Source organism: Bacteroides reticulotermitis JCM 10512, from assembly GCF_000517545.1.
GTDB lineage: Bacteria > Bacteroidota > Bacteroidia > Bacteroidales > Bacteroidaceae > Bacteroides > Bacteroides reticulotermitis.
In genome coordinates, this window is sequence record NZ_BAIV01000009.1 from 57,672 (window position 1) to 173,014 (window position 115,343).

Annotated in this window: 60 protein-coding genes and 19 pseudogenes (1 of these 79 only partly in view); 34 read left to right on the top strand and 45 right to left on the bottom strand. The window is 43.6% G+C overall.

Translation table 11 applies throughout. The features are described from left to right. From JCM10512_RS07195 to JCM10512_RS07205, 3 genes are all read right to left on the bottom strand, one after another. A protein-coding gene (locus JCM10512_RS07195) for a SusC/RagA family TonB-linked outer membrane protein (RefSeq protein ID WP_148298307.1) crosses the window boundary here: on the bottom strand, positions 1-1,237 show its 5' portion. 2,351 nt of this gene lie to the left of the window's left edge; the window shows 1,237 of its 3,588 coding nt (coding positions 1-1,237); its start codon is at positions 1,235-1,237; its stop codon lies beyond the left edge, outside the window. 59 nt (positions 1,238-1,296) lie between these two features. Next, positions 1,297-2,310 (bottom strand): FecR family protein, encoded by a 1,014-nt coding sequence (locus tag JCM10512_RS07200; protein ID WP_158332192.1) that lies wholly within the window; start codon positions 2,308-2,310, stop codon positions 1,297-1,299. A gap of 177 nt (positions 2,311-2,487) precedes the next feature. Further along, complete coding sequence (locus JCM10512_RS07205; RefSeq protein WP_044161765.1) at positions 2,488-3,051, bottom strand: RNA polymerase sigma-70 factor; 564 nt, start codon at positions 3,049-3,051, stop codon at positions 2,488-2,490. Between the two features lie 1,415 nt (positions 3,052-4,466). Between JCM10512_RS07205 and lpdA the strand changes: the two are divergent. From lpdA to JCM10512_RS07235, 6 genes and pseudogenes are all read left to right on the top strand, one after another. Then, positions 4,467-5,815: pseudogene (gene lpdA, locus JCM10512_RS07210) on the top strand (dihydrolipoyl dehydrogenase). After that, positions 5,815-6,540, top strand: a complete 726-nt coding sequence (locus tag JCM10512_RS07215) for a lipoate--protein ligase family protein (RefSeq protein ID WP_044161768.1) — start codon at positions 5,815-5,817, stop codon at positions 6,538-6,540. The pseudogene lpdA and the gene JCM10512_RS07215 overlap by 1 nt, the downstream one beginning before the upstream one ends. Before the next feature lies 1 nt (position 6,541). Next, a pseudogene (locus JCM10512_RS07220) lies at positions 6,542-7,856 on the top strand (dihydrolipoamide acetyltransferase family protein). Positions 7,857-7,904: 48 nt separating this feature from the next. Next, the gene (locus tag JCM10512_RS07225; RefSeq protein WP_044161769.1) at positions 7,905-9,938 is read left to right on the top strand and encodes an alpha-ketoacid dehydrogenase subunit alpha/beta; all 2,034 of its coding nucleotides are present in this window, start codon (positions 7,905-7,907) and stop codon (positions 9,936-9,938) included. 21 nt (positions 9,939-9,959) lie between these two features. Further along, the gene (locus tag JCM10512_RS07230; RefSeq protein ID WP_044161771.1) at positions 9,960-10,466 is read left to right on the top strand and encodes a flavodoxin; all 507 of its coding nucleotides are present in this window, start codon (positions 9,960-9,962) and stop codon (positions 10,464-10,466) included. Positions 10,467-10,885: 419 nt separating this feature from the next. Further along, complete coding sequence (locus JCM10512_RS07235; protein WP_081741245.1) at positions 10,886-12,814, top strand: TonB-dependent receptor plug domain-containing protein; 1,929 nt, start codon at positions 10,886-10,888, stop codon at positions 12,812-12,814. Between the two features lie 19 nt (positions 12,815-12,833). On the opposite strand, the gene JCM10512_RS07240 is transcribed toward JCM10512_RS07235, so the two are convergent. The 4 genes from JCM10512_RS07240 to JCM10512_RS07255 form a co-directional block, all read right to left on the bottom strand. Further along, positions 12,834-13,835 (bottom strand): NADP-dependent oxidoreductase, encoded by a 1,002-nt coding sequence (locus JCM10512_RS07240; RefSeq protein ID WP_044161773.1) that lies wholly within the window; start codon positions 13,833-13,835, stop codon positions 12,834-12,836. A gap of 371 nt (positions 13,836-14,206) precedes the next feature. Then, positions 14,207-14,827 carry an SDR family oxidoreductase gene (locus JCM10512_RS07245; RefSeq protein ID WP_200869094.1) on the bottom strand — a complete coding sequence of 207 codons (621 nt, stop codon included), beginning with the start codon at positions 14,825-14,827 and terminating at the stop codon, positions 14,207-14,209. A gap of 59 nt (positions 14,828-14,886) precedes the next feature. Next, entirely contained in the window at positions 14,887-15,612 is a 726-nt protein-coding gene (locus JCM10512_RS07250) for an SDR family oxidoreductase (protein WP_044161775.1), read from the bottom strand. A gap of 127 nt (positions 15,613-15,739) precedes the next feature. After that, on the bottom strand, positions 15,740-16,036 hold the full coding sequence (locus JCM10512_RS07255) for an oxidoreductase (RefSeq protein ID WP_081741250.1): 297 nt from the start codon (positions 16,034-16,036) through the stop codon (positions 15,740-15,742). An 86-nt stretch (positions 16,037-16,122) separates the two neighbouring features. Here JCM10512_RS07255 and JCM10512_RS07260 point away from each other — a divergent pair, with 86 nt between their 5' ends. The 12 genes and pseudogenes from JCM10512_RS07260 to rsgA all read left to right on the top strand — a co-directional run bounded on the left by JCM10512_RS07260 (position 16,123) and on the right by rsgA (position 28,418). After that, positions 16,123-16,551: a winged helix-turn-helix transcriptional regulator gene (locus JCM10512_RS07260; protein ID WP_044161777.1), complete on the top strand. Its 429-nt coding sequence runs from the start codon at positions 16,123-16,125 to the stop codon at positions 16,549-16,551. 99 nt (positions 16,552-16,650) lie between these two features. After that, positions 16,651-17,376, top strand: a complete 726-nt coding sequence (locus tag JCM10512_RS07265) for a GNAT family N-acetyltransferase (RefSeq protein WP_044161779.1) — start codon at positions 16,651-16,653, stop codon at positions 17,374-17,376. A 207-nt stretch (positions 17,377-17,583) separates the two neighbouring features. Beyond that, positions 17,584-18,581, top strand: a pseudogene (locus JCM10512_RS07270) (beta-ketoacyl-ACP synthase III). 285 nt (positions 18,582-18,866) lie between these two features. Further along, a complete protein-coding gene (locus JCM10512_RS07275) occupies positions 18,867-19,421 on the top strand; it encodes an RNA polymerase sigma-70 factor (protein ID WP_044161781.1) in 555 nt (184 codons plus the stop codon). An 8-nt stretch (positions 19,422-19,429) separates the two neighbouring features. Then, positions 19,430-20,629 carry a DUF4374 domain-containing protein gene (locus JCM10512_RS07280; RefSeq protein ID WP_044161782.1) on the top strand — a complete coding sequence of 400 codons (1,200 nt, stop codon included), beginning with the start codon at positions 19,430-19,432 and terminating at the stop codon, positions 20,627-20,629. A 103-nt stretch (positions 20,630-20,732) separates the two neighbouring features. Continuing rightward, positions 20,733-21,308: a hypothetical protein gene (locus JCM10512_RS07285; RefSeq protein WP_044161784.1), complete on the top strand. Its 576-nt coding sequence runs from the start codon at positions 20,733-20,735 to the stop codon at positions 21,306-21,308. 18 nt (positions 21,309-21,326) lie between these two features. After that, complete coding sequence (locus JCM10512_RS07290) at positions 21,327-23,738, top strand: TonB-dependent receptor (RefSeq protein WP_044161786.1); 2,412 nt, start codon at positions 21,327-21,329, stop codon at positions 23,736-23,738. 24 nt (positions 23,739-23,762) lie between these two features. Continuing rightward, on the top strand, positions 23,763-24,962 hold the full coding sequence (locus JCM10512_RS07295; RefSeq protein WP_044161788.1) for a DUF4374 domain-containing protein: 1,200 nt from the start codon (positions 23,763-23,765) through the stop codon (positions 24,960-24,962). Next, positions 24,963-25,982 carry a PepSY-associated TM helix domain-containing protein gene (locus tag JCM10512_RS07300; protein ID WP_052517139.1) on the top strand — a complete coding sequence of 340 codons (1,020 nt, stop codon included), beginning with the start codon at positions 24,963-24,965 and terminating at the stop codon, positions 25,980-25,982. Then, positions 25,889-26,146 carry a PepSY domain-containing protein gene (locus tag JCM10512_RS22425; RefSeq protein WP_369346464.1) on the top strand — a complete coding sequence of 86 codons (258 nt, stop codon included), beginning with the start codon at positions 25,889-25,891 and terminating at the stop codon, positions 26,144-26,146. The genes JCM10512_RS07300 and JCM10512_RS22425 overlap by 94 nt, the downstream gene beginning before the upstream one ends. Before the next feature lie 441 nt (positions 26,147-26,587). Continuing rightward, entirely contained in the window at positions 26,588-27,367 is a 780-nt protein-coding gene (locus tag JCM10512_RS07305; protein ID WP_044161790.1) for a class I SAM-dependent methyltransferase, read from the top strand. Continuing rightward, positions 27,364-28,418 (top strand): annotated as a pseudogene (rsgA, locus tag JCM10512_RS07310) (ribosome small subunit-dependent GTPase A). Before JCM10512_RS07305 ends, rsgA begins: the two are co-directional and overlap by 4 nt. A gap of 1,446 nt (positions 28,419-29,864) precedes the next feature. Here the strand turns inward: rsgA and JCM10512_RS07315 are convergent. The 4 genes and pseudogenes from JCM10512_RS07315 to JCM10512_RS07330 form a co-directional block, all read right to left on the bottom strand. Then, positions 29,865-31,438, bottom strand: a pseudogene (locus tag JCM10512_RS07315) (peptide chain release factor 3). Next, positions 31,439-32,299: a dTDP-4-dehydrorhamnose reductase gene (gene rfbD / locus JCM10512_RS07320; protein WP_044161792.1), complete on the bottom strand. Its 861-nt coding sequence runs from the start codon at positions 32,297-32,299 to the stop codon at positions 31,439-31,441. It lies immediately after the preceding pseudogene. Continuing rightward, positions 32,300-32,845: a DUF4924 family protein gene (locus tag JCM10512_RS07325; RefSeq protein ID WP_044161794.1), complete on the bottom strand. Its 546-nt coding sequence runs from the start codon at positions 32,843-32,845 to the stop codon at positions 32,300-32,302. It lies immediately after the preceding gene. A gap of 12 nt (positions 32,846-32,857) precedes the next feature. Beyond that, positions 32,858-33,511 (bottom strand): LysE family translocator, encoded by a 654-nt coding sequence (locus tag JCM10512_RS07330; protein WP_044161795.1) that lies wholly within the window; start codon positions 33,509-33,511, stop codon positions 32,858-32,860. Between the two features lie 149 nt (positions 33,512-33,660). Here JCM10512_RS07330 and purL point away from each other — a divergent pair, with 149 nt between their 5' ends. After that, positions 33,661-37,365 (top strand): phosphoribosylformylglycinamidine synthase, encoded by a 3,705-nt coding sequence (gene purL, locus JCM10512_RS07335; RefSeq protein ID WP_044161798.1) that lies wholly within the window; start codon positions 33,661-33,663, stop codon positions 37,363-37,365. A 326-nt stretch (positions 37,366-37,691) separates the two neighbouring features. Beyond that, a complete protein-coding gene (locus JCM10512_RS07340) occupies positions 37,692-41,669 on the top strand; it encodes a hybrid sensor histidine kinase/response regulator transcription factor (RefSeq protein WP_044161800.1) in 3,978 nt (1,325 codons plus the stop codon). Between the two features lie 160 nt (positions 41,670-41,829). Here JCM10512_RS07340 and JCM10512_RS07345 read toward each other — a convergent pair whose 3' ends face one another. Continuing rightward, positions 41,830-43,338, bottom strand: a complete 1,509-nt coding sequence (locus tag JCM10512_RS07345) for a glycoside hydrolase family 10-like protein (protein ID WP_044161864.1) — start codon at positions 43,336-43,338, stop codon at positions 41,830-41,832. Between the two features lie 95 nt (positions 43,339-43,433). Between JCM10512_RS07345 and JCM10512_RS07350 the strand changes: the two genes are divergently transcribed. Next, positions 43,434-45,461, top strand: coding sequence for an excinuclease ABC subunit UvrA (locus JCM10512_RS07350; protein ID WP_439644360.1), 2,028 nt, complete (start codon positions 43,434-43,436; stop codon positions 45,459-45,461). Further along, positions 45,449-46,234: an ATP-binding cassette domain-containing protein gene (locus JCM10512_RS25040; protein WP_439644361.1), complete on the top strand. Its 786-nt coding sequence runs from the start codon at positions 45,449-45,451 to the stop codon at positions 46,232-46,234. The genes JCM10512_RS07350 and JCM10512_RS25040 overlap by 13 nt, the downstream gene beginning before the upstream one ends. A 79-nt stretch (positions 46,235-46,313) precedes the next feature. On the opposite strand, the gene JCM10512_RS07355 is transcribed toward JCM10512_RS25040, so the two are convergent. After that, positions 46,314-46,799 carry an outer membrane beta-barrel protein gene (locus JCM10512_RS07355; RefSeq protein WP_044161802.1) on the bottom strand — a complete coding sequence of 162 codons (486 nt, stop codon included), beginning with the start codon at positions 46,797-46,799 and terminating at the stop codon, positions 46,314-46,316. A 4-nt stretch (positions 46,800-46,803) separates the two neighbouring features. Further along, positions 46,804-47,037 carry a hypothetical protein gene (locus tag JCM10512_RS07360; RefSeq protein ID WP_044161804.1) on the bottom strand — a complete coding sequence of 78 codons (234 nt, stop codon included), beginning with the start codon at positions 47,035-47,037 and terminating at the stop codon, positions 46,804-46,806. Between the two features lie 186 nt (positions 47,038-47,223). On the opposite strand from JCM10512_RS07360, the pseudogene JCM10512_RS07365 reads away from it, so the two are divergent. Both JCM10512_RS07365 and JCM10512_RS07370 read left to right on the top strand, forming a co-directional pair. Continuing rightward, positions 47,224-48,677: pseudogene (locus JCM10512_RS07365) on the top strand (glycoside hydrolase family 10-like protein). Between the two features lie 309 nt (positions 48,678-48,986). Continuing rightward, a complete protein-coding gene (locus JCM10512_RS07370; RefSeq protein WP_044161807.1) occupies positions 48,987-49,817 on the top strand; it encodes a hypothetical protein in 831 nt (276 codons plus the stop codon). 2,558 nt (positions 49,818-52,375) lie between these two features. On the opposite strand, the pseudogene JCM10512_RS07380 reads toward JCM10512_RS07370, so the two are convergent. Continuing rightward, positions 52,376-53,562, bottom strand: a pseudogene (locus JCM10512_RS07380) (hypothetical protein). Positions 53,563-54,249: 687 nt separating this feature from the next. Between JCM10512_RS07380 and JCM10512_RS07390 the strand changes: the two are divergent. The 3 genes and pseudogenes from JCM10512_RS07390 to nifJ all read left to right on the top strand — a co-directional run bounded on the left by JCM10512_RS07390 (position 54,250) and on the right by nifJ (position 59,530). Beyond that, a complete protein-coding gene (locus JCM10512_RS07390) occupies positions 54,250-55,428 on the top strand; it encodes an ATP-binding protein (RefSeq protein WP_044161812.1) in 1,179 nt (392 codons plus the stop codon). A gap of 12 nt (positions 55,429-55,440) precedes the next feature. Further along, a pseudogene (locus JCM10512_RS07395) lies at positions 55,441-55,948 on the top strand (magnetosome magnetite crystal formation protein family). A 28-nt stretch (positions 55,949-55,976) separates the two neighbouring features. Next, positions 55,977-59,530 (top strand): annotated as a pseudogene (nifJ, locus tag JCM10512_RS07400) (pyruvate:ferredoxin (flavodoxin) oxidoreductase). 343 nt (positions 59,531-59,873) lie between these two features. On the opposite strand, the gene JCM10512_RS07410 reads toward nifJ, so the two are convergent. The 13 genes and pseudogenes from JCM10512_RS07410 to JCM10512_RS07470 all read right to left on the bottom strand — a co-directional run bounded on the left by JCM10512_RS07410 (position 59,874) and on the right by JCM10512_RS07470 (position 83,018). Then, positions 59,874-60,737 (bottom strand): glycine betaine ABC transporter substrate-binding protein, encoded by an 864-nt coding sequence (locus JCM10512_RS07410; RefSeq protein ID WP_044161816.1) that lies wholly within the window; start codon positions 60,735-60,737, stop codon positions 59,874-59,876. A gap of 35 nt (positions 60,738-60,772) precedes the next feature. Next, entirely contained in the window at positions 60,773-61,603 is an 831-nt protein-coding gene (locus JCM10512_RS07415; protein ID WP_044161817.1) for an ABC transporter permease, read from the bottom strand. Beyond that, entirely contained in the window at positions 61,600-62,826 is a 1,227-nt protein-coding gene (locus JCM10512_RS07420) for a quaternary amine ABC transporter ATP-binding protein (RefSeq protein WP_044161819.1), read from the bottom strand. The genes JCM10512_RS07415 and JCM10512_RS07420 overlap by 4 nt, the downstream gene beginning before the upstream one ends. A gap of 21 nt (positions 62,827-62,847) precedes the next feature. Then, complete coding sequence (locus JCM10512_RS07425; RefSeq protein ID WP_052517141.1) at positions 62,848-63,987, bottom strand: hypothetical protein; 1,140 nt, start codon at positions 63,985-63,987, stop codon at positions 62,848-62,850. Positions 63,988-64,609: 622 nt separating this feature from the next. Next, positions 64,610-64,936, bottom strand: coding sequence for an MGMT family protein (locus tag JCM10512_RS07430; RefSeq protein ID WP_044161821.1), 327 nt, complete (start codon positions 64,934-64,936; stop codon positions 64,610-64,612). Positions 64,937-65,021: 85 nt separating this feature from the next. Then, the gene (locus JCM10512_RS07435; RefSeq protein ID WP_394354188.1) at positions 65,022-67,709 is read right to left on the bottom strand and encodes a hybrid sensor histidine kinase/response regulator transcription factor; all 2,688 of its coding nucleotides are present in this window, start codon (positions 67,707-67,709) and stop codon (positions 65,022-65,024) included. A 1,309-nt stretch (positions 67,710-69,018) separates the two neighbouring features. Beyond that, positions 69,019-71,322: pseudogene (locus JCM10512_RS07440) on the bottom strand (alpha-amylase family glycosyl hydrolase). Between the two features lie 76 nt (positions 71,323-71,398). After that, entirely contained in the window at positions 71,399-72,826 is a 1,428-nt protein-coding gene (locus JCM10512_RS07445; RefSeq protein WP_044161823.1) for an Outer membrane protein SusF domain-containing protein, read from the bottom strand. 25 nt (positions 72,827-72,851) lie between these two features. Next, positions 72,852-74,015, bottom strand: coding sequence for a SusF/SusE family carbohydrate-binding protein (locus JCM10512_RS07450; protein ID WP_044161869.1), 1,164 nt, complete (start codon positions 74,013-74,015; stop codon positions 72,852-72,854). A 37-nt stretch (positions 74,016-74,052) separates the two neighbouring features. Then, positions 74,053-75,710: pseudogene (gene susD / locus JCM10512_RS07455) on the bottom strand (starch-binding outer membrane lipoprotein SusD). 22 nt (positions 75,711-75,732) lie between these two features. Continuing rightward, positions 75,733-78,744, bottom strand: coding sequence for a SusC/RagA family TonB-linked outer membrane protein (locus tag JCM10512_RS07460; protein WP_044161826.1), 3,012 nt, complete (start codon positions 78,742-78,744; stop codon positions 75,733-75,735). 158 nt (positions 78,745-78,902) lie between these two features. Next, a complete protein-coding gene (locus JCM10512_RS07465; RefSeq protein ID WP_044161827.1) occupies positions 78,903-81,116 on the bottom strand; it encodes a glycoside hydrolase family 97 protein in 2,214 nt (737 codons plus the stop codon). Between the two features lie 58 nt (positions 81,117-81,174). Next, positions 81,175-83,018: pseudogene (locus JCM10512_RS07470) on the bottom strand (glycoside hydrolase family 13 protein). A 263-nt stretch (positions 83,019-83,281) separates the two neighbouring features. Between JCM10512_RS07470 and susR the strand changes: the two are divergent. Beyond that, positions 83,282-84,876: pseudogene (gene susR / locus JCM10512_RS25225) on the top strand (SusR family glycan utilization regulator). An 18-nt stretch (positions 84,877-84,894) separates the two neighbouring features. Here the strand turns inward: susR and JCM10512_RS07480 are convergent. The 7 genes and pseudogenes from JCM10512_RS07480 to JCM10512_RS07510 all read right to left on the bottom strand — a co-directional run bounded on the left by JCM10512_RS07480 (position 84,895) and on the right by JCM10512_RS07510 (position 96,998). Further along, positions 84,895-85,779, bottom strand: coding sequence for a carbohydrate kinase family protein (locus JCM10512_RS07480; RefSeq protein ID WP_044161829.1), 885 nt, complete (start codon positions 85,777-85,779; stop codon positions 84,895-84,897). A gap of 33 nt (positions 85,780-85,812) precedes the next feature. After that, positions 85,813-86,980, bottom strand: a pseudogene (locus JCM10512_RS07485) (MFS transporter). A 286-nt stretch (positions 86,981-87,266) separates the two neighbouring features. Next, positions 87,267-89,105, bottom strand: a complete 1,839-nt coding sequence (locus tag JCM10512_RS07490; protein WP_044161830.1) for a glycoside hydrolase family 32 protein — start codon at positions 89,103-89,105, stop codon at positions 87,267-87,269. A gap of 21 nt (positions 89,106-89,126) precedes the next feature. Then, entirely contained in the window at positions 89,127-90,704 is a 1,578-nt protein-coding gene (locus tag JCM10512_RS07495) for a glycoside hydrolase family 32 protein (RefSeq protein ID WP_044161832.1), read from the bottom strand. A gap of 31 nt (positions 90,705-90,735) precedes the next feature. After that, positions 90,736-92,088, bottom strand: coding sequence for a DUF4960 domain-containing protein (locus JCM10512_RS07500; protein WP_044161834.1), 1,353 nt, complete (start codon positions 92,086-92,088; stop codon positions 90,736-90,738). Positions 92,089-92,127: 39 nt separating this feature from the next. Continuing rightward, positions 92,128-93,858, bottom strand: a complete 1,731-nt coding sequence (locus tag JCM10512_RS07505) for a RagB/SusD family nutrient uptake outer membrane protein (protein WP_044161835.1) — start codon at positions 93,856-93,858, stop codon at positions 92,128-92,130. A 25-nt stretch (positions 93,859-93,883) separates the two neighbouring features. Further along, positions 93,884-96,998: pseudogene (locus JCM10512_RS07510) on the bottom strand (SusC/RagA family TonB-linked outer membrane protein). 244 nt (positions 96,999-97,242) lie between these two features. Here JCM10512_RS07510 and JCM10512_RS07515 point away from each other — a divergent pair. Then, positions 97,243-98,115, top strand: coding sequence for an aldose 1-epimerase family protein (locus JCM10512_RS07515; RefSeq protein ID WP_044161838.1), 873 nt, complete (start codon positions 97,243-97,245; stop codon positions 98,113-98,115). Positions 98,116-98,361: 246 nt separating this feature from the next. Here JCM10512_RS07515 and JCM10512_RS07520 read toward each other — a convergent pair. Together JCM10512_RS07520 and JCM10512_RS07525 are read right to left on the bottom strand one after the other, a co-directional pair. Beyond that, positions 98,362-99,224 (bottom strand): annotated as a pseudogene (locus tag JCM10512_RS07520) (patatin-like phospholipase family protein). Next, positions 99,221-101,416: pseudogene (locus JCM10512_RS07525) on the bottom strand (cation:proton antiporter). Before JCM10512_RS07525 ends, JCM10512_RS07520 begins: the two co-directional pseudogenes overlap by 4 nt. Positions 101,417-101,886: 470 nt before the next feature. Between JCM10512_RS07525 and JCM10512_RS07530 the strand changes: the two are divergent. Further along, complete coding sequence (locus tag JCM10512_RS07530) at positions 101,887-102,408, top strand: hypothetical protein (protein ID WP_044161871.1); 522 nt, start codon at positions 101,887-101,889, stop codon at positions 102,406-102,408. A 42-nt stretch (positions 102,409-102,450) separates the two neighbouring features. Here the strand turns inward: JCM10512_RS07530 and JCM10512_RS07535 are convergent, their stop codons facing one another. Both JCM10512_RS07535 and JCM10512_RS07540 read right to left on the bottom strand, forming a co-directional pair. Beyond that, positions 102,451-102,783, bottom strand: a complete 333-nt coding sequence (locus JCM10512_RS07535) for a DUF4907 domain-containing protein (RefSeq protein ID WP_081741248.1) — start codon at positions 102,781-102,783, stop codon at positions 102,451-102,453. Then, positions 102,770-103,803: pseudogene (locus tag JCM10512_RS07540) on the bottom strand (Kelch repeat-containing protein). Before JCM10512_RS07540 ends, JCM10512_RS07535 begins: the two are co-directional and overlap by 14 nt. Before the next feature lie 234 nt (positions 103,804-104,037). Here JCM10512_RS07540 and JCM10512_RS07545 point away from each other — a divergent pair. The 3 genes from JCM10512_RS07545 (at position 104,038) to JCM10512_RS07555 (ending at position 107,847) form a co-directional block, all read left to right on the top strand. Then, positions 104,038-105,363, top strand: coding sequence for a DUF4270 family protein (locus tag JCM10512_RS07545; protein WP_044161840.1), 1,326 nt, complete (start codon positions 104,038-104,040; stop codon positions 105,361-105,363). Beyond that, complete coding sequence (gene bamG, locus JCM10512_RS07550; protein WP_044161843.1) at positions 105,360-106,565, top strand: BamG family beta-barrel-assembly machinery protein; 1,206 nt, start codon at positions 105,360-105,362, stop codon at positions 106,563-106,565. The genes JCM10512_RS07545 and bamG overlap by 4 nt, the downstream gene beginning before the upstream one ends. A 97-nt stretch (positions 106,566-106,662) precedes the next feature. After that, positions 106,663-107,847: a C1 family peptidase gene (locus tag JCM10512_RS07555; RefSeq protein ID WP_044161845.1), complete on the top strand. Its 1,185-nt coding sequence runs from the start codon at positions 106,663-106,665 to the stop codon at positions 107,845-107,847. A gap of 21 nt (positions 107,848-107,868) precedes the next feature. On the opposite strand, the gene JCM10512_RS07560 is transcribed toward JCM10512_RS07555, so the two are convergent. The 6 genes and pseudogenes from JCM10512_RS07560 to JCM10512_RS07585 all read right to left on the bottom strand — a co-directional run bounded on the left by JCM10512_RS07560 (position 107,869) and on the right by JCM10512_RS07585 (position 114,173). Continuing rightward, positions 107,869-108,585 carry a LytR/AlgR family response regulator transcription factor gene (locus JCM10512_RS07560; RefSeq protein ID WP_044161875.1) on the bottom strand — a complete coding sequence of 239 codons (717 nt, stop codon included), beginning with the start codon at positions 108,583-108,585 and terminating at the stop codon, positions 107,869-107,871. Between the two features lie 2 nt (positions 108,586-108,587). Next, positions 108,588-109,843, bottom strand: a pseudogene (locus tag JCM10512_RS07565) (sensor histidine kinase). 108 nt (positions 109,844-109,951) lie between these two features. Further along, a complete protein-coding gene (locus JCM10512_RS07570) occupies positions 109,952-111,937 on the bottom strand; it encodes a carbohydrate-binding domain-containing protein (protein WP_044161847.1) in 1,986 nt (661 codons plus the stop codon). Positions 111,938-111,956: 19 nt separating this feature from the next. Next, positions 111,957-112,712 carry a DUF2490 domain-containing protein gene (locus JCM10512_RS07575; protein ID WP_044161849.1) on the bottom strand — a complete coding sequence of 252 codons (756 nt, stop codon included), beginning with the start codon at positions 112,710-112,712 and terminating at the stop codon, positions 111,957-111,959. Between the two features lie 18 nt (positions 112,713-112,730). After that, the gene (locus JCM10512_RS07580) at positions 112,731-113,408 is read right to left on the bottom strand and encodes a DUF4956 domain-containing protein (RefSeq protein ID WP_044161851.1); all 678 of its coding nucleotides are present in this window, start codon (positions 113,406-113,408) and stop codon (positions 112,731-112,733) included. Between the two features lie 12 nt (positions 113,409-113,420). Then, complete coding sequence (locus tag JCM10512_RS07585; RefSeq protein WP_044161877.1) at positions 113,421-114,173, bottom strand: polyphosphate polymerase domain-containing protein; 753 nt, start codon at positions 114,171-114,173, stop codon at positions 113,421-113,423. 169 nt (positions 114,174-114,342) lie between these two features. On the opposite strand from JCM10512_RS07585, the gene JCM10512_RS07590 reads away from it, so the two are divergent. Further along, positions 114,343-115,023: a hypothetical protein gene (locus JCM10512_RS07590; protein WP_044161853.1), complete on the top strand. Its 681-nt coding sequence runs from the start codon at positions 114,343-114,345 to the stop codon at positions 115,021-115,023. Positions 115,024-115,343 lie beyond the last annotated feature (320 nt).

A 115,343-nucleotide genomic window follows, 5' to 3' on the forward strand; every position in this document is an offset into this window, starting at 1 on the left:
TAATTTCTTTACTTTGTAACTGATCCATCAAATGAGAATATCCTATCGGCAACACATTCGAACTATAAGATAGCTTCTCATCAACAATTTCTCTCGAGAGCTGCATCTTCTCTTGGGAGTTCATCAGGTTGTACATCCCATAATCAGGTTTTTGCCCTACTGTATAGGTTCCACTATACGAGACACTAAGGCGTTCGTTCTTAGCTTTTTTCGTTGTAATAACGATTACACCATTAGCTGCTTTCGATCCATAAATTGCTGTAGCAGATGCGTCTTTCAGAACCGTAAGTGTCTCAATGTCATTTGGGTTTAACCACGAAATACAGTTTCCAGCTATCAGTCGCAGGTTATCCGCATCAGCCGATAAGGTTGCGTCTCCCTCGTTCATCGGAAATGGATCACGTTGTATCACCCCATCCACTACCCATAGCGGTTCTTTATTACCAAGTAGAGTTGAAGTACCACGCACGCGCACTTTGGCGGCTGCCCCTACCTGCCCTGTACTCATCTGCACACTCATGCCCGGCACAGCTCCTTGCAACATCTGGTCAATGGATAATTCTCCGTTAATCAATGTTTCATCTATCTTGACCTGGCTTACAGCTCCTACGTATCGACTCTTATCTATAGACTGATAACCTGTAATAACCACTTCCTGTAAATTAGCATTATCTACCGCCATCTTAATCAATAAAGGTTTCATTCCGACTGCAATTTTTGCCGTCTGATTCACCATGCCCACAAAATTGAAGCTTAACAGTTCGCCGGCATTTAAGTGGAGTTGGAAATTCCCATCGACATCTGCAATCGTACCAATACTACTTTGAGGAGCATATACCGTAGCGCCCGCCAAGGCCTGCCCTGCCTCATCCACAACTTTACCTTTTACATGTACCAACTCTGATGACGTTCTTGTAGTTGCTCCCTTCGGCATAAGCAATATCATGTTTTTCTTAATTGTGTACTTCAATCCCGTCTGGTAACACAAATCATTCAATACCGTTTCCAACTTCACATCCTGATGCGATAAATTCACGCGCAACTCCCGATCAATTACGGATTCTTCATACACAAACAATACTCCGGTCATCACTCTGATTTGCGCCAATGCCGTTCTCACATAAACTCCTTTCATGTCAACCGTCACTCTTGTGCCCGTGACATCTTGAGCTAAGGCCGAAAGAGATACGCACATCACAATAAAGGCCATCAAAGTCCTCTTTACTACTTTTTTCATAAAAACTTTTGATTTAATACAATAATTACTTTTATACTTGGGGTATACCTCGTTTTTTTCTATTTTCTTTCTACCCAAATAACGTTTCTTTCACGCATAAACTTCACACTGGAAACTTCGGATATTATGTTCACTGCAAATGCCAATTCTTCACTTCTCACAATACCACCCGTAAAACGGATATCTTCTAAGCCTGCCGATCGGAAGCGAATATCCACATCGTACCAACGCGATAATTGTGCAGCAATATCACGCAACGGCATATTCTGGAAGATGTATGTACCAGTCATCCAGGAAGTAGCCAACGAAGTGTCGACTTTCCGAATTTCTATTCTTCCGTCACTCTCCCACGAAGCCTGTCGACCTGGTGAAAGCAATGCATTAGATGTTTTTGTGGAAACAGCTACTGAACCAGTAACCAAAGTTGCACAGGCAGGAGCATCCGGATAGGCCGATACATTGAATGAAGTACCCAGTACCTCTACTGCTCCTGAAGAAGTGTGTACCATAAACGGATGTTGCTTATCATGGGCTACTTCAAAATAAGCTTCTCCTTCCAGAGTCACTTCACGAGTATGCCCTACAAATGTAACCGGATAGTGCAAGCTACTTTCAGCGTTCATCCAAATGCGGGTACCGTCAGAGAGTATGAGTTGGTATTCCCCACCTCTAGGAATGGTTAGTTTGTTATACTGAACTTCTTTAGTATGCTTCTCTTCATAGATCAATTGTCCACCACTAACATTCCTGACAGATTGAGCTATTGCTCCATGCTGAGTGGTCAGATTAACCACTTGCCCATTATCTAAAGTAAGAAAGGCGATGTTGCCCCCTGTTTCCGGGAAAGTTTTCTGAAGAGCAACAATCGGATCATTATCAAATGGAGATTGAGAGAAGAAAGATAAATAGGTCACGCCTAACAATAAAGCAACGCAAGCGGCACTACCGACTGTCCACAAAGCCGCATGTCGAAAACGGCGGAAAGTCCGTTTCTGCATGATTCTTTTCCAGGCATGTTCTTTATCATATTGCGCAATGAATTCCAATGAGCGTTCGGTGCGGTAAAAGCTCACAAATACTCTTTTTTTGTTCTCAGTTTGTTTCTCTTCCATGTGTACAGAATATATGTTTCTGTATACTAAGATGGATTCAAAGAGACAATGGGTGACAAAAAGAAAAGTTTTTTTTCGAATAAGTGGATTATTGCTATTTATTATCGCATAAAGAATAGCAATTTGCGTTTAGCAGAATCATGGCATACAGCCGAGCAGAAGGCGTAGGTTACCCTGTTTTCTCAAATGTTTCAATGCACGTGATAAATGGGTTTTTAGGGTATTTACAGAAATCCCCAAGAGCTCAGCAGCTTCTTTATATTTACGGTTCTCTAAAATAACCGACTTAACCACCAGATATTCTTGAGGAGGGAGTTTTTCTAAAGCTGTTTTCAAACGTTCTTTCAATTCATGTAATTCAGCCTCACTATATTCCTCCTCGGGTATATTCAGTTCAACGCCGGTCAATTGTTCGGTAGAAAGCATACGCTCGCGTCTCAAAAATTGCAAAGCCTCATTACGCACAGCCGTATAGAGATAACTCCGCAAACTTATTGAAATGTTCTCAAATATCCGTTTTTCCCAAAAACGCAGCAACACATCTTGGACCAAATCCTCGGACAATTCAAAAGAGTCAGTAAGTTGCACAGAGTAAATGCATAAAGACATATAATAGCGATCGAACAAACGCCGAAAAGCCATCTCTTCGTCAATACCGAATAGTTCCAATATCTGTTCTTCCTCTGATCTGTTATCCCTCATACTCAAATTACTTAGAATACGTTAGGACGCAAAATAAGGGTTAACATCTTCTTTATTAGACAAGTTTATCCTCGAATTAGGAAAAAATAGATAAACGAGCCTTATAATTAACATACGTTCACGAACAAAACGGCCCGCGCGAAAGAAATAGAGCGTATTCTAAATATGCTTGTCGGTCTGCTAGGTGTAACTAGGACTCCAAACGGAAATCCTATATCAATGTTATTAGCATTGCCCCTTCTTCTCTCTCCCTTAGAAGTTGTTTGTTCTTTATCCATAGGCTTATAATCTCGTTGTTCACAGCCTGATTTGAGAGAAACAGACTCCCCCCTATGTGGAAAAAAAGTTTTATCTCTCATGGTCTCATCATTTTAGAGTTAATTATCTAATAATAAGCAAACTACCGAATGAGAGATACTTTTCAAAGAGCCTATCTCTCATCATTTTACCGCTATTTACCGTCAAAATAAGCCGATCTCTCATTCATTTTCAGGCATCTCTCATCAATTTAAGCCCATATTTACTGCAATTAAACCGATATAGAACCCCAAAACGTAGCTAATTATAGGTTAGTTGATAGAAAGACAGGAAAACGCATGCGAACTTTTCATTCTCTTAAGTCTGGATACGCCCGTTTTATTATGAACATATGCACAGAAGTATCTGCAACAGTCATACTATTATTAATAAAAGCATACCAACTTAGACCAAAAGAAGTGCTTATTTTCAGCGACTTACCCGGGTGAGCAGATCGTTGCACCTAGGTGAGTAGATCGAAGCACCATAGTGAATTAAATCGTCTCACTAGGGTGAGACGCCTAATTTGTCTCGTCATATATTATTATATGCCCATCTTTTATCAAAACAGAGTCGATCTCAACAAGAATAAGTAGGCAATAATAGAAATTACATACTGTAGGCACTTCTCCCTTATAGCATGATGGTTAACAAAATTAGGCTTTCAACAACCCTTAATCATCCACCTGACACGAATTACAGGATAACAGATTGATTATAAGATGTTAATGTAGCAACAACAGTGTAGCAGCATTCATACCATTTCCGAAGATACAGTATTTCGAATTATTATTTACATCATTAGTTGCATTGGGAAATGTTCATCTCATTGCGTAGATGGGTGCTGTCCATTACCGGATGCTAAGTGAGGGTTAAGTTCAATTGGCAGGCCACTAATCGGCGTCAAGGAAGAAAAACGGGCGAGAAGATATTACTTGAATGATTTTGACTGTATTTCACCTCTATTTTTATAAGTTAATTATAAATAAAGTCGAAACTTTTGGGCGCTGATTATCGTTGTATTTACAAAACAGAAGCTTGTTATTTACTTGACAACCTTGTAGATAGAACAAGTTCCCGCGTTAATTTATTTATAAAAACTAACTCTTTGATGCCCTATGAAATACGATATAGCGATAATTGGTGGTGGCCCTGCAGGATACAACGCCGCAGAAAGAGCAGCAGCCAACGGACTAAAGACTATTCTTTTTGAAATGAAAGAATTAGGAGGCGTATGCCTCAATGAGGGTTGTATTCCAACCAAGACCCTCCTGTACTCAGCAAAAATACTCAACAATATCAACCATGCTTCCCATTATGGATTAAGGGTGAATTCAAGCCTCAACCTGATATAAAGCAAATCATTGAACGGAAAAACAAGACTGTTCAAACGCTGACTTCAGGTGTGGCGATGAAGCTTAAATCAATGGGTATCACAGTTGTAAAAGGTAGAGCGATTGTTTCAGGAGAAAAGGGTGATAATCTGGTTGTCTCATGTGAGGGAGAAGAGTATCATGTTAACTATCTCCTATTGTGCATGGGATCCGAAACGATTATTCCAAACATAAAAGGATTGTCCGAGGTGAATTACTGGACATCTAAAGAAGCCCTCGATATAACACAATTGCCCCAAAGTATCACCATTATAGGAGGTGGCGTTATCGGTATTGAATTTGCTTCATTTTTCAATAGCATGGGCGTGAAAGTCGTTGTTATAGAGATGTTGCCCGAGATACTAGGGGTAATGGATAAGGAAACGTCCGCCATGCTCCGCAAAGAATATACCAAACGAGGCGTAGACTTTAGGCTCAATACCAAAGTCGTAGAAGTAACATCTCAGGAGGTTATTGTGGAGTACAAAGGAAAAACAGAGAAGATACCGACCGAACAGATTCTGGTAAGTATTGGACGAAAAGCTGTAACCCAACAAATGGGACTGGAAAGTCTAAACTTAAAACTCAACAGAGGAGCCGTAGAGGTAAACGAGCAGATGCAAACAAGCCATCCGCAGGTTTACGCCTGTGGCGATATTACCGGATATTCATTACTTGCGCATACGGCCATTCGCGAAGGAGAGGTTGCCATCAATCACATTCTAGGCCGAAAAGATAAGATGAATTACAACTCCGTACCCAGCGTTGTTTATACCAACCCGGAACTGGCAGGAGTAGGTAAAACAGAAAATGAACTGTTGGCTGATAAGACCTATTTCCAGGTATTGAAGCTGCCGATGGCATATTCGGGCCGATTTGTAGCCGAGAACGATGGAGGAGGTGGCATTCTCAAACTTTTGATAGATGAAGAAAGACGAATTATAGGCTGTCACGCATTGGGCAATCCAGCGTCAGAGCTAATCGTTATAGCCAGCATGGCTATCGAAAAGGGACTTACTGTTGAGGAGTTTCAGAAACAAATATTTCCGCATCCAACAGTGGGCGAAATGTTTCACGAAGTATTGTTCTCGTAATGTTATTCATAAACAATACCATCACCTCTCCCTATTTCAACTTGTCGGCCGAAGAGTATATGTTGAAGAATATGGATGAAAGCATTGTTATGATGTGGCAGAATGAACCATCCATCATCATTGGCAAGAATCAACATTTGGCAAGTGAAGTAAATGAAGAGTTCGTTAGAGAAAAGGCACTAAAAGTAGTACGTCGTTTTTCGGGTGGTGGAGCTGTTTATCACGATTTGGGAAATTTGAATATAACCTTTATTGAAAGCTCTAAAGATATTGATTTTATGAAGTATACCAAACAGATGCAAGATCTACTGAGCATGATCGGAATACATGCGATTGCCGATCAAAGGCGAGCCTTAACTATCGATGGCCTAAAGATATCGGGTAGTGCTCAATGTATTCACCGAGATAGAGCGATGTATCATGCAACATTACTTTTTGAATCGAACTTAGAGAACTTGATCGTAGCATTGAATAGCAGTGAAAAACCGTTGAACGATAAAAAGCATGTGCAGTCTGTCAGAAGTACTGTCACAAATATTAAAGATCACATGGCGGTTCCTCTCTCTATCAGTGAATTCAAAACATCCGTAAAAGAATTTTTCTTAACCAATAACAATGAGAGTTCTACCTATACTTTCACCAACAGTGATCGAAAAGCGATTGAAAAATTAGCTGATGAGAAGTATTCGACAACAGATTGGAATTTTCACAAAAACAATAAATAATATGTCTAGATTTGAAATAAAGATGCCTAAACTGGCAGAAAGTATTACCGAGGGTAAGATACTTCGTGGTCTGTAAAAGTAGGTGATGTGATTAACGAAGATGATGTTTTATTTGAAGTAGAAACGGCTAAAGTTAGTTCCGAGATACCTTCACCGGTAGCCGGTAAAGTTGTCGAAATATTATTCAAGGAAGGCGATGTCGTTCCCGTAGGGGTAGTAGTTGCCATCATTGATCTGGCGGGAGAATCCTCTGGCGAGGCAACAGTTGATGCCCCGGAAGAGAAAGGAACGACTCCATCTGTTGAGGTTGCCAAACAAAAGGATGAAAGTGTGACCACACCTCCGAAAGAACAACCTCAAAAGCTAGATAAAGGAGATGACGAGAAATGGTTCTCCCCGATGGTATTACAATTGGCCAAAGAAGCGAATATGTCGGCCGATGAATTGAACGCCATCGAGGGAACAGGATATAAAGGACGATTGACCAAAACGGATATCTCGAACTATATCAGCAGAAAAGGAAAAGAGTTTGCACCTCAACCGGCAACAGCCACGCCTATAGCTAAAAATGTAGAACAAAAGATCGAGAAAGTAGACGCTACACCTCTTCCCCGGTCAGCAGAAGATACAATTGTGCCTATGGACTCTATCCGCAGCATTACTGCAGAGCGAATGATTGAGTCTGTGCAAACATCAGCACATGTGACCACTATCGTCGAGATAGATGTTACTAAACTGGTGAAGTGGAGAACAAAGAACAAAGACAGTTTCGTGGCTCACGAAGGCATCGCTCTTACTTTCATGCCAGCTATTGCAGAGGCTACAGCCAAGGCTCTTGTCGAATTTCCGGAGATCAATGCTTCGTAGATGGCAAACAAATCATTCGCAAAAAAGATATTAATATAGGTATAGCAGTAGCCCTGGAAGGGTGGAATCTGATTGTACCGGTTATCAAAAATGCGGATAGGTTAAATATAAGCGGACTTGCACAAGCAATAGACAGCTTGGCCAATAAAGCACGCACCAAGAAACTGAAACTTGACGAGATGCAAGGTGGTACATTTACAATAACCAATTTTGGCTCGTTCAAAAATATAATAGGTACACCTATCATCAATCAACCCGAAGTCGCTATTCTCGGAGTAGGATATATTGAGAAAAAGCCCGCAGTAATCAGTACGCCGGAAGGTGATGTTATTGCCATACGACACAAAATGTATTTATCACTGTCCTACGATCATCGGGTTATCGATGGTGCGCTTGGAGGTGCATTCGTTCGTCGGATAGGTGATCTTCTCGAAAATTGGCAAGGTTAACGTTACAGATTCAGGGAGAATTTCCATTCACTTAATAATAGTACAGTCATGAAAAAATATAGTATAAAAACGACCGAGAAGGAAGTCCTTCGCAAATGGTTTCACCTCATGTCACTAGGAAGCGCCATAGATAAGAAAGCACCGGACTATTTGTTGCAATCGCTAGGTTGGTCTTATCATGCTCCTTATGCCGGACACGATGGAATACAATTGGCCATTGGGCAGGTGTTTCAACGAAATGTAGATTTTCTTTTTCCCTATTATCGCGATATGTTGACTGCTATATCAGCAGGTCTGACAGCAGAAGAAATTCTATTGAATGGGATATCGAAAGCTACCGATGTGGCTAGTGGCGGGCGTCATATGTCCAACCATTTTGCCAAACCGGAATGGAACATTCAGAATGTTTCATCTGCCACCGGCAATCATTCATCTCAGGCGGTAGGCGTAGCACGGGCTATCAAATATTACGGAAAAAAGGCGGTAGCCATATCCAGTACAGGAGAAGCTGCTACGTCGGAAGGTTATGTATACGAGGCCATCAACGGAGCTACTACAGAGCAATTGCCGGTCATATTCGTGATTCAGGACAATGGCTATGGGATCTCTGTTCCCAAACAAGTACAAACAGCCAATCGGAAAGTTGCTGAAAACTTCGTAGGCATCAAAAACATAAAAATCATCTATTGCAATGGACGAGATGTTTTTGATTCGATGAATGCCATGACCGAAGCTCGTGAATATGCCATTGAAACAGGCTGTCCGGTTATTGTGCAAGCAAATTGTGTGCGTATCGGTTCTCATTCCAATTCCGACAAACACACATTGTATAGGGATGAAAATGAATTGAAGTACACAAAGGCAGCTGATCCGATGGTCAAATTCCGTCGTATGTTGTTGCGTTACGGACGATTTACCGAAGAAGAGCTAAAGGCTATAGAAGCAGAAGCTAAAAAAGAATTGAATGAGGCACATCGGAAAGTAATTGTCGCGCCCGATCCGGATCCGAAGACGATTTACGACTTTGTTATTCCTGAGCCCTATCATCCTCAAGTATATAAAGATGGTGTACACCATGAGGAAGGAGAAAAGAAGACGCTGGTTACAGCCCTCAACGAAACATTATTAGCTGAGTTCAGACACAATCCGGATACGTTCCTATGGGGACAAGATGTTGCCAACAAGGATAAGGGAGGTGTTTTCAATGTGACCAAGGGTATGCAACCCGAATTTGGAGCCAAACGTATATTTAACGCGCCGATTGCTGAAGATTATATTGTTGCAACGGCCAATGGAATGAGCCGTTTCGACCCCAAAATACGTATCGTAATAGAAGGTGCGCAATTTGCGGATTATTTTTGGCCGGCAATAGAACACTATATAGAGTGTACGCATGACTATTGGCGTTCGAATGGAAAGTTCACTCCTAACGTTACCATCCGTCTTGCTTCCGGAGGATATATCGGAGGTGGTATCTATCACTCTCAAAACTTGGAAGGTGCTCTGTCTACGTTACCCGGTGCACGCATTGTATATCCTTCATTTGCGGATGATGCTGCGGGACTCTTGCGTACAAGCATACGATCGGCAGGACCTACGCTGTTTATGGAACCTAAAGGATTGTATAATGCGGTCTCGGCGGCAACCGTTGTGCCACCGGACTTTGAGGTTCCCTTCGGAAAGGCGCGAATTCGTAGAGCGGGCAAAGACCTAACGATTGTTACTTATGGGAATACCACTCATTTGAGTCTCGAAGCTGCTGAAATGTTGGCTAACAAAGACGGTTGGGATGTAGAAGTGATAGATATCCGTTCGATAATACCACTCGATAAGGAAACGATATTCGAATCGGTGAAGAAGACCAGCAAAGTATTAGTGGTACACGAAGATAAAGTGATGTCTGGGTTTGGAGCAGAGTTGGCAGCTATAATAGGGACGGAATGTTTCCGCTACTTAGATGCTCCGATTCAACGTGTTGGTGCTGCGTTTACCCCCGTTGGATTCAATCCGATACTCGAACGAGCCATATTGCCTAATAAGAATACAATTTACGAGGCTGCTAAAACATTACTTGAATATTGAACACTTAAATGAAAAGATGAGATGAAAAATATAGGATTATTTTATGGTTCAGAAACAGTAAAGACTGGTAAACTGGCGAAGAAAATTCAAGCAGCTTTTGGCGAGTCGGAAGTTGAGTTAGTGGCAGTAGAAACAGCGTGGATAGATGATTTTAAATCTTATCAGTACATTATTCTAGGCTCATCTACTTGGTTCGATGGCGAATTGCCCGACTATTGGGCAGAACTAGTTCCGGCCCTTGAGGATATAGATATGACCGGTAAGAAAGTCGCGATCTTTGGACTGGGCGATCAGGTAAGATACCCCGAGAACTTTGCTGATGGGGTTGGTATTTTAGCTCAACTATTTGAGTCCAATGGTGCCCAGATATGTGGACTTACATCTCCCGAAGGTTATAAATACACAAGATCAAAAGCCTATCGGGATGGTGCGTTTTTAGGACTCATTATTGACATTGAGAATCAATCGAGCAAAACAAAAGAGAGAATAGAAGAGTGGGTAGAACAATTAAAAAAAGAGTTTAAGTAACTGATAACTAAACGCCTATTTATTATCAGGAACGCTGTTAGACAACGTCCACAATATTGTATAAATGAAAACTGCAGGTTGAAAAACTTGCAGTTTTTTATTTCGGAATAGTTTAAAGAAAGAAGATTATCATAGACATTCTGAGCATTTTTACGCAAGAAGTACCTGAGTCACTTTAAGACGCAGCGACTAAAAAAACAGGATCAGAAAGTGATCGATACAAAATAAAAACGATACTTTTGCAGAAATTTCAGGCTTGTTGCTGAAAGTGTTGGACTCCTAATTACTACAACCGTTGTGCGCCTGTTTGCCACACGGGACATTGTTATTTCATGTAGGTTTAGTATTCCGGAAATTAATGCTTCTATCAGTAAAGAAGATCAGCCCGTCGGGTTTAGTAATAAAAAACAGAATAAATTATGCGTATAATAGCTGTATTCATTAGTCTTCTATTCTTCACAAATCTACTATTTAGCCAAAATAAAAACGAGAGAACCTCATTAAACGGTGAGATACAACTTGACGAAGTGACAGTCACATCTTCCCGGGTTGCCATACCCATAGCTCAAACGCCCAAATTGATAACCATACTTTCAAGAGAAGATATAAAAAAAGCACAAGTCACAAGTGTAATGGACTTGCTATCTTATGCCGCCAACATTGATGTTTTACAGAGAAGCCCCCGCGGCGCACAAGCTGATATTTCATTGAGAGGCGGATCATTTGACCAAACAGCTGTATTGCTTAACGGCATCAATGTTTCCAATGCACAGACCGGTCATTATAGTTTTGATTTCCCTATAAATATCTCGGACATCGAACGCATCGAAATCATACATGGCCCTTCCGCTCTGATTTACGGATCGAGTGCATTCTCCGGCGGAGTCAACATCATTACCAAGAAAAACGCGGAGGAGAAAGCTTTCGTTCAGGTCGCTTCGGGAATGCATAACCTAAAATATATCGAGGCGCGAGGAAGTGCGGTAACGGGTATAGTGAGCAATAGCTTATCTGTAAGCAGTAGTTCCTCAGATGGGTATATGAATAACACGGATTACAATATCTACAACGTGTTACTACAAAGTCGGATTAACTTGAAAGGAAACAACAAACTAGACGTACAGTTTGGCTATAATGATAAAAAGTATGGAGCCAATTCGTTTTATACGGCTGCATACCCCAATCAATATGAACAGACAAGCACCTATCTAGGCACGATTAAAGGAGAGTTTGGCTCAACACTTAAATTCATTCCCATGGTTTATTGGTCTCGACACTCAGACCAATTTGACCTTACCAAGGATTCTCCAGCAGGGCGAAATTATCACAGAGGAGATACGTATGGCACAAATCTCATCTTGCAATACAAATCCAAACTCGGCACAACCAATTTAGGCGGAGAAGTCAGAAAGGAAGATATGTTAAGCAGTAAACTAGGCAAAGAGATGTCTAAACCTCATGGAAAGTATAAAGCATATATCGATAGAACCAATGTCAGTGCAACCCTTGAACATACCCTGACTGTTGATAAATTCGTCCTTTCAGGAGGAGCTTTGATCAATTACAACACTTTCATTAGTGGAGAATATAAGGTTTATCCCTCATTCAGTGCCTCTTTCCGGCCCTGGGATTCATTTACAATCGCATCCTCATGGAGTAAATCGACAAGGATGCCCACATTTACCGAACTGTTTTATAATACGGAAACACATATTGCGAATGAGAACTTATTACCTGAGAAGTCTGAATCGACTGATTTAACCTTCAGATACCGACATTCTTTTGTTGAATTTAGTGCGACGGGATTTCTTCTATGGGGTAAAAACATGATCGACTGGGTTAAAGAAGATAAGGATTCAAAATCGGTGTCTACCAATATAACCCGCGTCAACACGCAAGGAGTGGAAAGTAATTTGAAACTGCACTTATCCTCCATCTTGCCTATCCTGGGAGACAATTCGACTCTTACATTTGGCTATATGCACATGTGGCAAGATTATAAAACGAATGAATATATATCCGAGTCTAAAAACAAATTGAACTATCTACGAGATAAGTTTACGACTCAATTCAATCATAAGGTTATCAATCGGTTAACAGCAAACTGGTTCTTCAGGTATCAGAAAAGGATGGGCAAATATTCGAAGTATGTAGATAGCAAGAATACAGGTGAGCTGGTTACTTACCCTTCATTTAGCACACTCGATTTGAAGCTGGATTATAAAGTTGAAAATTTTACAGTCAATTTGAGTCTGAACAACTTATATAATAAGAAGTATGTCGACATTGGAAATATCGAACAGCCGGGCTTTTGGCTATCAGGTGGCTTGAGTTATGTATTTAAATAAAAGATCCGGCAAGTATATTCTATTTAATATTCACCACCACTTTACCTTTTGCACGTCCTTTTTCCAAATAGGCCAAAGCTTCATTAGTCTGTTCAAAAGTGAAAACTCGATCAAGAACAGTTTTAATAACGCCAGACTCTACTAATTTAGTTATTTCTTCAAGTTGACGACCGCTTGCTCTCATAAATAGAAACTCATAAACAATGCCCCTTTTCTTGGCCTTCCTACGAATACCGAAACTGATTAATGACAAAACGAAACGCATAATCCGAGAGGAATCGATACTTTTCGCTAATTCAGGTGTCGGTGGCCCTGATATGGAAATCACCTTGCCACCTGCTTTTACTATATTGAGCGATTTCTCAAGAGTTCGGGTATCCTGACTATTGATGACTAAATCATAATCCTTGAGGACAGATTCGAAGTCCTGCGTTTTATAGTCAATCAATATGTCGGCTCCCAGCTGTTTAAGTAATTCAAAACTTCCGGAACCGGCTGTAGTAGCAACGGTAGCTCCCAAATATTTAGCTAACTGAATCGCAATAATCCCCACCCCACCGGATCCGGCCTGAATAAACACCTTTTGCCCTTGCTTTAGTTTCCCGAACTCAACCAATGCCTGCCAAGCGGTAAGAGCGACAAGCGGGAGCGAACCCGCTTCGTCCATCGTGAGGTTTTTCGGTTTACGTGCAAGGTCTTTTTCGTTTACAGCCAGATATTCTGCAAATGTCCCGATATGATAATCAGCTGGACGAGCATAAACTTCATCCCCTACTTTAAAACGGCTCGCCTGCGAACCTACTTTTACTACTACACCAGCCAGATCGTGCCCCAATATCAGCGGCAGTTTATAGGATAAAATCAGTTTGAATGCTCCGGACTTGATCTTGGAATCTAACTGATTCAAACCAGCTGCGTGTATCTCAACCAATACTTCATCCTCCCCGAGCGATGGTTCAGGGATATCGGTTAGATGCAGTTGTTCATCTTTACCGTACTTATTTATAACAAATGCTTTCATTCATCTTGACTTTTTATTCATACTATAATTTATTTAAAGCAGAAACATTGCTCCGTGCTTAAGTCCACGTTGTCCAACCACTTTTCTTCCATGAATTTCGGTTAATCCAACAGGTAATTCTTCCAAGTTGATTTTCCATTCTTATATGATCTTCTGTATTTATCCTAATTCGGAAAACGGTTCACAATAGCCCCTCTCCGAATCAGAACAAGATTCAAGCGTCTTTTATTTGATAGAATGATAATCTTTTGAAGAATTTATCAGCTTATAAGCCACCTCCGGAGCCATACGATTCAGTAAATAAATCACATTTGCATCTCCTACACGAATGGTGTATTGATCTTTTTTCAGTCCGGCTATCAATCCCTTGACTAAGTGTTCAGGCTTATTTTCTTATCATTTCGATCGGTAACCATATCTGTATCGACCAGTGGAGGCAAGAGTTCAAAGACTTTCACATCACTGCCTATAATCTGCAAATGTTTCCGAAGCGATTTCGTATAAAATGCCAAGGCCGTCTTAGATGCCGAATAGGTCGCTTCCAAAATGGAAGGAACAATGCTCAGAATTGAAGAAGTATTTATAATGGCAGCCTGCTTTCTGGACTTTAACATATCCATAAAAAGATTATTCAACCGTATTACTACACCCAGATAGTTAACCTCCATCTCGTACAAAGCTCCCTCTACATGCCTATCGTTGGCAACACCGAGATTTAGAGGAGGCACGCCAACTCCTGCATTATTATACAGGATGTCAATACCTCCCAATCGTTTTACCTGCTCGTAGAGTGCTTCTGCATCTTCCGCTTTTGCAACATCGCTTTTTACAGCAATCAATGCCGGATAGGCCTTTTTTGCAGCATCCAGTTTCTCCTGATTCCTACCGGTAATGATAACCTTGAGACCGAGATGTAGAAACTGTCTCGCTGCTTCCAGTCCGATACCGGAACCACCTCCGGTTATCAGTATTGTTTTTCCTTTTAAGTCCATAATTCAATTCGTGATCCGAGTCGTAATATTCACAGAACTACTTTCCGATAAAAGAACATTTAGGCATTCAGTTTTGACATAGCCTCTTGAATCGCAGCTGCGTACTTTTTTGTTTCACCCACAGGTACATCAAACTGGTCTTTTTCCAGAGCAATAAATAACTCATCTGCCACTTCTGATGGTGGAATACCATTTCCACCGCCTATTTCCGCAGAAAACTCGGTGTTTACCAATGGAGGATATACTTCGTAAATCTGTATATTCTTTTGTTCCTCGTAAGTCATTCGTAAAGCAACGGTATAGCTATGCAAAGCAGCTTTTGTCGCTCCATAAGTCGGTAGTAGTTTAATACTTCCATATACTGCCATAGACGAGACATTGATCACGGCCGCTGCATCTTTTTGTAGTAAGTGAGGCAATAACAATTCCGTGAAATGGATAACCGCAATGTAGTTGGTATTCATTTCAATAAGAGCTTTCTCATGGGCATTTTTGGTTTCACTTAGTAAATAAGAGAAAGCCGCCCCTGCATTATTTATAATGACATTTACATCGGAATGGTTTGTTTTGAGTTCTTCCGCAATACGCAGCCGGTCTGCTTCAACGGACAGATCACCCTGAATGCCAACAGCATCTTTTAATTCAGCCAACGCTTTCTGAAGACGTTCTTCATTGCGTCCATTGATAATTATTTTGTTACCTGCCGCTTGAAGTTTCTTAGCAATCGCTAAACCAATTCCGGCACTTCCTCCGCTTATAAATACGGTATTTCCTGTTGTCTTCATCTGTTTCTAATTTATTTAAAGGATTATAAATTCTTATGTATATTGATTATCTTTTACTTCGATCTATTAGATCGTCGCCCTTTCCTGCGTGAATCCGGCAAGTAGGTTTACTTTATTGGGCATCGGTTTATCTGTTTTTATGAACAGCATCAGTTGTTAGTTTCCATCCTTCAACTTGCTCCTTCGAATAGATAGCGGGTACATTTATAACGCCCACAGCTTCCGGACTTATAAAAGTTCCTCCGGCAATAATAAGTCCGGCTGTAGCACGTTGACTATAATAAAGCGCTGTAAGCTCAGTAGCTGTATGTGCAGGGTTATCAGCACGGCTGCGAGTCATGGGAGCCATTACTATGCGATTACTTACTTGTAATCCATTTAGGTTATATGGCTCGAAAAATAATGCATTTTCTTTTGTTCCCATAAAATTAATCTCTAAATTTGCTTGCGAATTGCAAGTGCAAATATAGATAATAGCTTGCAAAAAGCAAGTGTTTTTAATTGTTTTTTATGGCAGATACAAAAAAAAGATCGAATTGTCCTATTAGTTGTGCTCTTGAAATTTGGGGTGACAAGTGGTCATTACTAATTGTTAGAGACCTATTGTTCTTCAAAGAGCGTACTTACAGTGATTTTCTAAAATCAGAAGAGAAAATAGCAACCAATATTTTGGCCACCCGGCTGCAAATGCTGGAAGAGAATGGAATCATTACTAAATTAGATCACCCCGAAAGTAAGGCTAAGGTTTTATACAGGCTCTCACCCAAAGGTGTCGACCTATTACCTTTAATAATAGAAATAAATGTGTGGGCTGACAAGTACTTAACGATCCCCGCTGAGCAAAAGGCATTGCTAAAGGAGATAAGAAAAAACAAAGAAGCGTATATCAAAAAGAGAATCAAAGAACTGAAAATAGAGTATTCAGCCGATCGTTCATAACGAGAACAAAAAATAGAACTAATTAACCTATACGGTGAACCCTGAAGTTTTTTGTTCATTAACTTTGCTCCATGGTTCAAAATGCAAATAAGACAAAGAATGAAAGACAGTAATATTAAAAACCTAACGTCGATATGGCTTTTAGCCGGAAAAGCATTCAATGCAAGGCAAACGATTTCGGGCTTTGAGGTTATCAATATACCTTTTTCTGAATGGCCAAACAGAATATGGAGCCAACAGCAAGCAACACTCTCGGATAGAAGAGATGTTGTAAAGGATATAATGCAAAAGAACAACCCTTCAATAACTTTTTCCGAATGGAGAGAGTTGGATGATAATGATTCTGCCAATGAATATGGACTAAGATTAAAGAATGAGCAGATCGGCATGTCTTTGTGTTTAAGAGATTATAACACACAACAAACGGATAATAAGCCGATTGAGTTTATCCGGATTACGGATAGAGCCGACGCTAAGCTATGGAGTAATTTATTCTTTCAGTCATTTGGCTATCTGATATCCGATGAAGTGATTTGCGAGATAAAAGATCAAGTGGAATTCTACAATTTAAAATATAAGGGACAATTAGTAGGAACCGTAATAATTTATACACTTGACAACTCTGTGGGAATTCACAGCCTCGGTATTACGGCAGAATTCAGGAAGAAAGGCTTGGCTGAAAAGGCTATGAATGCAATCCTATCCAAAGCTCAAAAAGAGAACCTCGATTATGGCCATTTACAATCCTCGCCAATGGGGATTAACCTATACAAGAAACTAGGATTTAAAGAGATATTCAAAATGTATAATTATATACTTAAGTAACACATTTTTAGCACTCACAGTACGAGTAAGGTATACAGATGCGACAAATATTCAGACCAAAACGCTCGTTAAATATTCTTTGAATAAATGAAAGAATGGGGTATTTCGCGCTCCTTTCCATTGAGATTTCTTCACTTCTTTTTATATTTGCACCGCGAACTAGTAGAATATTCACTCAACTTTAGGCTTTTAAGCCAGGCAAGACTAATGGAGAAAGTAAATGCAGTAATTACAGGAGTCGGCGGGTATATTCCCGATTATGTTTTGACCAATGATGAAATATCCAAGATGGTAGATACCACCAATGAGTGGATTATGGAGCGTATTGGCATAAGAGAGCGGCATATCTTAAATGAAGAAGGCCTCGGAACCTCTTATATGGCTCGCAAAGCCGTAAAGCAATTACTATCGCGCACTCAAAGCAATCCGGATGAAATTGATTTGGTTATTGTGGCAACTACAACTCCCGATTACCGTTTTCCCTCAACAGCTTCTATCATATGCGAGAAGTTAAAGTTGAAATACAGTTTCGCTTTCGATATGCAAGCTGTTTGTAGTGGTTTTTTGTATGCATTGGAGACAGGTGCAAACTTCATTCGTTCCGGAAGGTATAAAAAAGTGATTGTGGTAGGAGCGGATAAGATGTCGTCAATAATAGACTATACCGACCGATCTACCTGCCTATTTTCGCGGACGGTGCGGCAGCCGTTTTACTGGAACCGACTACTGAAGAAGTAGGTATTATCGATGCTGTACTTAAAACAGACGGCAAAGGACTTCCATTCTTGCATATCAAAGGGGGAGGTTCGGTATGTCCTACTTCCTATTATTCGTTGGACAATCATTTGCACTATATTTATCAGGAAGGACGTACCGTATTCAAGTATGCCGTAGCTAATATGTCGGACGCTTGTGAATCGGTCATTGAAAGAAATGGGCTGACAAAAGACGATGTAAATTGGGTTATCCCCCACCAAGCCAACCAACGTATTATCAGTGCTGTAGGTCAACGCTTAGGCATGCCTTCCGAGAAGGTCCTGGTAAATATAGACCGGTATGGAAATACCAGTGCAGCTACTCTCCCACTCTGCATTTGGGATTTTGAAAATCAATTAAAGCGAGGGGATAATTTGATTCTGACAGCTTTCGGAGCAGGATTCGCATGGGGAGCTATTTATATAAAATGGGGATATAATAAAAAGTAAGTATGATGATGCTACTGATCATCTATAGATATTGAATCTTTTAATTCAGACAATTTGGCTCGAATGCATCGCTTCTTTAGCGGGAGCATAAATGTAATACAGCCGATCAGTCCAATACGACTAGGTGCTTCGAAGGTGAGATTATCTTTAACATCCTCTCCACCCCATTACCTACACCTAGGTATTCACGTTTTAATAATTGCCGATTTATAGTTATTGATTATCTTTTAGGGTTCGAATAACTTTGCGGACTCAAAATAAGTTAATACCAATAACTAATTTTACGTGAATAAAATAAGCCACCTATATAATTTCGAAGATATATATAATCAATATTGGGAGAAAGTTTACTTGCAATGTGCTAGTAAGTTGAACGATACGGAAATCGCCAAAGACCTGACACAAGATATTTTTCGATCTTTATGGGAAAGGCATGAAGAGCTCGTAATAACCATATCCATAGAGCACTATCTGGCTAAAGCCACTAAACTCAAGGTGCTGGAATATATACGCAATGAAGCCGTCAAACGTAGACACAATCAACTATTGGCTGACAACTCCGAACCAATAACAAGCGTAACCGAAGAAGAATTGAACTACAAAGAATTATACGAACGACTGAAATTCCTGATTGGATTCTTACCTACACAATGCCGGAATGTTTTCACGTTAAGTAAGATAGACGGACTGAGCAACAAAGAGATCTCATCCGAACTAAACATATCGGAAAGAGCTGTAGAATATCACATAACCAAAGCATATTCTTTTCTTCGCAAAAAGATGAAAGACTTTAAACTATTCCTCTCTTTTTTTACGATATTTGCCACGCTAGTTAAATAAAATCATTTATGCATATCCATTCCACAAGTACCGCAATCTTAAAGTATATCCTTTGCCTGTATATCGTAGTACTCGCTACGGCTTGCACAAATACAGAAAAGTCTGATAAATTCCGCATCTACTTTCGGGGAGAAGACAGGCATAAAGAGCAGATCTTTACACTTGCCGACCTGTCTCAAGGGTATGTGGATGCGACTCAGCAAGGAGAAGTATTAGATTCAGATATTTGTTACGACCTTTATTACCACAAAGGCGTGTATTATGATATAGACCGACCCGACAAGATAAAGAAATACATACTCAAAAACGGTCGCCCGGCCTTGGAGAGTTCTTGCGAGATTGCACAGATGACTGAGATTGAAACCCATACATGGATCAACGACACCGTATTGGCCGTTATCGGTTTGGACAGCAAACACCGGAATCCGGTATACGCATTTATTGATACCAAAGAATTCAAAGTAAAGCAATATGGCGAAATTCCAATCCCCGATGACAACTCCTACCAACGGACATCAATCGGTTTTGCAGCAGTAGCAGGCGATGTTATGTACATCACCTACGTTTACCACCAACTATCGGCCGATAGCTACACCACATCGGAAGCGATCAATCTGATCACGCTCGATTATCCGCAAATGACCGTGCGACATAATTCGTCGAACAACCGGAGCACCTATGAAATGAAGAATGGGCGACACCAACCGACTATGGCAATAGGAGCCGATAAGAAATTCTATTTCCTCACAAATACCTCCAGTGGATTCGGACAGATGGAGCATATACCATCCGGTGTATTGAGAGCTAATATGAAAGAAGAGAATCTCGACGATCATTATTTCGTCAACATCACCGACACCTTGAAAGGTTGCTATCCAACGGCCATCTGGCATGTATGGAACGATATTTTTCTACTCAAATGCGAGCGAACGGATCTGATGTCTTCGTGGGAAGACTACCTCGAAGAGCGGGTGTTTGAATACTATGCACTCAATGTCCGTAACAATAGTCTTACCAAGCTAGACTTACCCTTGGACACTCCCTGGTACACAAACAATGTCCTTGTAGATAATGACGTGGCCTATATAGCGAATAATGCCGAAGACGGCTATACCTTTTGGCTATTCAACCCGAAAGACAACAGCCTTAAAAAAGGACTAAAGCTAGATCCTTCTGTCAAACGAATCTTTAGCATCGATCTGAACTGATGTTTTTACTAATAAAAGTTAAAGTCAGATTTTGACTTACGGGTATCTTTCAGTTAAGCAACTTAGTGGTATAAACAAAGATATTCGATAAGAAGTCAAGAAGATGAAGAATAGAGAAATCAGCTCCAAGTTGTTGGAGAAATATATAGAAAACTCAGCCACCGAGCAAGAACGAGACGCAGTAGAGCAGTGGCTAAATGCTGAAACGTTTGACGAAGTAGAATCGTCTGCTTCATTCCAAGCTAACAAAGAGCAAATAAAAAGAGAGATCTGGAACAACCTGCCTCCCGGACAAACCGAGAAGATCAAAAGATTCCCACGCTCACCCAAGACATTCCGATATGCAGCAGCGGCGGCAGTTATATTCTGTCTCACCTCGTTTGGGCTTCTGCATCTCCTGACCGATTCGAACCATACGGCATCTTCGCAGCAGATCGTACAAGTATGTGACCATCCCACCTTTATCCCTGTCGAAAATGATACGGAGATTCTTTTTGTGTCAGAGACAAGCGGAGCGAACAAACTTTCTCAGAAGATGGCCTGCAAAGAAGGAAACACGTACCTGGCTATAAAGGTTAAATTCAGATCCGAAGAGAAGTTACTGGTAGTCAACGAAAAAGACATCCAGCACCTACCGCCTTTTCTGAATCTATACATAGCCAATCAGATTAAAAGCTAACTCACAAACTCCACATTAATGAAAATAAAAATGCTATTTGTGCTTATTCTACTGATAAGCACAACCCCCTTTACGGCTCAAAACAAACAAAACCGAACTCTATCGGGTACCGTATCGGACATCTACAAAACCCCTCTCCCATTCATCACAGTGGGTCTTGAAGGTACTTCGATAGGAGTCGTAACGGATGAAAACGGGAAGTTCACAATCTCAGTTCCTCCCGGCAACTTCTTCCTGATAACTTCATCGCTGGAGTACGAACCGCAGAAAATAAACCTTTCCGATTTCAAAGAAAGACAAAAGCCCCTTCAGATAACCCTGAAAAAGAGAAAAGAAACCGACTTGAGCGAAGTGATCGTCTACGGTAAAACAACCGCCCAACAAATTAAAGAAGGCGCATTCTCTGTCAACGTGATCGATCTCAGCAAATACGCCAATTCCACCACAGACGTGAATCAGGTATTGAAACGTACAACTGGAGTCACCATCCGCGAAGACGGCGGTATGGGTTCCGACTTCACCTTCAAGATCAACGGATTGGATGCGAAGATCTTTATCGATGGCGTACCGATGGAAAACTTTGGCAGTTCAATGAGCCTAAACAATATTCCGGTCAACCTGGTTGAACGCGTCGAAGTATACAAAGGCGTCGTTCCGGCCTATCTGGGTACAGATGCTTTAGGGGGAGCTGTGAACATCATCACCAAAAGAAAGAATCGACGTTTCCTGGATGTGAGCTATGGTTACGGATCGTTTAACACCCACCAAGCATCTCTGGTAGGTTCAATGAGCGACTCAAAGACAGGTTTCGTTGTCAAGCTAAACAGCTTCTACAACTACTCCGACAATGACTACACGATGTACACCAACGAAAAGTACAACGTTATACTCGAGAAAGTGCAAGACGGTCACTATGTGCAAATTGACAAAGCCAAACGTTTCCACGACAGATACCGCTCGGCCATGGGACAATTGGAAGTCGGCTTCGAAAATCGCAAATGGGCCGACCGAATCCTTTTCGGCTTGTTATATTCCGAAAACAACAAACAGAATCAGTTAGGAGCAACCATCAACACCGTGAAAGGAGGCCAATGGTCGGAAAGCAAATACATCATGCCTACCCTAAGCTACCAGAAGAACGACTTGTTTATTCCCCGGCTCTATGCGGATTTGTACACGTCCTACTCCAAGAACACGGTAAACGTACGAGATACAGCGACCTACAATTACGACTGGACCGGCCAATGGGTAAGCCCGCATTCCACCGAACTGGACCCAGGCCATAACAAATATATCTATAAGAATCTCGTCACCCGCATTAATTTAAACTACGATTTAAATAGCGAGCGGACTCAAAGTCTGAACCTGAATTACAACTACAATACCATCACTCAGAATAGTTATGATTTAATCAAGTACCCCTCGCAAGAGCTCGATCTACCCAGTCGCTTGAGCCGACATATCGGAGGGCTGGCCTGGCAAGGGCTTTGGTTCAACCGCAAACTGACATCCATCGTATCCGTGAAATACTACGGAATGGATACCTCCAAGGAGATAGACGAAAGAGTGATGGGAAATAACAATACCGTACTCTCCGGAACAATCGTTAAACAGAAAAAGTTCTTCAATTACTACAGTGGTAGCCTTGCTCTTCGCTATCAGTTCCAAGAAGATCTCGGAATCAAATTCTCTGTCGAGAAAGCATACAACCTGCCTTCCATGACCGGACTCTTCGGAGATGGACAAAACTACCTGTCCAACTGGGACTTAAAACCGGAACAGAGTAAAAACATCAACCTGGGTGCTTACTACAACTTTTTTTTAAACAACGTACACTATTTCAATATAGACGTATCTACGTTCTACCGAAAAGCGTCGGACTACATCGCCACCAAAATCGTATCAGTCTCCGGTAAAGACTATTATCAGATGTACAACGAGCCCGGAGTGAATCTATACGGATTAGAAGCCGAACTACGTTATGGCTATAAAGACCTGATCCAACTAACCGTCAACGGAAGTTACGACAAAGCGATAAACAACAAGAAATACAGCGATGAGACCAATTCGCAAGTGAGCCTGACCTACAAAGATCAGTTGCCCAACCGCCCATGGATGTACGGAAACGCCGATCTTACGTTCTCGAAGAAAGACCTGATCGGTAAGAATACCCGTTTGCAAGTATCTTGGCTGTACCAATACGCTCACTGGTTTTATTTAAGTTGGGAAGGTCTTGGTTACAAACATACCAAGGACTTTATTCCCTCACAATCGGTTCATTCCGTCATACTGGGTTACTCGTGGAAAAACGACAAATACAACTGGTCTTTTGAAGCCCGCAACCTAACCAACGAACGGTGTTACGACAACTTCCGCCTACAAAAACCGGGTCGGGCGTTTTATATGAAATTCAGATTATCAATCATGTAATATTAATAATTAAAACTTAAACAAATGAATAAAACATTTATTGCCATTCTTGGCTGTCTAACCATCGGATTTAGTTTCTTCGCTTGTAGTGACAGCCCGGAGAATAACGGTGGAGAGATCAAGATACCAAACGAATACGCTCTATGGATAACCGCCACCGACGGATCTTACATTCTTACAACCAATGATTTAATGAAAGATACAGTTCTTTCACCGGCCAACAATCAGGGAGTTGACATCACAGGCTATCTGCCGGCGGCATTTTACGGTGTATATGCCTACAGTTACGGAGGTAAATACTACCTGTCTAACGATGGTACGCGATTCAGCCAGTTTGAAATAACCGACAACGGTCAGTTCAAAGAGAAGAACAACATGGCATTCGGCCATAGCTTCTACATTGGTAAAGTACTCGAATATCTCAGCACCGACAACGAGATGGTATTCACCCACACAAGTGGAAAAGAAGACCGGACTAAAAACGTGCTAAAGAAGCCGATCTACTTCATGGATACCAACAGCATGACGATAACCAAAGAGTTGACGGCTGAAATTCCTTTTCTAGACTATCCCGTTTATCTGGAAAACGGAGATATAGACCCGACAACGATGAATGTATCCAGCATGGAAGTGCGTGGAGACAAAGCATTCTTCGGGTATTACTTCTATAATTCGAAATGGAAAGCGCTCAGCGATAGCATGTATATCTATGTTTGCGACTATCCGGGCATGGGAAATGGAAAAGTATTGAAAGACTCCAGAGGGGGAAGCATCGATGCGCACTGGTCTATAGAAAGAAGATCATTCTTCGATGACAACAAGAACCTTTATTATATTACCGCAAAGCCTAACGGTGGTAAATCGCTCATCCGAATCAAAAACAATGAGACTGAGATCGACCAACAATATCTATTCGACCTGAGCGACTACAATTTCGGCGACGGAAACATCGTTGAGCTGGGCAATGGCAAAACTTACATTGCTCCTTATGTAATCGACGCAGCCAACAAAAAGATTGTTGCCGACTTAAGAATTCTGGCAGGAGGAGCCGAACCTAAAACGACCATGAACTTCGTTGAGAACGGCAAACTGTATGACGTCTTTAAAACCGATGAATCCAGATGGTTTGTCTACGAATACGACCCCACCACAAATACAATGAAACGGGGACTTGAAATCGATGGCGGTGTCTCTTGGGTATACCACGTAAACAAATTAAAGTAAATGACAATCAAACGATTCGCTTATAAATTGCACCTTTGGCTCGGACTTTTGTCCGGGCTAATTGTTTTTATTGTCTGCCTGACAGGTGCTATCTGGGCGTTAGCGATCAATGGATGGGTAAAAACCGATTCGCCGACAGAAATAATAGTCCCGTCACAAGCTTCTCCCGTTTTGTCACCTTCGGAGATTACCGCACAGGTGCAGGACAGTCTACTCGGCCACTCGCCCAATTATATCACCTATTCGCATGCTGCGCCCACCCGCATAGGCACGTATGGTAAAGATTACAACATAGCCCTATCCGTCAACCCGTATACCGGAGAAATTTATTCGGCCACTGACTACCTGCAGAACAATAAAGGAGACAAAGGTTTCGACTTCTGGTCGTTCATCGGTACAGGTCACAGATCACTCTGGCTACCGTGGAACATCGGGCGTCCGCTGGTAAATTACGGTACCCTGATATTCGCGATAACTCTTCTCACCGGATTAATAATCTGGTTTCCTAAAAGTAAAAGAGCAGCCAAAAACAGGTTTTGGTTCAACTGGAAAAAGAACAGTTCAACCAATCGTAAGATCATGGATCTACACAGCGTACTCGGGTTTTACATCTGTTTCTTCTTACTCGCAATCGCTTTTACAGGCATGGTGTGGGGCATCGAATGGTGGTCTAAAGGATTGTACAAGGTAACCACCGGAGGAAAAGATTTACCCGAACGGCAAGCAGTACAGTCGGATACGTTGAAAATAGATAGCTTGATGACACCGGAACTTGCGGTCGACTGTGTGTTTACGAAATTAATTACCGAGAACCCACAAGCATACGGCCTACGCATAAGTTATCCCGACTCAGCCAATAAAGCCTCAACCGTTCAGGCAACAGTCTACAAAAGCAAAGACACCTACTACAACGCCGATTATTACACATTCGACCGGTACAGCTTACAAGAAATCAAGTCAGCAGGACCTACAATGGGAAGTATGCAGATGCAAGTCCGGGAGATAAACTTCGTCGGATGAATTATGAAATCCATGTTGGTTCGATACTCGGCACACCCGGAAGAGTTTTAGCTTTCCTCGCAGCCCTGTTCGGAGCTAGCCTTCCTGTCACAGGAGCCTACATATTCATCAAACGAACTCGGAAAAAGAAGAAAAAGAAAAGTCGTACCCCCGATTTACAGTAAACCGGAGAGTTCAGGATTTAGGTTCATACTCGAATCCTGGACTCTTTTTCTATCTTCTCCCCTGCCTATTTAATACATTATATCCCCTACTGCGTATATTTATCGTTTCAAACGTAGATAAACAACGCACCTTCCTCAACCTTCAAAAAGTCCGATTCCGTACTCCTAGCTCTTTCGTATCAAGCCACTGTTACAGTTTTTATTAGCAACTATTTTCAGCCAAACAAAATATTACGTATCTTTGCCGCATGTTAAATACAAAACGTAATTCGGATTTGGTGTTTTAAACAATCTGTGCTTCTGATACAGGTTGTCCCTTCGTTACTCTCGGATAAGTCTTTTCGAGGGTAGTTCTTCTATTATTATAATTTTAGTTTTAATCTGCGTACAATGAGGATGGCATTGTTATGCCTTCACGTGTATGCTATATACATTAAGATAATGAGTAACGAAAATAAAACAATTCACGAATTCGATTTGAGTTTAATTTGCGACTATTTCTCAAACATGGAACGTCAAGGACCCGGAAGTCCTGAAGTAACCCTCAAAGCGCTTAGCTTCATTGATAATCTGACCGAACATTCCCGCATTGCCGACCTCGGTTGCGGTACGGGTGGACAGACTATGACCCTTGCCAAACATATTCAGGGAAAGATTACCGGACTCGATTTCTTTCCCGACTTTATCAAGATCTTCAATCACAATGCAGAGCAGTTAGGCGTGCAAGACCGGGTAAAAGGTATCGTCGGTTCGATGGATAACCTCCCTTTTCAAGATGAAGAGTTAGACCTGATCTGGTCGGAAGGAGCCATTTACAACATCGGCTTTGAACGGGGTTTGAAGGAGTGGCGTAAGTATTTGAAAACAGGCGGATATTTAGCCGTTTCTGAAAGTTCGTGGTTTACCGATGAACGTCCTGCGGAGATAAACAAGTTCTGGATGAATGCGTATCCTGAAATAGATACCATTCCCAATCAAGTAGCCAAGCTACAGAAAGCCGGCTATCTTCCCGTAGCTACCTTTATTCTACCGGAGACTTGTTGGACAGACCATTATATTGCTCCCAAAGTTACAGCCCAGCAGCTATTCCTGAATAAATATGCAGGTAATAAAGCGGCCGAAGAATTCGCAGCTCTTGAACTTTATGAGAACGAATTATACCGCAAGTATAAAGCGTTTTACGGCTATACATTTTTCATCGCAAAAAAGATCGAGCTATGATAAATCTAAACGCCTATGGTTGGAATGAGAAGTTAAACCAACTGAAACAAGAATCAGCATTTAAAACTCTTAGTCACGGCCGCGTATCCACCGTACACCGAACATGCTACGAGGTTATTTCCGTAAACGGACTCTTTCAGTGTGAGCTAACAGGAAGTCTAATGTATGGAAAGTCGGACTTTGAACTCCCTTGTACAGGCGATTGGGTGATTTTTCAACCATTCGACGACAACAAAGGGATTATCGTTGATCGTTTACCCCGTGAACGGATATTATATCGCAAGAAAAGCGGATCGGTTGCCGACAAACAAGCTTTTGCTTCGTATGTCGACAAAGCGTTTATTGTGCAAAGCTTGATGATAATTTCAATGTTCGCAGGGTAGAACGTTTCATGGTTCAAATATTGGAAGCAAACATCCATGCTGTATTGGTACTCAATAAAGCCGATTTGGATTTCGACAGACCGAAGATTGAGGAGCAAATGAAACATATTGCCCATCAGATGCCAGTGTTTTTCACAAGTATTCATCAACCTCAAACGATTCTCCGGCTACGGGAGTCTATATCAGAAGGCGAAACGATTGTGTTTGTCGGTTCTTCGGGCGTGGGGAAAAGTTCGCTGGTTAACGCGCTTTGCGAGAAATCGGTATTGCTTACATCCGATATAAGCCTCTCCACAGGGAAAGGCCGACACACTTCGACCCGACGTGAAATGGTCTTAATGGAAGGTTCGGGTGTTTTGATCGATACTCCGGGCGTTCGGGAATTCGGCTTAACGATCGATAATCCCGATTCGCTTGCTGAAATGCTAGAGATTTCGGACTATACAAGCTCGTGCCGTTTCAAAGATTGCAGTCATGTTAACGAACCCGGATGTGCTGTTTTAGAAGCAGTAGATAGCGGTACGTTAGACCGTAAAGTTTATGAAAGCTATTTGAAGCTCCGACGGGAAGCGTGGCATTTCTCTACCTCCGAACATGAGAAACGTAAAAAGGAGAAATCTTTTTCTAAACTCATAGACGAAGTAAAGAAGCGTAAGGCTAATCGCTAATTTCCAGTTGAAACAGTGCAGGTATTCTTTGAGTGGGAATATCTGCACTGCTATTATACAAAGAGCACTTTGCGCAATGATACAACACACTTATGACTTAGTCACTTTTTCGAATATCACTCAGTATATCAACTAATTGCAATGCGCCTTCTTTTTGACGATCATTTTATTCTGATGAGCGATAGCTAGTGCATACTTCCCCCAGAAACAGAGTGTTCAATTCACCAAATTAGCCTTTTTAGAACTGTATTATGCGTAACTATTAGTAGATTTAAGCAGTCATATTTCAGGTTTATTTCCTTTTATTTTCTGTTGCACATATTGTACGACGGCTGTTCCACATTATGTGGGACACGTGCTTCACAATATGTGAGTCAGCTGTTCCACAGTTGTGGAACAGGAAATATTATGGGTAAAGATGTCTTTTACTAGTTGTTTATTACTATCTGCCGAGGGATTTTTGTTAAGTGCACAGTCTTTGGAAATCGGAATTATCTATTGAGTAGATCAGTCTCAGAAAAGTAGACGCAATATATCGAACTATCAATCAATCGTTTATGGCAAAAAGTGATTATGACTAGATGCCTCTTTACATTTTGTCACTCGCTTAAATTGGGTATGTTACCGGTTAGTCCATCAGGATAGCCCATACCAATTACGAAAGCAAAATGCGATCACAAACTTCTCGAAGAAAGAAGCAATGAAGAAGGATAAATACACCTCAAATCTATGAGAGATACCTCAAAAAGAATGAGAGATAGGCCAAATAGGAAGCAAAAATGCGAGAAAATTATGAGAGATACCACTTTTGAAAAGCATCTCTCATTGTGTATAACATTGATTATCTGATGATTGATCAAAAAACAATGAGACCATGAGAGATAAAAACTTTTTTCTTTCTTGGAGAGAGAGGTTTTACGACGCAAAGCGGGAACATTTGACAGGGAAAAGCCCGCAAGTCTTTGAATAATTCCGCTATTCCAGCCAGCTTTTCATACGATCTGCACGATCCGAAAACAAACGTCTAAACGTTTATTTTAAGCACCCTGATCTTTTCACTGAAAGACCTCGATGTTTTTTTTAAAGATCTAGACGTTTATGGAGTACGCGCCTTGACTTTACCTGATTTCAGTTTGCTTGATTTAAGCCAACCGCTTCTTTCGGTATAATCAAGGACCAGACTTTATGCAATTGAGCACTTTACTTACTCTACGCAAGCGAATAAGTAACCATAGCCAAGCAATCAAGTAACTATAGTCGAGCAGTCAAGTAACTATAATCAAACACTCAATTTACGTTAGCTGAGCAGTCAACTTCTGTCAAAGACCTGCGAGGTTTGGGCAGCACCCGGAGCTTTTCAACCGGAGCTAAAAAAGGTTTGCCCGAATTCCCTAGGGGAACTCGGGCAAAGTAGCCTTCATTATTAGCGTTTAGACGAAAAGCCTTTTAAAATTCGCTGGTGAAGTGGAATTTAATATGCTTAAAGTCAATTTGTGCCATCTGGAGGACATAGCCGGAATCAGCTAGAAAAACATCTCTCCCCTCCCGGTCTTTGGCCATATACTGGTATTTACGTTTCTTAAATGCGTCCAGTTCTGCCGGGTCGTCACTCTCCACCCAACAAGCCTTATACAAGCTCAGCGGTTCCCAACGACAGGAAGCGTTGTACTCGTTCAATAGACGATACTGAATTACCTCAAACTGCAACTGTCCGACTGTACCAATGATTTTGCGTCCGTTGAACTGGTTAACAAACAACTGGGCAACCCCTTCGTCCATCAATTGATCGATTCCTTTCGCCAATTGCTTTTGCTTCATCGGATCGGAGTTCTCGATATACTTGAACATCTCCGGTGAGAAGCTCGGCAAACCACGGAAGTGAAGCATCTCTCCTTCGGTCAGCGTGTCGCCAATTTTAAAACTTCCATTATCCGGCAGACCAATAATGTCGCTGCAAAGGCTTCGTCAATGGTCGTTTTGCGCTGTGCCATGAATTGCGTGGGCGAAGAGAAACGCATGGTTTTGCCGTGACGTACATGCAGATAGGGCGCATTACGCACAAACTTACCGGAACAGACTTTACAGAAAGCAACGCACGAACGGTGATTCGGGTCGATATTGGCCGTAATCTTAAAGATAAAACCAGTAAACTTCGCTTCATTCGGTTCCACTTCACGTTCTTCAGCCTGTATAGGACGAGGACTTGGAGCAATTTCCACAAAGCAATCCAACAATTCCTGTACACCGAAGTTATTCAAAGCCGACCCAAAGAAAACAGGTGCGCATTCACCGGCAAGGTATGTATTCTCATCAAAGTCCGAGTAAACACCTTCAATCAGTTCAAGATCACCACGTAATTTATCGGCTAACGTTTTACCAATGCGGGAATCAAGTTCTTCGGTATGGATATCGACCTCTACCTTTTCAGTTACGACCTGTTTAGACGGCTGATAAAGATTCAGTTGCTCTTCATATATATTATATACGCCTTTGAAACGCGGCCCCTGTTCGATAGGCCATGATAACGGACGTACCTTAATCATAAGTTCTTCTTCGAGTTCATCAAGCAAGTCGAACGGATCTTTACCTTCGCGGTCGAGCTTGTTGACAAATATAATAACGGGGGTATTACGCATACGGCATACTTCCATCAGCTTACGGGTTTGTGTCTCCACCCCCTTCGCTCCATCGACTACAATAATAACGCTATCTACAGCGGTCAACGTACGGTAAGTATCTTCGGCGAAGTCCTGGTGTCCCGGTGTATCGAGGATATTGATTTTATAATCATGGTAGTCGAACTCCATCACGGAAGTCGTTACCGATATTCCACGTTGCTTTTCAATCTCCATCCAGTCGGAGGTTGCCGTCTTCTTGATTTTATTACTTTTCACCGCACCGGCTACCTGAATCTGTCCACCGAAGAGCAATAGCTTTTCGGTCAACGAGGTTTTACCGGCATCCGGGTGCGCGATAATGGCGAACGTACGCCGTCTTTTTATTTCTGTAATATCCGTCATTTAATTTTCGATATTTAATTTATCCAGGCATTGCACAAGGCTTTCTTCCCAATGGGGTATGTCAATGCCGAAAGTCTTTTTTATTTTAGTTTTGTCCAACACCGAGTAATGTGGGCGGTTTGCTTTTACCGGATAATCGGCTGTATGTAGGGGACTTACTTTACATGTCGTGATCCCGCTCAACCGATGGATAGCCAAGGTGAAATCGTACCAGGAGCAGACACCTTCATTGCTGAAATGGTAGACTCCGCGAACGATACCTTTATTTATAATTGTACAGATAGCCTGAGCAAGGTCGCCAGCATAGGTCGGTGTGCCGATCTGATCGAACACAACACCCAACGTTTCGCGCTCTTTACCTAAGCGAATCATCGTTTTCACAAAATTATTGCCGAATGTGGAATAAAGCCAGGCCGTACGGATGACCACTGCTTGTTCGCAAGCCTGCATCACTTCCTGCTCCCCTCCCAACTTGGTTGTGCCATAGATGGAGTTGGGACAAGGAGAGTCTGTTTCCAGATAAGGCACATGAGTAGTGCCGTCGAATACATAATCTGTAGATACTTGTATGATACCGGCTCCGTTCTGTTGCGCAACACGCGCCAATATGCCGGGAGCCACCCGATTCAGGGTATCACATAGTTCAGGGTTATCTTCTGCTTTATCTACCGCCGTGTAGGCAGCACAGTTGACAATCATCTCGATCTGATTTCCGCTAACAAAAGCCGACACCGCTTCTTCATCGCAGATATCCAGTTCTTGTATATCGGTAAAGTAATACGTATGCTGCGAATTATCTTTTGCTAGAATTCGCATCTCATTGCCAAGTTGTCCGTTGGCCCCAGTCACTAATATTCTCATTTAATCTTCCAGATTTAGTTCTCCTTTTTGATCCTTATCATAATAGTTGGCGAGCATGGAAAGAAAGTTGCTAATGGCTTCCATGGCTTTATGGGTGCCGTCGCTTATCTCTTTTTTCTGCAAACGCAGAAGTAACATACCATATAATGCCTCGAAACAGGTTTCCAATTCCGGTTCTTCTTTGTGCCCGCTTTTAGCACGCAGCTCTACTATGAAAGGAAGAGCCTTGAAGTAAGCGGCACTGAAAAAGGGAAACTTAGGACTGGATATCAAACGGTTATTCAGTTCAGTCAGATTGATTATCACATTCCGATTGATCTGCAAATGCCCTTTTTCGCGGACTCCTTCTTCAACCATCATGGTCAACAAATTGGTATACCATTCACGCAAGTCCGGGCGTTGTTCTTCCGGATAACGAGCAATCACATGCTGCTCGATTTGTTCCATATCGCACCGATTGGCACGAAGCAGGTCTTCTTCCTGCCACATGTAAATGAGATACTCTGCTATATTTCTCTCTTTCAGTTGTTGTGCTATTTGATTCATGTTTTCTCTGATTTAATAAAGCGACTCACCTAAGAATGTGAATATCAACCCCGCTACCGACACCAATATTACAATTCCCCCGATTATGCGATTTAACAACCAAATGCCACGCAAATTAAACTTCGTACGTACTTTATTAACAAAATAAGTGATTCCGAACCACCATGACAAGGCCCCTAAAGCGATCGCAAAGTAGCCCGTTATTTCCTCAAACACTAACACACCGGGCTGCACGAATGCAAAACGGGCGAAAAGTCCGATAAATAAAAAGATGATTAATGGATTGGAAAGTGTGACGGCAAACGCCGTTATAAAGTTATGGAAATAAGTTCCTTTACTGGAAGAAGCTGGACGAATAGACTGAACCGGATTGCTGCGAAAGGTGTAAATACCAAAAAGGAATAGCATAATACTGCCCAGTAATTGTAAATAGAAAATGTTTTTATTGATATAGTCGAACACAAAGCTCATGCCATAGCCAGTCAGCAAAGCATAAGCAATATCGCTCAAAGAGGCTCCTAAACCTGTTACGAAGCCATACCAGCGGCCTTTATTAAGGGTGCGCTGTATGCAAAGAACCCCTACCGGACCCAGTGGCGCGGACACGACAACTCCGATAATAAATCCTTTTACTAATATATCAAATATCGTTTCTATCTGAATCATGTCGCAAATATCGCACTTTTTTATGATACGGGAATAGGTTATTAACGTTTTTTCGATTCGAGCTTGACAAATTCATACTTTTATATCGGAAGCAATACGATTTTGTTTATCTTTGCACACAGAAAAATCTGTAAATTCAAAATAGACACATGATTCTTTTTTTCAGAACCCCTTCCAAGAGCGTGATTGCCGTAGAGAGTAATCAACCGCTCATCTCAGACGATAGTAATAAACTCTGCTGGCTTTTTGGCGAAGCTGTGACGGAAAGTGAAGAAAACTTGAAAGGCTACTTCGTTGGACCACGTCGCGAAATGATCACTCCCTGGAGTACAAACGCGGTAGAAATCACCCAGAACATGGGGATTGAAGGACTTAGCCGCATTGAAGAGTATTTCCCGGTTCAAGACGAAAACGCCGATTACGACTCCATGTTGCAACGCATGTACAAAGGGCTTAATCAGGAAATATTCACAACAAACCGGCAACCGGAACCAATCCTTTACATCGATAATCTAGAGGTGTATAATGAGAAAGAAGGACTGGCATTGTCGGAAGAAGAAATGGACTATCTGAAGAAGATGGAAAACGATTTGGGACGTAAACTTACTGACTCAGAGGTTTTCGGATTCGCCCAAATTAACTCCGAACACTGTCGCCATAAAATATTTGGTGGTACGTTCATCATCGATGGAGTTGAGCAGGAATCGTCTTTATTCCAATTAATCAAGAAGACAACTCAGGAAAACCCCAATAAGATCATTTCTGCCTATAAAGACAATGTGGCTTTTGCAGAAGGCCCGGTTATTGAGCAATTCGCTCCGGCAGATCATTCTAAACCCGATTTTTTCCGGATTAAAGAAATCAAAAGCGTTATCTCGCTAAAAGCGGAAACTCATAACTTCCCTACAACTGTTGAACCGTTCAACGGAGCTTCAACCGGTACAGGTGGTGAGATTCGTGACCGTATGGCGGGCGGTAAAGGCTCATGGCCGATTGCCGGTACTGCTGTGTACATGACTTCGTATCCGCGTACTGAAGAGGGACGCGAATGGGAAGATATACTACCGGTTCGGGAATGGTTATATCAAACTCCGGAACAGATCTTAATAAAGGCTTCTAACGGTGCATCCGACTTCGGTAACAAATTCGGCCAACCGCTGATTTGTGGTTCCGTATTGACATTTGAACATGCGGAAAACGAGGAAGAATATGCCTATGACAAAGTTATTATGCTTGCCGGTGGAGTGGGTTATGGCGCTGAACGCGACTGCCTGAAAGGTAAACCGGAAGTAGGTAATAAAGTAGTGGTTATCGGAGGGGATAACTACCGCATTGGACTGGGTGGCGGTTCGGTTTCTTCGGTTGACACCGGACGCTATAGCAGCGGTATCGAACTAAATGCCGTACAGCGTGCGAATGCTGAGATGCAGAAACGGGCGAACAATGTAATTCGCGCGCTTTGCGAAGAGGATGTGAATCCGGTTGTATCCATTCATGATCACGGTTCTGCCGGACACGTCAACTGCTTATCGGAATTGGTAGAAGAAAGTGGCGGTTTGATCGACATGAGCAAATTGCCTATCGGAGACAAAACATTGTCAGCTAAAGAAATCATCGCGAATGAAAGTCAGGAGCGTATGGGATTACTTATTAAAGAGGAAGCTCTGGATCATGTTCGCAAGATTGCCGAACGCGAACGGGCACCGATGTATGTGGTTGGCGAAACGACAGGCGATCATCACTTCTCTTTCCAACAAGCCGATGGCGTACGTCCGTTTGACTTGGCTGTAGACCAAATGTTCGGTTCTTCTCCGAAAACATATATGATCGACAAGACTGTGGAGCGTCATTATAAGATGCCTGAGTATGAATTGTCGAAACTTCATGAATACTTAACGAATGTATTGCAGCTTGAAGCTGTGGCATGTAAAGACTGGCTAACGAATAAGGTAGACCGCTCTGTAACAGGCCGGGTAGCTCGTCAGCAATGCCAGGGCGAACTTCAGTTGCCTCTGAGCGACTGTGGAGTTGTAACACTGGACTATCGGGGAGAAAAAGGAATCGCTACTTCGATTGGCCATGCTCCGCAAGCTATTTTGGCGAACCCGGCAGCAGGATCTATTCTTTCTGTTTCTGAATCGCTTACCAATTTAATATGGGCTCCGCTAGTTGATGGCATGGACAGCATTTCTCTTTCTGCCAACTGGATGTGGCCATGCCGCTCACAAGAGGGTGAGGATGCTCGTTTGTATACGGCGGTAAAAGCGCTGAGCGACTTCTGCTGTGCACTGCAAATCAATGTTCCTACCGGAAAGGACTCGTTGTCAATGACTCAGAAATATCCGAATGGCGAGAAGGTGATTTCTCCGGGAACGGTTATCGTATCTGCCGGAGCTGAAGTTTCAGACGTTAAGAAGGTTGTTTCTCCGGTATTAGTGAATGATGAAAAAACAACGCTTTATCATATCGACTTTAGCTTTGACTCACTGAAACTCGGTGGTTCTGCTTTCGCACAATCATTGGGCAAAGTAGGTAACGAGGTTCCTTGTGTACAGGACTCGGAGTATTTCCGCGACGCATTCTTGGCTGTACAAGAATTGGTTCACAAGGAACTGATTCTAGCCGGCCATGATATTTCAGCCGGTGGTCTGATTACGACCCTGCTCGAAATGTGCTTCGCCAATGTGGAAGGTGGATTGGATATCAACCTCAACCAGATTAAGGAAAATGACCTTGTGAAGGTTTTGTTTGCAGAAAATCCGGGTATTGTTATCCAGATCAGCGACAAGCACAAAGAGGAAGTTAATAAGATATTGGAAGAAGCAGGTGTGGGATATGTCAAATTGGGTAAACCAACCGACGAACGCCACATTCTCGTGACTAAAGAGGATGCTACTTACCAATTTGGTATCGATCATATGCGTGATGTATGGTACTCTTCTTCTTACTTGCTCGACCGCAAGCAATCGATGAATGGTTGTGCCAAGAAGCGTTTTGAAAACTATAAGATGCAACCTTTAGAGCTAGCTTTCATGCCGGAGTTCAAAGGAAAGCTTTCACAATATGGGCTTGACGCAGGCCGTCGGACTCCAAGTGGCATCCGTGCTGCCGTTATCCGTGAAAAAGGATCGAACAGTGAACGTGAAATGGCCTACGCACTTTACCTAGCAGGTTTTGATGTGAAAGATGTCACGATGACAGATCTCAGCAGCGGTCGTGAGACTTTGGAAGACGTCAACATGATTACGTATGTAGGCGGATTCTCCAACTCCGACGTTTTAGGTTCTGCCAAGGGCTGGGCCGGTGGTTTCTTGTATAACCCGAAAGCTAAAGAAGCGCTTGATAAATTCTATGCGCGTGAAGATACACTTTCGCTAGGTATTTGTAACGGCTGTCAGTTGATGATCGAACTGGGACTTATCAACCCCGAACATGAGAAGAAGAGCAAGATGCTTCACAATGATTCGCATAAGTTTGAATCAGAGTTCACCAGTGTCACCATTCCAACAAACCGTAGCGTAATGTTCGGTTCGTTGAGCGGAAGCAAGATCGGTGTATGGGTAGCTCACGGTGAAGGTAAATTCTCTCTTCCGTATGACGAGAGCAAATATAATGTTGTAGCCAAATACAACTACGATGAATATCCGGGCAATCCGAATGGATCGGATTATTCGATCGCTGCATTGGCTAGCGCAGATGGACGCCACTTGGCTATGATGCCACACCCGGAACGTTCGATTCTTCCTTGGCAAAACGGATATTATCCGACTGACCGAGTAAAGAACGATCAAGTAACTCCGTGGATGGAAGCATTTGTCAACGCTCGCCGCTGGATCGAAGGCAAGGTAAAATAACCTTTTCTTCTGTAAAATAAATAAAGACTGCTACTTTGATTGCTCTCCGAAATGTGAGATTAAATACTCCCGGAGACCAATCAAAGTAGCAGTCTTTTATTTTCCTCCGTCTACACCTCCCCCGATGCGTAGACAAAATATGGATTGGAAATATTTCTCAACAAATAAACGCACTAAGCCTTACCCTAAAGCGTCGCAATCGCTTTAAAACAATGCGTATCCTTATCTTCCTCTAAAATTTTGCATATCCAAAAAATCTTCTTACTTTTGTAAATCTCCCCCCTCAAAATAGAACAAGATTTATTAATCCTAAAGTTCCTGTTAATATGAAAAAATGGATTTTTCTTTTCTTGCTAGCCCCTCTAATGTGCTTAGCACAAACTTATCAATACTTGGGGGTAGAAGACGGGCTGAGCAATCGAAGGGTATACTATATCCAAAAAGATTCCGTAGGCTATATGTGGTTTCTGACTCACGAAGGAATCGATCGTTTTAACGGCAAAGAGTTTAAACGGTATCAACTAATGGATGGCAATCAGGAAGTAAATTCGTTGCTGAACTTTAATTGGCTATATATCGATAAGGAAGGTACTTTGTGGGAAGTTGGCCGAAAAGGAAGAATCTTTCGGTATGACCGCCTGCACGACCATTTTGAACTCGTTTACAAATTACCGGAAAACAGCGATCAGCAAATACCGTCCCTGACAAGCTACAGTTGGATCGACGAAGCAAATAATATATGGCTGTGCAATGAAGACAGTCTGTTCTTCTATAATATTCCTACGCAAAAGGTAACCAAGATAAAGAACAAAATAGGTGAAGTCATTACCAATGTTAAACAGCTGGATCAAACCCATTTTTTCGTTGGAACAGAAAAGGGGGTTCATTACGCTCAACTAAACAAACAGAAGCAATCACTAACCTCGCTTAAGAAACTGACGAGCGGAATATTACCGATCAATGAACTGTATTTCGATGGTAAAACCGGGAAATTATTTATTGGTACGTTTCAACAGGGTATTCTTGTTTATGACAGTCATACGCAAAAGATTATTCAGCCTCAACATTTCCTGAGCGATATAAATGTTTCGAAAATCAAACCGCTCAATGAGAAGGAGCTGTTAATAGCCACGGACGGAACCGGAATCTATAAGATAAACACAGATACCTATCAAATAGAACCCTATATTGTTGCTGACTACAACCGTTACAATGAAATGAATGGCAATAGCATCAACGATATTTATATAGATGATGAAAAGCGTATCTGGATGGCAAACTACCCGATAGGAATTACAATACGCAACAATCAATATTCAAGTTATACCTGGATCAAACATTCGATCGGCAATAAACAGTCGTTGCTGAATGATCAGGTTAATTCAATCATCGAAGATTCTGATGGCGATTTATGGTTTGGTACGAATAATGGTATCAGCCATCTGAATAATAAAACAGGAATATGGAATTCTTACCTAAGTAATTTTGAGCAGGCTCGAAAGAACAAGAATCAGATATTCACAACTTTGTGTGAGGTCTCTCCGGGTATCATCTGGGCAGGAGGATACGGTCCGTATATCTATCAGATTAACAAATCAAGTGGAGCTATCCAGTTTATAACTCCCAATAAGTTTATCAACAAAAACGTTCCTTCGGATAAGTATATACAGAAGATCCTAAAAGATTCGCAAGGCGACATCTGGATTGGAGGTTATTATAATCTTCAACGCATCAACTTCCAAAATAAAGAGACACGTATTTACGAAGGTTTGAATTCAATCACCACCATCATCGAAAAGAACGAGAAAGAGATGTGGATCGGCTGTGCCACGGGTGTCTATACATTAGACAAAAGGACCGGAAAATTTGAACGAATCAAACTCAACGAAGAATCTACCTATATATATAGTTTGTACGCTGACAAAACCGGCCTGCTATACATCGGTACGAGTGGTTCCGGACTATTCATATACAGTCCGCAAACCAAACTATTCGCTAACTACAATACGGATAATTGTACCCTGATATCGAACAACATCTACACGATTTTATCTGCCAACGACAATGAGATACTTATAAGCACCGAAAGCGGCTTAACCAGTTTTTATCCGGACCAAAAGATATTCCATCATTGGACCAAAGAGATGGGATTGACTTCGACCCAATTCAACGCTGTATCGGGTACGCTACGCAAAAACAATAATTTCATTTTTGGTGGTAACAACGGAGCGGTTGAATTCAACAAGAACAGGAAATTGCCTCATCAGTATTCTTCCAAGATGATATTCAGTGACTTCAAGCTATTCTATCAAACGATTTATCCGGGATCACCGGGTTCCCCCCTATCCAAGGATATCAACGAAACGAAACTCTTGGAACTGAAATACAACCAGAACATCTTTTCAATACAGGTTTCATCGATTAACTATGATTATCCAACCAACATTTTATACTCGTGGAAGTTGGAAGGGTTTTACGAAGAGTGGAGTAAGCCGAGCACGGAAAATACGATTCGGTATACCAACTTGGCTCCGGGAAAATATACACTATTCGTACGTGCAGTCTCGAACGAAGATAAACGAATGACACTGGAAGAAAGAAGTATCGATATTATTGTCGCACAACCGTTCTGGCTGTCTTTCTGGGCGATACTCATTTATACGATTATCATAATACTGATTGCAATAACTGCCTTGCGTATCTATATACTCCGTAAACAACGTAAAGCTTCCGATGAGAAAATAGACTTCTTCATCAATACGGCACACGACATCCGAACACCATTGACGCTAATCAAAGCTCCTCTGGAGGAGATGCAGGAGAAAGAAGACTTAAGCCAAGAGGCTGTTGTTAATATGAATACAGCTTTGCGAAATGTCAATGCACTGTTGCGTCTGACAACAAACCTGATCAACTTCGAACGTGCGAATATATATTCATCCGAATTGTATGTATCGGAACAGGAGTTGAATACATTCATGACCGGCATATTCAATGTATTTATGCCGTATGCCAAGGTCAGACATATCAACTTTACGTATGAAAGCAACTTCCGCTACTCAAACGTGTGGTTCGACAAAGAAAAAATGGAGTCGATCATGAAAAACGTTATATCAAACGCTTTGAAGTACACCTTGGAAAATGGAACTGTGCATATATTCGTCAGCGAAAGCAGTGATTCGTGGAGTGTTGAAGTGAAAGATACCGGAATCGGTATTCCGGCTCATGAGCAGAATAAGCTTTTCAGGCTACACTTCCGGGGAGGTAATGCAATCAATTCCAAGATTACAGGAAGCGGAATCGGATTGATGCTCGTCGGACGGTTGGTGAATTTACACAAAGGTAAGATTAGTCTGAATAGTGTGGAGAACCAAGGTTCGTTAATCAAAATAACGTTCCCTAAAGAGATCAAAAATGCTCGTAGAGCAGTGAGCACAGTTATAAAGGAAACAGAAATAGACAGTTCACATTTAGACAATATACCGTCCAAGGCCATCTATCAAAGCATGCAACAGAAGCAGAATGCGAATAATATGCATATATTGGTCGTGGAGGATAACGATGAATTGCGGAATTATCTTCTGCAAACATTATCGGAACTTTATGCGGTACAGACTTGTACCAACGGTAAAGAAGCGGTGGAGCTACTTAAAGATTATAAACCGGATTTGGTTATTTCGGATATTATGATGCCGGAGATGCCGGGCGATGAATTATGCGTCTTCATCAAGAATAACATTGAGACATCACACATCCCTGTTATCTTGCTTACCGCACTGAATGAGGACAAGAATATATTGTCGGGACTCGAGAGCGGAGCGGATGAGTATGTAATCAAGCCATTCAATATAGGTATATTAAAAGCAACAATCGCCAATCTGTTGACTAACCGGGCACTTTTACGTCAGAAGTATGCGGATATCAAATTTGAAGAAGAAGAGCAAACCGATCAACACATCAACAGTACTAAAGATATTGATTGGAAGTTCATTGCGTCCGTACGCCGGAATATTACAGACAATATAAACAATCCGGCATTGACGGTAGATTTCTTAGCGGGTTTAATGAACATGAGCCGTACCAGCTTCTATAATAAGATAAAAGCCCTAACCGATCAGGCACCGGGAGACTATATCCGGCTGATCCGATTGAATAAGGCGGTACAGCTACTCAAAGAAGAAACCTATACAGTAACTGAAATCGCTGAGATGACTGGGTTCAACGATGCCAAATATTTCCGCGAAGTATTCAAGAAACAATTTAATACAACTCCCAGCAAGTATTGGAAAGAGAAAAAGGAATGATTGTTTATTTCAAATCATTCCGCAGGAAGACTTTATGCACTTAGTAGTCACCTTGCAATCATCCCGAACATATTGAGTTATACATACAAAATCAGCCGGATAAAAGAGGGATCTACCCTTTCTTATCCGGCTGTTTCTATCATACTTAATCGAGTGATTCTTATAATTTCACCTTCTTACTTACTGATTTGGACTCGTTGTGAAGACGGTCAAGTGCAGTTACGACATAACGGTATTTCGTTTTGCCGTCATCGTAAGGCAGCTTATAAAAGCTATCACGTGTAATAGCCACAATATGTGACGGATCTTCAAGGTTTACTTTTTCTTTGCCTTCAAAGCGATAGACTACATATTGAATAGCTTTATCCATTTCGGCTTCAGCTTTCGGAGCTGTCCAGAAAAGGATATATCCATCTTCCGTCCACACCTTCTTCACCTTACGTACTTTATCCGGTGCTTTATTATCTATGAAGTCGAACGTGGGCACCAGAGCCGGATACTTGTGATAGCTTGTCATCAACGCATCCCGGTATCTACCCTGATTTTCAACGACCGCTGCTGCGTACCATTGACAACTTCCTCCAATTGTTTGGTAAGCGCGCTGTAAAGCCATCTTCCGAGGAAGCTGGTTCATAGCCGGATTTTGTGGATCGGCATTCTGAATGGTATTTGGAACCGACTGACCGATAAACAGAGGACGGTTTCCGGTATTCTTAGCCCACCACTTAATCAGGGTTTCATAATCGGCAGCTTTATGGCCGATCTCCCAATAAATCTGTGGAATGTTATAGTCTACCCATCCTTCGCGTGCCCACAACAACACATCGGCATACAAATCGTCATAGTTCTGTAAACCATTGGTATTGCTGCCCAACGGATCGCTTTTCTGATTACGGTAGATGCCGAAGGGGCTGATACCGAACTTCACCCAAGGCTTCACACCGCGAATGGTTTCGTGAATCTTTTTAATCAGGATATTAACATTGCTACGTCTCCAATCACCTCTATTACTAAATCCGCCTCCATAACGAGCAAAGCTGGCATTATCGGGGAATTCCACTCCCTTAATGGGGTACGGATAGAAGTAGTCGTCCATGTGAATGGCGTCGACATCATAACGGGAAACAATATCGGTAATAATCTTGCAAATATAATCGCGGCTTTCGGGAAGCGCGGGGTCAAAAAACAATTGATCGCCATAGGTTACAAACCATTCGGGATGCTCGTTATAAATATGCATCGGTGCCAATGAGTTCTTCAGTGAGGTCTTGACACGATAGGGATTAATCCAGGCATGAAACTCCATATTACGTTTATGGCACTCTTCGATCATAAACTGCATCGGGTCCCATAAAGGAGAAGGCATCTGCCCTTGAACTCCTGTCAGGTAGCGACTCCAAGGTTCGTACTGGGAAGCGTATAAAGCATCGGCTTCCGGACGTATCTGGAAGATAATAGCATTAATGCCTGCCTCCTGAAGAGAGTTTAACTGACTGACAAGTATTTGTTGCAAACGTTGAGTGGGAATACCCCGAAACTGTCCGTTAACAGCTTGTATCCATGCACCCCGGAATTCCCGTTTGGGAGCCATATTGGTTGTAGGCACTTGTGCTTCTACTCCTAGAACACAAAGAAAAGCCAACAGAAAAAGATAGTTTTTCAGATTCACCATAGTTCTTAAATCGTAATAATGTGACGCAAAGATAATACAAACTCTCGATAAATTCGCTAACTTTGCCGCCTACCATAAAAAAGAAGTATTTTATGTCTGAACGCAACTATATATCAATCAAAGGAGCTCGGGTTAATAACTTAAAAAACATAGATGTAGACATCCCCCGCAACAAACTTGTTGTCATTACCGGACTGTCCGGATCGGGTAAATCTTCGTTGGCTTTCGATACTTTATATGCCGAAGGACAACGCCGATATGTGGAGAGTCTCAGCAGCTATGCCCGCCAGTTCCTAGGGCGAATGAGTAAGCCGGAATGTGATTTCATCAAAGGAATCCCTCCTGCCATTGCCATCGAACAAAAAGTAAATAGCCGCAACCCGCGTTCTACTGTGGGTACCTCCACTGAAATTTACGAATACCTACGCTTACTTTATGCCCGTATAGGCAAGACTTTTAGTCCGGTAAGCGGTCAGGAAGTAAAGAAGCATTCGACCGAAGACATTGTCAATTGCATGCTTTCGTATCCGGAAGGAACTAAATATGCGGTATTGACTAGCTTGTCACGCGCATTCTCTCAGGAGGAAACAGAGAAAGAAGTTCTCCAGAAATATATACTGATGGGATTTACCCGATTGGATATTAACGGAGAAGTGAAACGAATTGAAGACTTGCTAACTTCTAAAGAGTCCGTCTTATCAGAAAAGGATGAGATTATGCTCTTGGTAGACCGCATGGCGGTAGCTACTACGAAAGACGCAATCAGCCGCTTAACCGACTCCGCCGAGACAGCTATGTATGAAGGAGATGGTACCTGTATGCTTCGTTTCTACCTACCGGATGGAGAAACTAAGTTGCATACTTACAGCACCAAATTCGAAGCGGATGGGATTACATTTGAGGAGCCTAACGACCAGATGTTCTCATTCAACTCTCCAATCGGTGCCTGCCCTGTATGCGAAGGATTCGGTAAAGTTATCGGCATTGACGAGCATCTCGTTGTTCCGAACCGTTCATTGACAATCTACGACGGAGCAATTGTTTGCTGGCGTGGTGAGAAGATGGGTGAATGGAAAGATGCGTTGATCCATAATGCTGCCAAATTCGACTTCCCCATCTTTACGCCCTATTTTGAACTGACGGACGCGCAACGACGTGTGCTTTGGGAAGGAAACCAATACTTCCAAGGTATTAATGATTTCTTCAAAATGCTGGAAGAAAATCAATATAAGATTCAATACCGTGTGATGTTGGCACGCTATCGGGGGAAAACTCTTTGCCCGCAATGCCACGGAACGAGACTCAAACCGGAAGCAGGCTATGTACGGGTTGAAGGTAAAAGCATCTCGGAACTGGTTGATCTTCCGATTATCGAACTTCAAAAGTTCTTCGACAGCATGCAACTCGATCAGCATGACACGGATGTGTCCCGCCGTATCTTAATCGAAATCAATAGCCGCATCCGTTTCCTGCTTGACGTCGGACTGGGCTACCTGACGCTAAACCGACTCAGCAACTCGCTTTCGGGTGGTGAAAGTCAGCGTATCAATCTGGCAACTTCATTGGGTAGTAGCCTCGTAGGTAGCCTTTATATTCTGGACGAACCCAGTATTGGTCTGCATAGCCGGGATACCGATCGATTAATACGGGTTTTACGGCAGTTGCAGGAGTTGGGCAATACGGTTGTCGTAGTGGAACATGATGAAGAAATTATCCGTGCGGCAGATTATATCATAGATATCGGTCCGAATGCCGGGCGACTTGGTGGCGAAGTAGTATACCAAGGCGATATGAAAGATCTCCAGAAAGGCACCAATAGTCATACGGTGCGTTATCTACTGGGCGAGGAAGAGATTCCGGTCCCCGACAACCGCCGGCCGTGGAACAACTACATCGAACTGAAAGGGGCTCGCGAGAATAACCTGAAAGGCGTTGATGTACGCTTCCCATTGAATGTAATGACGGTAGTGACAGGTGTATCCGGTTCCGGAAAAAGTACATTGGTACGAGATATTTTCTTCCGGGCATTGAAACGTGAATTGGATGAATGCAGTGACCGTCCGGGTGAGTTTGCTCCATTGGAGGAAGTCTGCGCGACCTGCGCAATGTGGAGTTTATAGACCAAAACCCGATTGGTAAATCATCACGTTCCAACCCGGTAACCTATATCAAAGCATACGATGAGATTCGTAAATTATGGGCTGATCAACCTTTAGCCAAGCAAATGGCTTATACCCCAGGATTCTTTAGTTTCAATAGCGAGGGCGGACGTTGCGAAGAGTGTAAAGGTGAGGGTACAATCACTGTTGAGATGCAGTTCATGGCCGACTTGGTGTTGGAATGTGAATCTTGCCACGGAAAACGGTTCAAATCGGATACGCTGGAGGTGAAGTTTCACGATAAGAACATTTTCGATGTATTGGAAATGACAGTTAATCAGGCCGTCGAATTCTTCACAGAGCACGGACAAAAGAAAATAGTCAAGAAACTTCTCCCCTTACAAGATGTGGGATTGGGATATATCAAGTTGGGACAAGCTTCCTCTACCCTATCCGGTGGAGAGAATCAGCGTGTTAAACTGGCTTTCTACCTGAGTCAGGAGAAAGCAGATCCTACCATGTTTATTTTTGATGAACCGACTACCGGATTACATTTCCACGATATTCGTAAGTTATTGGACGCTTTTGATGCACTGATCCGCCGCGGACATACGATCGTCATTATCGAACACAACATGGATGTGATTAAATGTGCGGACTATGTGATCGACTTAGGACCGGAAGGTGGAGATAAAGGAGGTAATCTGGTTGCAGCAGGAACACCCGAAGAGGTTGCCGCCTGCGGAGCAAGCTATACCGGGCAGTTCCTGAAAGAAAAACTAGCTTCACTCTAAAAAGATAGAAGTCTCAAAACGAAAGCTCTCCCTGTTTTGTATATAAACAAACAGGGAGAGCTTTCGTTTAAAGTATGGTTTAGAAGTAGAGACCGAAGCCCAACTTGACACCGAAACGTGACATATCCGTATCGTTGAAACGCCATTTATAGTAAACAGCCGGTTCGATAGTTACCGTACGGGAAAGAAAGAACGCATAACCGCCTTCAATTCCAAGACCCCAATCGGTTTGATGATTTCCACCACTCCAATGAAAACGATTCCAGTCTAATCCGGCTCCCAAATACACACCGGTAGTATTGAAATAAAAGCGCGCACCTGTACCTAAAGTATACTCATCTACCGGTTTCGACCAGTCGGCTCCCACATTAATCATTAACGCAATGCCATCGGCCAAGAAGTTACCTGCTTGTACTCCCATACCAAATTTAGCCTTATCATTTTTACTATACGAGAAGTCCATCCCCGATATAGAAGGATTAACAATCCACGTACCTTTTTCGAATTGTGCTTGAGCAGCCAAAGAGACTACCAACAGACAAATAGCCACAGCTAATTTCTTCATACATTTACTTTTTAAAGTGATTAATTTGTTCGCCTTTCTTGCGACGTTCACGCAGCTGTTCTTTCTTGCGAAGCACCAACCAAAGCAACAGGACTATAACATAGGCTCCTGCCACCGTCAGGTATTTCTCCGTTTGACCTACTTCTGTATTACGGGGTAGTAGATAGGCAGCCGACGCAGATACATAAATTAGGAATGCAACCGCAATCCCTGTCGATTTTTTTATTTTCCTTTTCATTCAGATAATCTTCAAGTTTTGTTTTTGCTCAAACCAGCGGTGACGATCACGCAAACAAAATACGGATATCGCCAGCGTGCGTTGTTGTTTTTAATGACACAAATGTAACATAATCTCACGGAACCACACAACAATACCGACACTTTTGCTAACTTTGCGGGGATTTAAAACAAAAAAAGAGAGGATATGCGCCGATACATTTGCATTCTTTTACTACTGCTCTGCCTGGCAACAATTGAGGCACAACCCAAATATGAAGTCCGTGCAGCATGGGTAACAGCAGTATATGGACTAGACTGGCCGCGTACACGCGCAACAACTCCCGCTACTATCCAGAAGCAAAAAGATGAGTTGATCGATATCCTCGACAAGCTAAAGACCGCCAATTTCAATACGGTGCTATTCCAAACACGCACACGCGGAGATGTACTATATCCCTCCAATATCGAGCCATTCAACTCTATTCTGACCGGAAAAGTAGGAGGAAATCCGGGTTACGACCCTTTGGCTTTTGCCGTTGAAGAGTGCCATAAACGAGGCATGGAGTGTCACGCATGGATGGTTACTATCCATTGGGTAACAAAAAGCATGTTGCTTCACTGGGCAATCAATCGGTAACAAAGCGCGTGAAAGATATCTGTGTACCGTACAAGAACGAATACTTCCTCAATCCCGGACACCCCGGAACGAAAGAGTATCTGATGAAACTCGTACGCGAGGTAGTGGATCGTTATGATGTGGACGGAGTTCACTTCGATTACCTGCGCTATCCCGAACACGCTCCGCTCTTCCCTGACAAATATGACTTCCGCCGGTATGGCAAAGGCCGCACGCTGGATCAGTGGAGAAGAGACAATCTGACGGAAATCGTTCGGTATATATATAAAGGTGTAAAAGCCGTCAAGCCTTGGGTAAAAGTCAGTACCTGCCCGGTTGGCAAGTACAAAGACACTTCCCGCTATTCTTCGCGGGGATGGAATGCTTACTATACGGTGTACCAAGATCCGCAGGGATGGTTGGGTGAAGGTATTCAGGACCAAATCTATCCGATGATGTATTTCCAAGGCAATAGCTTTTATCCGTTTGCACTCGATTGGCAAGAACAGAGCAATGGCCGTCAGGTTATTCCGGGGCTCGGCATTTATTTCCTTCATCCCGACGAAGGGAAATGGACACGTGACGAGGTAGACCGTCAAATCAACTTTATCCGCAAACAAGGTATGGCGGGTGAAGGGCATTACCGAGTAAAATACGTGATGGATAATACACAAGGGATTTATGACGAACTGGTAGATAACTTCTATGCCTACCCTGCTCTGCAACCTCCCATGCCTTGGCTCGACAAAGTAGCACCCTCCGCTCCCACCGAGTTAAAAGTTATTCCGATTGAAAGCGGATATACCGAACTGACGTGGAAGCCCAGTACGGATAACGACGCACAGAATGCACCGATGTATGTGATTTATGCGTCGAATGAATATCCGGTGGACATTACCCGATCGGAAAATATCCTCGCACAAAGCATCCGGACAACGAGTTATACCTATGCCCCTATCCTTCCGTGGACAACCCTGAAACATTTTGCTGTTACTGCCATCGATCGGTATGGCAATGAAAGTGTCGCCCTACAAGAGAAGTAATAATACAGTAAATCTATCTTTTGTAAGCCTCTTCCTCCCGATATGTGTCGAACATTACAACCAGCGTTTCGTTCCATACATATATTTCTTTGGCTATGTGACCAGAATTCTGTGTTTTATAAAGAAGCAATAGTGTCGCATATCCTTACGTGATAAGCATCCCTGCCAAAAGTAGTAAAGATTGACGACAAATCAAGAAACTGGCAGAAAACAGAACCTTAAAGTTATTTATATTATATATATTTGATTCATACCATAAAATAAAGGTTGGACTCATTATATAAAATACGAACTTTAAAAACAACAATTATGAAAAAAAACAATTATTTATTTCTATCTAGGCTACTACTTGCCTTTATTATCAGTGCATGTTCTAGTGACTCAGAAACTACGATATCAAATCGGACTTCAATAGATAAAAATGAAATTTCATTCTACTCGGAAGCTCTAAAGAGACCAGAATTATTTCACATAAATAAGAATATAGACACGCTCACCACCTGGGGATTTTACATTCAAACACCAGGAGGAGGAGGAGGCTCATACAAACAGCTCCAATACTCTTCTAGCGGCGTCTGGAGAGATGTAGAAATTTCCTACTACCCTGACATCTGTGTGAAAAAAAAAGGATTTCCATATGGTGATACATATTTCAGAGCGCGTACCCTAGCCGAATTAAAATTTGCTAAAGTAGAAAATCCCTCAATATTTGAAGCATCTCCATGGTCTGAATCTTTACGTGCTATAAGCCACTTATTAGAAGATGGAACTCCATTAACAGAAAGAGATATTGTTGTCCAACTAAACTTCATTTTCGAAACAAAAACCGGAATCGGCCTAATAGAATCGGAAATGTTTAATAAGTTCAAGGCTGAATTGATAGTTAACAACAAACGCTATCCGATAACGACCTCTTTTTCCACAGATCAACGCAATGGATGCAGATATACATATAATTATTCAACTCAAAAGGGTTCTCAAGGAGGGGGAGGATATCATATTGCATTAGATATTATAGATTATTGTAATCACGATTTTATGTCTTTCCCTTCAGCATCATATAGCTTTACTGTTTTTGACGATGCTACAACAATGACGCCATTATATTCCTATAATTTTAATGTCACTGTAATCAACTAAAATGAGATGCAATGAATTATGCCCACTTCCCGTTTTTACTATTGGGGTGGCTACTACTCAAACCATTCGTTGCAGTAGCCTCGGTTAGCGACAGCCTGTTTGCCCACTATTTCAACCATGCGCAAACCTTCGCCGATGCCTATCCTCGTGAGAAGGTGCATCTACACTTCGACCATACAAGTTACTACGTAGGAGATACAATCTGGTTTAAGGCGTATGCAGTGACGGCAGAAAACAATCAGTTGACGACCATCAGCACACCGCTCTATGTAGAGTTGATAGATCAAATGGGATATGCGGCACATAAGCAAATCGTACGGTTGGAAAACGGAGAAGGATACGGGCAGATTCCACTAACAGAGTATATCCTCTCGGGCTACTATGAAGTACGGGCATACACAAAGTGGATGCTCGCCTTCGATGAAACGCAATACTTCTCGCGCGCCTTCCCCATTTACCGTTGGCTGGACAATAATCACGAGAAAGAACGGAGCATAGCCACTTACAACTGGGACCCGTCAACTCGACTACGTCCGAAAGAGAGAAAGAAGAAACTTTCTCTCCGCTTCTTCCCCGAGGGTGGACAATTAGTAGAAGGTATTCCATCTGTCATAGCGTTCAAGGCTGAAAGTAAAGACGAAAGTGACATTCGTCTATCCGGAGAAATTTCGCAAAACGGTGAAACCATCTCTTTTGAAACACTTCACGAAGGCATGGGGTCCTTCTTATACACCCCTACAATAAAGCCCGCTCCGGCGAAGGTCAGGTGGGAAGGGAAAGAGTACACCTTCCAATTACCGGAAGTACAGCCTGCGGGCTATGTGCTCTACGTACAAAAGCGGGGAAACCAATACGAAATACGTGTGATGCGAAATGCGCAAACAAACCGGCAAGATACAGTCGCCGTTTTCTTCAGTCATCAGGGACGCCCAATCACCTACCACACTGTAAAATGGGACAACGAGCATATCGAACGCTTTATATTACCGGCAGAAATATTTCCTGCGGGAATTATACAAGTCTCGCTCATCAACCAACAAGGCGCAACCTTATGTGAACGATTCTGCTACGCAATGCCAAAAGAGAACGCACTGCGACTAGAAGTCCATAGCGATACATTCCTACACGCACCTTATGATTCGATCAGCTGCCGCATTTCTTTAAAAGACTCACACGGCAAACCCATACAGGGGAAAATATCTGTCGCCATTCGAAGTCAGCAAATATCCGACTACCTGGAATACGACAATACCCTCTTTACCGACCTATTACTTACATCCGATTTAAAAGGATATATCCATCAACCGGGCTACTACTTCGCCGACTCTACCGCTTTACGACTCAAAGAGCTTGATGTGCTCATGCTTGTTCATGGATGGCGAAAATATGATATGAGCACCGTTTTGGGCGTTAGGGAATTTACACCACGCTACCAACCGGAAGAGAAGTTAACTTTATATGGACAAGTTCGTTCCATCATTCTAAAGAAAGCCCAGGCAGGACTCAATATTAGCATCCTAACGCGTACAGACAGCATGTTTGCAGCCGGAAGCACAATTTCCGATTCATTAGGTTACTTTACTATTCCTGTCTATCCTTTCGAAGAAGATATGGAGGCGGCTTTTCAGACGCAGAAACCGGGAAAGCCTCGGAACCGAATGTGCCACGTACAGCTTTTCCGTAATTTTCAACCCGGATTAAGAGCTTTCGCACCGGAAGAACTAAATCCGACATGGAAAAAGGCGAATGAGCTGGTGTGGCTGGCTAATCTCAAGGACTCTATATACCAAGATTCTGTTTTCGGACCTGACAACCATTGGATAGACGAAGTGACAATCCAAGCAAAAGCGATCCAACGGGAAGTCAACACAGTCCGTTTTGAACAAAGTATTATTGCTTTCTACGATGTGGAACAACTGCTTGATGAAGCACGCGACAAGGGTAAAGACTATATAACGATATCCCAATTCTTGAAAGAAACCAACCCCACTATTGCCAATAAGTATAGTGGTTTTAAGTCCATTGTTAATGGAAAGGTAGACGTCACGTGGGAAGATGAAAGCATCAATGCGATCAAATACATTCTTTTCTGTAAAGGCACCGGCGCATATGATAAGCTAGCAAATAAAAACCAAGATATGGGATATACTTCGATGCTCGACAACTACAAGTACAACGATCGGGAATGGACAGATCCTTCAGACAAGAGCCACACAGGGGTTGTTTGCTATATCATTACGAAAGATGGATGGAATCCCCATTTGCGATATGACTACACGCGGGGAATACGCTATACCACCATCAAAGGTTATACACGCCCGCTGGATTTCTATTCCCCCGAATATTTACCGAACAAACCATTGCCCTCGAAAGATGCACGCCGTACCTTGTATTGGAACCCCAAATTAGAAACAAACGAGGATGGAGAAGCTATTATTCATTGTTATAACACCCACAACTTCACATTCCTCACAATTAGTGCGGAAGCCATATACAAGGGACAGCCGGCAAGTCTGAATCTATATACTCGGATTGAAGAAATGAAAACGGGCAATAAATTAATCGCATTGAATAAACGCACCATACCGACTTCGAGGGGTCACCGGTACCAAGGACAAATAGCCGGAGTGAATGCGGCCGTCTACTATACGCAAAGGAAATTCCTCCACCATCCGCAAATGCTCTTTCAAGGCTAAACCTTCTGCCGGATAATAAGCGATTTGAAAGATTCCTTCTGTCTCGGGAGCCAAATAACGATCGGTCAGAAAGCGAGCGACTAGCCCCATATTCATTCGCAGATTGATTTCCACACAGGGGTGAATCCGATATACAGGCGCTTCGCCGGCGAAATGACAAATCATCATATCCACTCCCAGATAGCCACGGTAATAACCACCGAACAACCGAACCAGTTCCTCTTCCAAACGAACACGCAATCCCGTAAACTCCTCACGGGGTACATAGGCCGACAACTTTGCCAATATTTTCTCATCCGAAAGTAACTCATTACCCGCATACATTCCGCTCCCACTTGTTTGGAAGGCAGAATAACCGGCAAAGCTAATCTCCCCAGTCCCATCGAGATAAAACTCCATGGCAAAGTCTTCCACCTTATTATATATAGGTTCTCCAACACCCCACCCTGAGAAGAAGCAACCCGGGCACACCACCCGGAGATAAAGTCGGTGAAGGTTCCTTTACACCAATTCAGTCCTTTGCCACTTCCTGAGAGCGGTGCCTTTAGCAAGCAGGTTTCTCGACTTTCAACAAATGCTTCACACTCTTCTAGTGTCTTCAGATAAAAAGATTCCCCGCAGAAGAACTGATTCAATTGTAATTTAGACAGCAACCGGACAGCTTGCGAGCGATGAGAATAATTCCTCAAAGCACTGATATACGCTTCAGATGGCAGCTGCGCTCCATCAGCCCCCAAAGTCAATAAACGTTTCCGCAAAGCCGGACTCCATCCCCATGGAAGAAAGTCCACCGATTCAGCATGGGAAATCTCGGGTTGCGTCACCAACTGCACATCAATATCCAGAAGTTCTTTCATCTGCTTCAAGAAGTCGAGATTATAAGCTGAAGAAGCCAGCACTCCACTCCCCTCCTTCGCATACCATATTGGCAACAATGCCAAGTCGTTAGCCATCTGTCTGGCAGAGGCAGGAGCCATGTAATGAGACTCACCACTAGCCAGGGCTAAATCATGTTCCGGGTTGAATAAATAAAGATTCCTTTTTGTCATTTTGCTACCAACTTGCTCTCTTTTCGATCTTTTTCGCTTCTTTTCTCGGTTTACGTAAACAGGCATATACTAAATTGTCGTCTATTTAGAGTCCGAAAAAACGCTAAGGTACAAAGATATGCAAGAATATGCATTTTTGCATCCTTTCTTATTCCATTTTTGCATTCACAAGCAGGGTATTCCACCTGAATATCCAAGAGAACGACTCCTTAAGCGAGGGCAAAAAACCAAATGCCCCGGGCTCGACCTTCAGTAGACGGCGGCTTTTGCCAAACTGCCCTGGGCTTTCTTCCTTGAAGCACCGAATAGTGCACGCCAATACTGCCTTGATTCGTTTATATCCGCTAGAACAACCAAAGACAGCGCCTATCTTAATCAAACAAAAAGCCCTTTTTAAATCAAAAAGGCTATCCATTGTGACTCTATTTTAAGAAAGAAGCCGTATCTTTGCTACCGATACGCAGAAATAAAAAACAGTTAAGCATTTCTTCATCAAGAATGCTTGCGTTTTTCTTGGCCAACCCAGGCCTTTGCCTTGAAAAAGACAAACAAAAGGCATCAGCAATGTCACTTTGACAATTTGTCTAAAACATAAACTTACCAAATAAAAGTTCAATTCTGCTATCTCTACTTTGCAATTACTAAAAAAAACACTATATTTGCAACACGAAAAATCAAAGAACAGAAATGGAATCATTCTATCGCACACACGCCTATCTGGTGGAGCATACCAATGCCCCTGTTCGCCGTGATCTTATGGACGAGATCAATTGGAACGACCGGCTCATCGGTATCAAAGGTACACGAGGCGTAGGTAAGACGACATTCCTCCTCCAATATGCCAAAGAAAAATTCGGCACGGACCGCTCTTGCTTATTCATCAACACAAATAACTTCTACTTTTCTGGACATAGCATCGTTGATTTCGCTGACGAATTCCAGAAGCGTGGCGGCAAAGTATTGCTGATCGACCAGGTATTCAAGCATCCGGAATGGAGCAAGGAATTGCGCATGTGTTATGATCGCTTCCCCAATCTGAAAATCGTATTTTCGGGATCTTCCGTCATGAGACTGAAAGAGGAGAATCTCGAGCTACGCAACATTGTTAAGAGTTACAACTTACGAGGTTTTTCGTTCCGTGAGTTCCTCAATTTACAATCCGGCATGAAGTTCCGGTCCTATACACTTGAGGAGATACTCGCCAACCACGAACAAATTGCCAAAGGGATACTGTCTAAAGTACGCCCATTGGATTATTTTCAGGATTACTTGCATCATGGCTTCTACCCGTTTTTCCTCGAAAAGCGTAACTTCTCGGAGAATCTGCTCAAGACGATGAACATGATGGTGGAGGTAGACATTTTGCTCATCAAGCAAATCGAACTGAAATATCTTTCTAAGATTAAGAAACTATTATACCTACTGGCTGTCGACGGGCCGAAAGCTCCGAACGTCAGCCAATTGGCTAGCGATATACAAACATCCCGTGCCACGGTGATGAACTACATCAAGTATCTGGCAGATGCACGCCTGATCAATCTGGTCTATCCCCAAGGAGAGGAATTTCCGAAGAAGCCGACCAAGATTATGTTGCACAACTCCAACCTGATGTACTCCATCTATCCGGTGAAGGTAGAGGAGCAGGATGTACTCGAAACTTTTTTCGTCAACACGCTGTGGAAAGACCATAAAGTGTACAAGGGAGAGAAGAATTACTCTTTCCTTGTCGACGAGGTGCTACCGTTCAAAATCTGTTGCGAAGGTGCCAAAGTGAAGAACAATCCCCAGGTGACCTACGCATTGCAAAAGGCAGAAATAGGCCGTGGCAATCAGGTTCCACTTTGGCTGTTTGGCTTCTTATATTAATAAAGTACTATTATGGACTACAAGAAGTTAGATGAATTAAACACTACGCCAAGACGGTGCGTTGACCGATGAGGAGTTTGATCGCGAAAAGCAAAAGCTTTTCGAAGAAGATGCCTTGAACAGCAATCGTCCGGTAGAGGAACGTCCACTGGGCCTACAGGAAAGTTCGTATCTGGGACTTATGAGTTTCCTGATTATGGTTCCTTATGTAGGATGGATAATTCCGATTGTATTATGGGTACTAGGTAAAAACTCCTCGGAACAGATCGACAAACAAGGAAAGTATATTCTAAACTGGTATATCACCTGGTTTATATTCGGGGGCGTGTTTTTGCTAATAATGCTAGCTGGTTTTCCTTCGGCATTTTTTGGCGGGAATTTTATCGGCCCTCTATTCTGGATAGCACCGATCGCTATCGCTTATGGCATATTGACTTTGGCCTTTCCCATTATCGGTGGGATCAAAGGACTCAATGGGCAAGTATGGAAGTATCCACTTTCCATCCCTTTTCTAAAATGATTTATTTACTTAAATAATTTTATTAGTTATGACTAAACAGAAGAAATTCATCACTTGTGATGGTAACCAAGCCGCAGCGCATATCTCGTATATGTTCTCAGAAGTTGCAGCTATCTACCCATCACGCCTTCTTCGACTATGGCTGAGTATGTAGACGAATGGGCTGCCGCTGGACGCAAAAACATCTTCGGCGAAACAGTATTGGTACAGGAAATGCAATCTGAAGGCGGTGCTGCCGGTGCCCTTCACGGTTCTCTTCAGGCTGGTGCATTGACTACTACTTATACGGCTTCCCAAGGGCTTCTTTTGATGATCCCTAACATGTATAAAATCGCGGGTGAATTCTTGCCTTGCGTATTCCATGTATCAGCTCGTACATTAGCTTCTCATGCACTGTGTATCTTCGGCGACCACCAAGACGTTATGTCGGCTCGTCAAACAGGATTCGCTATGCTGGCTGAAGGCTCTGTACAAGAAGTTATGGACTTGTCGGGTGTGGCTCACTTAGCTACACTGAAATCTCGTGTACCGTTCGTTAACTTCTTCGACGGTTTCCGTACTTCTCACGAAATCCAAAAGATCGAGCAACTGCAAAATGAAGATTTGGCTCCGCTGATCGACCAGGAAGCTTTGGCTGAATTCCGCAAACGCGCCTTGAGCCCATCAAGCCCGGTAGCTCGCGGTATGGCTGAAAACCCAGACCACTTCTTCCAACATCGTGAATCTTGCAACAACTACTACGATGCTGTTCCGGCTATCGTAGAAGAATATATGAACGAAATCACCAAGCTAACCGGCCGTAAATATGGCTTGTTCGATTACTATGGTGCAGACGATGCAGAACGCGTAATTATCGCAATGGGTTCTGTAACAGAAGCTGCGCGCGAAGCTATCGACTACTTGGTGGCAAATGGTGAAAAAGTAGGTATGGTTGCTGTACACTTGTACCGTCCGTTCTCTGCTAAACACTTCCTGGCTGCTGTACCTAAGACTGCTAAATCAATTGCAGTACTTGACCGTACAAAAGAACCGGGTGCTACAGGCGAACCATTGTATCTGGATGTTAAAGACTGTTTCTACGGAACAGAGAACGCTCCGGTTATCGTGGGTGGTCGTTATGGACTGGGTTCAAAAGATACAACTCCGGCTCATATTCTTTCTGTATTCGAGAACTTGGCTATGCCAATGCCGAAAAACCAATTCACAATCGGTATCGTAGACGACGTTACATTCACATCTCTACCACAAAGAGAAGAAATCGCTTTGGGCGGTGAAGGTATGTTCGAAGCTAAATTCTACGGATTGGGTGCTGACGGTACAGTAGGTGCTAACAAGAACTCTGTGAAGATTATCGGTGACAATACCGACAAACACTGTCAGGCTTACTTCTCTTATGACTCGAAGAAGTCAGGTGGTTTCACTTGTTCTCACTTGCGTTTCGGTGATACTCCGATCCGTTCTACTTATTTGGTAAACACACCAAACTTTGTAGCTTGTCACGTTCAGGCTTACCTACACATGTATGACGTAACTCGTGGTCTGCGTAAAAACGGATCTTTCTTGCTGAATACAATCTGGGAAGGCGAAGATCTGGCTAAGAATCTGCCTAACAAGGTGAAGAAATACTTCGCACAAAACAATATCTCCGTATATTATATCAACGCTACTCAGATTGCACAAGAAATTGGTTTGGGCAACCGTACCAACACTATTCTTCAATCTGCATTCTTCCGTATCACAGGTGTGATTCCGGTAGACCAGGCTGTTGAGCAGATGAAGAAATTCATCGTTAAGTCATACGGTAACAAGGGTGAAGATATCGTAAACAAGAACTACGCAGCTGTTGACCGTGGTGGTGAATACAAGCAATTGTCTGTTGATCCGGCTTGGGCTAATTTGGCTGACGATGCGAAAGTAGCAAACAATGATCCTGCATTCATCAACGAAGTAGTTCGTCCGATCAATGCACAAGATGGTGACTTGTTGCCGGTTTCTGCATTTAAGGGCATCGAAGACGGTACTTGGTATCAAGGTACTTCTAAATACGAAAAACGTGGTGTAGCTGCTTTCGTTCCTGAATGGAATCCTGATAACTGTATCCAGTGTAACAAATGTGCTTATGTTTGTCCGCACGCTTCTATCCGTCCGTTCGTACTTGACGCTGAAGAGCAAGCAAGCGCAAACTTCACACAGTTGAAAGCTGTTGGTAAAGCATTTGACGGCATGACATTCCGTATTCAGGTTGACGTTCTCGACTGTCTGGGTTGCGGTAACTGTGCTGACATCTGTCCGGGTAATCCGAAGAAGGGTGGCAAGGCATTGACCATGAAGCATCTTGAAAGCCAATTGTCAGAAGTTCCTAACTGGGATTACTGTTCAGATAAAGTGAAGAGCAAACAACACTTGGTAGATATCAAAGCAAACGTGAAGAACTCTCAGTTCGCCACTCCATTGTTCGAGTTCTCAGGAGCTTGCGCTGGTTGCGGTGAGACTCCATACGTGAAACTGATCACTCAGTTGTTCGGTGACCGTGAAATGGTTGCTAACGCTACCGGATGTTCTTCTATCTATTCAGGTTCGGTTCCTTCTACTCCGTATACAACAAACGACAAGGGTCAAGGTCCGGCTTGGGCTAACTCATTGTTCGAAGACTTCTGTGAATTCGGTTTGGGTATGGAACTGGCTAACGAAAAGATGCGCGAACGTCTCGTTAAACTGATGAACGAAGCTATCGCAGCTGATTGTCCGGCTGAATACAAAGAAGTATTCCAGGAATGGATCGAAAATATGTTCGATGCAGACAAGACAAAAGAATTGGCAGCGAAGATCATCCCGATGGTTGAAGCTTCTCAAGATAAATGTGACTATTGCAAACAAATCGCAGATCTGAAACAATACTTGGTAAAACGCAGTCAGTGGATTATCGGTGGTGACGGTGCTTCTTACGATATCGGTTACGGTGGCCTTGACCACGTTATCGCTTCCGGTAAGGACGTTAACATCATGGTTTTGGATACAGAAGTTTACTCCAATACAGGTGGACAGTCTTCTAAAGCTACTCCGGTAGGTGCTATTGCTAAGTTTGCCGCTTCAGGTAAACGCGTACGCAAGAAAGACCTTGGTTTGATGGCTACTACATACGGTTACGTATATGTTGCTCAGATCGCTATGGGTGCTGACCAAGCTCAGACACTGAAAGCAATCCGCGAAGCTGAAGCTTATCCCGGACCATCACTTATCATCGCTTACTCTCCATGTATCAACCATGGTTTGAAATCGGGTATGGGTAAGAGCCAGGAAGAAGAAGAAAAGGCTGTAGCATGTGGTTACTGGCACTTGTGGCGTTACAACCCAACGTTGGAAGCAGAAGGAAAGAATCCATTCCTATTGGATAGCAAAGAACCTAACTGGGCTGATTTCCAAAACTTCCTGAAGGGTGAAGTACGTTACTCTTCTGTAATGAAACAGTATCCTGCTGAAGCTGCTGAACTGTTCAACGCTGCTGAAGAAAACGCTAGATGGCGTTACAACAGCTACAAGCGTTTGGCTAAAAGTAGCTGGGGATCTGAAATTGCTGAATAAGTAATTAGATACTCTATAAGATAGAAAAGGCTTGTCCCACAGTGGACAAGCCTTTTTTTGTATGCTACAATATGATTGATGCGACAACCAGATATATGCAAGAAACTCCTGCGCATAAAGAGCAAGGCAGGTCCCGAAAGAACTGTGTTCTCAAAGAGATTACAGCAAGCGATGGCTCATGCAATAAGGCATCAAAGGATAGAATCTCGATTCACGCCCCACATGAGGCAAAGAAACGAGTCCTCATTTCCCCGGACAATACGCCTTCGAGGAAATGAGGACTCTTCTAAACTAACTAAAAAATAATCTCTGTACGCCATGCCTAAACACAGCAAAGCAATTATTATTCGGTCGCACTATCTTTTGGAATCCAGCTATCAACCAGTTCCTTATGTTCATTCATCCACTGACGGGCAGCTTCTGTTTCGGAAGTCTGTGCATCTTCTATAGCTGTCATCAACGAACTGATATGCTCATCCGTCAGGTGCATATTTTTCAGAAGTTGTGCGGCAAAAGGATCTTGTTCGCTGAATCCCTTCCAAGCCACAGTGTGAATGGTTTCCACCGCTCCATAAATGGTCTTCGGATCTTGAAGTATCTTCAGTTTGAAACGGTCGAACATCCAATGGGGAGTCCATCCGGTTACAACAATCCATTCGTTCTTATCAATCGCTTTCTTTAAAGAAGCCGTCATGGCAGGTCCGCTGGAAGTCAGCAATTTGTAATCCAACTGATAGTCTTTGAGCGCCTGATCGGTTGCCTTCATAATACCGGCTCCCGCATCAATACCCACAATTTCGCCAGAGAAACGGTCTTTCTCCGCATTCAGTTCTTCGATCGAATTGATTGTAACATACTCAGGTACTACCAAACCGATGCGAGCATTATCATAGATATTGCCAATAACTTCGAGTTTGTCTCCGTATTCTTGCATATAGTCCGCCATAGTCACAGGCATCCAAACGTCCATAAAGACATCCGCTTTCTTACGCGAAAGCGAAGCAAATATAGGAGCTAAATCGGCATTCAATAACTTCACTTCATAACCTTGATCCTCAAAGATCACTTTGGCTAAGTTAGTCATCGCAATCCCTTCCGACCAATTGGCATAAGCTATGCTAATCTTCTTTTTATTCTCACTACCTCCGCAAGCTGCTAACATAACAGTGGCAAGCAATAGTGCTGTAATCGTCTTTAATTTTTTCATCTGTATTTCCTTTCTTATTCTTATTATAATAACGCTTATTCGCGTCTATTCTTTTTATTCTGCGCCATCCCCTGCGTGATGCGGTCGAGCACAATAGCCAGTACGACAACAGCGATACCACCCTCGAAACCGAGGCCGATCTTCATCTGCGTAATACCTTTCAGCACAACCTCTCCCAGCCCACCGGCAGAAATCATGGCAGCAATTACCACCATAGAGAGAGACATCATAATGGTCTGGTTCACTCCCGTCAGAATGGTCGGCAAAGCCAAAGGCAGCTGAACCTTAAACAGCAATTGCGAGGGAGTAGCTCCAAAAGCGCGGGATGCTTCAATGACTTCTTTCGGTACTTGCTTGATACCCAATCCGGTAAGACGAACCACAGGCGGCATCGCAAATATAATGGTGGCAAAGGCCCCCGGTACAGTTCCCAATCCGAAAAACAAGACTGCCGGTATCAGGTATACGAAAGCGGGCATCGTCTGCATAAAGTCTAACACAGGACGCATAATCTTGTCACATCGTTTGCTATTGGCAGTCCAGATACCGAGTGGAACACCCAGAATCAATGCCAGACAGGTGGAAGAAAGTACCAACGCCAACGTCTGCATGGTCTCTTCCCAAAAACCCATTCCGTAGATCAACAACAAGCCCAAAAGGGTAAAAACCGAAGTCCCCTTTCCCGCCTTAAACCAAGCCAATACTACCAGTACGGCAATTGTAATATAAAACGGTATTCCGAACAGTATGTGCTGGAATCCGTCAATAAAACCTCCAATCCCCGAGCTTAAAGCGTCGAAGAAAGAAGCAAAGTTTTCAGTCAGCCAGTTAATGGCTATCTCTATATATTGTCCGATATTTATCATAATTCTATTGCGTTTTGAATAATTTCGTTGATCTCTTCTTTATCTTTCCCCGTTACCTCAATGATCAGCGATGAAAGAGGAACAACTCCCTGAAATTCCCGCTCCGCATTCACTACCCAGATAGGTGAATTCGTTTTGGTCATCAACGGGAGAATATCTTCCAACACCGTTTCACTCAACACAGAGTGTACCTCTTCTCTGACTACGGTTTCGATGGAACGAACTTGTTCTTTCCGCAACCGCAACAAATCATTCAACCGGACTTCTCCCAGCAAGATATCATTCGAATCGACTACAGGAAGCACGGTCAGGTTACGCGCCCGCATCTTACGGATCAGAACTTCCGGCCCTTCTTTCTTGATACGAGCTACAATCGGTTTATCAACCATCAACGATGAAGCGGTAATGATTTTACTACGATCAACATGCTCGACGAAGCGCGCTACGTAATCATCGGCAGGCTCAGTCAGAATCTCTTCCGATGTACCAACCTGCACAATCACTCCATCTTTCATGATGGCAATGCGGTCGCCAAGTTTAATAGCCTCGCTCAAATCATGTGTGATGAAAACAATCGTTTTCTTCATCTTCGCTTGCAAAGCCAACAGTTCATCCTGCATTTGCACCCGGATCAACGGGTCGAGTGCGGAGAAGGCCTCATCCATAAGCAATACTTCCGGGTTGTTTGCCAAAGCACGAGCCAGTCCGACACGCTGTTGCATACCACCGGATAGTTCATTAACCATCTGGCTCTCATAGCCTTTAAGTCCGACCATCTGCATGCTTTCCATCGCCTTTCGCTCTCGTTCCTCCTTCTTCACACCCTGAAGTTCAAGGCCAAAAGCAATGTTATGGAGAACAGAACGGTGAGGCAAAAGCCCGAAACTCTGAAAAACCATAGCCAGTTCTTTACGTCGAATCTGCAACAGTTCTTTATCAGATGCTTTGGAAATATCTCTTCCGTTTACAATCACTTCACCAACCGTGGGACGTACCAAGCGGTTTATGCAACGCAGCAAGGTCGATTTTCCACTTCCCGACAACCCCATAATCACAAAGATCTCTCCTTCATTGATTTTGAGATTGGCATCTTTTACGGCAATGGTACAACCAGTTGCCTTTAATATTTCACTTTTACTTTTACCATCCTTCAGCATCTTGAATGCTTTTTGCTTTTCGCTGCCAAAGATCAGGTACAAATCATTTATTTCTATTTTATTCATCACTGAAGATTATTTATATGCTTAAAAATAATAGCCGATATTTATATTGAAGCGCACATTCCAATGATTGGAGGCGATGCCATCGGCAAAAGCATTGTCCCAGTCACTTCCCAGCCAAGAATGGTTTTTCCCCATAGCGTAATCCACATAGGTATATACAGAACCCATACTTAACATGCACCCTGTTACATTCTGATAGCTGTCATTAAATTCTTTGTCACGCTTGTCCATCATACTAAAGTCGTTGTAGAGACGTATTTCATCCAGTACTCCTTTATATATAGGGATGGTGTAAGATAGCGTAGCGGAATAGGTCGATGCCTTGGCGGCTATCTGATAAGGCGCTCCATAAGCGGCGACCGAAACAGTCCGTCGGTCCTCTCCTTCCAAGTTCTTCGGCCTCATTTGATAATTGGTATATTGTGCCTTGAGGTTCCACCTGTTCACATCTAACATATAATGAAGCGCAAAGGCTGAGCGAGCGCCCATTTTCTCTGTATCCAGGTTATACAATCCGCCATACATGACCGAACCTCCGATTTGTTGTTTCCACTTTTTTCCCCAATGATAGATTACCTGCGCATTCCCTTGGTTGACCTCCTTATTCCGTCCGGCAACATCATACGCGTAACGGTCGGGAGAGACCTCCGATTGATCGCCAAAATCCAATACATCGGCGTTTTTGAAAAAGGCAAAAGCCATTTCCCAGCCTCCTTTCCGATAGAGGTATTTAATTCCCATGTCGGAGTCGTCTTCCAATCCGAGGTAATAATTGATATTGAAAAAATAGCTATTGGAAGTATAAGGCTGAATACCGAATGGAACCGGTGCCAAACCAAGCTGTAATTGATGCATATCATTAAATTGATATCCCACCCATCCGGATTTAAGCATTCCGCCACCGGAGGAAGATGCGTAAAAGCGATATTCGGCAGCTAAAGTGAGTTTTTTATATGCAGCGTCTACATTCAGACGAAAGACATCAAATCCAAAGTCGCCTCCCCGTTTCCGGTTGCTTGGTTTCCAATCCGAGTAATTATAGTTAAAACGAAGAGCTCCTCCTAATTTTAATTCCGGCTTATCTTGGGCTACAGCCGGCAATGCGAAACATATAGCCAATATGAAAAATAATGGCAACAGTAATCTTTCTTTATATCTCATAAAGTTCTGATTTAACACGGAACATACACGCGATGTCCGATCGATGATTAATAATTAAGTAGTGGAACAGACTGAGCAGTTAAATGGATAGTATTCGATAAGTTTATCCTTTCAAAAGAACAGAGAAAAATGATATTTCTATATACGGAAAACAGTCCGTTCGCTTTTTTATCGGCGCAAAGATACGGAAAAACGAGAAAGTATGCAAATTTTATTCCGTTTCGGGGGACATTCCAACTGTTTGCTACCTAGTTAACGCAGCCATTTGTCTCCAAAAGCCTTGTTCTTCAAGTCGATGTTAATTCAGCGCTTTCTTTTGAGAAAAGAGTATACACTTCAGTTATCCAAAGGGGAACAAAGTACTAGCCAACAAGAGCTTACAAGCCTAGAAACGGTTTCAGTTCCCGGCTAGCCTTCGGCCTCCAGATCCGAACCGATTTACCTCATCCTCACCTACATTTGTCGACAGATAATAAAAAACAGGAAAAAATGTATTATTCTATTTAGAGATTGCATATTTCGGACTGGCGATGGTTCATAACGCGACTATTCAAAAGTTCTCATTCTTAAATATCCAGCCCTTAATTATCTATCTTTTACAAGCGCAAAGCATCTCTATATTTCAGGTTTTCCACAAACACTTTTTCAGATCAACACAACCATTGCTTTTGAAAAGTATTCCTTCTTCAAGTAGCAGCTTTTTTTGTTCTTCCCAGCCAGGCACAAGCCGCCCGGAAGCGTTGACTATGCGATGACAGGGAACTGACAATCCAGGGGGTACTGCTTTCAAAGCACGTCCCACCAAACGCGAACATTGCGGCATACCAAGCAAAGCGGCAATAGCTCCATAGGTAGACACACAACCTCGGGGAACTGCCTGTACAATCTCATACACTTCCCGGCAAAAGGCTTCCGAGAAGCGTGCTTTATCTACTTTATAATCTTTCATGGTCTATTCATTCTCCTGTACTTATTCTGCAGTTCGTCTCCAAAATCCTGCCATAGGCTCCACAGAGCCAGACAAAAGGGAAGAGTTATCCTTTCCGTTTCAAAAAGTCAGTCGGACTTTCGCCGAACTCCTCCTTATAACACTTAGCAAAATAGGAAGGCGAACTGAAACCAACCTCATACCCCACCTCGGCAATCGTCATATCTGAGGAAGCAAGTAGTGAAGAGGCTTTCTTCAGCCGAGCTATCCGAAGCAATTCATTCGGTGAGTAGTTAGTCAGCGACTTTATTTTACGATAAAGTTGCACACGGCTCAATCCCATATCTTTGCCCAAGTCTTCTACATTCAATCCGGAATCACTCATCTTCGCTTCGATCAATCCCTTGAAGCGTTCGACAAAGTCCTTATCCATGTCACAAACATCTTCTTTGGCTAGGGTTTGCCTATCACCGAAGAACTGTTTCAACCGGCGATGGCTATCGATCAGGTTACGTACCCGTGCCAACAGCAGGGGTGAACTAAAAGGTTTGGAGATATACGAATCAGCTCCACCGTCATACCCTTGAATACGCTGCTCATCAAGCGAGCAGGCTGTCAGCAGGATTACAGGAATGTGACAGGTTTGCAATTCGCTTTTCAGTCGACGGCAACATTCGATACCATCTATTCCCGGCATCATTACATCGGAAATAATCAGATCGGGTACGAACCGCATGGCTTTCTTGATACCTTCCGAACCGTCCGCTGCTTCAACAACGGTATAGTCAGCTTGAAGCAGTCCTTGCACGTAAGAACGAATGTCGGCATTGTCGTCTATTATCAAAACAGTAGGCTTGGAGGAGTCGTAAAGCATCTCATGATCCTCTTCTTCCGTTGTCCAAACCGCATCCGTAGGAAGAGGAGTCGCCGGAATGGGTTCCTGTTCGGGCACCGGGGTATCGCCTTTCGGCAAATCGATCGTGAACAAAGTTCCTTGCTTTTCATCACTTTCTACGGCAATAAGCCCTCTGTGCAAGTCGACAAAAGCTTTGACTAATGCCAAGCCGATTCCCGAACCGGTATGATGCATATCGATCTTATAGAAGCGGTCGAATATACTTCGGATATGCTCGGCAGAAATCATCGTACCACTGTTGGCAACTGTAAACCGCAACCACGGTTGTCCGTCTTTCATCCAACTCGATAACCTTACGGTTATTTTTCCGTTCTCGGGAGTAAACTTGAAAGCATTCGAAAGTAGGTTGAAATAGATACGCTCCAGCTTCTCCACATCTGCCAAAGTCCGGTAGTCCGCATCCGGCATACTATCGAACGAGAAGCGAATATGTTTCTTACGGGCAATCTCCTGAAAAGATTCGTTCCAGCCTTCAAAGGAAGAAAGGAGGTCTAGCGGCACAGGGGTAAATTCCATTTTGCCGTTCTCATACTTACGAAAATCGAGTATCTGATTGACCAACCTCAAAAGGATATTTACATTGCGCTGAATAAGCGACAGCATTTTACGTTGGTCTTCATTCAATGTATGATCCGCCAACAGATGTTCTACCGGATCGGCTACCAATGTCAGCGGGGTACGAAAATCGTGCGATATATTGGTAAAGAAAACGAGTTTGGCGTGGGTTGCCTCCTCTAACTGATGAGAGAGTTGTATCAATTGATCACGCTGTTCCTCTAACTGATCGCGTTGTTCTTCCAGAAGCCTTTTCTGCTCGGAAAGTTCTCTATTTAAGCGATTCTTAGACCGAAGCGACTTGTAAACGACCAACAGCAAACCGGCCACTAATAGCAAGATCAACAAACTGCCATACAAAACGACTTGTTGGGTAGCCACTCTCGAAAGGTAGGTACTGATTCGTCCGTTCAGTGTTTCGATTTTCCGGTCGAGTTCTGAAATATGTGTAGTCTGAAGCTGCATAACATGTGCGTTGGTCCGGTCAACAACTGCCGTATTCATAACCGTCTCTCGGGGAAACGGTTTCTTTTCCAGAATATTCATAGCCAGTTGCATCACTTTGTCTCCGTTTGTCGGATAAATGAAGGTCGCGTCGAGTACACTGTCCAAGACCATTTCTAACCCATTGCCTTTGCCGGGCAATGCGTCGATACCCACAAAAACCATCTCTTTCTCGCGTCCTACTTTCTTTGCAGCCTGATAGGCTCCGGGAGCAATTCGGTCGTTGTGAGCATAGACAGCGTCGATCTTCGGATTACGGCGAAGCATACTATCCATCTCCACCTCCGCTGGAGCACGTTCCCATGCTGCATCGGCCTTATCGATTAGTTTGATTTCCGGAAAACGACTGATTGCTGCCATAAAACCTTGATGACGCTCCATCGCAGGTGTCGACCCGCTTAAGCCTGTCAGCTCGACTACATTTCCCTTACCACCCAAACGGGATGCAATATAATTGCCCACAGCTCGTCCGATCTCATTATTGTCTGCGCCGATATAGGCTGTGTATTTATCCGAAAGAATCTTTCGATCAATTAAAATAACCGGAATCCCTTTGTCATAAGCTTCTTCAACAATGGGGGTCATGGGAGCTGCTTCGTTGGCGGAAATAATCAATAAATCGACTCCCCTATCTATAAAGTAACGTACATCTTCCGCCTGACGGAGGTTGTCATCACCTGCCGAACGGATCTCAACCGACACGCCGTCATAAAACATAGCTTCACGAAGTATCTCATCGTTCATCTTATGCCGCCAGGAGTCGTCACTGCATTGGGCTACACCAATGCGAAAGCGGGGGCTATCCTGCCGACATGCCATTATCCCGACAAGACAGCACAAAACTAGTGTCCATTTGCTAAACCTCATTATCTCCTTTCTCTATCTGGTTTTCCAAATTTTTCTTCCATCTACTGGCTATTTCTCGCTAAAGATAACGGTTTTCTCTTTAAAACACGAAATCTCACCTCCTTGTCTGCTAAAAAATTTCGCAGTGACTCAGTTCGAAGTCTTAATAAAAATAGAATAGGGAAAACAAAATATTAATCAATGTTATAAAACATAATTTTCCTCTTGATTTATTTGCAGATTTCACAGAATCCCGTATCTTTGTACTGTGTTTTTCATAGTATTAGATTTAAGGTTAACAAAGGTTGGAGCAAGGCGTTGCTCCTTTTTTTATGTCCATACCTCTCATTTTACCTTTCGAGAAACTTAGGAGAATGTACTACACCTACAGACTAATTAACGAATAAACTACATTATTCAAGTAAGTACATAAATGCAAACGATATCTCGTCATAGTCACTTTTTGCTATAAACACATGATAGACAACCCAATACAATGCGGGTGCTTTTCTGAGACTCATATCTTCAATAGATAATGCCCATTTTTAAAGGGTATGTAGTTTGCCCCTTGGCAGAAAGTGGATCAAAGATAGGGATAAGAAAAAGACGAGTCAATTGAAAACAGGCAGAAGCTACATAAAGTCAACGCATTGGGTTCTTCTACAGAACAAGCCGTCCGGAATATACAGCCCACCGCTTCGGAAATTAGTTTCATGTAGAGAAGTAAACAGTTTCATCGGCATGAGAATTTTGTTTCATAAGGGTGAAACTTTTGTTTCATCACGAAGAAACTTTTGTTTCACAGGCAAGAAACTCCTGAGAAAAAGGGAGGGATGTAGCAATATCTAAGTTCTGTTTACACGTTTGCATCTATTCCCTCTGATTCACGATACTACTTTATTGAAAGACTTCAGATTTACTTTACAATCATTCCCTATTCTTCCCAACTGGGTTTACATAAGGGATGGACTTCATCCATAGACTAATTAATCTGGAAAATAAGCAATTCAAGCGGATGAATAAATGCTATCTAAAAGAAAACGCAAAATAAGCAACTGATATACTGGATGATATGCAAAAAGTGACTTACACATGAAAGTGTTGTCACTTTGTGCAAAGTACTTATATTAAGCCTTCCTGAAGAAATTAAGAACATAGATAGGGCTATACAAAAAAGTGGGATATTTAAAACAACCATTTACACGATTGCATTAAACATCCCACTAATCATTCCACTATACTTTGTTCTTTGCCAAGCAAAAAACTAATGCAAACTTTGTATCTATTGCATCGTGGTAAATACGAGAGCTGTATGGGCCGGAACAGTAACGGACTGATTTGTGCCCGAAACCGTTGTTTCTTGTCCGCTCAGGTAGTTAATCCAAGTGCGAAACCGGGAAAGAAACGATATATGTTTGCTCGGTGGTCGTGAAGTTACCTACTACAACCAGATTCTCCGTAGCAGTTGTGGAAGTGATAAAACGCCCGTCAGTCCAATCATTCGCTGTAACCTTCCAACTAAATGACGCACCGGTTTCAAACAAAGCCGGGTGATCTGTCCGAAGCTTCATCAACTTCGCATACGTATCATGCAAACCTTTCCGATTGGCATTGTCCAAGTATTCCCAATGAAGGGGTTTCTTACCTGTTCGTCCATTCTCTTCGATCGAAATGTCGTACCCCATCTCTCCGAACTGCCAGATCATCTTCGGACCGGGCACCGTAAAGAAGAAAGCAGCATTCGCCGATAGTTGACTCATGCGTTTAGGCAAACTTGTATTTATCAGTTTAGATGTTGTCTGCAAATAAGAAGCACGTTCTTCATCGTGGCTTTCCATATATCCGATCCAACTGGGCGTTGTCTCATACAGTCCGTTGAAAGCACTGTTGTTAGACCACCCCATGGCAGATTGCGCATAAGCATTAGACATATTTCGCCACAGATACATACCATCCGCTGCCAATTCGTTCTCTTCGCGGGAGTCGCAGAAGTGTTCCAAGATCATGCAAGCATTCGGATTGGCAGCTTTAACTGTTCCATAATAGTCTTTGAGAATGGCAATGCGGCTGGCATCATAATTAGAAGCTGTGCTTTCGGTCGAATTCTTCTGAGTAAATCCTTTAGTCAAGTCAAAGCGGAAGCCGTCAATCTTGTATTCATCGAGCAGGAACTTCAGATTACGCTTCACAAACTTACGCACCAGCGGACTCTCGTGATTGAAGTCATGGAATACACTGTACGGATGTGGGGCGCTAACATTGAAGTAAGGATTATTGGAAGTTGTTTGATTATTCTTGCTGTCCCAGTAGAGTTTGGCAAACGGCATATTCCCGGTAGCATGGTTGTACACCACATCCAGAATCACCGCCATCCCCTTCTGATGACAAGCGTCAATAAACGCTTTATACATCTGCCGGGTTCCATACGCTTTGTCGAATGCAAAATAATAACAAGGGTTATACCCCAACTGTCATTCCCGTCGAACTCCTGCACAGGCATTAGTTCAATGGCATTCACACCAAGCGCCTTTAGGTAATCAAGTTTTGCCATAGCTCCGTTTATATCTCCGGTGGCTGTGAAGTCGCGGAAAAGCATTTCGTAAATAACCAGTTTGCCGGCATCCTTTATTTTAAAGTCAGCCACCTTCCAGGCATAAGTATCCTTTTGGATCTTAAAAACAGAAACAATGCCACGCCCACTTTCGGGATAAGTCTTACTCTCGGTATAGGTAGAAGCCGGAATATACGAATCGTTATCCGGGTCGAGTATCTTCTCAGCATAAGCATCGCCCAAGCGGATCTTCTCCCCACTCTTAGTACCCACATAGTATTGGAAGGCATATTCCTTCGTTGCATTCAGTCCGGTTAAGGTAATCCACCAGCAACCGGCACTATTGTCACGCCACATCTGGCAGTTGGCCTCGTTCGTCAGCTTCCATTGGTTGAAATCGCCCACCACATGAGCGAAGTCTTTATGATTACCGGCTGTGTCTTTATCATACAACACCAAGGTAACGGTAGAGTTATCTACCACATTGATGCCTTCCTGCACACCCGCCGGAAGCGTTCCCTCTTTGATAGCTGCCGGTGTAAAGGCGGTATATTTTGTATCGGTAACAGTCACAAACGAATCATCTGTCAACCCTTTCTTGGTTCCGTCCGAACTACGGATTACAACGCCCAACTTCTGCACAGGGGTATCTTGGGAGCTAAACCATGCGCGCACAGAAGGTGACATTGTGATGCTCCACACGTTGTTTTCCTTCTTCGTCATCTTACACTTTGCCAGATTCACATCCCACTCCGCCGGCACATAAAGCCAGACACCTTCGTCCACCACGCCGGTATGCAGGTATACATCACCCGCATAGTTATAAAGTCCCGATGTGCTTGCCGCTTTGAACGTGATTGTAAGTGGCTGATCGGCGTCGGGCGATACCGGATTGATATTGATACCGTCTTTTAATTCTATTGGAGTTTCGGGATCCGGGTCCGGATCAGGCAGAATAGGATCGTCTGAATCCGAGCACGCTCCGAATAAAAACAGCAATAAAGCCCAAAGAAGGTAGTTATTATATTTCTTCATATCACATTGTCATTTTAAGAAAGGCCGCCTCACAAAAAGACGGCCTTTGGTTGTCATTTAATAGAATATAACGAAACTATTTTATTTCACCCGTATTATCACCGAACTTCAGATAAACTTTCTGTCCCATTGTACCTTCTACAGCTTCCTGATCGCTTCCGTTTCCACGGTAAGCAATCTTTCCTGCCAATACAATAAACTCAGTTTTCCACCAGTCCAGATTCTCTTTCGGGTGCACACAAATACGAACTTTATCACTTGCGCTAAATGCCGGCGAAACAAACTCTCCATCTGCTGTTGACGGAATAGTGAATAAGTCGTTCTCTGTCAGTTGTTCTGCCCAACCTCCCTTCGCAGTACCTCCTATCAGGTAAACATGCGGAGCATAGAAATCGACCGTTTTCTCATTACCTACAACAGATACATAAACCAAATACCAGCCGGCTTTTCCTATTTTAATATTACCACCCGAATCACTCAATCCGGCACGCGAAATAGACTCTTCCGAGATCGTAACAAAACCAAAGTCATTTCCCCAACCAGCTTGCGGAGCAAACTTCACTTCTTCATCAATATCAAAATGGTAAATCCCCCAGAATGTACCCTTGGTACTATTTACCGGAACAAATGGTATCCAAGCACCTCCCCAACCATATCCGCTACCGGTCATATAGAGTTCGGATGGAGCACTATTGTCTTTTACGGTATAGCGATAGTTCGTAACATCTAAAGTTATCTTCATTTTGCCTGCGGCATGTATTTTAATAGCTTGGGCATTGTCCCAGTATATAAAATTTTCTTCCGATGTATCACCATCCACATTGCTTCCCAGAGCCTTAGTCCAGTCTATCTCGTCCGTTATTGCAGCAGCAGGAAATATCTTAAAGTTTTGATCTTCCAACTCTGTTTCAACCTCTAGCGTATAGAAGTTTTCCTTTGTCGGATCTTTGGTCATAGCTAAAGCACCCTCAGCATTCCAACCTCTAAAGTCGCCAACTATATAATATCCAACGGGATCAACCTCGGGAGTGGGTGCAGGCTTTAGCTTAATAGCCAACTCGTTACCAGAAAGTAGAATGGCCTCTCCATTTGAAGCAATTGCCACCGCTTTAAGCGTAAGTTTCAACTCTCGCTCTACACTGGCGCGACTTTGATAAGCCAGTTGAGTTACACTATCCAGTTGAGCCAAAGATACTTTCATAACATCAGCCTCTTGAGTAAAAGGTAGCGTATAAGTATCATTCAAAGTTACTGATTTGAACGAGATCACACTCCCTTTATCAGCAGTGGACGATACTAACTTAACTATTTCTACAGAATCAGCGGTAGCTGTTCCCATATCGATGTTAGCATCTTTACCAGCAGCAAACACAGCGGTCATCTGTGAAGTTGCATCTTCCTGGGGATTGGACTGGGGGTCAGCCCAGTCCTTATAATCTTCATTACATGCGGATAGTCCTGCCATTGCCAGAAACATTCCTACGTATATCAATTGTTTTTTCATGTTGAATCTCTAGTTTTAAGATTAATTACTGCAATTTTCCCGTACCGGTAGTAAAGTTCAGAAGAATGACATTACCGACTACAGGTTGTACAGAGTACTCGGCTCCCATATCACTGCTCCAGCTCGTACCTATATTGTTATTTTCGCGATAGAAAATTGTACCGTTATGAAGTGTAAACTCAGTTCTCCACCAGTCTATATCGGTCTTTACACACAAACGAGCTTCACCGGTAGCGATCGTGGCAGGGGAAACGAAATCTCCATCCGCCTGAGTTGGTATAGTAAACTTCCAATTTTCATTGTATTCCCATACTCCACCATTCGTTTCACCGAACAAATATACTTCACCCGGATAGAACATAATATCAAATCCATACTCACTACCTTTTACGGCCACTTTGATATAAACGGTGTACCAGCCGGCTGTCGGAACAAGTATATTGCCATTACTAGCTGCCGTCAAACCGGAGTTTGCTTTGTCTTCCAACTTAACACGGGTATCATCTCCACCTATATATTCATTCTCTTTCGTACCGAACTTGAATTCTGCATTCTCTTCAAAATAGACCAATGCCCAGAACTGACCGTTTAGTCCAGATGCCTTTGCCATAGGCTTCCATACACTCCAATTGTTCAACATTGAACCAACGAGTAACATATTCTCAGGCAATTCCAATGTCTTTTCATTGGTACCCAATACGTTCATTCCGATCACATTCGATAAGCATACTCCCTTATTGCTACCTGTTATAAATGCTTTTAAACGAACGGATATACTTACCGGCTCTGACGGAAGAGGTTGTCCTTCGTTCTTTACCGACCATAGCTCTAAAAGAGCAGCATTCATATCGGAAGCAACCACTTCCATTTTAGCTGTAGAGTACAAGGTTTCCAATGAAGCATAGTTTGCTTTGGCATCACTTGTTTCTTCCGTAAACTCCGAATCCAATGATATCTGAACCGTATAAGTGGTGGAAGCCGGAAAACCATAATCAGGTTGTGAGCAAGTTAGTTCCACGCTTTTGCCATTCTTCAGGTCGTATACATTATTGACCGCATACGGCGGCACATTTAATACAAATGAAGTCGGCTCATTCAATATCGGATTACTCTCATCATCCGTTTCGCATGCAGTGAACATCGGCAAAGCGAATACTCCGAGTAGCAATATGTTGAATATCTTTTTCATAATATACATACTTTTAATGTTAATTCTAAACGACTAATTAATATCCTGTATTCTGCGTCATATTCCTATTATTGTTCAAATCCGAAACAGGAATAGGATAAACATTGTAGAACGAAGATACGGAAGTACCATTCTGTACACCACCTTTCCAGTCCCAGAGATATTTACTGGTCGTATACATACCGAAGCGGACCAGATCCGAACGACGACGTCCTTCCAGATAAAACTCACGAGACCACTCATCGATAAGCTCTCTTTCTGTCAATGTCTGAATTTGTTTCGTACAATTAGCACGCTCACGAAGTTTCTTGATATCTGCCAACGCACCATCTTCTCCTAAGCGGAACAATGCTTCTGCACGAGTCAGATAAGCTTCAGCCAGACGGAACAAAGGAATATCCGTATCCGGGAATTCGGCATGATGGGTTGCACCTCCGTCCGAACGGATATTTTGCCATTTTACGATAGACAATCCATCAGTAAATGTAGTAATGGCGTCTGTCTTAATTTTACGAATACCTCCACCGATACCGGAGTAAAATAGAGCTCGATCATCACCTGCTGCTTGAATCATATCAACAGTCCGAGTTCCGTATTGCTCATCAAAAGCATCTATCTTCTCATCGGAACTAAGTTCACCTGCTCCTGGCTTTTCAACATTGCCAGGCAACATAGGTACATTTTCCAGATTGGGGAAGAACTTCTGAATCAAGGCTGCACGGGCAAAGATACAACTCCATCCATTGGTAGTTCCTATACGTGGCATTCCGGCTATACGCGTAGCATTGATAACACAAGACGAACCACTATGGCTGCGAATTTTCACTCCGTCTTGGCGGATAGGGAAAATAATTTCCTGCATAGCTTTGGCATTCTCATCGTTATCAGCCATAAAGAGTGCATCGTACCGAGGAGATAATTCATAACTCGATTCAATCACTTTGGTAGAGAAATCTCTGGCTTGTCCATAGTCTGCCTGTCCGGTATAAACTTCCGCATTCAGATACAAACGGGCACGCAATAACCAGTTGGCTACTTTATCTGCGCGACCGAAAGGTGCCTGACGAGGCTCATACATATCCACTTCACACTCCTTCAACTCATTCTGTATGTAGCTATATAGGTCACTTCCCTTCTTCTCTATTGGAAGTTCGTTGTTGAAATGTTCTTTAAAAGGAGCCTTTCCGAACAAATCGAGGAAGTAGGAATAATGCAATGCACGCAAGAAGCGTACCTCAGCACGTTGACGCAGTGACTCCGCATCTGTTTTACCCTCTGTATTATCCAAGAAAAAGTTTAGCTGAGTAATGTTATAACCCAGACGGTATATACCCATTCGGTACGTTGACTTGAAGAGTTCCAGGCTATATTCGTATACTGCGGGATGTCCACATTTTCCTGCCATGCCCATACACACTCGTCAGACGATAGCTCGTTGCAATTAAAGATGGTACGATAGAAACCGGACTCTCCTTCATCCTGTCCATCCAAGTCAGCAGAGCCGGCGGGTCCCTGTTGCCCGGTTACTCCCAATAAAGCATAGGTTTTTACAAACACCGAATTTTGATCAAAGCTCCCACTAGCCTGAGGATCGATCGGGCTGATGTCCAAGTTATTGATGCACGAGGCTGTTCCCAACATAGCAGAAACAATCAGTGCAACTGATAATGTCTTTTTTATATATCTTGCTTTCATAATTATTCTGATTTAGTTACGATTAGAACTGAAGACTTAAACCCAACAAGAAACTCATCGCTCTTGGATAAGGATTGTTGTCTATACCACTTCTCACTTCGGGGTCAAGTCCCTTATATTTAGTTATAATAAATGGGTTCTGAACAGTTGCGTAAATACGTCCGCCAATCCCTTTATACCCGTTATAATTAAACAAATCAGCGAATGTATAACCAAGGGTAATATTATCACAACGTACAAAAGACGCATTCCGGACAAAGTAATCACTCATCGCATAGTCACCTGCACCGGTAAAGCCCAAGGCTACCGCTTCGGCAGTTGTATTCGAATACGCGTTATTTGAATACAGTCCGGTAGTACTTACATTAGCCCTATTGCTCAAGAAATCATAATACACATAGTTATTCAAACTTGCCCGAAGAGCAAAACTGAAATCCCAGTCCTTATAAAGCATCTTTGAGGTTAATCCCATCATGACATCAGCGGCCGGTTTCTTATACATGTATTTATCGGCACTGTTTATTTTGCCATCACCATTACGGTCTACAAACATATTCTCAATCGGTTTTCCGTTCGCGTCATACACTTGTTGATATACGTAATATGAGTTGGCAGCATACCCAACTTTGTTGGCTTGTATCTTGGTATTGTTACCTCTGGAGATCTTATCACCTGTCTCTACATAATAATCACTATCGTCTCCACCGGTCAATTTGGTAATCTCATTATGATTCCAAGTCACGTTATAGGTTAGATCCCACGTGAAATTCTTCGTTACCACAGGCTTTGCGTTTATCGAGAATTCCAATCCATAATTCTTTAGCGAACCGATATTTTGCATCATTTGCGCATTAAAGTTCGTTCCTACCGGAATCTTCACTGTGTTCAGCAAATCATCTGTTTTACGATAATACCCGTCTACAGCACCTGCAATCCGGCCATTCAGGAAACCGAAGTCCAAACCGGCATTCCAGGTCGTTGTTTTTTCCCATTTCAAATCCTGGTTAAATGCCTTCGGACGCAAGGTCGGATAATAGACATCTCCAAACGCATATTGAGCATAATCATTGCTACTTATATAGAGAGGTAGATAAGCAAAATCGTCACCTATATCCTGCTGTCCGGTAATACCCCATCCTAAACGGAGTTTCAAATCGGAGAGATAATTGATATCTTTCAGGAAATTTTCTTCCTTTATCTTCCATCCTAAAGCTAGTGACGGGAATGTTCCCCAACGATTATCTTCCGAGAAGCGCGAAGAACCATCAAAGCGCATGGTGAAAGTAAGCAGGTAGCGATTTAATAAAGTGTAATTCAATCGCCCAAAATAAGAAACAAGTGTATTCCGGGTCGCATAAGCTGTTTGTTGACGCAAAGAGGCGTCAACAGCTTCTCCTTTATAATAATCCCAACCTTGCCCTTCATCAAATCCATTGCGATGAAAGTGTTGTTCCTCTCCACCGATCATTACATCAAAGTCGTGAGAACCTAAAGACTTAATATACTGAGCGTAGATGTTATAGGAAAGATTATATTTATATTGTGTCGCGGAACCGTCCCAACCATAATAGTTGTTAGAAAACGAATATGGAGAAACCAGCGTCGTTTGAGTACCTTCCGCATATTCACCACCCACACTGGCATGTACATGAATGTCTGGGAAGAAGTGCAACTTGTAATCAACATCTACATTTCCAACAAAGTCATTACTATTCGCTTTGTCATTCCTTAACTCCAATGCAGCCAAAGGGTTTTGAGCTGATTGTTTATTCACCGTATATTTCCATTCCGGATCACTAAAACCTGAACTATTCAGTATATTCTGCCAATAACCTCCGGTAAATTGGTAAGCTTCACCACTATCATAAACAGGACGTGTAGGATCGGCAGCAAGTGCCCCACCAATTGCAGCGCCAGTATCGGCATAACGGTTTTTACCGTTCATATATTTAGCGTTGATATTGAACTTCAAATAGTCGTTAAAGAACGAAGGAGACAGACTAATAGAAGCCGTCAGACGTTGAAAATTAGAAGTTTTCACAATACCACTATCATTCGTGTACCCTAAGGAGATACGATATGGCACATTCTTAAACCCACCGGTTACAGATACGTGGTGGTCAGTACTTACAGATGTGCGGAAAATCTGATCTTGCCAGTCTGTATTGGCTGTACCTAGTTCTGTAGGAAGTTTCCCACCCCATAACTCAGATGCGTAAGCCCGATACTCATCACCGGATAATACATCATAACGTTTCTGAGTGGTAGATAAACTGACATAACCGTTATAGCTGACTTTAGGTGCTTGTTTCCCTTGACCTTTTTTAGTGGTTATAATGATTACTCCATTGGAAGCACGCGAACCATAGATCGCAGTTGCCGAAGCGTCTTTTAATACGGTAAATGTTTCGATATCGGCAGGGTTTACCATTGACAGACCGTTCGACATACCTTTGATACCCTGATTATCGATAGCCAAACCGTCGATTACGATCAACGGATCATTGCTGGCATTCAACGAAGATCCTCCACGAATGCGGATCTGTGAACCTGCGCCCGGGGTTCCGTCATTCGAGATAACACTCACACCGGCAACTTTACCGGCTAACATATCTTGTGCGTTTGTCGTAATACCTTTGCTCAACTCATCCGGTTTGATGGCTGTAACGGAACCTGTTGCATCGTTCTTCTTAACGGTACCATAACCGATAACCACTACATCTTGCAGTAATTGTGAGTCGTCTTTCAACGTTACATTCACAACCGGGGCAGCAGCCAATTCCACAGCCTGGTAGCCTACAAATGAAATTACAAGAACAGCCCCTCGATCGGTCTTCAACTGGAAGTTACCATCGAAGTCGGTGATAACTCCGCTTTTTGTACCTTTCACCAGTACATTAGCACCGATTATCGGTTCGCCAGTTGCGTCTTTTACATGCCCCTTCACCGTTATTTGCTGGGCAAAAGCTCCGACGGAAAGGAATAACCCTACCATGATCATGAGTAGGGATCTCAACATAAATTTCTTTTTCATGTCCTTAATTTAAAGTTAATTTTCTACTTACAAACAATTTCTCTTAAAATACCTATCAAAAATGGAATTCCTAGCTGTTAGACTAGCTGAAAGGGTGGGGATAAGGGATTTTATGCTCTTCTCCCTCCCCTTATCAACCAGTCAACGCCCTCTCTCAATCACAATCTTTTTACCCCCTTTACCTCTGATTTATCTTTAACCTCTTTAATACTGATTGCATAACCTCCACCGTTGGCAGCATGCAGACTTAGTTTACTCTTAGCTGTCAAGATACCTTTCTTAATCGTATACGCCTGCGGGTTGTCTTTCCAATCGGCATCTTTCGCATCGGCATAAACTGTGGCTACGTATTGCTTAGCCGGATCCAAGAAATCAAATACTAATTTAGAAGTATGTCCTCCTTCGCCAGCTGTACATCCCACATACCAATCGCCTGTGCCTTTTGCTTTACGGGCAATGGTAATATACTGTCCCGGCTCAGCTTCCAGATAGTTACTCTCGTCCCAATCCAAAGCGACATCTTTAATAAACTGGAAAGCATCCATGAAGCGCTCGTAGTTTTCAGGAATATCGGCTGCCATTTGCAACGGACTGTACATCGTTACGTACAATGCCAATTGGCGGGCAATGGTGGAACGTACTTGCGAATTATTTGCCGGATTCATCCGGTTGCAATGCGTTTCGAAGATGCCCGGCGTGTAATCCATCGGTCCGCCAAGCAGACGGGTAAAAGGTAGAATCGTAGTATGATTCACCTTATTGCCACCGAATGACTCATATTCTGTTCCACGGGCAGATTCGTTTCCGATCAGATTCGGATAGGTACGGTAGACTCCTGTAGGACGAACCGCTTCGTGCGCATTGACCATAATCTTATAATCGGCAGCCTTCTTCACAGCATAGAGGTAATGGTTATTCATCCATTGACCGTAATGATGTTCGCCACGGGGAATGATATTGCCTACATAACCGCTCTTCACGGAATTGTAGCCGTTGTCTACCATAAACTGATAGGCTTGATTCATGTGACGTTCGTAGTTGCGAACAGAAGCTGAAGTCTCGTGATGCATCATCATCTTAATGCCTTTGCTTGCTGCATAGCGGTGAATCTCTTTCACATCAAAATCGGGATACGGAGTAACAAAGTCGAATACATAGTCCTTGCTATTGCCGAACCAGTCTTCCCAACCTTCATTCCACCCTTCCACAAGCAGTGCATCAAAACCATGGGCTGCTGCAAAGTCAATATAACGTTTCACGTTTGCTGTATTAGCGGAGTGCTTGCCATTCGGCTTGGTCTTCGTATAGTCTGTTTCGCCAAGTTTCACGCTAGTCAGCTCGTCTGTGTAAGCCCAAGAGCCTTTACCGGTAATCATATCCCACCATATTCCAATGTACTTCACCGGTTTAATCCAAGATGTATCAGCAATTTTACACGGTTCGTTCAGGTTCAGCGTGATGCGGGAAGCCAAAACTTGACGGGCATCATCACTTACAATAATCGTACGCCATGGAGACGTGCAAGGAGATTGCAAGTATCCCTTATCGCCTTTCGCATCGGGAGTCAACCAAGACTCGAACACCATATTCTTATCATCCAGATTCAAATGCATGCAAGAGTACTCGATCAGAGCTGCCTCATGCAAGTTGATGTATAGTCCGTCATCCGTCTTCATCATCAGTGCAGTCTGTACGCCTGTTGGCGAGAAAGGAGTCTGCGAAGAGTTCGGAGTGATAGCCTCTTTCATCAATCCCCTGATTTGCGACAGACGAGAAGTAGTATAGTCATATTCCTGTGTATCATAATCACCCGGCAGCCAGAAAGCCGTGTGGTCACCTGCCATTGCAAACTGCGAATGTTCTTCTTTGATGATGAAGTAATTCAGGTTCTTCTGCTGCGGAAATTCGTACCGAAAGCCCAATCCATCGTTAAACAAACGGAAGCGTAGTACAAGTGTCCGTTCATTCATCGGTTGTTGCAAAGTCACCGCCAACTCATTATAATGATTGCGGATGTCCTTTTCTTCCCCCCAAACCGGTTGCCAAGTCTCGTCAAATGTAGCTGTCTTCGTATCTTTTATTTCGAAGCCGCTATATAGATTCGTTTTCGAATCAAGCTTAGTAAGATCTCTACGGTCCACCCAATCAAAATCAGTCCGGGCTGCATCCTCTCTTTTCAACTCCAATCCTAGCTTACTAGGTTTTATCACCGCCTTCTCTTTATAAGTAAGGTCGTACACCGGTGCTCCTTCGCCATTCAATTGGAAGGTCATCACCAAGTTCCCATCGGGCGAAGTTAGCTTCTGCTGTGCATTCGCCATAAACGATACACAAAGCAGCGCAATCATCGATATTTTCTTTTTCATATTCATATAGTATGGTATTAAATTATAGTGTTACTCGTTTTTCATAGTCCTTTAGTGACTAGAACTAAAATAAGTATACTCCCCTGCTCTCCAGCGTTAGTTCGTTACTTAACTCGATCTTTCTGCCCGTAAGTACATCGGTTGCCGTAGTTTTCGGAAGCATTTCCCGATACGGAGTCAAGTCGATCGATGCTTCGCGATCATTGCCGTTTAGGAAAACGACTACCGACCGGTTGCCTGACTTACGTTCGTATGCATAAACCCCTTTGTTGGGTGCCACATGTTTCAGTGTACCTTTCGCAATTACTTCATTCCCTTTTCTCCATTGAAGCAGTTTCTGCAAGTACGCAAACGCTTCGTTTTGTTTTGCCGAACGCTGCTGGCTGTCAAAGCAATTGACCGGATCACCTGCCATCCGCCGGGGAAGTCAGCACGTAAAGACCCGTCACCATCTGCTTTATCAGCAGCCATCAATATTTCTGTACCGTAATAGATTTGTGGAATACCGCGTGTAGTCAGCAGAAAAGCCATTGCCTGTTTGTAGCGATTCAAGTTCTTCGTATCCGCATCCGAATGGTAGAAACGGGAAGTATCGTGATTGTCGAGAAAAGTCAGCAGATTCATCGGATCAGTATAAACAACATCCTGCGATAAGTATTCGTAGAGACGGAAAAGTCCCCCATTCCAATCGGTTGTTTCTTCATCAAAAGCCCGGTTCATCTCCCCCATCAACGGGAAGTCCATCACAGTCGGTAAGTAAGAGTTTCGGGGATAGGCTAGTTTGCTATCTTTCTGCCAATATGAGATAAGCACATTGCTCCCCAGCCAAGTTTCGCCTACAATATTGAAGTTAGGATACTCAGCATTCACCGCTTTACACCAGTCCGCCATACCCTCAAAGTCGGCATAAGGATGCGTATCTTGACGTATTCCGTTAATTCCGGCGTACTCGATCCACCAAATACTATTCTGAGTCAGGTAGGTTTCTACATGGCGGTTGCGTTGATTTAAATCCGGCATCACCTGTGTAAACCAACCATCGATGGCCAACTTCTTGGCATATTCGGTGGCGTAGTTATCCGACTGGGTAACTGTTTGAAAGGTTGTCTGTACATATTCTCCCTTAAAGTTGAACCAATCTTTCGAAGGCATATCTTTAAATAAGTAGTTTTCGCTTCCGCAATGGTTGAATATCATATCCATAACCACCTTTAGCCCTTTGGCGTGCGTACGGTCAACAAACTGTTTGAAGTCTTCATTCGTACCGAAACGGCGGTCTACCTGATAATAATCAGTAATGGCATACCCATGATACGAGCCTTCTTGCATATCGTTCTCCTGAATCGGGTTTAGCCAGATAGCCGTCACGCCGAGGTCTTCAATATAATCCAGATGGTTCTCAATCCCTTTCAAGTCGCCCCCGTGACGGGCAAATGAGTTGTTCCGATCGACCTTAGCTTCCAACATGCCCGGTACCAAGTCGTTAGCGGGAATACCGTTCGCAAACCGGTCGGGCATAATCAGATAAAGTACATCGCCTGAATTGAAACCTTCTCTATTCGCAGCACCCTGTTCGCGTTGTTTTATTTCATAAGGAATGGTAGTTTGCTTCTTCCCTTGTTTCAACTGTATGTTGAAAGTCTGCGGAGTTGCTTCGGATAGATCTATATATAAGAGAAGATAGTTTGGATTCTCCTGCTTCACCACCTCTTTTAGTACAATGTCTTTTGAAGAAATATAAACGTCCGAAGTCGAGATATTGTCGCCATAGAGTAAAATCTGAAGTTCCGGGTTCTTCATTCCAGCCCACCAAAAAGAAGGAGCGACTTTGTGAATGACAGCTGCCTGTGCACTTTGCGAGAAAGTGAAGAGTAAAACGATAGTTATAAATAGGTAGACTCTTTTCATACTATTAAAGATTTAATGTTTCGTGTCACATACTGGTAATGCAAATATAGACTTCTTAACTGCTCATTTCCGGCAGTAGAATAAAAAGTGAAGTATTTACAAGTAAACAAACGTTGATTACCAGCAAATTAACGACTAATCAAGTAGGTGAAAATATAAGTCAAAATGAAGCAAAAGAGGCAAAATAAAGCGTTTTTTCATTGAAATAAATTACTATAATTAGAGAAAGTTTATATCTTTGCAGTATACCTAATAAATAATGTATGAAAGCCCAATCTTATTTCTTTCTGTTTTTGCTATTTATTCACCCACTCACCTTGTCGGCAGACAAGGAAGACAATAAAAGTCTTCTTAAAGAATTAGATCGTGTCATAAAGCATAAAATAGAATACCAGAGCCAAAAGGAAAAAAGTATAAACAGTTTAAAAGCGCAATTGCTCCAAGCGAATAAAAACGAAGAGAAGTACGATTTATGCGGTTCTCTTTTCATTGCCTATTTGCATTATCAAGCCGATTCGGCACTGCATTACATTAATAAGAAAGCCGAAATAGCTCCCATGCTGAACCGTCCGAATTTAGAATGCGAAATATTCATCAACCGGGCAGAAGTGATGGGCGTAATGGGTATGTATGTTGATGCCCTCAACCAGTTGAAGCAAGTTGATCCCCAGAAGCTGGATAAAGCTCTTTTAGAATACTACTACCGAACCTATCGTGCCTGTTACGGTTGGATTGCCGACTATACCACGTATAAAGCCGAGAAGCTGAAATATGTGCAGCTAACCGATTTATACCGCGATTCCATCATGCTTACTATGGACCCGGGCATAGACAGAGATATAGCTTGGGCTGAGAAATGCATTGTAAACAGACAAGAAGACAGCGCTATTATGCTACTTGAGGATGCCTTGAAAGTATCTACCGACGAACGTCAGAAAGGATATATCTATTATACGCTTGCCGAAGCTTATCAAGTTAAAAACAACCAAGAGAAAGAAATATGCTATCTTACACTCACTGCTATAACAGACTTGAAGTCGTCCGTCAAGGAGTATGCCTCCCTGCAAAAGCTGGCTCAGCTGATGTATCAGCTCGGCGACATCGACCGTGCCTATAAGTATTTGAGTTGCTCGATGGAAGATGCCGTTTCGTGCAACGCCCGTTTACGGTTTATTGAAGTCACTCAATTCTTTCCAATTATCGACAAAGCCTATAAGGTGAAAGAGCAAAAAGAGCGCATCATCTCTCGGCACTGCTCATCAGCGTCAGCATACTGTCTTTATTCCTTTTGGCGGCCATATTCTACCTATACCGTTGGATGAAAAAGCTTTCGGTTATGCGTCGTAATTTAAGCATAGCCAACCGCCAACTCCAAGACACCAACAAAGAATTGGCGGAGACAGGCAAGATCAAGGAGGTGTATATCGCCCGTTATCTCGAACGATGCGTGACTTATCTGGATAAGTTGGAATTATATCGCCGCACGCTGGCAAAGATGGCGATGGCGTCGCGCATTGATGATTTGTTTAAAACCATTAAGTCGGAACAGTTCATTCAAGATGAACGGAAGAACTTCTATACGGAGTTCGATAAGTCGTTCCTCGAACTCTTTCCGTATTTCATAACCTCTTTCAACCAACTACTTTTGGAAGAGGAACGAATCGAACCAAAACCCGGCGAGTTGCTGACTCCCGAGCTTCGGATCTATGCATTAATTCGTTTAGGAGTGACCGATAGTAATCAGATTGCCCATTTTCTGGGCTATTCACTGGCTACGATTTACAATTACCGGAGTAAGATACGTAACAAAGCTATCGGCGATAAAGAGAAGTTTGAGCAATGTGTGATGAATATATAATTCATCACACAAGCCATATTACAAGCGTTCTTTCAGTACAGCAGGAAGTTCGGGCATGGCCCCACTCTGCGTACACACATAGGCGGAAGCTTCTACCGCCAGTTTATGCGCCTCGGCAACAGGGTTACCTTTTAAGATAGACGCACAAAACGCAGCAGTAAAGGAGTCCCCTGCTCCTACCGTATCGGCAACGGGTACCTTGGGCGTTTCCTGAAAAGATACGACGCCCGGAGTAAACACATAGCTACCATTGATACCACAAGTCAGAATCAACATTTTCAGGTTGTACTTGGCCAACAGAATCCAACACTTATCCTGTAAGTCGATACCCGGATAACCAAACATGCGACTGATGGTGACCAATTCCTCGTCATTTATCTTCAGTACATTGCAACGGCGGAAAGATTCGCGCAGCACCTCCTTGGTATAGAAGTCCTGACGGAGGTTGATATCGAATATCTTGAGCTGTCCTTCCACATCAGGCATTGTATCGAGAAAACGATTGATCGTAGCACGGCTTGTCTCGCTACGTTGTGCCAATGAACCGAAGCAAACCGCCCGCGTGCTCAAGGCCAAACGCTTCAATTCGTCCGTAAAAGGAATGTTATCCCATGCTACGTCTTCTTTGATTTCATAGCACGGCACGCCCTCACCGTCTAAAGTCACCTGCACCGTACCGGTAGGATAATCGACACGTTCAATCTGGTGCTTCACCTTTTTCTCACCAAAGACTTTCAAGATTTCGTCGCCCAAGGCGTCATGTCCTACGGCACTCACCACCCGGCTGTCGTAGCCAAACTGTGAGATGTGATAAGCGAAGTTAGCAGGCGCACCGCCTATTTTCTTTCCTTCGGGCAACACATCCCATAGTGCCTCACCCATTCCTACGATTATATTGTTCATGATCTGCGGATTTAAAAGTTTATCAAATATATACTATTTTCTGATGCGGAAGGTGTAAAGCAATAAATAAAGTACACCAACAGTCATTACAGCCACGGCACCATTCTGCCCCATAGTCGCATCGGAAGCCACTCCCATAGCCAGCGGAAAAATCGTTCCACCAAAGAGTCCCATAATCATCAGCCCGACACCTCGTTCTTCTTGCCCGGCATAGAAAGCAACGCTTGTGAGAAAATGACCGAGAACACATTGGAGTTACCGAAGCCGATCAAGGCAATACAAGCGTACAGCATCGGTTTATCGTGGAAAACGAATAACCCCGCCATAGCGACAAGCATCATGGCCACACTAATCCCGAAGAATGATTTGGCGGACATTTTACGTAGGATAAACGATCCCAGGAAACAACCGGCCGTACGGAATATAAAGTAGAGACTGGTGCAAAAGCCGCTTCGTCGAGTCCCATGTTCAAACGCTCCATCAAGATTTTAGGCGCTGTTGTGTTGGTTCCGACATCAATTCCCACGTGACACATGATGCCGATAAAGGAAAGAAGAATAAACGGTTTACCAAGCAAAGCCAGACATTGTCCGAGCGTAGAAGGTTTACCCTCTTCCTTTTCTTCTTCAATCTGTGCACCGTTAAGCAAAAGAATAGCTACAACAGCTATGATGAGATAGATAGGGAATAATACACGCCATCCCAGTCCGAAAGAGGGTATGGTTTGGGTAGCTCCCCACATCGCAATGTATGGTGCAAGAAAAGAAGCGATGGCTTTCACAAACTGGCCGAAAGTCAGACTACTTGCCAAACGGTCGCCACGGACAATATTCGAGAGCAACGGATTCAGTGAAGTCTGCATCAGCGCGTTTCCGATACCCAGCAGCGAAAAAGAGATCAACATCAACATATAGCTATCACCAAACACAGGCAAAAGCAAGGAGGCAAATGTCACGACCAAACTTAGCAGCACAGTTTTCCGCTGGCCGATGCGACTCATCAACATACCCGTAGGTACGGAGAAGATCAAGAACCAAAAGAATACCAGCGACGGAAAGATGTTCGCCTGCGAATCGGTCAGATTCAAGTCTGCTTTTACATAGTTAGAAGCAATGCCTACCAAGTCGACAAACCCCATCGCAAAGAAGCAAAACATCACCGGGATGAGTTTGGACAAAGAAGCGTTTTTTGTATTTTCCATTATTTCAGTTATTATTGTTTTGTTACTAATACCTAGTTAGCGTTTCTTTCGGTTCTTAATCTTCTATACCTTCCTTGTTGCCCTTATTCTCCCCCCGGTAAGAGTTTTGTTTCCTACCGATGAGAATTTAGTTTGCCCTGGGGAGAATTTAGTTTCCTCCTAGTGAGAATTTGTTTTCCCCAGGGGAAACAAGACAATTGCTTACTGCCAAAGGGAAATGCCCTAACCTATAAAAGAAACATTCCGGCAAGCCAGCGAGAAAAAAGTCCGAAAGTAAGGCAGTACCCTACCTTTGTAAGGTATAAACCACGAAAGAGTCGACTTTAAAAGCACCACCTTGGCTGTAAAACTCCATTCGGTTGTAAGGTTCCGAAGGGAAAACCTGATTGGTCATGGCAAAGCGTCCACCGTTTCCAAAAGCTTCTATGCTCGACTTATCGACCAGCAGGCGGAGTTTCAGTTCTCCCTTGCCGGATTCAAGAGCCGTCCAAGTAACCATGGGGAAGTTCTCATTGAAGCCAACTTGCCCACTCTTACGACGATCCATAGAGAAGCGTTGTTGCTTCATATCATAGTGCATATCGACTTCTTCGCCCTGATTGTTGCACAGACGGAAGCCGATAAGATCGGCATGCTGGTTCTTGATTGTAAGCTCAATTTCGTAAGCTCCTTCATTGCCGGCAAAGAGTTCGGCAACCTTATGCGTACCGTTTACCTTAAATGAACGTTTCTTTGAAATGGTACGCAGCTTCAATAGTTCGGGAACGGGAGCCGATTGGAGAAGTATTTCACCTCCGGAGATAAACAGACTCAGGTCGCGCGGAACAGAGTTCGGGCTGCGATACTGTGACGTCGGAACATCGTTGGCATACTGCCAGTTACTCATCCACGCCAACGCAATGCGCCGATTATCGGGAGCATCACTCCAGGTTACGGTTGCATAATGATCTTTCCCCCAATCCATCCATTTGGTTTTGTCGGGCGATTCGTTTACGAATTTTTTCCCATCGAACGTACCTATAAAATATTGCGTAGCCGAGTCACCGAAAGGACCATCGCCCAGACTGCAAAGCAGTACCCATTTCTTTTCATTCGTTCCTTCCACCGGAAGCTCGAACAAATCGGGACACTCCCACACATTACCATGCGCACCTTGCCCTTTACCGAAGCTGCTTTCAAACGCCCAGTCCTTCAGGTTGGGAGAAGAGAAGATTTGCATTTCCTGCCCCACGGCAAGAATCATGACCCAACGCTGCGTCGCTTCGTACCAGAAGACTTTGGGATCGCGGAAATCACGTGCTTCCGAAACCAGCACAGGGTTGTTATTGTATTTGGTAAACGTCCGTCCGTTGTCCGTGCTGTATGCAATGCTTTGCACTTGTCGGTCACCATTTTGCGTATAGATTGCCACAATCGCACCCGCACCAAAGCCAGCTGTGTTCCGGTGATCGATTACCGCCGAACCGCTGAATATCGTTCCGAACGCATCCGGCGCAATGGCCACCGGACGATGTTCCCAATTCACCAAATCTTTGCTGATGGCATGTCCCCAGTTCATATTGCCCCATTTAGAACCGTAAGGGTTGTACTGATAAAATAAATGATACTCGCCATCTTTATAAACCATGCCATTCGGATCGTTCATCCAGCCGTACAACGGTGCGAAGTGATACAAAGGGCGAAACTTCTCGCGGTTGCTCGTATCGAACGTATCAGCAAGTTTCATTTCTTTGCAACCGGCTGTATTGTCCGGTGAAAGGCTGACACGTACCGGATCGTTGGAATGCAACCGGAACGCGAACGAAATCTGTTTACCGGCATAGGCCGATAAGTCAACGGGAACGTAATAGTCCACTTTATTCACTGCCAGACGAACGTCGAACGCGTCCACCTCTTTATTATTCACAATCATGCTGAATCTCACATCGGGAGATGCGTCTTCTACCGGCAAAAGCAAGTATTTCTGATTCGTATTCACGCGTACCAAACAGTGTCCTTCGCCCAGATTCCGGATCGTTAACGCCGGATCGCCCGCATAAACAGGTAGAGAAAGGCTCAAGCCCGTCAGGCAAAGAAGAAATACAAACACTTTCAATCCGTTGAAATAAGAAGTAATATAATTCATGTCTTTATGGTATTAAGCTAGTTATTTGACTGTATATTTTAGGTCGGAAACAGTTATCGATCCGTCTGAACAGAAGATTCCCCAAGGATTGCGCTGCATACCGTAAATCCGGTTGGTAAACGCATACTGCCCGTTGATATACACCACACAAACCGAATGATCGGAAACAACCGTAACCTGATAAACCCCGTCGGCAGCGTGAATAAACTGTTTGGAGTTGATGTTAGCTCGCTCCTCACCTCCTTCATCAAGGGTGGTCACTTTATCGAACTTCAGATTATCCCACCGATCCTCGATATACAAACCGTATTTGTAGTTCCGATCGGAACAGTCGACCAACGACACGCCAAACACGGAGGTCCCCGGCGTAGTCGTAATCTTCATCTCTACTTTATTTACGTATTGCAAGCGGGCAAAGCGTACGGATTGTCCTGCATTCAGCTGATAGCCGGTCGATGCATTGCCAGTCACGCCTTCTGATTTACTCATTTCCGTGAGCGTAACCGCCTGTTTGCAAGTGGTGTATACCGCATCAGGATAGGTAAGGCCAAGCGTACCGTCGGCATGCTGCACCAATTTATGAGCAACCAGCGCCCCTGCCCAATCGGTTGTCTTCTCATTTGTGTTTCCCGCACGGGTGGCACACCAACCCCAGAGGTGGCGGTTCGTGCCGTCTCCGGCTGTCTTCCCGGCGTAGAAAGAGAGTCCTTCCAACTTGCCTTCAAACAGGTGTGGGAATGCGGGATCATCTCCCATGCTCATCAATCCCTGCAACGTAGGCGCATAGAAATACTGTACATTGCGTGTCACATCTTTATCCGAATAGATCATGTACCAATAATCGCCCATCTTGAAAACGTCGGGGCATTCGTAGAAACGGTTCCACTTGGTATAGAAGAAAGGATCAACTTCATTCCACTTCCGCAAATCGGACGAGGTGAACTGTGCGATGACCGAACGTCCGTCCCGAATAGCCGATAGCAACATCCGGTAAATCTGTGCGTCTTCATCATAGAACACATGCGGGTCGCGGAACTCGTCTACATTGTAGTTGCCCGGTGCCTGCAAGCGGAAAGAACGATCTTTGGTCCACGACTTGCAGTCGGAAGAGGTAGCGCAGAGGATGACTTCACGCGGACTGGCTGATTTATGTCCGGTGTAAAATGTGTGATACGTCTTGGTAGCCTCATCGTAAACCGTACTTCCGGTACCGATAGCCGGATCGTCTTCAGCCGCGCTTCCGCAAGCAATAGTCTCGCCCAGCGATTGGTAGGATGCGCCATCTGTGGTAACCAACTGATGGATGGGATGGTAAACCACCGAATTTCCATCGCGCATATCTTGCAGATACAGAATCTTAAAGTCCTTGGCCTGCGGATCATAAAACGGCATCGGGTCACCCACATAGCCAATAGCCGGTTTGTAAAACAGGTCGCACTTAGCCGCCTCGGTCGAACTAAAATATCCGGTAGTTTGATCCAAATCGGATTGAATAGCCGGCGGATTGTCGTTACCACGCAAAATGGTCTCATTATCGCAGGATGCGGCAAGCAACGAGAAGCCTGCAAAAAGTATAGAAGTAAGTATCATTGGTCTCATAATTACTGTCATTTTGAATCATTATCGTTTGTTATTCATTAAACCCGATCAGGTAATTGATCGCATTCTTCACCAACTGGTGGCGGTTGTTTTCGGAGGCATTTGTCCCTTTGAGATTCCACTCAAAAGCAGCCGAACCGATGCAAATCACCTTACCTGCTCCTTTGGAGCGTGCCGGAAATTCAGCCATAGAAACCAGATTCCCATCGTTCACATCATAAGCCAACGCCACCGCACCTGTCTTCGCGCTCCAGTCGTCCAAGCCGGCATAATCGCCCGTCGTTACATTCCATTGAACGGCATGGTTGGTGGTAGCCAGCCCCGCGCTGATCAAATAGACCTTTTCGTTATCTTTCTCTAAACCGGAGAACAGGCTATGCGTAGCATCACCAATTTTAAATCCGGCCGGATTAGGCAATTGTTCAATCGCTTCACCTCCTTCGGCATTCGGGCCTTGCTGATTCTTCGCTATCTGATAGACATCATTGATGTAACGGATGGCGTAACGTGAAAGCAATAAGTTACCTCCATTTTGATAGTAAGCTTTCACCGCCTCGCGTGAATCCCATGCCTGAGAAGGCCAGTTACCGTCGTCACCATGCCACCAGATAGCTTTACACGCTTCCGGATCGAGCTTCACGGCTCCGCTGATCAGATCACGCATGGAGACATAAATAGAACGGGGAATATTGTTCAGCATCCATTGGGCTGCCGCTTTCTCTTCATCTTTCAAATCGTCGACCGTTGCTGCCGTACCCATAAATGCGGTAACAGGCATATCGCTGGCAACCACTTTCACGAGGTATTCACTCTTTGCTCCGTGGTTTGTCACCGTAAAGGTAACGGGACTCGTAAAATCGTACACCGAGTTAGTGGCAGGAACAGCCTGCGCATGTTTGCTCAGCACGTAGTTCACTCGCAGACGGGTAAGATCGACCTTACCGGGCACATAAAGTTCGATGGTTTTCGAAGCTTCGTCAATGACTCCGGTGTATTTGTTATCATCGGCGTCATTAACAACAAAGCTTGTTATCAGGGCCTCGTAGCAACGCACCTTCACGGTATAGTTCAGGTAGGTGCTTCCGTTGGTTATCGTATAGACTACCGGTGCTATAAAGTTCACGGTCGATCCGCTCGGAATATTCGAAACGGCTCCTTCGGAAAGGGTGAACGCCGGAGTTAGTGCAGCCAAATCTGTTCCGACAGGCATAAACACTTCTATTGTCTTACCGACCTGGTCTATCTCGCCTTCCTGTCCGTCTATCGCAAAGGAGGTGATGAAGTTTTCACCGTTCAATGCCAGGCCACTTTTATTATCGTCATCGCATCCTGCCGCCAACCAGAGTACAGCCAACAGAAGCACGGTATTTATATTCTTTATCATGATCGTATGCTTTCTAAATTAGACTTTTTGTTTTTCATTTTACCATCCACAGTTCTGCACATAGACGCCTTTACTATAATTGATCTGCTTCTGTGGAATCGGACAGTACTCATTCTTGTCTTTGGTGAAGGAAGCGTTGCTATAATACGAACGGCGGCTTTTCTCCGAGCCATAGAAATCATTCAAAGTAATGTCGGCAATTCCCCAACGTACCAAGTCGAAGAAGCGTCCACATTCCATCGCCATCTCCAGGCGACGCTCCCAACGCAATGCCTGACGGCCTTCGTCAACACTCCATGCGGTGGTGTATTTACCTATCTTATATTTGGCATTGTAATCGAAAATCAGCGTCCGGCTGTCCAAAGCACGTTGACGCAATGTATTGACAAGCTGCCGGGCATCTTCCAGGTTACCACCTTCAGCACCTAAGTCCGCCAATTCGATTTCGGCTTCGGCACGCATCAACATCACATCGGCATAACGCAGCACAATCCAGTTCTTCGAATTGGCAAAGAATACACCGTTCTGTATCAAGCAACTGCACTCCTTGTCGACATTCTCTTTCATCGAAGCATAATAGCCGTAGATCTGGGGCGCACGTGCCCAACTTTCGGTGTATTCTACATTCGTATTGTACTTATAAGGAAATCCCGGCATAGCTACCGTATGGAATAAACGCGGATCGACATTGTCGGAAAGGTTGTTGTAGACTTTATTGTCATAACTGGTGAACAAAGGAAGTCCTTTATCGTCTGTTTTGAAAGCGTCCACCAGGTTCTGGCTAGGCTTATTGAAGTCACAGCATCCCACGCCCTGCGGTGCGGTCAGTTGGAAAGCGAAGTTCAGGTTGCCGTACAGCGTTCCGTCATTCTCGGAGTATTGAACAGCCCAGATCGATTCTCTCCCATTCTCATACTGATAAGGAAGAAAGTTATAAGCAAAGTCGTCTTCCAGACCGAAACCTCCGTTGGTATAGATCTGCGGATTCGTATAGGTCAGCACTTGCTTCAGATCATCGGCATTGATGCTCGTTACTTTGTTTGTCTTCACATCGTCCTGATGGTAGGCTTTGAAGAGATATGTCTTTGCCAAGTAAGCAGCTGCCGCAGCATGCGTAGGACGCCCTTTATCCGCCTGACTGACGGGTAGGTTGTCGTAAGCGAATTTAAAATCATCGGCTATCTTCTGCCACAACTCGTCATTGGTGTACACACGGTTGGACACTTTGCGATACGCTTCGATGTTTTGTTCGATGTTCTCGTCGATTACCGGAATGTACTTGTACATCTCCTTGAGTTTAAACATAAAGTGACCACGGATAAAGCGCATTTCCGCCATGCGTTGCGACTTCAACGGATAGCTGGCCTCATCGATCTTTTGCAGAGAACGCAAGGCGATATTGGCGCGGGCAACTCCGCTATACAAACGATACCACATATCGTCCAGCGTCCATAAATCGGTCGTCAGTCCGTTGGATATTTCAATGTAATGCATATGCGAACCGTCTTCCGTGTTCGACCCGCCCTTATACGCATCATCGGAACGGACATTGCCGAATGACCATAGTTGGAACGAACTGTTCATGTCTTCCCCACTCACCATATAGGCATAAGCCGCAATGACTGCGTTGTCCACATATTCGGGCTTCATGATATCGTCTTCCGAAAGAATGCCTTTCGGTTTGGAGTGATCGAGGAAGTCATTGCAACCGGCAACTCCGAGTAAAGTGGCTCCCAACATCATGGATAAAAGTATATTTCTTGTTTTCATTGTCATCTCAGGTATTAGTAATTAATTAGAAGCTAACGTTAAAGCCAAAAGTCAGATTGATCGGAATCGGATAACCGAAGTTCGGATTCTCGGGATCCATGCTTGTAAACTTCTTGCTTTTAATCGTCAATAGGTTGTCACCACTCACGTAGAAGCGCAGGTTAGACATGCGAATCTTTTGAGTAAGTGTTTCCGGAAGCGTATATCCCAGTTGCAACATACGAAGTTTGAGGTACGAGCCGTTTTCCACAAAGTAGGTGGAGAAGCGTGCTTCATTGTTCAGGTCGGAAACCGACACGGCCGGGATATTGGACTGCGGATTCGAGGGTGACCAAGCTCCCAACAGGCGAGTTCCCCGGTTGGCGTTCATGTCTCCCAACGACCAGAAGTCGGTATTCTTCTTCACATCGTTTACCACATCTACTCCCTGCACTCCTTGCCAGAACATACTAAGGTCGAAATTCTTATACCCTAAGTTTATATTCAAACCGTACGTGAACTTCGGATTCGGGTTACCGATCCAGTCCTGGTCTTTCGTGTCGATCACTCCATCATTATTAACATCCCGGTAGCGGATACGTCCCAGTCCCGGTTGTCCCATCTTTACGTCGTAGGCAGCATGGTAAGCGTCTACTTCTTCCTGCGTTCTGAACAGGCCGTCGGCTACATAACCGGCACGCATATTGATTGCGTGACCGATAATATTCATCACTCCGTCGCCTCCGAAGTCACCGGTAGAAGCAACGTCCTCCGGTACAAACAGAATTTCGTTCCGGTAGAAAGACACATTCGCATTGACATCATACGTCAGGCCGAAGGCTGTCTTGTTGCGATAACCCAGATTCAGTTCAAAGCCTTTATTCTCCATCTCGCCTACATTTCTCCACTGGCCTCCGCCTTCGCCGATCACAGCGATATAGGATGGTTTAATCAGAATGTCTTTGGTCTTTTTGTCGAAATATTCGGCCGATCCATACAGTGATTGGTTGAACAGTGAGAAATCGACCCCGATATTGGTCTGCGTGGTTGTCTCCCACTTGAGATTTTCGTTCATCAATTGGTTGCGCTTGAAACCGGAGGGAAGCAACGCCCCACCATTACTCCCGGTAATGTCATAGGAAGTACCATAAGTAGGCGAATTGCCTGTGCCGTAATTGGCTTCGTAAATAGAATAGCGTGCGGTGTTTTCGATCTCCTGATTACCGGTCTGCCCCCAGGCGGCCCGAATCTTCAAATCATCGATCACATTTCTCGTACGTTGCATAAACGCTTCTTCACTGATACGCCATCCTACCGATACAGACGGGAAGGTTCCCCATTTGTTATTCTGTCCGAAACGGGAAGAGCCGTCACGACGAATGGTCAAGGAAGCCAAATATCTGTCTGCATACGCGTAGTTCGCTTTTCCGAAGAAGGAAGCCAGCGTAAAGCCGCCTGCTCCACCGGTAGCTTTCGATATGCCTGTTCCCGCATCAGGATACATATAATCGGGAGAAATCACGGCAAACCCTTCGCGATAAGCGCCGAACGCCACATCATCTTCTCGGTTCAGCTCTGTACCGATCATAAAGTCGGCCCGATGTTTCTTGATTTCAAAGTTGTATGTAGCAATGGCGTTCCACATCCAACGGGTCCAATGTTCCTGTACCATATTGACTGCGCTGGTGCTGTTGCTGAGTGTACCGTTCTCATACGGAATCGTAAACGAGCGTTTGAGCTTTTGCGCATAATCCAGCCCGAAGGTCGAACGTACATTGAAGTTCTTGAACGGATTGAAGTTGACGTGAGCATCACCAAAGATGCGCCAGTACGTATAGCGGTTATCTTTATTATCGTAGTTCACACGGGCAATGTTCTGACGGTCGGGCATCGTTTTATTGGGTCCTCCCCACCCACCGTCGGTTGTATGCACGGGAATCATAGGTAAGGAGATCATGCGTCACTTAGTACATTTGCCGGAGCCTGAACTTCGGTAGTCCGATTCAGGGTAAAGTTTTCGCCGATGGTCAACATATCGCCAATCAGCTTATATTCCGAGTTCATACGAGCCGAAATACGGTCGAAGTTTGAATACTTAATCAATCCGTCGTTTTTATAATAGCCGAGCGAGAAGAAATAAGTGCCACGCTCCGTTCCATTAGTCACCGACACATTGTATTGCTGGATAAAGCCGGTACGTGTAATCTCGTCAAACCAGTCCGTGTCAGCCGTCGGTATCTTATTCTCCGAATCGATATACTTGGGAACGAGCATTTGATTTAAAGTCGGATAGCCGCCGGCATCGTAGCCCCAGTCATAGCGATAGCCAATCGGGTTGGAGTTTGGATTGATCCCCTCGTTGGTATAAGCCTGCCACAGCGTGCGTCCATACTGATCGGTGTTCATCATTTCCTGTTTGGTATGATACATCGAGCAGTGACCGAAGCATCAAAGTTCACCTTAATACTTCCTTCTTTGCCTTTCTTGGTAGTAATGATGATCACCCCGTTGGCTGCACGTGAACCATAGATGGAGGCCGAAGCGGCATCTTTCAACACCTGAATGGATTCTATATCGTTGCCATTCAGTTCGTGCATGCCCGCCTTGGTAGGTACTCCGTCTATAATATAAAGAGGATCGTTGTTGTTCAGCGTACCGATACCCCGGATGCGCACAGTGGCGGTTCCACTCGGGTTACCGTCGGCTGTAATGTTCATACCGGGAACACGTCCCTGAAGAGCTTTCACAGGATTGTTCTCTCCCTTTTTCTGAAGTTCTTCTATGTTGACCACCGATACGGCACCGGTCAGGTCGGCCTTACGCTGAGTCGTATAGCCGGTTACCACGACCTCTTCCATCATCTGCGTGTCTTCTTCAAGTTGCACACGGACAGAAGCGGCTGCTTTAACAGTTATGGGTTTGTAACCTATATACGTAATCTTCAGAGTTGCATTGGCAGGAACGGTCAACGAGAAATTTCCGTCGAAGTCACTTATCGTTCCATTTGCAGAAGAAGAGGTTTCAATGACAGAAGCACCGATAACCGGCTGCCCGTCTGTCTTGGAAGTCACGTTTCCCTTCACTGTTACGTTTTGCGCCCCAAGGGCACAGATGAAAACAAACAGGAAGCAAACGCTGCTAAGAAGTTTTTTGTTCTTCATGATACCAGGCATTAGTTTTAATGTTATTAATTTAAATGTACGATTTTTATCTTGATCAATACTGCAAATTAAGGAGGTTTTCGCCCCAATGACTGAAAGAAATGTTTCAAAGGCTAACAGATTTGTTACATAAGACCACGGAATCAAGGCTTTAGTGCTTTTATTTTTGTTTCATGCCCACACACCGCTCCGTCTCATCAATAATATGCTTATTTTTGTCGGCAGATTACCAATACCATTCGATATGAAAACAATATCCAACTCTCAACTCAGCATTCGGGTCTCTCCGCATGGAGCCGAACTTTGTAGTATTCTGGCCAACAACAAAGAATATTTATGGCAAGCCGATCCTGCATTTTGGAAGCGACATTCGCCTGTGCTTTTTCCCATTGTAGGAAGTGTCTGGGATAACGAATACCGGGTGGACGGAACAGTTTACTCGCTCGGCCAGCACGGTTTTGCCCGCGACATGGAGTTTACCCTTGTTGGCGAAAGTACGGAAGAAGTCCGCTATCGTCTCGAAAGCAATGCGGAAACGTTGAAGAAATACCCGTTTGCCTTTTGTTTGGAAATAGGCTATCGCATCCAAGGGAAGCAAATCGAAGTGATCTGGGAGGTTACTAATACAGGCAATAAAGAGATGCACTTCCAAATCGGTGCACACCCGGCATTTTACTGGCCCGATTTTGATGAGGCGATACCCAATCGCGGCTTCTTCGGGTTCGACCGGAACGATGGGTTGAGCTACATCCTCATCTCGGAAAAGGGATGTGCTGATCCTTCGACTGAGTATGCGATGGAACTAACGGACGGGCTATTACCACTGGATACGCATACTTTCGATAAAGATGCTTTCATTCTTGAGAATGAACAAGTGCGTAAAGTAACTCTATATACCAAGGAGAAGAAGCCCTATTTGAGCCTGCACTTTACCGCTCCGGTAGTCGGCCTATGGTCTCCTCCGGCCAAGAACGCTCCGTTTGTATGTATCGAACCGTGGTACGGCCGTTGCGACCGGGCGCATTACACAGGCGAGTATAAAGACAAGGATTGGATGCAGCATTTGGCAGCCGGCAATACTTTCAAAGGCGGCTATACAATAGAGATCAACGATTAGTCAGCTATCTCGAATCGCTAGTCGAAGCGTATCCAAGCTGATAGGACGAGTCTGAATGGATAAGAAATTAGACACCCCGGCTTAACTAGTTATTCGTTTGACCTGGGTTTCCGTTTCGTTCGACCCGGGTGGAACGAAACGGAAACTAGGTGGAACGAAAGAAACACCCGGGTCGAACGAAAAGAATTTAGTATCTTAGTGTCGTAACGGTATAACGCAACCGAGTAAATATCAGCTTATTTACAGCTACTTCTCTGCTACTGAGAAAGAGAACAGCTGCTTGGCGCACTCATAGCCTTCGTGGTAAAAGTCCGTCAACTTTTGGGTATCACGTTCGATACGGTCTACAAGCACAGGGTTGAGTGGGCGAATAACAGTTATACGCCTTCATCCTCCAAACGCTCGACCAATTCCAACTGCTCGTTGTAAACCGTACATCGACGACTTAATGCGGCGCGTAGATTCGGATATTTGCGATAAAGAAATGAAGGTACACGGATATCCTTGGATTCTTTCCGGTAACCACGATTACGCGTTAATACGACCACATTACGGGTATAGCCATCCTCAATTGCGCGCTGCAACGGAATAGAGTCTACAATCCCTCCATCGAGCATCGGAACGTCATCTACATAAGCAATCGGACAAACAAAAGGCAGGCTGCTGGATGCCCGGACAATATCAATCACACGGTTTTTATCCTGCTTCTCTTCAAAATAGTCGGGCTCGCCTGTCACGCAATTAGTTGTTACCATCACAAAACGTTCCGAAGAAGCGAAATAAGTATCATAGTCATACGGAAGAATATGCTCCGGAAACTCATTAAACAGCAAATCAAAATCGAGGATATTCCGCTTCTTAAGCAAATGCTTCAACCCGATATAATTGTACTTCTCCAGTAAGTCGATGTTGCTGTATTTGGCACGTCCCCGCTGACCGGAAGCGTACGAAAGCCCATTGCACGCACCGGCTGAAACACCGATCACATAAGGAAAGCGAATGTTATGGTCCATAAAAAAGTCAAGAACCCCACAAGTAAATACCCCTCGCATTCCTCCTCCTTCCAGCACCAAACCGGTAGATGGATTTATTTGTATTCCTTCCTTCATTTTCCGTTGTTTTTATTTCGACGAATCACTAATAGAGAAGATAGGTTTCGAGAAATATCTTCTTCCTCCGTCAATTTTGTATAGGTAAGATGACTCATAACCAACAGGCCATCCTTTTCTTCGGTGATCAGGGCATCTATTTGAGTAAACCAAACCAGATTCAGTTGATTGGGGAACCTCTCAACCAGTTCATTGATTCGCGACTTATATTCCAAATCATCCGCATCGAATAAGAAGAGCCTAACCGAGTGGCCTCCCGAAAGCACATTTTCGAGATAGGACAGCAAGAAGGAATCGATCATCCCCCATGACGAAGCTGACTAGCGCCCCTTCCCTATAATTGCGGTTCACAAATACAGCAACCGGGCACTTCACCTGTTCCAGCACCTCATCTATCTTATCCTGAAACAATGACAACCATAAAATAGCTCCCGGTGTACCCGGCATATCAGGACGGTAATGGCTACCTGCCCCGAGTAACAGCATATCAGGTTTCTCCCTGCGAACGAAAGAAATCATCTCTTGAACCAGCTTATCAGTTACCCGATAATGATTATCTACCTGCAGATTCAGTTCTCCGGCCCGTTCATTCAAGAGCGTGAAGTTTTCACTCGCATAATGCTCCGCATTTATCGGGTTTAAATCTGTTCCAACGGTATAATGTGCGGCTATCAAGTGCTTCTTCTCCAGTTGCTTGCCAAATAAGAAATAGTAGATCGAAAGTAGATTTCTTCCCGATTCAGGCGCCCAAAACATAATATCAGTTTCTGTTTCAAAGACATCTTTTCTTCGCGATGTGCAAAGAAGCTCTCCACAAAGTGCAGCAAAGGCGTGGTCATGAAAGTAGTAACCAATGCCATAATAACCAAAATAACAAAGATAGAGGGAGGAAGAACTCCCATTTCATACCCGATGTTTAAGGCGACTAACTCCATTAGCCCGCGCGTGTTCATCAGGGTACCGACAATAAGACTGTCTTTCCAGGTCTCACCGACCAAACGGGATGCTATGGCACAGCCTCCCAGCTTCCCGACAATAGCCACTGTTATCAATAAAAGGCATACCAACCATAGATCCGGACTGTTGATTAATCCGATTTCCGTACGGAGTCCGGTAAAGGCAAAAAACAACGGAAGAAAGAAAACCAATGAGATGTCTTCCACCTTTTCCATCATTACTTTTCGAAATCCAATGTTCGAAGGCATCACTACACCGGCCATAAAAGCACCAAACAGAGCATGTATACCAATTACTTCCGTGATGCAGGAAGAGATGATCAGAATCAGCAAGATAAAGGCAACAAACGTCTTGTTTATAGCCTCTTTGTTAGCATATACCTCCCCTACTTTTCTAAGAAAAGGGCGCACAACCCAGAACATGACTATGATATAGACAGCAGTCAACGCAACCGAATAAAGAGCACTTGCAAAGTTTCCGGCTTTAGATATCGCGATTACAACGGCCAACAAACACCATGCAGTCACGTCATCATTCGCCGCCGACGCAATAGCCAGCGTTCCCAAAGGGGTCTTGGTCATGTTTCGTTCCTGAATAATGCGGGCCAGCACCGGAAAAGCCGTTATACTCATCGAAATCCCTATAAAAAGAGAGAAAGGTAAGAACGCCGTTTGAGTGGATGCATACTCCTCATAAATCCAGAACGAAGCCAAAATACCCAAGAAGAACGGGACCAGAATACCGGCATGACTGATTACCAAGGTCTCGTTTATCTTATTTTTCAAGATGCTAAAGTCCAGCTCCATCCCGATTACAAACATGAAGAGAATCAACCCGACTTGACTCAGCAATCCCAGGTTAGTTAACGAGTCGGTGGGGAAGAGAAAAGTGAATATTTCAGGAAAGAATGCTCCCAGCACAGAGGGGCCTAGTACGATACCGGCGACAATTTCACCTATCACAGCCGGTTGCCCCATATGATTAAACAGATAGCCAAACAAGCGAACCATCAATAATACGGCTATGATCTGGATGAGTAATATTGTCAGCGGCTCTTGTAAGTTGTCAGCCATAAACTGGCAAAATATCGTAAAGGGATCTCCTTGAATAGCCGGAAAGTTCTCGGCATGGTGCAAGAACCGATCCCCTTCCCCAATCGCGACATAAATAAGCCCTCCAAAGACGAGTAGCATAATGACGTAAATGATATAATTCTTTCTGGCTCTATTTTGCATAAACTCTGAAAATTTATAATTTACTGTCCGGCCCAAAACAACTAACCACCTGCTAATAACTGTTTTAACAAAAACAAAGCACAAATCTACCCAGCCTCTATGCGGAAAATCCGTATACGATTCAATCAGAATAAATAAGTAAAAGCATGATTCATATTTTTAAGGTAATCATAGGCCTTTGACAAAATCAGGGGTAAAGATAAACAAATGCTGCGAGAGTTTGACATTTGTACGAACACTTTTATTCACAAAACTCTTCTATTAGTCTAGTTTTTCATGCCATTTTCATTTAAAAACTATCTATAATCAATCAGGTGAATCCCTTTAAAAACAAGATGTTACTGTTCCAATTCTCTGAAAAAACAAATAATTATACTAAATCTTGTTTTATTCCTCATAAACTCGTAACTTTAGGCTATCCTAAACGTTTTATAGATATATATAAAAAGTCCTGTTCAAAGGCAATCGCTATGAGAATAAAGTTTGAGATCAAAGAAAAATTGTCCGAGATTATCGAGGAGATCATGCATTCTCCTCACTGGATTACCTATGTGAAAGAAGAACTTAATGGCAGAACTACCGTAGTTATTCGCGACCAAGAATTTGGTTCGGAAGCAACGATAGAGATTTATGCCACTGAGATCAGTATCAAAACCGCCTGGTCAAATTACGATTACCGTATTTCTGTGGTACAAGGAATAGTATGGTGTGAATATAACGGCGCATATCGTGGCTTATTGGAACAAGTGCTCTTACCAACCCTTACACCTAAAGAGAATCTGCTTGATTCCCAAGTTACCGAAAGCTCCCTATACGGAAGGGAACACAAGACATTAAAAGAATATGCCGAAGCCAACGCAAAGCTGAAACAATTCCGCCGTGATAATTTCAATGAAGACAGAAGTGGTGTAGCCCCGTTTGATCACCCTAGGCGAGTATACGATGAGTTTATCAAGGAAGACTACCTGATTATAACACCTAAAAAGAAATAATAAAATTGGCCGGAGAGTATAGACTCCGGCCAATTTTATTATTCAAAAGCTGACTCCCTGCTCCAACAGATCTTTTTGAGATACCGCAAAGTTGTCGCCCGCATTCAATCGCTTCATCACCAACGTACCGACTCGCTTGGCATCTTCCGCCCTACTAAACGCTTTCTTACCCGAAACGGCCGGTATAAAAGGCTGATTTATTAGCAACTTATCATCGCGCAAGATGTGGTAACCGTATCCATTCGGCTTCACCTGCACAACCTCCAAGCGATAAGATTCCGGCTTCAGGTCTTGTTTGCTATCCGCTACGCAAAGCACCAGTATACATACACATATAAGGAAGAACGCCAGAAGTGCTATTTTATTCCTCTTCATAAGAATATGGATCCAACTCCCAAGCATCGTCATAGAATGTACTACTGCTACTTCCTCCCGTAGCTATAACTCCTCTCTTTCCTGTGGAGAAACAGACCGCTTTGATACGTGCGCTTCCTTCAAAAGGAGTCAAATCTTCTCCATCCCAAAGATCGGTAGACGGATCATAAATCCAGTAATTGGAACGAAGAGAGCCTCCGACGGTCTGCCCTAAAGCCAGATATCCTTTACCATCAATCACAAAGCTAGACCCATACGTACGTACGATTGAGGTATAATCATCGTCATAATCATTATCGCTATCCGTATCGGCAATATCTCTCAATTGCGTCCACGGAGAACTGGCAGCAGGATCGAAAGACCAGAAATCATAGACATCACTTCCGTTGTTATCTCCTCCGCAAATGTATGCTTTGTCATTAATAACAAAAGCCGTTCCCCCTTGCCTTTTCTGTCCGCCAAAACCATTCAAGATGGTCCACTGTGAACCGGATGCAGCCGATGGGTCGAAGCGATAAAAATCTTTCTGGTAGTTACCGTTATTTCCAGTACCCACATATCCATAATCACCGATGGCAAACGCAACGGCATAGTTACGCGCGCCTCCTTTATAATCATCCTTTTGAGTCCATGCGTCTGTTGCCGGATTGTATTCCCATGTATCAGCTAAGTAACCATCGGTCGAACCGTTGTATCCGGTTGTGATATAACCTTTTTCGCCAATCGCGAATCCGACTGCCGCATTACGGGCAACACCGGCATATCAGCGCATTGCGTCCAGTAGTCATTCACAATATCATACTCCCAACAGTCATTCAGACGGCTGTATTTACTCCCCCGATAGCCACCGGATATATAGCCTTTATTACCGATTGTAAAACCAGCCGCATCATTTCGCGCCAGCCCATCAAAGTCCGAACGGCGGTTCCATACTCCGGCCGTGTACGATGCATCTTCCGTACACGCCAACGCACTCATCGTAATAAGTACTATACCAACCAGCTTACACAAATTGTTCATTGAGTATCTGTTGCTTAGATTCTTCTTTCTATTCATCATTTAGTCCGATTAATTAACTGGGGCAAAGATAGAAGCCAATCAAGCGTCGTAAAAGTACTATCGACCAATAAACTCATTTCATCTACTAATCAAAATGCGGTCTAGAAATTACCCCAATTAGTCGATAGTTCTTTGGCAAAGTACGTGAATATCCGTTCTTTGCCCCACTCAAATGACTCAAAACAAAGCCAAAGTATGAAACATATCTTTTCATGTATACTCTCTTTATTTACCATACTTTCTGTCACCTCCTGCATGGACGAATCGTCGACAGCAGGAAGCAAATGGATAGAGAGTTCCCTATTGAATGCCGTCACAGACACATTTACGGTACGGATGAATACAATACTAGCCGATTCAATAGCTACCTCGAGTGATACAATCTGCCAGATAGGACATTTCAACAGTTCGCTCTACGGCGACATAACCGCCTCCTTTTATGCCGAATATGAAGTACCCTCAGCTAGTTTCAGCGAAGATGTAGCTTACGCCTTCGATTCTATAACGATTCGACTCTATACATGTGGGAATTACCTGGGTGATACACTCGCTTCCCAACGCATCAATTTATATCAATTGGTAGACAATCTTCCCTTATACGATGATTATCTTTACAACACATCCACCGTAGCCTATTCGCCTACCCTACTAGGCTCATTCAGCTACCAACCGACACCGGGGCAACGCACAAAGGAACATGAGATTCGGCTGCCGGACGCATGGGGCAAAAAATGGTTCGATCTGTTGGCGAATGAGTCAAGATATGTGGAATCACAAGAAAACTTCCGCGATTACTTTCCCGGAATTGCTTTTATTCCGGAAGCATCGGGCAATTGCGTCACCGGCTTTCAAGTAAGTGACTCCAGCCTATGCGTAACCGTCTATTATCACAAATTGGCGGAGATAACAGAAGATCTCACCCTGACATTTACTCCCAGCAATACGTATTCATATAATAAGGTACATACCGAACGCCAAAACACGTATCTATCCGAGTTGAAGCCGGGATTTAGCAATGCGTCTTCATCAGATAAGACCGGATACATGGCCTACTTACAGGGAATGACAGGAACCTATATCAACATCGAATTCCCAACGCTAAATGAGCTATGCAGCTTGGGAGAGATCGTGACAATCGAGAGTGCCCTACTCCGGCTTTACCCCGTTCGAGGGACATACAACGGAGCATACCCATTGCCTTCCTCCCTGTCTTTATATACTGCGGATGAGAACAATGTGACACAAGATGCCATAACCAATTCAGCAGGAACCTCCGTACAGACCGGAAACCTTGTTATTGACGAATTAGCGTACGAAGACACCTATTACTCATTCGACATCACCTCCTTCCTGCAAACCAACCTGGGAACAACCGGATATAACCGGCAAATTCTCCAACTGATATATCCCAACGGTGCTTTTACCAATACGCTTCAATCTGTGGTATTTGGAGACAACGAGAATACAGCGGTTGATAAAAACGTCAAACTAACCATTCTTTATAAAGTATACAACCGATGAAAAAAGTTATATTCCCTCTTATTCTTTATGTACTTCCATGCTGTTTGCTAACTGCTCAAAACACCACGAGTTCCCCCGCCTCCATGTTCGGACTCGGAGAGCTCTCCACCGGAGACGGAGGACAGTACGCCGGTTTAGGAGGAATAGGAATCTCCTTGAGAAACGATCATTTTTTAAATACCGCCAACCCCGCAGCTTTGACCGCTATCGATAGCCGACGTTTTGTGTTTGACACTGGAGTCATGGGAGCATATAAGTCATATACTCAAACAGGAATAACCAATAGTTCTATCACAGGCAACCTGAACAACTTGGCTATTGGTTGTAAAATACTCCCCCGCTGGTACGGCGCATTATTTCTCGCACCCGTCAGCAGCATGGGATATGCAATCACCTTGGAGAATGAAGTGGCAGGCACCAGCGGCACAACCGTTTCTTCACTATTCGAAGGTTCCGGCGGACTCTCTAAAATAGGATTCAGCAATGCCTACCTCTTTGGCAAAAACCTATCTGTCGGAGTTAACTTGTCCTACATCGGCGGAACCCTGACCCAAAGCGAAACACAAGGTTCGGCTAGCATCGAAGAAAGCTCATTCAAACACACCTACTATGCCGACTTCGGTATTCAATACACCATCCCGGTAAACAAAGAAAAGAAACTCATCTTAGGGGCGACATACGGCTATTCGCAAGATTTGAAACAAGACAACTCTTTATCCGCAAGTAGCACATCCGGAGGAAATACCATTGAAGAAGATGTAGCGAATGTTCGCCAAGCTTTACCTCAGTTTGTCAGTGCCGGTATCAGTTACCACTCTTCGCGTTGGTTTGGTGCGCTCGAATATAAGTACCTAGATTGGAGCCGCATGCAATCGTCCCGCTCCATCATTCGCTATCAGAATCAGCATAAGGTGAGTATAGGAGGTGGATATACTGCCGGGAACATTTACCGCAAGCCGGTGACCCTATTACTGGGTGCCGGAATAAGTAATTCGTATGTTGTCATTCAGAAAAAAGAAGCTCAGAATTATTACATCAGTACCGGAGCGAACTTCACATTACCGGCCGGCAACATTCTGTCGTTGGGTATTAAGTACAACGACCAATTCAATGCCACCGCCGGAATGCAAAGAGAAAAAGGGGTGTCTCTTTTCCTAAATCTATCATTCTGGGAGCGAACTTATCGGGCAAAACTAAAGTAGCCCTGTTTTTTTATGCATTTTATAAACGGAACTATGACATTCTGCCTAGTATTATCTATCTTTGTTGCCTAAACAAATTAATACTAACTTCATTAGAATGAAAAAGATCTTACTTACAGCTGTTGTAGGCTTGTTTAGCCTAAGCGCTATGGCACAAGACGCAAAACCTGCCGAAGGATTTGTATTCACTACAGTGAAAGAAAATCCCATCACATCAATCAAAAACCAAAACCGTTCGAGTACTTGCTGGAGTTTCTCTAGTTTAAGTTTCCTCGAATCCGAATTGCTCCGTCTCGGTAAAGGTGAGCACGATTTTGCTGAAATGTTTGTTGTACATAAGACCATGCAGGACCGCGCGGTCAACTATGTTCGTTACCACGGCGACAACTCTTTCTCACCGGGCGGAAGCTTCTACGACATTATCTACTGTATGAAAAACTACGGTCTGGTTCCGCAAGAAGCCATGCCGGGTATTATGTACGGTGATTCTTTGCCGGTACATTCCGAGCTAGACGCAGTAGCCGAAGCTTATGTGAATGCGATCGCTAAAGGCAAGCTAACTAAGTTATCTCCCGTATGGAAAAAAGGACTCTGCTCAATCTATGATACTTACCTGGGAGTATGCCCGGAAAACTTTACCTATAAAGGAAAATCCTATACTCCCCAGAGCTTTGTACAGTCTTTAGGACTTAATGCTTCTGACTATGTATCGTTGACCTCATACACACACCACCCATTCTATTCGCAATTCTCGATCGAGATCCAAGACAACTGGCGCAACGGTTTGTCGTACAATCTTCCGATCAATGAATTGATGGCAGTGATGGACAATGCCGTTCAGAAAGGATTTACCTTTGCCTGGGGTAGTGACGTAAGCGAACAAGGCTTTACCCGCGACGGAATTGCTGTAATGCCGGACGCTGAAAAAGGAGCCGAACTGATGGGCTCGGATATGGCACGTTGGACCGGATTGACCGCAGCCGACAAACGCAAAGAAATGACTACCAGACCTATGCCGGAAATGGACATCACACAAGAAATGCGCCAGGAAGCTTTTGACAACTGGGAAACAACAGACGACCACGGTATGGTAATCTACGGTGTTGCTAAAGACCAAAACGGAAAAGAATACTTCATGGTAAAGAACTCATGGGGATTAAGCGGAAAATACAATGGAATCTGGTATGCTTCCAAAGCATTTGTCGCTTATAAAACGATGAACATTCTGGTACACAAAGACGCACTTCCGAAAGAAATCGCCAAAAAGTTAGGAATCAAATAATTATTCCCCGTACGTGTAAACTCAGGAAAGACTCAGTTTGCTGATATATTCGGTAAACTTTTCCTTATAGTTCTCACCAACGGGAATATACGTATTCTTATCAAAGATAATGCGTAAGCGCGAAATCTCGGTAATCTTCCGAAGATTCACAATGTAAGAACGGTGTATCCTCATAAAATAAGAGGGTAGCCGTTCTTCCATTTTCTGGAGGCTGCTTAAGGTCATCACAGGCTTCTCTTCGCCCTCTATGAAAATACGGATATATTCACTCATACCTTCGATGTACTTCACTTTGTCAATATCCAGCCGAATAACCTTATAGTCACTTTTTACAAACAAAGATCCATCTTTAATCTTAGCCTCGTCGGGACTCTCCTGCCGCAAATATTCGTATTTCTTCCGGGCTTTATCCGCTGCTTTAAGCAAATCCTGAAACTCAAAAGGCTTTAATAGATAATCGACTGCATCCAGTTTAAAACCATCTACAGCGTATTCGGAATAAGCCGTGGTAAAAATGACCAAAGGATTCGTGATTAGCGAACGAACGAAATCCACGCCATTCAAATCGGGCATATTGATATCGATAAATATCAAATCAACCTCCTCTTCAGACAGCACCTGCATCGCTTCAAAAACGTCTTGGCAAGGCTTGAGTAAGGTCAAGAAAGGGATGCGGGAAATATATCCGGCCAACTGCGACAGAGCCAGCGGCTCATCATCAATAGCAATGCATTTCATCATTATAAGGGTATAATAAGTAATATTTCAAAACTAGCTGTATCTTTCTTTATAGACAGCGTATAGGCATTCCCAAACAGAAGTTTCAGACGCTTACGCACATTCTCTAAGCCAATGCCATGATGCTGTTCCCCGGCCTTTCCGTGATTACTGTTTCGGCAACGGAATGAAATCCGGCTCCCTCCCTCTTCAAGCTGCATAATCACTTCGACAAATGACTCTACCCGGTAACTAACTCCATGCTTAAACGCATTCTCCAATAAAGAGATAAACAGCAGAGGCGGAATCTGCACATCGGGTATTTCCGGCGGAAGCTCCATCCGTATAGCAACTTTATCGATATAGCGCAATCGCATCAACGCTACATAGTTGGTCAGGAACTGTACTTCCCGGGACAGTTGAATCGTATTATTACTCGCTTCATACAGTATGTAACGCATCAGTTGGATAATTCGATAATCGAACTCTTCGCTTTATGAGCATCAATGTCCACCAACGCATGAATATTGTTAAGTGTATTCATAAAGAAATGCGGGTTGATCTGATATTTGAGATATTGCAATTCGGACTGCAAATGCTGCCTTTCCAACTCTTTCAACGTTTCTTCATCACGCAAAGATTTGAAAAACAACTTAATGGCGATATTAAACCCGACTAATAAGAATGCGGTAATAATATGAATAAAAGGGAATAAGGGTGGAAACCGCAGAGGAGGCCCACCCTCGGGCAGAAAAGGTTCTGAGGGTTCTCCGCGAAACTGCTTCTGTGGCATTTGATCCGCTCGTCTTCCCCTGTTGTTTGTGGGAGGAGGCTCCTTACTCTCGTCTAAGAATAAAGAATCGGGACGGTCTCCACGCGAAGGAACCCCTTCTTTGTGCATCCGTTCCATACGTTCCTTATTATCCATCCGTTGCTCAAACGGCTTATTTTTAGCAAACTCTCCGGGAAAGTGTTTGCGAACCGGAGTCGGGAGAATAATAAAAGAGAGAGCGATTAGTGCAACCAGACAAGTAGCATAAGCCAGATACTTCTTGCGAAACAAAAAACGAGAGACCAGCAAATAATTATTCACTAAGAATAACAGGAAAAAAGGTAAAATGCTACGCCAGGCTCTGAAGACTTCCTGCCACATACTCTGCCCATAAACCCCGCTATTGACAACGTAATAGGCGCCTATCAAAGGCGCAAGGAAGACGGCAAGCCAAATAGCCAGATAAATAAATTGCTCGGATAGCTGTTGTTTGCGTAGACGTTTCATATTCGACCTTCTTTACCGATACAAAATTATCCACTCAATCGATCTTCCGCAAAAGAAATCGACCAAAGGGGATGTTTTACAGATTAATAATTCGTATCCGACGATTGCTTACCAACCGCCACCACCGGGTCCTCCTCCCCCACCACTAGTCGAAGTACCGACCGTGGTAACCATCGAGCTGGAAGTAAAGGTGGCTGCTGAAGTACCACCGGAATAACTCGTTCCGGTATAAAGTCCGAAAAACTCCGTACCACCCGAAACGGCTCCTCCTTTGTAAATGGTATAGCTACCCGCAACAAGATTCGGGCTACTGAACAGCAGTGTCATCCGAGAGTAAGAGCGGGGTATCTGATAAGTCAGGATATTCGTTCCGCTTGCCGACTGAATACTAATATACTGCCCGTCACTTCCCGAACCGTTGTAAATAACACTACGCTGTGTCGAAACACTCGACGTTGGTGTACTAGTCGCACCACCAACTCCCAGTATAATCCCGCCTGTAATTTTAAACGTGTTCTGATCGCAGTCGAAACCTTCTTCAGGAGCGGTTGTACCGGAAGATACAATCACTCCACCGGTAATGGTTAATGTGCCGTTGGAGTCGATGCCATCATTACCGGAACTGTAACAATAGATCGTTCCGCCGTTGATTACAATACTCTTACTGGCATTCATACAATCATCATAGCAGAGTGCGGCAATCGTACCGTTATTGACAGTCAATGCACTTTTACTTTCAATGCCTTCGCTCCCTTCTCCACCGGTAGCTTTAACCAGTACGGTTCCACCTTCGATCGTTAAAGCCCCATCCGCCTTGATCCCTTTCGCAGATGAGTCGAGACGGTTGTACACACATTGAGTACCGGTAGTTATCACTCTTACCGTACCACCGCTAATCGTAATCGCTCCATCGCAGCTAATCCCCTTACCGGCCGCACCGGTACTTTTAAGATTGACTTCTCCTCCGCTAATGAGCAAGTTCCCATCGCACTTAATCCCCGCACAAGAAGTAAGATCTCCATCCTCATAAAGGGCCGTTTGAGAAGTAAGCGCAGTGATCTTTCCGCCTGTCATCGTGAAGTTAGCATCACACGAAACACCTTTCGAAGCCGCTCCTGCCACTTGGGCTTGTACCCCCCCGCCACTCATCACAAAATCCAGAGCGGACTTCAACCCATGAGCTTTATTTTCCGTGGTCGCTAACTTAACGAAGCCTCCCGTCATCGTAATTCCTCCCTCTTCGCATTGGATGGCATCACCTGCGGAAGATATGTTGATCACCCCACCACCGATAATCACCGATTCATTGGTATGAACACCGTCTTTTACCGCTGCCGGAATTGTGATATTACACCCGCTCCGAAAACGTACGTAATCATCGCTTGCGATGGCATGCTTACAGTTTCCCGTTACAGACAACGTGCCCTTTCCGCTAAATATTACTTGTCCTTCACTAAAAAGACAGGCTTTCATATCTTCATTATCTACCGCCGTATACGTTGTCCCATCGGAGAGCGCATTCGTCGTTCCGTCCGTACAAACAATAAATGCACGTTTGGACGACTGTATATTAATCGCCGCTCCTGTCGGATTCAGCATCGAAGTTCCTGCCAGCGAAAGCTTAAACTTCTTTTCGCTATATACTTTAAATGATCCGTTCGTAGTAGCGCCTTTCAACACATACTCAACTTCTTTAGCGGTAGAAGTAACGGTGACATGTGCCCCATTCTGAGCAACAGTCACCCCGGACACCCCGTTTGTAACCGTAGCGGTAGTACCATCGTACACAATGGTAACCGCCGAGGAGAAAGTAGAATTCTCAATAAAGTCGTCGAAGTTACTATCGTTCGAATCGGTCACCACAGTTTCCGTCATTCCACCGTACGTAGCTTGGTCACCCGCATCAAATGCGACCGTGAAATTTAACAAGCCGCTCGACGCTTCAGGCACTGTCGGCTCAGGCTGAGTTCCCGTTCCCGGCTCCCCTTCAACCAATGTCCCATCGTTTTCATCACTGGTAAATGGCTCAGTGGTACAACTAATCAATACGAACATGAGTGTAGTTACCACTGTAAACAATACATTCTTTTCCATAATCTTTCTTACAATCGATTTAAAAATTAAACGAATATCCCGCACCCAACACATGACCATTCGCCTCATCGTCATCCGTTTTGTTTTGATACAAATAGTAGAAATCAATCGCATGCCGCTTACTCAATTTCCACTCAGTGCCTAACGTCCACCGCATCTTTTCATACGCTCCATTGCTCAACGAGTGAGACAATTCAAGCGAGGTATACGGAGTAAAGGCTGATTTACGAATATCATACTCCACCTGCAAGCGGGAACGCAATACGTTCCTTCCTTTTCCACTGATATACTCATCGCTCTTCGGACTGCCATCGTCGCCATCGAACTTCGGTACCGACTGACTGGGCCGATACGTATATTGCCAACGTTCACGAAGCGAAAACGTGAAGCGTCTCCAATCGGTTTTCCCGGTCAAAGAGATACTCAAGCGATGCTTGGGCTGCCAATACTCCGGAATATAGTTTCCTTTACCCGTCACCTCCATCGGTTGATAATATCGTATATAGGAGTAGTCGGCCGACGCTTTCAGCCAGCGAAGCATCTTATAAGACAAACCTGCGGAGCCTGACCAGCGTTCCACTGTTTTCAGTCCGTCCCTCGTACGAAACTCCCCTTCAAGCGAGGCATCCAACCCGGGAAAGATCTTCTTCTTTACTTCGGCACTCGTCCAAACACCAAAATCATCCTCTTGGGCATAAAGTATGTCCGGCATGGCCAATACAAAAAGACCGACAAGCAAGCATCGTACTTTCAGCAAAAATTCTTGTTTATACATCTCTCAGCGGTATTCGTTTTAAGACTCATTTTCTTTCGGCATCCGGGTAAGCCCCTCAATGGAGTTAATCTCATCCTTCACCGGTTCATAATAGATTTTCAGCATAGCCGAATCACGTAGAAAGTCAATGTGGCCCACTTCAACCCGAATGACATCAAGCCCTGTCCGATTGCGCAAATCCGACAATAATTCCTGTTCATGTTCAGGCTTGATAAAATCGATTCGATCGTACATAATAAGTTTGCAGGAGATGTGTTTCAGCCAACGGTTACTCTCACTAATCCAAATGCTAAATATAAAGAGTAAGTTTGTACACAACAATTCAGAATAGCTGATATCTACCGCCAACGCATTAATTACCGAGATGGCGATGATAACAAATAAATAAGTCATCTCGCGCACAGGCATCGATTCTGTCCGATAGCGAATGATACCAAAGATCGCGAATAAACCCAATGCAAAGCCTATCTTAAGTTTGACGCTCCCCAAGAGGAAGATCATCAAAAAGATACTGATACTGATCAAGGTAAACGTAAAGTAATAATCGCGACGTTTACTCTTGGGATAATAGAAAAGGTGGATTATGCACGAAACCACCAGCCAATTAAAAAAGAAGCGTATTAATAGTTCCCAGAAGCCCGATACAGCTATCAAAGGAGAATCCATCAATGAGAGGTCATTTAGTTCGTCAAACATATTTTTTTGATTTTAGATTATTTCCTTTGCGATCTTGCGCATCATCCGCAACTTGGGTTTAAAACAATTGTATTTCACCCCATTATCGGTCAACACCACTCCTATGCAGTACTTGCTGATTCCCGAAGGACGCACACGAAGCTGCCGTAAAATCTCAGCAATCGGTGATGCCGACTTACCATCGCGTTTGAGTTCGATAATAGCCAGATTATCCAAATCGGCCTCTGCTCCGGTGAGCAAATGTCGAAAGGCAACTTTCGTGTCAATTGTTAAACGTTCGGTCATCGCCTTATTAACCAAGGTTATGCGATGAAAATTATTCTCCAACAGTAGTTGCAAAGCAGACAATTCATACCATGCACAGCGCTGCAAAAACTCTTCACCTCCATCAAGAGCCAAGGTATCTATCCCCTGAATCCGAATCCGTTTCTTATCCGTGCGTCCTTTATTATTCTTATTCTTCACTTCCAGAAAGGTAAGTCCGGAATCGACATAAGTCCGTACCCGGATCTTCTCACGAATCTTACGTCCGTTTTGATGCGCCTGATACATATCACAAGCAGGCGTATCAAGATAAATTGTATGATACGCTATATCCCGTTCTCCGTCTACTTCTTGTATTCGGTAATATTCGGTCGCATAAAGTAGAATTTCCCGCAGCGTAGGCAACGATACCAGATATTTAGTATCCGTGCGATTCATCAAACGTATATTCCCCATCTCCTCCAGTGAAACGGGTGAGAAAGCTGAAAGTATAGATGTCATAGCAGCTGTAGTCATACGAATGATGTGACGGTTATGTTACAAATGTATGACTAAAAAGAAAAAGGAGAAAAAAGAATCAGCGAACAGGCTATTCTTATCAACGAACAGGGATATTTTATTTCTCTATTTAATGTGTATCTTTGTCGCCCGAAAACAACAAACCAACAAAATGAAAAAAACAGTTCTATGCTTTGCCCTTCTGTGCAGTGCCATTTGCGCACAAGCTCAAACCGTATTTGTGAATGCCGATGTTGTAAGCAGCTACATCTGGCGTGGTTCGGATAGCGGCAATGCAGCCATTCAGCCGTCACTGGGTCTCTCTTGGAAAGGCCTGACCGCCTATGTATGGGGATCTACAGAATTCCGTAACAAGAATAATGAAATAGATCTATCTCTAGCGTATTCATATAAGTATCTGACTTTATACGCAAACAACTACTTTACGCAAACCGAAGAAGAACCTTTCAAATATTTCAAATACAACGCACACTCCACAGGCCATACCTTCGAAGTAGGCGCCGGATACTTACTATGCGAAAGCTTCCCACTTTCCGCAAGTTGGTATACCACGTTCGCAGGGAATGATTATCGGGAAAATGGGAAACGTGCCTGGTCGAGTTACTTCGAATTGAGCTATCCTTTTCGCGTGAGAGATGTAGATATGAACATTGAAGCCGGACTCACTCCTTGGGAGGGTATGTATTCCGATAAATTCAACGTGGTCAACATTGGATTTTCGGCAACGAAAGAGTTGAAAATAACGTCCGACTTTACGCTCCCTGTGTCCGGAAAACTAATAGCCAATCCCTACGAAGAACAAGTCTATTTTGTATTCGGCATTAGCTTCTAAAAAGACAAACCGTTTTGATAAACGAATGCGCTAACACTCAAAAGTATCATCATAGCTTGAAAATCCGGATTAAACCAGCTAAACAAAAGGTTGTGATTTTGTCTTTCAGGTTTCAGTTTAAGACCTAATCAACTCGTATAAAAGCATTTAAGGCTGAAAGTTAGATAGGATCACAGCTTTCAGCCTTCAGCGTTTTTGTATTCAGCTTTTCTCTGCCCATGTCGATTCAGCTGCCTAAAGTTTGAGAACCAGTAAACCCTAGACAAGCAACTATTTCTGCTTTCGCACAGCAGCAATTTAGCTAGCCAACCTAAGTTGCC

Coding starts and splice junctions, on each gene's coding strand:
- JCM10512_RS07205 (WP_044161765.1), bottom strand. CDS start 3,051: ATGAGGGATAACAGATCAGAGGAAGAACAGATATTGGAACTATTCGGT.
- JCM10512_RS07215 (WP_044161768.1), top strand. CDS start 5,815: ATGTTATTCATAAACAATACCATCACCTCTCCCTATTTCAACTTGTCG.
- JCM10512_RS07225 (WP_044161769.1), top strand. CDS start 7,905: ATGAAAAAATATAGTATAAAAACGACCGAGAAGGAAGTCCTTCGCAAA.
- JCM10512_RS07230 (WP_044161771.1), top strand. CDS start 9,960: ATGAAAAATATAGGATTATTTTATGGTTCAGAAACAGTAAAGACTGGT.
- JCM10512_RS07235 (WP_081741245.1), top strand. CDS start 10,886: ATGCGTATAATAGCTGTATTCATTAGTCTTCTATTCTTCACAAATCTA.
- JCM10512_RS07240 (WP_044161773.1), bottom strand. CDS start 13,835: ATGAAAGCATTTGTTATAAATAAGTACGGTAAAGATGAACAACTGCAT.
- JCM10512_RS07245 (WP_200869094.1), bottom strand. CDS start 14,827: ATGGACTTAAAAGGAAAAACAATACTGATAACCGGAGGTGGTTCCGGT.
- JCM10512_RS07250 (WP_044161775.1), bottom strand. CDS start 15,612: ATGAAGACAACAGGAAATACCGTATTTATAAGCGGAGGAAGTGCCGGA.
- JCM10512_RS07255 (WP_081741250.1), bottom strand. CDS start 16,036: ATGGGAACAAAAGAAAATGCATTATTTTTCGAGCCATATAACCTAAAT.
- JCM10512_RS07260 (WP_044161777.1), top strand. CDS start 16,123: ATGGCAGATACAAAAAAAAGATCGAATTGTCCTATTAGTTGTGCTCTT.
- JCM10512_RS07265 (WP_044161779.1), top strand. CDS start 16,651: ATGAAAGACAGTAATATTAAAAACCTAACGTCGATATGGCTTTTAGCC.
- JCM10512_RS07280 (WP_044161782.1), top strand. CDS start 19,430: ATGCATATCCATTCCACAAGTACCGCAATCTTAAAGTATATCCTTTGC.
- JCM10512_RS07285 (WP_044161784.1), top strand. CDS start 20,733: ATGAAGAATAGAGAAATCAGCTCCAAGTTGTTGGAGAAATATATAGAA.
- JCM10512_RS07290 (WP_044161786.1), top strand. CDS start 21,327: ATGAAAATAAAAATGCTATTTGTGCTTATTCTACTGATAAGCACAACC.
- JCM10512_RS07295 (WP_044161788.1), top strand. CDS start 23,763: ATGAATAAAACATTTATTGCCATTCTTGGCTGTCTAACCATCGGATTT.
- JCM10512_RS07300 (WP_052517139.1), top strand. CDS start 24,963: ATGACAATCAAACGATTCGCTTATAAATTGCACCTTTGGCTCGGACTT.
- JCM10512_RS07305 (WP_044161790.1), top strand. CDS start 26,588: ATGAGTAACGAAAATAAAACAATTCACGAATTCGATTTGAGTTTAATT.
- rfbD (WP_044161792.1), bottom strand. CDS start 32,299: ATGAGAATATTAGTGACTGGGGCCAACGGACAACTTGGCAATGAGATG.
- JCM10512_RS07325 (WP_044161794.1), bottom strand. CDS start 32,845: ATGAATCAAATAGCACAACAACTGAAAGAGAGAAATATAGCAGAGTAT.
- JCM10512_RS07330 (WP_044161795.1), bottom strand. CDS start 33,511: ATGATTCAGATAGAAACGATATTTGATATATTAGTAAAAGGATTTATT.
- purL (WP_044161798.1), top strand. CDS start 33,661: ATGATTCTTTTTTTCAGAACCCCTTCCAAGAGCGTGATTGCCGTAGAG.
- JCM10512_RS07340 (WP_044161800.1), top strand. CDS start 37,692: ATGAAAAAATGGATTTTTCTTTTCTTGCTAGCCCCTCTAATGTGCTTA.
- JCM10512_RS07350 (WP_439644360.1), top strand. CDS start 43,434: ATGTCTGAACGCAACTATATATCAATCAAAGGAGCTCGGGTTAATAAC.
- JCM10512_RS07355 (WP_044161802.1), bottom strand. CDS start 46,799: ATGAAGAAATTAGCTGTGGCTATTTGTCTGTTGGTAGTCTCTTTGGCT.
- JCM10512_RS07360 (WP_044161804.1), bottom strand. CDS start 47,037: ATGAAAAGGAAAATAAAAAAATCGACAGGGATTGCGGTTGCATTCCTA.
- JCM10512_RS07370 (WP_044161807.1), top strand. CDS start 48,987: ATGAAAAAAAACAATTATTTATTTCTATCTAGGCTACTACTTGCCTTT.
- JCM10512_RS07390 (WP_044161812.1), top strand. CDS start 54,250: ATGGAATCATTCTATCGCACACACGCCTATCTGGTGGAGCATACCAAT.
- JCM10512_RS07410 (WP_044161816.1), bottom strand. CDS start 60,737: ATGAAAAAATTAAAGACGATTACAGCACTATTGCTTGCCACTGTTATG.
- JCM10512_RS07415 (WP_044161817.1), bottom strand. CDS start 61,603: ATGATAAATATCGGACAATATATAGAGATAGCCATTAACTGGCTGACT.
- JCM10512_RS07420 (WP_044161819.1), bottom strand. CDS start 62,826: ATGAATAAAATAGAAATAAATGATTTGTACCTGATCTTTGGCAGCGAA.
- JCM10512_RS07425 (WP_052517141.1), bottom strand. CDS start 63,987: ATGAGATATAAAGAAAGATTACTGTTGCCATTATTTTTCATATTGGCT.
- JCM10512_RS07430 (WP_044161821.1), bottom strand. CDS start 64,936: ATGAAAGATTATAAAGTAGATAAAGCACGCTTCTCGGAAGCCTTTTGC.
- JCM10512_RS07435 (WP_394354188.1), bottom strand. CDS start 67,709: ATGGCATGTCGGCAGGATAGCCCCCGCTTTCGCATTGGTGTAGCCCAA.
- JCM10512_RS07445 (WP_044161823.1), bottom strand. CDS start 72,826: ATGAAAAAACAATTGATATACGTAGGAATGTTTCTGGCAATGGCAGGA.
- JCM10512_RS07450 (WP_044161869.1), bottom strand. CDS start 74,015: ATGAAAAAGATATTCAACATATTGCTACTCGGAGTATTCGCTTTGCCG.
- JCM10512_RS07460 (WP_044161826.1), bottom strand. CDS start 78,744: ATGAAAAAGAAATTTATGTTGAGATCCCTACTCATGATCATGGTAGGG.
- JCM10512_RS07465 (WP_044161827.1), bottom strand. CDS start 81,116: ATGAATATGAAAAAGAAAATATCGATGATTGCGCTGCTTTGTGTATCG.
- JCM10512_RS07480 (WP_044161829.1), bottom strand. CDS start 85,779: ATGAACAATATAATCGTAGGAATGGGTGAGGCACTATGGGATGTGTTG.
- JCM10512_RS07490 (WP_044161830.1), bottom strand. CDS start 89,105: ATGAATTATATTACTTCTTATTTCAACGGATTGAAAGTGTTTGTATTT.
- JCM10512_RS07495 (WP_044161832.1), bottom strand. CDS start 90,704: ATGAGACCAATGATACTTACTTCTATACTTTTTGCAGGCTTCTCGTTG.
- JCM10512_RS07500 (WP_044161834.1), bottom strand. CDS start 92,088: ATGATAAAGAATATAAATACCGTGCTTCTGTTGGCTGTACTCTGGTTG.
- JCM10512_RS07505 (WP_044161835.1), bottom strand. CDS start 93,858: ATGAAAACAAGAAATATACTTTTATCCATGATGTTGGGAGCCACTTTA.
- JCM10512_RS07515 (WP_044161838.1), top strand. CDS start 97,243: ATGAAAACAATATCCAACTCTCAACTCAGCATTCGGGTCTCTCCGCAT.
- JCM10512_RS07530 (WP_044161871.1), top strand. CDS start 101,887: ATGAGAATAAAGTTTGAGATCAAAGAAAAATTGTCCGAGATTATCGAG.
- JCM10512_RS07535 (WP_081741248.1), bottom strand. CDS start 102,783: ATGAAGAGGAATAAAATAGCACTTCTGGCGTTCTTCCTTATATGTGTA.
- JCM10512_RS07545 (WP_044161840.1), top strand. CDS start 104,038: ATGAAACATATCTTTTCATGTATACTCTCTTTATTTACCATACTTTCT.
- bamG (WP_044161843.1), top strand. CDS start 105,360: ATGAAAAAAGTTATATTCCCTCTTATTCTTTATGTACTTCCATGCTGT.
- JCM10512_RS07555 (WP_044161845.1), top strand. CDS start 106,663: ATGAAAAAGATCTTACTTACAGCTGTTGTAGGCTTGTTTAGCCTAAGC.
- JCM10512_RS07560 (WP_044161875.1), bottom strand. CDS start 108,585: ATGAAATGCATTGCTATTGATGATGAGCCGCTGGCTCTGTCGCAGTTG.
- JCM10512_RS07570 (WP_044161847.1), bottom strand. CDS start 111,937: ATGGAAAAGAATGTATTGTTTACAGTGGTAACTACACTCATGTTCGTA.
- JCM10512_RS07575 (WP_044161849.1), bottom strand. CDS start 112,712: ATGTATAAACAAGAATTTTTGCTGAAAGTACGATGCTTGCTTGTCGGT.
- JCM10512_RS07580 (WP_044161851.1), bottom strand. CDS start 113,408: ATGTTTGACGAACTAAATGACCTCTCATTGATGGATTCTCCTTTGATA.
- JCM10512_RS07585 (WP_044161877.1), bottom strand. CDS start 114,173: ATGACATCTATACTTTCAGCTTTCTCACCCGTTTCACTGGAGGAGATG.
- JCM10512_RS07590 (WP_044161853.1), top strand. CDS start 114,343: ATGAAAAAAACAGTTCTATGCTTTGCCCTTCTGTGCAGTGCCATTTGC.